Source organism: Streptomyces sp. NPDC029152 (assembly GCF_055564355.1).
Genome location: NZ_JBVHWR010000022.1, coordinates 1 through 103,211, shown reverse-complemented (window position 1 = coordinate 103,211; position 103,211 = coordinate 1). Strand labels below are relative to the sequence as shown.

At 72.6% G+C, this 103,211-nt stretch carries 65 protein-coding genes, 1 tRNA gene, 1 rRNA gene and 1 pseudogene; 46 read left to right on the top strand and 22 right to left on the bottom strand.

Annotated features, from left to right (window positions below; genetic code table 11):
• The 3 genes from rrf to ACZ4V6_RS31790 all read left to right on the top strand — a co-directional run.
• Positions 1 to 88: ribosomal RNA gene (gene rrf / locus ACZ4V6_RS31800) — 5S ribosomal RNA — on the top strand; the annotation flags it as partial.
• A gap of 115 nt (positions 89 to 203) precedes the next feature.
• Positions 204 to 866, top strand: a complete 663-nt coding sequence (locus ACZ4V6_RS31795; RefSeq protein WP_467834077.1) for a DegT/DnrJ/EryC1/StrS family aminotransferase — start codon at positions 204 to 206, stop codon at positions 864 to 866.
• A gap of 78 nt (positions 867 to 944) precedes the next feature.
• A tRNA-Thr gene (locus tag ACZ4V6_RS31790) sits at positions 945 to 1,020 on the top strand.
• Positions 1,021 to 1,076: 56 nt separating this feature from the next.
• On the opposite strand, the gene ACZ4V6_RS31785 is transcribed toward ACZ4V6_RS31790, so the two are convergent.
• A complete protein-coding gene (locus ACZ4V6_RS31785; RefSeq protein WP_467834070.1) occupies positions 1,077 to 3,842 on the bottom strand; it encodes a SpoIIE family protein phosphatase in 2,766 nt (921 codons plus the stop codon).
• A gap of 391 nt (positions 3,843 to 4,233) precedes the next feature.
• Between ACZ4V6_RS31785 and ACZ4V6_RS31780 the strand changes: the two genes are divergently transcribed.
• From ACZ4V6_RS31780 to ACZ4V6_RS31735, 10 genes are all read left to right on the top strand, one after another.
• Positions 4,234 to 9,705 (top strand): HAMP domain-containing protein, encoded by a 5,472-nt coding sequence (locus tag ACZ4V6_RS31780; protein ID WP_467834068.1) that lies wholly within the window; start codon positions 4,234 to 4,236, stop codon positions 9,703 to 9,705.
• Between the two features lie 351 nt (positions 9,706 to 10,056).
• Positions 10,057 to 10,731 (top strand): response regulator, encoded by a 675-nt coding sequence (locus ACZ4V6_RS31775; RefSeq protein ID WP_189231761.1) that lies wholly within the window; start codon positions 10,057 to 10,059, stop codon positions 10,729 to 10,731.
• Between the two features lie 129 nt (positions 10,732 to 10,860).
• On the top strand, positions 10,861 to 13,605 hold the full coding sequence (locus tag ACZ4V6_RS31770; protein ID WP_467834066.1) for a DNA translocase FtsK: 2,745 nt from the start codon (positions 10,861 to 10,863) through the stop codon (positions 13,603 to 13,605).
• A 262-nt stretch (positions 13,606 to 13,867) separates the two neighbouring features.
• Positions 13,868 to 14,719 carry a helix-turn-helix domain-containing protein gene (locus tag ACZ4V6_RS31765; RefSeq protein ID WP_467834064.1) on the top strand — a complete coding sequence of 284 codons (852 nt, stop codon included), beginning with the start codon at positions 13,868 to 13,870 and terminating at the stop codon, positions 14,717 to 14,719.
• 92 nt (positions 14,720 to 14,811) lie between these two features.
• On the top strand, positions 14,812 to 16,281 hold the full coding sequence (gene rimO, locus ACZ4V6_RS31760) for a 30S ribosomal protein S12 methylthiotransferase RimO (protein WP_467834063.1): 1,470 nt from the start codon (positions 14,812 to 14,814) through the stop codon (positions 16,279 to 16,281).
• Positions 16,278 to 17,051, top strand: a complete 774-nt coding sequence (gene pgsA / locus ACZ4V6_RS31755) for a CDP-diacylglycerol--glycerol-3-phosphate 3-phosphatidyltransferase (protein WP_467834061.1) — start codon at positions 16,278 to 16,280, stop codon at positions 17,049 to 17,051. Before rimO ends, pgsA begins: the two co-directional genes overlap by 4 nt.
• Positions 17,048 to 17,593 carry a CinA family protein gene (locus tag ACZ4V6_RS31750; RefSeq protein WP_467834059.1) on the top strand — a complete coding sequence of 182 codons (546 nt, stop codon included), beginning with the start codon at positions 17,048 to 17,050 and terminating at the stop codon, positions 17,591 to 17,593. The genes pgsA and ACZ4V6_RS31750 overlap by 4 nt, the downstream gene beginning before the upstream one ends.
• 109 nt (positions 17,594 to 17,702) lie before the next feature.
• Positions 17,703 to 18,083 carry a helix-turn-helix domain-containing protein gene (locus ACZ4V6_RS31745; protein ID WP_161164858.1) on the top strand — a complete coding sequence of 127 codons (381 nt, stop codon included), beginning with the start codon at positions 17,703 to 17,705 and terminating at the stop codon, positions 18,081 to 18,083.
• 182 nt (positions 18,084 to 18,265) lie between these two features.
• Positions 18,266 to 18,736, top strand: a complete 471-nt coding sequence (locus tag ACZ4V6_RS31740; RefSeq protein ID WP_467834075.1) for a Dps family protein — start codon at positions 18,266 to 18,268, stop codon at positions 18,734 to 18,736.
• Positions 18,733 to 19,026: a hypothetical protein gene (locus tag ACZ4V6_RS31735; RefSeq protein ID WP_467834057.1), complete on the top strand. Its 294-nt coding sequence runs from the start codon at positions 18,733 to 18,735 to the stop codon at positions 19,024 to 19,026. Before ACZ4V6_RS31740 ends, ACZ4V6_RS31735 begins: the two co-directional genes overlap by 4 nt.
• Before the next feature lie 165 nt (positions 19,027 to 19,191).
• On the opposite strand, the gene ACZ4V6_RS31730 is transcribed toward ACZ4V6_RS31735, so the two are convergent.
• The gene (locus ACZ4V6_RS31730; RefSeq protein WP_467834055.1) at positions 19,192 to 20,031 is read right to left on the bottom strand and encodes an Fpg/Nei family DNA glycosylase; all 840 of its coding nucleotides are present in this window, start codon (positions 20,029 to 20,031) and stop codon (positions 19,192 to 19,194) included.
• Between the two features lie 18 nt (positions 20,032 to 20,049).
• The gene (locus ACZ4V6_RS31725) at positions 20,050 to 24,954 is read right to left on the bottom strand and encodes an ATP-dependent helicase (protein WP_467834053.1); all 4,905 of its coding nucleotides are present in this window, start codon (positions 24,952 to 24,954) and stop codon (positions 20,050 to 20,052) included.
• 108 nt (positions 24,955 to 25,062) lie between these two features.
• Between ACZ4V6_RS31725 and ACZ4V6_RS31720 the strand changes: the two genes are divergently transcribed.
• The 3 genes from ACZ4V6_RS31720 to ACZ4V6_RS31710 are packed head-to-tail and all read left to right on the top strand — an operon-like array spanning position 25,063 to position 27,010.
• Complete coding sequence (locus ACZ4V6_RS31720) at positions 25,063 to 25,929, top strand: AraC family transcriptional regulator (protein WP_467834052.1); 867 nt, start codon at positions 25,063 to 25,065, stop codon at positions 25,927 to 25,929.
• On the top strand, positions 25,926 to 26,705 hold the full coding sequence (locus ACZ4V6_RS31715; protein WP_467834050.1) for an AzlC family ABC transporter permease: 780 nt from the start codon (positions 25,926 to 25,928) through the stop codon (positions 26,703 to 26,705). Before ACZ4V6_RS31720 ends, ACZ4V6_RS31715 begins: the two co-directional genes overlap by 4 nt.
• Entirely contained in the window at positions 26,702 to 27,010 is a 309-nt protein-coding gene (locus ACZ4V6_RS31710; protein ID WP_467834048.1) for an AzlD domain-containing protein, read from the top strand. The genes ACZ4V6_RS31715 and ACZ4V6_RS31710 overlap by 4 nt, the downstream gene beginning before the upstream one ends.
• A 15-nt stretch (positions 27,011 to 27,025) precedes the next feature.
• Here ACZ4V6_RS31710 and ACZ4V6_RS31705 read toward each other — a convergent pair whose 3' ends face one another.
• Positions 27,026 to 27,970 (bottom strand): hypothetical protein, encoded by a 945-nt coding sequence (locus ACZ4V6_RS31705; RefSeq protein WP_467834046.1) that lies wholly within the window; start codon positions 27,968 to 27,970, stop codon positions 27,026 to 27,028.
• A gap of 81 nt (positions 27,971 to 28,051) precedes the next feature.
• Here ACZ4V6_RS31705 and ACZ4V6_RS31700 point away from each other — a divergent pair, with 81 nt between their 5' ends.
• Both ACZ4V6_RS31700 and ACZ4V6_RS31695 read left to right on the top strand, forming a co-directional pair.
• Entirely contained in the window at positions 28,052 to 28,246 is a 195-nt protein-coding gene (locus ACZ4V6_RS31700) for a DUF3046 domain-containing protein (protein WP_189231775.1), read from the top strand.
• 60 nt (positions 28,247 to 28,306) lie between these two features.
• A complete protein-coding gene (locus ACZ4V6_RS31695) occupies positions 28,307 to 29,578 on the top strand; it encodes an AI-2E family transporter (RefSeq protein WP_467834045.1) in 1,272 nt (423 codons plus the stop codon).
• 16 nt (positions 29,579 to 29,594) lie between these two features.
• Here the strand turns inward: ACZ4V6_RS31695 and ACZ4V6_RS31690 are convergent, their stop codons facing one another.
• Positions 29,595 to 30,419: a hypothetical protein gene (locus ACZ4V6_RS31690; RefSeq protein ID WP_467834043.1), complete on the bottom strand. Its 825-nt coding sequence runs from the start codon at positions 30,417 to 30,419 to the stop codon at positions 29,595 to 29,597.
• Positions 30,420 to 30,540: 121 nt separating this feature from the next.
• Positions 30,541 to 30,741: a DUF2191 domain-containing protein gene (locus ACZ4V6_RS31685; protein ID WP_467834041.1), complete on the bottom strand. Its 201-nt coding sequence runs from the start codon at positions 30,739 to 30,741 to the stop codon at positions 30,541 to 30,543.
• 269 nt (positions 30,742 to 31,010) lie between these two features.
• Between ACZ4V6_RS31685 and recA the strand changes: the two genes are divergently transcribed.
• Positions 31,011 to 32,138 carry a recombinase RecA gene (gene recA / locus ACZ4V6_RS31680; RefSeq protein ID WP_467834040.1) on the top strand — a complete coding sequence of 376 codons (1,128 nt, stop codon included), beginning with the start codon at positions 31,011 to 31,013 and terminating at the stop codon, positions 32,136 to 32,138.
• 3 nt (positions 32,139 to 32,141) lie between these two features.
• Complete coding sequence (gene recX, locus ACZ4V6_RS31675) at positions 32,142 to 32,951, top strand: recombination regulator RecX (RefSeq protein WP_467834038.1); 810 nt, start codon at positions 32,142 to 32,144, stop codon at positions 32,949 to 32,951.
• A 160-nt stretch (positions 32,952 to 33,111) separates the two neighbouring features.
• On the opposite strand, the gene ACZ4V6_RS31670 is transcribed toward recX, so the two are convergent.
• From ACZ4V6_RS31670 to ACZ4V6_RS31635, 8 genes are all read right to left on the bottom strand, one after another.
• A complete protein-coding gene (locus tag ACZ4V6_RS31670; protein ID WP_467834036.1) occupies positions 33,112 to 33,504 on the bottom strand; it encodes a rhodanese-like domain-containing protein in 393 nt (130 codons plus the stop codon).
• Positions 33,501 to 34,046 (bottom strand): cupin domain-containing protein, encoded by a 546-nt coding sequence (locus ACZ4V6_RS31665; RefSeq protein WP_467834034.1) that lies wholly within the window; start codon positions 34,044 to 34,046, stop codon positions 33,501 to 33,503. The genes ACZ4V6_RS31670 and ACZ4V6_RS31665 overlap by 4 nt, the downstream gene beginning before the upstream one ends.
• A 77-nt stretch (positions 34,047 to 34,123) precedes the next feature.
• Positions 34,124 to 34,195, bottom strand: coding sequence for a putative leader peptide (locus tag ACZ4V6_RS31660; protein WP_309544753.1), 72 nt, complete (start codon positions 34,193 to 34,195; stop codon positions 34,124 to 34,126).
• 175 nt (positions 34,196 to 34,370) lie between these two features.
• Positions 34,371 to 35,990: an FAD-dependent monooxygenase gene (locus ACZ4V6_RS31655; RefSeq protein ID WP_467834032.1), complete on the bottom strand. Its 1,620-nt coding sequence runs from the start codon at positions 35,988 to 35,990 to the stop codon at positions 34,371 to 34,373.
• Between the two features lie 175 nt (positions 35,991 to 36,165).
• Entirely contained in the window at positions 36,166 to 37,065 is a 900-nt protein-coding gene (locus tag ACZ4V6_RS31650; protein WP_467834030.1) for an amino acid ABC transporter permease, read from the bottom strand.
• Positions 37,062 to 37,727: an amino acid ABC transporter permease gene (locus ACZ4V6_RS31645; protein ID WP_385461803.1), complete on the bottom strand. Its 666-nt coding sequence runs from the start codon at positions 37,725 to 37,727 to the stop codon at positions 37,062 to 37,064. Before ACZ4V6_RS31645 ends, ACZ4V6_RS31650 begins: the two co-directional genes overlap by 4 nt.
• A gap of 83 nt (positions 37,728 to 37,810) precedes the next feature.
• Entirely contained in the window at positions 37,811 to 38,644 is an 834-nt protein-coding gene (locus ACZ4V6_RS31640) for a glutamate ABC transporter substrate-binding protein (RefSeq protein ID WP_467834028.1), read from the bottom strand.
• A gap of 128 nt (positions 38,645 to 38,772) precedes the next feature.
• The gene (locus ACZ4V6_RS31635) at positions 38,773 to 39,549 is read right to left on the bottom strand and encodes an amino acid ABC transporter ATP-binding protein (RefSeq protein ID WP_467834027.1); all 777 of its coding nucleotides are present in this window, start codon (positions 39,547 to 39,549) and stop codon (positions 38,773 to 38,775) included.
• A 301-nt stretch (positions 39,550 to 39,850) separates the two neighbouring features.
• On the opposite strand from ACZ4V6_RS31635, the gene ACZ4V6_RS31630 reads away from it, so the two are divergent.
• Together ACZ4V6_RS31630 and ACZ4V6_RS31625 are read left to right on the top strand one after the other, a co-directional pair.
• Entirely contained in the window at positions 39,851 to 40,537 is a 687-nt protein-coding gene (locus tag ACZ4V6_RS31630) for a response regulator transcription factor (protein ID WP_467834025.1), read from the top strand.
• 9 nt (positions 40,538 to 40,546) lie between these two features.
• Positions 40,547 to 41,971, top strand: coding sequence for a sensor histidine kinase (locus ACZ4V6_RS31625; RefSeq protein ID WP_467834024.1), 1,425 nt, complete (start codon positions 40,547 to 40,549; stop codon positions 41,969 to 41,971).
• Here ACZ4V6_RS31625 and ACZ4V6_RS31620 read toward each other — a convergent pair.
• Positions 41,968 to 42,963 carry a TAXI family TRAP transporter solute-binding subunit gene (locus ACZ4V6_RS31620; protein ID WP_467834022.1) on the bottom strand — a complete coding sequence of 332 codons (996 nt, stop codon included), beginning with the start codon at positions 42,961 to 42,963 and terminating at the stop codon, positions 41,968 to 41,970. The genes ACZ4V6_RS31625 and ACZ4V6_RS31620 overlap by 4 nt on opposite strands.
• Before the next feature lie 96 nt (positions 42,964 to 43,059).
• Between ACZ4V6_RS31620 and ACZ4V6_RS31615 the strand changes: the two genes are divergently transcribed.
• Positions 43,060 to 43,473, top strand: coding sequence for a pyrophosphohydrolase domain-containing protein (locus ACZ4V6_RS31615; RefSeq protein ID WP_467834021.1), 414 nt, complete (start codon positions 43,060 to 43,062; stop codon positions 43,471 to 43,473).
• Positions 43,474 to 43,485: 12 nt separating this feature from the next.
• Here the strand turns inward: ACZ4V6_RS31615 and ACZ4V6_RS31610 are convergent, their stop codons facing one another.
• Positions 43,486 to 44,718 carry a cation:proton antiporter gene (locus ACZ4V6_RS31610; protein ID WP_467834020.1) on the bottom strand — a complete coding sequence of 411 codons (1,233 nt, stop codon included), beginning with the start codon at positions 44,716 to 44,718 and terminating at the stop codon, positions 43,486 to 43,488.
• A gap of 4 nt (positions 44,719 to 44,722) precedes the next feature.
• Complete coding sequence (locus ACZ4V6_RS31605) at positions 44,723 to 45,208, bottom strand: cation:proton antiporter regulatory subunit (protein ID WP_467834019.1); 486 nt, start codon at positions 45,206 to 45,208, stop codon at positions 44,723 to 44,725.
• A gap of 213 nt (positions 45,209 to 45,421) precedes the next feature.
• Between ACZ4V6_RS31605 and ACZ4V6_RS31600 the strand changes: the two genes are divergently transcribed.
• From ACZ4V6_RS31600 to ACZ4V6_RS31585, 4 genes are all read left to right on the top strand, one after another.
• Positions 45,422 to 46,471 (top strand): HAMP domain-containing sensor histidine kinase, encoded by a 1,050-nt coding sequence (locus tag ACZ4V6_RS31600; RefSeq protein WP_467834018.1) that lies wholly within the window; start codon positions 45,422 to 45,424, stop codon positions 46,469 to 46,471.
• Entirely contained in the window at positions 46,471 to 47,130 is a 660-nt protein-coding gene (locus ACZ4V6_RS31595) for a response regulator (protein ID WP_467834017.1), read from the top strand. Before ACZ4V6_RS31600 ends, ACZ4V6_RS31595 begins: the two co-directional genes overlap by 1 nt.
• A 77-nt stretch (positions 47,131 to 47,207) precedes the next feature.
• Positions 47,208 to 48,725: a tRNA (N6-isopentenyl adenosine(37)-C2)-methylthiotransferase MiaB gene (gene miaB / locus ACZ4V6_RS31590; protein ID WP_467834016.1), complete on the top strand. Its 1,518-nt coding sequence runs from the start codon at positions 47,208 to 47,210 to the stop codon at positions 48,723 to 48,725.
• 50 nt (positions 48,726 to 48,775) lie between these two features.
• On the top strand, positions 48,776 to 49,501 hold the full coding sequence (locus ACZ4V6_RS31585; RefSeq protein ID WP_467834014.1) for a class III extradiol dioxygenase subunit B-like domain-containing protein: 726 nt from the start codon (positions 48,776 to 48,778) through the stop codon (positions 49,499 to 49,501).
• Between the two features lie 77 nt (positions 49,502 to 49,578).
• Here the strand turns inward: ACZ4V6_RS31585 and ACZ4V6_RS31580 are convergent, their stop codons facing one another.
• Positions 49,579 to 49,872, bottom strand: coding sequence for an antitoxin (locus ACZ4V6_RS31580; protein ID WP_467834012.1), 294 nt, complete (start codon positions 49,870 to 49,872; stop codon positions 49,579 to 49,581).
• A 346-nt stretch (positions 49,873 to 50,218) separates the two neighbouring features.
• On the opposite strand from ACZ4V6_RS31580, the gene miaA reads away from it, so the two are divergent.
• From miaA to hflX, 6 genes are all read left to right on the top strand, one after another.
• Positions 50,219 to 51,157: a tRNA (adenosine(37)-N6)-dimethylallyltransferase MiaA gene (gene miaA, locus ACZ4V6_RS31575; protein ID WP_467834010.1), complete on the top strand. Its 939-nt coding sequence runs from the start codon at positions 50,219 to 50,221 to the stop codon at positions 51,155 to 51,157.
• A 107-nt stretch (positions 51,158 to 51,264) separates the two neighbouring features.
• Positions 51,265 to 51,765, top strand: coding sequence for a hypothetical protein (locus ACZ4V6_RS31570; RefSeq protein ID WP_467834074.1), 501 nt, complete (start codon positions 51,265 to 51,267; stop codon positions 51,763 to 51,765).
• A gap of 128 nt (positions 51,766 to 51,893) precedes the next feature.
• Entirely contained in the window at positions 51,894 to 52,763 is an 870-nt protein-coding gene (gene dapF / locus ACZ4V6_RS31565) for a diaminopimelate epimerase (RefSeq protein ID WP_467834008.1), read from the top strand.
• Between the two features lie 216 nt (positions 52,764 to 52,979).
• Positions 52,980 to 55,163, top strand: coding sequence for a RelA/SpoT family protein (locus ACZ4V6_RS31560; RefSeq protein ID WP_467834006.1), 2,184 nt, complete (start codon positions 52,980 to 52,982; stop codon positions 55,161 to 55,163).
• 112 nt (positions 55,164 to 55,275) lie between these two features.
• A complete protein-coding gene (locus ACZ4V6_RS31555; RefSeq protein WP_467834005.1) occupies positions 55,276 to 56,799 on the top strand; it encodes a M1 family metallopeptidase in 1,524 nt (507 codons plus the stop codon).
• A gap of 150 nt (positions 56,800 to 56,949) precedes the next feature.
• Positions 56,950 to 58,443, top strand: a complete 1,494-nt coding sequence (gene hflX / locus ACZ4V6_RS31550; RefSeq protein ID WP_467834003.1) for a GTPase HflX — start codon at positions 56,950 to 56,952, stop codon at positions 58,441 to 58,443.
• Between the two features lie 79 nt (positions 58,444 to 58,522).
• On the opposite strand, the pseudogene ACZ4V6_RS31545 reads toward hflX, so the two are convergent.
• Positions 58,523 to 58,879, bottom strand: a pseudogene (locus ACZ4V6_RS31545) (hypothetical protein); the annotation flags it as partial.
• A 118-nt stretch (positions 58,880 to 58,997) separates the two neighbouring features.
• Entirely contained in the window at positions 58,998 to 60,221 is a 1,224-nt protein-coding gene (locus ACZ4V6_RS31540) for a trypsin-like serine peptidase (RefSeq protein WP_467834001.1), read from the bottom strand.
• 307 nt (positions 60,222 to 60,528) lie between these two features.
• Here ACZ4V6_RS31540 and ACZ4V6_RS31535 point away from each other — a divergent pair, with 307 nt between their 5' ends.
• Genes ACZ4V6_RS31535 through ACZ4V6_RS31525 form a run of 3 tightly spaced genes read left to right on the top strand, consistent with a single transcriptional unit; the run spans position 60,529 to position 64,762 of the window.
• Positions 60,529 to 61,983, top strand: coding sequence for an aminotransferase class III-fold pyridoxal phosphate-dependent enzyme (locus ACZ4V6_RS31535; RefSeq protein WP_467834000.1), 1,455 nt, complete (start codon positions 60,529 to 60,531; stop codon positions 61,981 to 61,983).
• A gap of 48 nt (positions 61,984 to 62,031) precedes the next feature.
• Entirely contained in the window at positions 62,032 to 63,945 is a 1,914-nt protein-coding gene (locus tag ACZ4V6_RS31530) for an IucA/IucC family protein (protein WP_467833998.1), read from the top strand.
• A gap of 49 nt (positions 63,946 to 63,994) precedes the next feature.
• On the top strand, positions 63,995 to 64,762 hold the full coding sequence (locus ACZ4V6_RS31525) for a GNAT family N-acetyltransferase (RefSeq protein WP_467833996.1): 768 nt from the start codon (positions 63,995 to 63,997) through the stop codon (positions 64,760 to 64,762).
• Between the two features lie 150 nt (positions 64,763 to 64,912).
• Here ACZ4V6_RS31525 and ACZ4V6_RS31520 read toward each other — a convergent pair whose 3' ends face one another.
• Positions 64,913 to 68,218 (bottom strand): right-handed parallel beta-helix repeat-containing protein, encoded by a 3,306-nt coding sequence (locus ACZ4V6_RS31520; RefSeq protein WP_467833994.1) that lies wholly within the window; start codon positions 68,216 to 68,218, stop codon positions 64,913 to 64,915.
• Positions 68,219 to 68,462: 244 nt separating this feature from the next.
• Here ACZ4V6_RS31520 and ACZ4V6_RS31515 point away from each other — a divergent pair, with 244 nt between their 5' ends.
• Entirely contained in the window at positions 68,463 to 69,653 is a 1,191-nt protein-coding gene (locus ACZ4V6_RS31515) for a S8 family serine peptidase (RefSeq protein ID WP_467833993.1), read from the top strand.
• A gap of 204 nt (positions 69,654 to 69,857) precedes the next feature.
• Here ACZ4V6_RS31515 and eccCa read toward each other — a convergent pair whose 3' ends face one another.
• The gene (gene eccCa / locus ACZ4V6_RS31510; protein WP_467834072.1) at positions 69,858 to 73,829 is read right to left on the bottom strand and encodes a type VII secretion protein EccCa; all 3,972 of its coding nucleotides are present in this window, start codon (positions 73,827 to 73,829) and stop codon (positions 69,858 to 69,860) included.
• A 524-nt stretch (positions 73,830 to 74,353) separates the two neighbouring features.
• On the opposite strand from eccCa, the gene eccD reads away from it, so the two are divergent.
• From eccD to ACZ4V6_RS31465, 9 genes are all read left to right on the top strand, one after another.
• Positions 74,354 to 75,754, top strand: a complete 1,401-nt coding sequence (gene eccD / locus ACZ4V6_RS31505) for a type VII secretion integral membrane protein EccD (RefSeq protein ID WP_467833992.1) — start codon at positions 74,354 to 74,356, stop codon at positions 75,752 to 75,754.
• A gap of 21 nt (positions 75,755 to 75,775) precedes the next feature.
• A complete protein-coding gene (eccB, locus tag ACZ4V6_RS31500; protein ID WP_467833990.1) occupies positions 75,776 to 77,224 on the top strand; it encodes a type VII secretion protein EccB in 1,449 nt (482 codons plus the stop codon).
• A gap of 380 nt (positions 77,225 to 77,604) precedes the next feature.
• Positions 77,605 to 77,961 (top strand): hypothetical protein, encoded by a 357-nt coding sequence (locus ACZ4V6_RS31495; protein ID WP_467833988.1) that lies wholly within the window; start codon positions 77,605 to 77,607, stop codon positions 77,959 to 77,961.
• Positions 77,962 to 78,051: 90 nt separating this feature from the next.
• The gene (locus tag ACZ4V6_RS31490; RefSeq protein WP_467833987.1) at positions 78,052 to 78,381 is read left to right on the top strand and encodes a WXG100 family type VII secretion target; all 330 of its coding nucleotides are present in this window, start codon (positions 78,052 to 78,054) and stop codon (positions 78,379 to 78,381) included.
• Positions 78,382 to 78,564: 183 nt separating this feature from the next.
• Entirely contained in the window at positions 78,565 to 79,062 is a 498-nt protein-coding gene (locus ACZ4V6_RS31485; RefSeq protein WP_467833986.1) for a type VII secretion system-associated protein, read from the top strand.
• Between the two features lie 133 nt (positions 79,063 to 79,195).
• Complete coding sequence (locus ACZ4V6_RS31480; protein ID WP_467833984.1) at positions 79,196 to 82,765, top strand: AAWKG family protein; 3,570 nt, start codon at positions 79,196 to 79,198, stop codon at positions 82,763 to 82,765.
• Between the two features lie 124 nt (positions 82,766 to 82,889).
• Positions 82,890 to 83,312 carry a YbaB/EbfC family nucleoid-associated protein gene (locus ACZ4V6_RS31475; RefSeq protein ID WP_467833983.1) on the top strand — a complete coding sequence of 141 codons (423 nt, stop codon included), beginning with the start codon at positions 82,890 to 82,892 and terminating at the stop codon, positions 83,310 to 83,312.
• A gap of 31 nt (positions 83,313 to 83,343) precedes the next feature.
• Entirely contained in the window at positions 83,344 to 83,709 is a 366-nt protein-coding gene (locus ACZ4V6_RS31470) for a hypothetical protein (protein ID WP_467833981.1), read from the top strand.
• 36 nt (positions 83,710 to 83,745) lie between these two features.
• Positions 83,746 to 103,211: lonely Cys domain-containing protein (locus ACZ4V6_RS31465; RefSeq protein WP_467833979.1), on the top strand; the 19,466-nt coding region annotated here is incomplete at its 3' end.

Sequence of the window (103,211 nt, the reverse complement as noted above, 5' to 3'; positions counted from 1 at the left end):
CGGTTACATTCCGAACCCGGAAGCTAAGCCTTACAGCGCCGATGGTACTGCAGGGGGGACCCTGTGGGAGAGTAGGACGCCGCCGAACAATCATTCAAAAGGGTTGGACCCCGAACTTCGGTTCCGGGTCCAACCCTTTTTTGTTTTCCGTCACTTGACGTTCACGCGGCGCGACCAGCATCGTCGGCATGAGTACTGCTGCCATGCTCAGGGCCGCCGGCGTGGGTGTCGGTGACGAGGTCGTCGTACCCGCCTTCGGGAACGCGGAGGTCGCTGAATCCGTGGTCCTCGTCGGCGCGTTGCCGGTGTTCGCCGACATAGATCCGGCGACGTACTGCCTCGACGCGTCCGCCGTGGAGGCGGCGCTGACACCCCGGACCGCGGCCGTCGTCGCCGTACACCGCTTCGGGCGGCCGGCGGACACGGCCCGGCTGCACGGGATCGGGCAGCGGCACGGGCTGCTCGTACTGGAGTACGCGGAGACCGACGGGCCGTACGACGAGATAGCGCGGCGCAGGGAGCGGGCGGCTTATCTCGACGGGAAGTTGAAGGGCGTGCGCACCCCCGACGGCGGTGACGGGCACACCTACCAGCAGTACGTGGTGCGAGTGCCGGGCAACGGCCGGCCCGACCGGGACGCGTTCGCTCGGGCCGTACGGGAGAGGGGAGTCGACTGCCGGGTGCCGGTGAAGACGCCCGTGCACCGGATGCCCGGTTTCCGGCGCTGTGTGTCCTTGCCGGAGACGGAGCGGGCCGCCGACGAGACCCTCGCACTGCCCGTGGAGGCGTCGTTGACGAAGCGGGACATGCAGCGGATCGTGTCCGCGTGCAATGCGCTGGGCGGACTGCTGCAACCCGCGCACTGAAAGCCGTGTTGGGAGCATCCCCCTGTTCGGGGTATGATCTATTCCGTTGCCGCGAGGGAAACCTCGAAAAGGCGACAGGCCCCTATAGCTCAGTCGGCAGAGCGTCTCCATGGTAAGGAGAAGGTCAACGGTTCGATTCCGTTTGGGGGCTCCACAGCAGAAAGGCCCCGCCCATCGGGCGGGGCCTTTCGCATGCCCTGGTCCGGTGTGTCAGTCCGTGTGCGGCTCCGGTACCCGCATCGCCAGGATCGCCATGTCGTCGGACGGCGCGTCCGACGCGAACCGCTCCACCGCGCGCATGATGCGGGCCGCCACCGCGCCCGCCGTCAGGCCCGTGCAGGTGGTCAGGACGTCGGCGAGCCCGTCGTCCCCCAGCATGCGCGTGCCTTCGCGGCGCTCCGTGACGCCGTCCGTGACGCAGAGCAGGACGTCGCCGGGGTCCAGGGTGACCGTCTGCTCGTAGAGCTCCAGGTCCTCCAGGACGCCCAGGAGCGGCTGGGGTTCGGCAGCCGGTTCCACCGTGCCGTCCTGGCGCAGGCGCAGGGGGAGGGGGTGGCCGGCGCAGACGACCTTCAGCTCGGCGCTGCCGTCCTCCTGCGGGCGCATCTCGCCGTAGAGGAGGGTGAGGAAGCGGCTGCGGGCGCCCTCGTCGAGGATGGCGGAGTTGAGGCGCTCCAGGACCGCCGGGCCGCTCAGGCCCTCGCGCGCCAGCAGGCGCAGGGCGTGCCGGGCCAGGCCCGTGACGGCCGCCGCGTTCGGGCCCGTACCGCAGACGTCGCCGATGGCGAAACCGTAGGCGCCGTCGCTGATGGGGAACAGGTCGTAGAAGTCGCCACCGACCTCGTTGCCCTCGCCGGCCGCGCGGTAGATGACCTCGACCTCGACGCCGTCGATCAGGGGGAGCTCCGGCGGCAGGAGGCTGCGCTGGAGGGACTGGCTGATGGCCGTACGCTCCGAGTACAGGCGGGCGTTGTCCAGGGCCAGGGCGGCACGGCGGGACAGGTCCTCGGCGAGTTCCAGGATCTCCTGGCGGAAGTGCTCGTCGGTGGGCTTGCCGAGGGTCAGCATGCCGATGACGCGGTTGCGGGCGACCAGGGGCAGGACCACGGTCTCACCGCCGACGGCGGAGGCCGTGGCCAGGGTCGGGCCGATGCCGGAGCCGACCCGCTGGGTGGAGCCGCCGCTCAGGCCGAGGCTGCGCATGGAACTGCGCAGCGCCGCCTGGTGGGCGACCTCGGCGGGAGCCGTCCAGACGCGGGCGCCCGGCGTGGGCACCGGGTCGGGCGGGTCGATCTTGGAGAGCAGGGACTTGATGCCGTCGATCAGTTCCTCGTCCTCGTGCAGGACGTACGACAGGTACGGGTCCGAGGCCTGGTCGGCGATGGTGTACACGGCGCACCAGGTGGCCAGGGTCGGGACCGTCATCTGCGCCATGAGGGCCAGCGTCTGGTCACGGTCCAGGGTGCCGGCGAGGAGATCGGAGGCCTCGACGAGGAAGCTGAGCGAGCCGCGGCGCAGCCGCTCCAGCTCGCCCAGGCGGGCCGATTCGACGGCCAGGGCGATGCGGTCGGCGGCGAACTGGAGACGCAGGGCCTCCTCGTTGGAGTACCGGCCGGCGGCTTCGGCCGCGACGCCGAGGGAGCCGGTGAGGCGGCCCTCGACCTTGAGGGGGACGGTGACGACGGAGCGCATGCCGGTGCCGCTCAGCAGCGGGACGGCGCCGGGGACCGCCGTGAGGTCGTCGTGGACGGCGGGCATGCGCGCGGAGCCGTAGCGGCCGGGGCCCGCCTCGACGGGGACGCGGGCGAAGCGCTGGCGGGCGGAGGGCAGACCGGTGGAGGCGCGGACCTCCAGCTCCGTCTCGTCGTCGGTGGCGAGGAGCAGGAAGGCGGCGTCGGCGTCCAGCATGTCGCGGGCGCGTTCCACCGTGCGCTGGAGGAGGCCGTCGAGGTCGTCCGGGGCGGGGGAGCCGATGAACACCTCGAAGGGGTCGGTGTTCTTGCCCTCGGAGGAGCCGCCGGAGTCGGAGGCCGGCACGCGCAGAGGTGTCTGCAGCACGGCACGCTCGTGGTCCCGTACGAGGAGGCAGACGGTGGAGGGCTCGCCGCCGGCGTCACGGACGCGGAGGTGGGAGGCGTAGACCGGGGTGACGCGGCCGTCGGCGCCCCTTATGCCGTAGCTGCCCTCCCAGCGGGAGAGCTGGAGCGCCTCGACGATGCCCGTGCTGGTGCCCGGGGTGTGCGGCCAGGCGGCCAGGTCGGTCAGCGGCTTGCCGGTGACCTGCTCGGCCGGGTAGCCGAAGAGTTCCTCGGCGTCCTCGTTCCAGGCGGTGATGGCGCTGGTGCGGTCGATCTGGACGACGGCGACGCGGACGCGGCCGTCGGCGACCGGCAGCAGCTCGACCGGGAGGGACGGGCCCGCGCTGCGGGTGCCCACCGCGCGCGCGGGCAGGTCCAGCCGGAACCAGACGTTCTTGTGCGTGGGCGTGTACTCGACGCCCCAGTGTCCGGCGAGGGCCGCGCAGAGCTGGAGGCCGCGTCCGCCCTCGCGGTCGGGGCTGCCCATGTCGACGGCGGAGCCCTGGATCGGTACCTCGCGCTCGGGGTAGCGGTCGGCCACCTCGATGCGTACGCCGTCGTCGCTGCGCAGACACACCACGTCGGCGGCGGTGCCGGCGTGCACGACGGCATTGGTCACCAGTTCGCTGGTGAGCACCACGGCGTCGTCGACGATGTCGGCGTGGCCCCAGCCCTGGAGGGTGTCGCGGACGAAGGAACGTGCGCTCGCCACCGATCGTCCGACGGGCTCGAAACTGGCGGCCGCGCGCGCGGTGATCACAGAACTCCTCGACCCTCTCTCCACGTCCACGTGTACGTGCACGGCCTCATGGCCGACCGGCTCGTGCCGCTGCTGCGGCAGGCCGCCCGTCGGCCCGGGATCCGGGGGCTGCTCCCCCGGGATCAGTCCGGTGGTCATGTCTCCGGCCGCCCCTCCGATGCCCGCTCGTCTCGTGCCACCGCCCAGGCCGGACAGAACCGGCATGGCTGGACAGCCGCATGCAAGGTTACTTACCTTCGCCGTCCCCGCGGATGCCGGTCTGCAGTGTTTCCGCCCAGAGGGTGTGCGGACGATGTGCGAAGCTGCCGAACTGTTATGGCCTGGTTCGGACGGGGTGAAACACTGGGCAGGCTTCTTGTGTGCGTCCGGGCAGGCCGAATGCCGAGCGGGCTCGACGGGCAGCAGCCCTGGCAGCGGCTCGGTGGGCCGCGCCGGGGCGTGCGGCGGTACAGGAAGCACACGGTAGTAACCGGTCGCCGTGGGCGTACCGGGCACAGCAGTAACGGTCGACCCCTGCGGGAGGGACACAGTGGAGTCTGGCGCAGCGACGCGGGCCACGAAGACGCGCGCGAAAGGCGGACAGTCCCTGAGTAAGCAGGGCAGGACACGAGGCGGGACGACGACGGTCGACACGGCGGCGCTGAACCGGCTGCTCGCGGCCCTCGTGGCCATGCGGGAGGGGAACTTCCGCAAGCGGCTCACGGTGTCCGGGGACGGCGTGATGTCGGAGATCGCGGCGGTCTTCAACGAGGTGGCCGACCGCAATCTGCACCTCACGGGCGAGCTGGCGCGGGTGCGGCGGATGGTCGGGCGCGAGGGGAAGCTCACGGAGCGGCTGGAGACGGGGGCCTGCGAGGGGTCCTGGGCCGCCGCGATCGACAACTCCAACGCGCTCGTGGACGACCTGGTGCGGCCCGTCTCCGAGGTCGGCCGGGTGCTGTCGGCGGTGGCGGACGGTGACCTGTCGCCCCGCATGGAGCTGCGGACGCAGACCGCGGAGGGTGCCGGACATCCGCTGCGCGGCGAGTTCCTGAAGGTCGGGCGGACCGTGAACAACCTGGTCGACCAGTTGTCGACGTTCACGGACGAGGTCACGCGGGTGGCCAGTGAGGTCGGTACCGAGGGCAAGCTGGGCGGGCAGGCCCAGGTGCGCGGCATGTCCGGTTCGTGGAAGGACCTCACGGACTCCGTCAACACGATGGCGTACCGGCTGACCGCGCAGGTGCGGGACATCGCGCTGGTGACGACGGCCGTGGCCAAGGGGGACCTGTCCCGGAAGGTCACGGTTCACGTGGCCGGGGAGATGCTGGAGCTGAAGAACACCGTCAACACGATGGTCGACCAGCTCTCCGCGTTCTCCTCCGAGGTGACGCGCGTCGCGCGGGAGGTGGGTACCGAGGGTGCCCTGGGCGGTCAGGCGCAGGTGCCCGGCGTCGCCGGTGTGTGGAAGGAGCTCACCGACTCCGTCAACACCATGGCCGGGAACCTGACGGCCCAGGTGCGCGGGATCTCCGAGGTGACGACCGCGGTCGCCAACGGTGACCTGTCGCTGAAGGTGACCGTGCCGGCCCGCGGCGAGGTGGCGCAGCTCGCCGAGACGGTCAACCAGATGACCGAGACGCTGCGGATCTTCGCGGACGAGGTCACGCGGGTGGCCAACGAGGTCGGCGGTGAGGGGCAGCTCGGCGGTCAGGCGAACGTGCCGGGTGCGGCGGGCATCTGGAAGGACCTGACCGACTCCGTCAACACCGTCTTCCGGAACCTGACCACACAGGTGCGTGACATCGCCGCGGTGACGACGGCGGTGGCCAACGGCGACCTGTCGCAGAAGGTCACGGTCGACGTGGCCGGGGAGATGCTGGAGCTGAAGAACACCGTCAACACGATGGTGGACCAGCTGTCCTCCTTCGGCGCCGAGGTCACCCGCGTGGCCCGGGAGGTCGGGGTCGAGGGCGAGCTGGGCGGCCAGGCGCAGGTGCCGGGTGCGGCGGGCACGTGGAAGGACCTCACCGACTCCGTCAACACGGCGTTCCGCAACCTCACCGGTCAGGTGAGGAACATCGCGCAGGTGACGACGGCGGTGGCCAACGGCGACCTGTCGCAGAAGGTCACCGTGGACGTCTCCGGGGAGATGCTCCAGCTGAAGAACACCGTCAACACGATGGTGGACCAGCTCTCCAGCTTCGCCGACCAGGTGACCCGGATGGCGCGGGACGTGGGCACGGAGGGCCGTCTCGGCGGTCAGGCCCGGGTCGACGGGGTGTCGGGCACCTGGAAGGAGCTGACGGACTCCGTCAATTCGATGGCGGGGAACCTGACGTCGCAGGTGCGCAACATCGCGCAGGTGACGACGGCGGTGGCCCGCGGTGACCTCTCCCAGAAGATCGACGTCGACGCGCGCGGGGAGATCCTGGAGCTGAAGAACACCATCAACACGATGGTGGACCAGCTGTCGTCGTTCGCCGAGCAGGTCACGCGCGTCGCGCGGGAGGTCGGTACCGAGGGCCGTCTCGGCGGCCAGGCGCAGGTGCCCGGCGTCGCCGGTGTGTGGCGGGACCTGACCGACTCGGTGAACGGCATGGCCGGCAACCTCACCGCGCAGGTGCGCAACATCGCGCAGGTCGCGACGGCGGTGGCCCGCGGTGACCTCTCCCAGAAGATCACCGTGGACGCGCGCGGGGAGATCCTGGAGCTGAAGAACACGCTGAACACGATGGTGGACCAGCTGTCGTCGTTCGCCCAGGAGGTCACGCGCGTCGCGCGGGAGGTCGGTACCGAGGGCATCCTGGGCGGCCAGGCCGAGGTGCAGGGCGTCTCGGGCACCTGGAAGGACCTCACGCAGTCCGTGAACGGCATGGCCAACAACCTGACCATGCAGGTCCGCAACATCGCCGAGGTCACCACCGCGGTGGCCAAGGGCGACCTGTCGAAGAAGATCACCGTCGACGCCAAGGGCGAGATCCTCGAGCTCGTCACCACCGTCAACACCATGGTCGACCAGTTGTCGTCGTTCGCCGAGCAGGTCACACGGGTGGCGCGCGAGGTGGGTACCGAGGGCATCCTCGGCGGGCAGGCGCACGTGCCGGGTGTCGTGGGCATCTGGAAGGACCTCAGCGACAACGTCAACCTGATGGCGAAGAACCTCACCGTCCAGGTGAGGAACATCTCCCAGGTCGCCGCCGCCGTCGCCAACGGCGACCTGACGCGGACGGTGACGATCGAGGCGCGCGGTGAGGTCGCGCAGCTCGCCGAGACCTTCAACACCATGGTGAAGACGCTGAGTTCGTTCGCGGACCAGGTGACCAAGGTGGCCCGTGAGGTGGGCACGGACGGCATCCTCGGCGGACAGGCGCACGTGCCGGGCGTCTCCGGTACGTGGAAGGACCTCACCGAGTCGGTGAACCAGATGGCGTCCAACCTGACCGGTCAGGTGCGCAACATCGCCATGGTCACGACCGCCATCGCCAAGGGCGACCTGACCAAGAAGATCGACATCGACGCGCGCGGGGAGATCCTCGAGCTGAAGACCACGATCAACACGATGGTCGACCAGTTGTCCTCCTTCGCCGAGGAGGTGACCCGCGTGGCGCGCGAGGTGGGCACGGAGGGGCAGCTCGGCGGGCAGGCGCGCGTGCGGGACGTGGACGGGACCTGGCGGGACCTGACCGAGTCCGTGAACGAGATGGCCGGGAACCTGACCCGGCAGGTGCGCGCCATCGCGCGCGTGGCGACCGCGGTCACCCGCGGTGACCTGAACCTGAAGATCGACGTGGACGCCTCGGGGGAGATCTCCGAGCTCCAGGACTACATCAACAAGATGATCGCCAACCTGCGCGACACCACGATCGCCAACAAGGAGCAGGACTGGCTCAAGGGCAATCTCGCCCGCATCTCGGCGCTGATGCAGGGCCGCCGGGACCTCCAGGACGTGGCCTCGCTGATCATGAGCGAGCTGACCCCGGTCGTGTCCGCGCAGCACGGCGCGTTCTTCCTGGCCATGCCGCTCCTCGACGGCCAGGAGCCGGGCGCCGGCGGCGACGACGAGTACGAGCTGCGCATGCTCGGCTCGTACGGCTACTCGATGGGGTCGATGCCCACCTCCTTCCGGCCGGGAGAGGCACTGGTCGGGACGGCCGCCCAGGAGAAGCGCACGATCCTGGTGGAGAACGCGCCGAGCGGCTACCTGAAGATCTCCTCCGGGCTCGGGGAGGCCCCGCCCGCACAGGTGATCGTCCTGCCGGTGCTGTTCGAGGGGAAGGTGCTCGGCGTCATCGAGCTGGCGTCCTTCACCCCGTTCACGCAGATCCAGAAGGACTTCCTCAACCAGATCGCCGAGATGATCGCGACGAGCGTCAACACCATCTCCGTCAACACCAAGACGGAGGTGCTGCTGAAGCAGTCGCAGGAGCTGACGGAGCAACTGCGCGAGCGTTCGGAGGAGTTGGAGCAGCGGCAGAAGGCGCTGCAGTCGTCCAACGCCGAACTGGAGGAGAAGGCCGAGCTGCTGGCCCAGCAGAACCGCGACATCGAGGTGAAGAACACCGAGATCGAGGAGGCCCGGCAGGTGCTGGAGGAGCGGGCCGAGCAGCTCGCGGTCTCCATGCGCTACAAGAGCGAGTTCCTGGCCAACATGTCGCACGAGCTGCGTACGCCGCTCAACTCTCTGCTGATCCTGGCCAAGCTGCTCGCCGACAACGCCGAGGGGAACCTCTCCCCGAAGCAGGTCGAGTTCGCCGAGACGATCCACGGGGCCGGGTCCGATCTGCTCCAGCTCATCAACGACATCCTCGACCTGTCGAAGGTCGAGGCGGGCAAGATGGACGTCTCCCCGACGCGCATCGCGCTGGTCCAGCTCGTGGACTACGTGGAGGCCACGTTCCGGCCGCTGACCGCGGAGAAGGGACTCGACCTGTCGGTGCGGGTGTCGCCGGAGCTGCCCGCCACCCTGCACACCGACGAGCAGCGGTTGCTCCAGGTGCTGCGCAACCTGCTGTCCAACGCGGTGAAGTTCACCGACTCGGGAGCGGTCGAGCTGGTCATCCGGCCGGCCCGGGACGACGTGCCGCAGGCCATCCGGGAGCAGTTGCTGGAGGCCGGTTCGATGACCGACCCGAACGGGGAGCTGATCGCGTTCTCCGTGAGCGACACCGGTATCGGGATCGCGGCCAGCAAGATGCGGGTGATCTTCGAGGCGTTCAAGCAGGCCGACGGCACCACCAGTCGCAAGTACGGCGGCACGGGTCTCGGGCTGTCCATCTCGCGGGAGATCGCGCAGCTGCTGGGCGGTGAGATCCACGCCCAGAGCGAGCCGGGCCGCGGTTCGACGTTCACCCTCTACCTGCCGCTGCACCCGAGCGAGCTGCCCCCGCACGGTTACCAGCAGGCCGTGCCGACGCTCGAGGCGGGCGAGCTGCTGGCCGCCACGAGCGCCCCGGCCGACCGGCCCGAGCCGCCGCAGGCGCAGGCCGAGCTGCCCCCGTACCAGGACTCGCGGAACGGTGCCGCCTCGCTGTTCCGGCGCCGGCGCAGGGCCGTGCCGGAGACTGGTGAGCAGACCGCCGCGCAGGAGCAGCGGCAGGCCGGCGAGCAGGACACGGCGCAGCAGCCGCACCGGAACATCCGGTTCGGCGGGCAGAAGGTGCTGATCGTCGACGACGACATCCGCAACGTCTTCGCGCTCACCAGCGTCCTGGAGCAGCACGGCCTGTCCGTGCTGTACGCCGAGAACGGCCGGGAGGGCATCGAGGTCCTGGAGCAGCACGAGGACGCCGCGGTCGTTCTGATGGACATCATGATGCCCGAGATGGACGGGTACGCCACGACGACGGCGATCCGCCGGATGCCCCAGTTCGCCGGGCTCCCGATCATCGCGCTGACCGCCAAGGCGATGAAGGGCGACCGGGAGAAGGCGATCGAGTCGGGAGCCTCCGACTACGTCACCAAGCCGGTCGACCCCGACCACCTGCTGACGGTGATGGAGCAGTGGATGCGCTGGGAGTGAGCGGCAGGTCCGGGCGGTGCGCGTCCGGTCGGCGCGCGTCCGGGCAGTGTGCGGATGTGGTGTGCGTGAGCGCGGCGGGGGCTTCGGGGTTCACGCGGAGTCGCTGACTCAGTGTGCTCGACATCGTGTAGAAGTACGGGATTCGGGGAACCTTCTGGTCTCCCGCCGCGTTTCTGCTACGTACACAGTGACATCGCGGTGACAGGGTGTGGCGACGGGCGGGGTGCGGCTACGATGACCGGCACAAGGACGGGCGACGCAAGGGAGTCGTCCCCTGGGGCGGCGCCCGCCGGTGCTGCCCCAAGTCCTGCGGACAGGGGAGGCCCCACGCCGGGGCGAGGAGGGCGGGCCATGGTGCAGAAGGCCAAGATCCTCCTGGTCGATGACCGGCCGGAGAATCTGCTGGCGCTGGAGGCGATCCTCTCGGCGCTCGATCAGACGCTGGTGCGGGCATCGTCCGGGGAGGAAGCGCTCAAAGCACTGCTCACGGACGACTTCGCAGTCATTCTGCTGGACGTCCAGATGCCGGGCATGGACGGTTTCGAGACCGCCGCGCACATCAAGAGGCGGGAGCGGACCCGGGACATCCCGATCATCTTCCTCACCGCGATCAACCACGGCCCGCACCACACCTTCCGCGGGTACGCGGCCGGCGCGGTAGATTACATCTCCAAGCCGTTCGACCCGTGGGTGCTGCGCGCGAAGGTGTCCGTCTTCGTCGAGCTCTACATGAAGAACTGCCAGCTGCGCGAGCAGGCGGCACTGCTGCGCCTCCAGCTGGAGGGCGGCGGCAAGTCCGCGGGAGTCGAGACCAAGGAGCCGGCGGGGCTGCTCGCCGAGCTGTCGGCGCGGCTGGCGGCCGTCGAGGAGCAGGCCGAAGCGCTCTCCAAGCAGTTGGGGGACGAGTCGACCGACGCGGCCGCGGTGGCGACGGCGGCCCATCTGGAGCGCAAGCTCACGGGCCTGCGCCGGGCGCTGGACGCCCTCGAACCGGGTTCTTCCGGAGGCCAGGCCGCGGTGAACTGAGGCGGTCGGTGAAGGCGCGTCAGCGTCCGTACCCGCCGCGTCAGTTCCGGACGCGCGCGCGGACGACACGAACGGGTGAAGCGGTGGGCACACGTGTCGACCGCCGTCTCCACCGGTAATCTCACCCCCATGGCCTCACGTCCCTCCGCAGCCAAGAAGCAGCCCGCCAAGAAGGCGGCGGCTCCCGCGAAGGCTCCGGCGAGGAAGGCCGCCGCGAGGAAGGTGCCCGCGAAGAAGGCGCCCGCCAGGAAGGCCGCGGCGAGGAAGCCCGTGCCCGCGCCGGTGGCCGGTCCGACCGGCGGCGTCTACCGACTCGTACGCGCCCTCTGGCTGGGCATCGCGCATGCCGTCGGTGCCGTCTTCCGCGGCATAGGCCAGGGCGCGAAGAACCTCGACCCGGCGCACCGCAAGGACGGGACAGGGCTCCTGCTGCTCGGCATGGCCCTGATCGTCGCCGCCGGTACCTGGGCCGACCTGAAGGGCCCTGTCGGCGACCTCGTCGAGATCCTGGTGACCGGAGCCTTCGGCCGGCTCGACCTGCTCGTGCCGATCCTGCTCGGCACCGTCGCCGTGCGTCTGATCCGGCACCCGGAGAAACCCGAGGCCAACGGCCGGATCGTGATCGGTCTGTCCGCCCTCGTCGTCGGTGTGCTCGGCCAGGTGCACATCGCCTGCGGCTCACCGGCCCGCAGCGCCGGCATGCAGGCCATAAGGGACGCCGGCGGTCTGATCGGCTGGGGGGCCGCGACCCCGCTGTCGTACACGATGACCGACGTACTCGCCGTGCCGCTGCTCGTACTGCTCACGGTCTTCGGGCTGCTGGTCGTCACGGCCACGCCCGTCAACGCCATCCCGCAGCGGCTGCGGCTGCTCGGGGTGCGGCTGGGACTCGTCCACGACCCGGGAGCGGACGGGTTCACCGACGACGACGAGCGGTACGAGGAGCAGTGGCGCGAGTCGTTGCCCGCGCGCGCCCGCAAGCGCGGGGGCGCGCCCGCCGCGGAGCCGTACGACCACGACGGCGTCGAGCGGGAGGCGCTCGACCGTCGCCGCGGCCGGCCCCGCCGGTCCGCCGTGCCGCAGCCCGACGCGAACCGGCCGATGGACGCCGTGGACGTCGCCGCCGCGGCAGCCGCCTCGCTCGACGGCGCCGTCCTGCACGGGATGCCGCCGTCCCCGCTGGTCGCCGATCTCACCCAGGGCGTGAGCACGGGGGAGCGCGAGCCGACGACACCGACGCCCACGCCGGTTCCGGCCGCGCGGCCCCAGCCGGGGAAGCCCAGGAAGGGCACGGCCGGGAAGAACCAGGCCGGCACGGGGGTGCCCGACCTCACCAAGACCCCGCCCCCGCAGGAACGGGAACTTCCGCCGCGCGCCGAGCAGCTCCGGCTCTCCGGCGACATCACCTACTCCCTGCCGTCCCTCGACCTCCTCACGCGCGGCGGCCCCGGCAAGTCGCGCAGCGCGGCCAACGACGCGATTGTCCACTCGCTGACCACCGTCTTCACCGAGTTCAAGGTCGACGCGGCCGTCACCGGCTTCACCCGCGGCCCGACGGTCACGCGGTACGAGGTCGAGCTCGGGCCCGCCGTGAAGGTGGAGCGGATCACCGCGCTGACCAAGAACATCGCGTACGCCGTCGCCAGCCCCGACGTGCGGATCATCAGCCCGATCCCCGGCAAGTCCGCGGTCGGCATCGAGATCCCCAACACCGACCGGGAGATGGTCAACCTCGGCGACGTGCTGCGGCTCGCGGAGTCCGCCGAGGACGACGACCCGATGCTGGTCGCCTTCGGCAAGGACGTCGAGGGCGGGTACGTCATGCACTCCCTGGCGAAGATGCCGCACATGCTGGTCGCCGGCGCCACCGGCTCCGGCAAGTCGTCCTGCATCAACTGCCTGATCACCTCGATCATGATGCGGGCGACGCCGGAGGACGTCCGGATGATCCTGGTCGACCCCAAGCGCGTCGAGCTGACGGCGTACGAGGGCATCCCGCACCTGATCACGCCGATCATCACCAACCCGAAGCGGGCAGCCGAGGCGCTCCAGTGGGTCGTGCGGGAGATGGACCTGCGCTACGACGACCTCGCGGCCTACGGCTACCGGCACATCGACGACTTCAACCGCGCCGTGCGCGAGGGCAAGGTGAAGCCGCCCGAGGGCAGCGAGCGCGAACTCCAGCCGTACCCGTACCTGCTGGTGATCGTGGACGAGCTGGCCGACCTGATGATGGTGGCGCCGCGGGACGTCGAGGACGCGATCGTGCGGATCACGCAGCTCGCCCGGGCGGCCGGCATCCACCTCGTGCTCGCCACGCAGCGGCCGTCGGTGGACGTCGTCACCGGTCTCATCAAGGCGAACGTGCCCTCCCGGCTGGCCTTCGCCACCTCCTCGCTGGCGGACTCGCGGGTCATCCTCGACCAGCCCGGAGCGGAGAAGCTGATCGGCAAGGGCGACGGCCTCTTCCTGCCGATGGGCGCGAACAAGCCGACCCGTATGCAGGGCGCGTTCGTGACCGAGGAGGAGGTCGCGGTCATCGTCCAGCACTGCAAGGACCAGATGGCGCCCGTCTTCCGGGACGACGTCGTCGTCGGCACCAAGCAGAAGAAGGAGATCGACGAGGACATCGGCGACGACCTCGACCTGCTGTGCCAGGCGGCCGAGCTGGTCGTCTCCACCCAGTTCGGGTCGACGTCCATGCTCCAGCGCAAGCTTCGCGTCGGCTTCGCCAAGGCGGGACGCCTGATGGACCTGATGGAGTCGCGGGGCATCGTCGGACCGAGCGAGGGTTCGAAGGCTCGTGACGTTCTGGTGAAGGCCGACGAGCTGGACGGTGTGCTCGCGGTGATCCGGGGGGAGTCCGAGGGGTAGGGAACGGTACGCGCGGATCACCTCGCGTGGCGGATCGGGGCGGCCGGCCGGCCGATCGTGACTCACCCGTTAGGGATCATTGAGCAACCGTTTCCCCATGGCCTACGTCAAGTTGAGGGAAGCGACAAAGAGGTACTCCGCCATCGGGACACGAAGCCATACCGATGGCGTACAAGTCCCACCGTCCGGTTGCCCCACCCGTTTGTACCCCCCCTAGACTGAACGTCCAGCACAGGCGGCCATCCGCTCGAAAGGCGCCCCCGTGTCCATCGGCAACTCCCCTGAAGACGAGCGTCCGATCGAAGGCGTGTCCGAAGACGTTTCTGAGGAAGCCCGCCCCTCCGTCGGCCGTGCCCTGCGACAGGCGCGCATCGCCGCCGGGATGACCGTCGACGACATCAGCAGCGCCACCCGCGTCCGCGTCGCCATCGTGCACGCCATCGAGGCGGACGACTTCACACCGTGCGGCGGCGACGTCTACGCCCGCGGTCACATCAGGGCCCTGGCCAAGGCCGTACGGCTCGACCCGGCCGAGCTCCTCGCGCAGTACGACGCCGAGCACGGCGGACGCCCGGCCCCGACCCCCGCCGCGCCCCTGTTCGAGGCGGAACGCATCCGCCCGGAGCGGCGCGGACCCAACTGGACCGCGGCGATGGTCGCCGCGATCGTCGCCGTGATCGGCTTCGTCGGGTTCACGTTCGTCAAGGGCGGCGACGACGGCGGCACCGAGGCGAGTGTCGCCGAAGGGGCCCAGCCGACGGCAGGGAAGTCCGCCTCGGCGTCCGCCCGGCCCGAGAAGCCGGCCGCCCCCAGGCCGGACCCCACCGACAGCGCCATCGCCGCCGCGCCGCGGGACAAGGTGACCGTCAAGATCAGCGCCGCCGAGGGCCGCAGCTGGATCTCGGCCAAGGACCACAGCGGCCGGCTGCTCTTCGACGGCCTGCTCGAACAGGGCGACTCCAAGACCTTCCAGGACAACGAGAAGGTCGACCTCGTCCTCGGCGACGCCGGCGCCATCCAGCTGTACGTCAACGGCAAGAAGATCGAGGACGACTTCCGGCCGGGTGCCGTGGAGCGGCTGACGTACACGAAGGGCGACCCGCAGGTCGGATAAGCGGGCCGAGGAGACGAGTCGCTACGGGGTTGGCCGAGATCGGCCAACCCCGTCGACGTGGGCCGTCCGCGGGACGAAGTAGTCTTGAGCCCATGCCTGAAAGCCGTACCGTCGCACTCGTCACTCTTGGCTGCGCCCGTAACGAGGTGGACTCGGAGGAGCTCGCAGGCCGTCTGGAGGCGGACGGCTGGAAGCTCGTCGAGAACGCCGAGGAAGCGGACGTCGCCGTCGTGAACACGTGCGGCTTCGTCGAGGCCGCCAAGAAGGACTCCGTCGACGCCCTCCTGGAGGCCAACGACCTCAAGGGCCACGGCAGGACGCAGGCCGTGGTCGCCGTGGGCTGCATGGCCGAGCGGTACGGCAAGGAACTCGCCGAGGCCCTGCCCGAAGCCGACGGCGTCCTCGGCTTCGACGACTACGCCGACATCTCCGACCGGCTGCAGACCATCCTCAGCGGCGGTGTCCACGCCGCGCACACCCCGCGCGACCGGCGCAAGCTGCTGCCCATCAGCCCCGCCGAGCGCCAGGAGGCCGGTGCCGCCGTCGCACTGCCCGGGCACGGCCCGGCCGACCTCCCGGAGGGCGTCGCCCCCGCCTCCGGGCCCCGCGCGCCCCTGCGCCGCCGTCTGGACGGCTCCCCGGTCGCCTCGGTCAAGCTGGCCTCCGGCTGCGACCGGCGCTGCTCCTTCTGCGCCATCCCGTCCTTCCGCGGCTCCTTCATCTCGCGCCGCCCGAGCGACGTGCTGAACGAGACGCGCTGGCTGGCCGAGCAGGGCGTCAAGGAGATCATGCTGGTCTCCGAGAACAACACCTCCTACGGCAAGGACCTCGGCGACATCCGCCTGCTGGAGTCCCTGCTGCCGAACCTGGCCGACGTCGAGGGCATCGAGCGGGTGCGCGTCAGCTACCTCCAGCCGGCCGAGATGCGCCCCGGCCTGATCGACGTGCTGACCTCGACGCCGAAGGTCATGCCCTACTTCGACCTGTCCTTCCAGCACTCCGCGCCGAACGTGCTGCGGGCGATGCGCCGCTTCGGCGACACCGACCGCTTCCTCGAGCTCCTGGACACCATCCGGAGCAAGGCCCCCGAGGCGGGTGTGCGGTCCAACTTCATCGTCGGCTTCCCCGGCGAGACCGAGGCCGACCTCGCCGAGCTGGAGCGGTTCCTGAACCACGCGCGGCTGGACGCCATCGGCGTCTTCGGCTACTCCGACGAGGAGGGCACCGAGGCGGCGACGTACGAGAACAAGGTCGACGAGGACGTCGTCGCCGAGCGGCTGGCACGTGTGTCCCGGCTGGCCGAGGAACTCGTCTCGCAGCGGGCCGAGGAGCGGGTGGGTTCGACCGTACGGGTGCTCGTGGAGTACGTGGACGAGGACGGCGTGCACGGGCGCGCGGCCCACCAGGCGCCGGAGACGGACGGCCAGGTGCTGCTCACGGGCGGCGAAGGTCTGAGTGCCGGTCGTATGGTCGACGCGAAGGTGGTCGGTACGGAGGGTGTCGACCTGGTGGCCGAACCGCTGCCGGGCTCGCCCGCGTGGAGTGAGGAGGCGGCCGGATGACCGGAGTCCCGGCGTCCGCGGCGGGCGGCTCCTCCAGCGCGCGCAGGACCGGCCCGCGCGGCGCCTCGGGCGCGGCGCAGGAACCGGCCGAGAGCAAGACGTCGGGGGGCACCGTGGAGCGGGGTGCGACCGAGGGCGGTACCGGCGGGCGCGGCGGCAAGATCGCGGCCGCAGCCGTCAACCAGGCGAGCGTCTGGAACGTCGCCAATCTGCTGACGATGTTCCGGCTGGTCCTCGTGCCGGTCTTCGTGGTGCTGATGCTCGGCAACGGCGGCTACGACCCGGCCTGGCGCTCCTTCGCCTGGGCGGCCTTCGCCGTCGCCATGTTCACCGACATCTTCGACGGTCATCTGGCGCGCACCTACAACCTCGTCACGGACTTCGGGAAGATCGCCGACCCCATCGCCGACAAGGCGATCATGGGAGCGGCGCTGATCTGTCTCTCCGCGCTGGGCGACCTGCCCTGGTGGGTCACGGCCGTCATCCTGGGCAGGGAACTCGGGATCACCCTGCTGCGTTTCCTGGTCATTCGGTACGGCGTCATCCCCGCGAGCCGCGGCGGCAAGCTGAAGACCCTCACCCAGGGCGTGGCCGTCGGCATGTACGTCCTGGCCCTGACGGGGCCCCTGGCCACCCTGCGGTTCTGGGTGATGGCGGTGGCGGTCGTCCTGACCGTGGTGACCGGACTGGACTACGTGAAGCAGGCCATCGTCCTGCGCCGGCGGGGAATCGCCGAGCGCAAGGCGGCGTTGAAGGGGACAGAAGGTTGAGTTCCACGGCTGCCGACGTGGTGCGACTACTCACGGTGAGGGGCGAGACCCTCGCGATCGCCGAGTCGCTGACCGGTGGTCTGGTGGCGGCCGGGGTCACGGCGGTCCCGGGTGCGTCGAAGGTCTTCCGGGGTGCGGTGACCGCCTACGCCACGGAACTGAAGCGTGATCTGCTCGGCGTCGAGGCCGAGCTGCTGGCGGCTCGAGGAGCGGTCGACCCACAGGTCGCGGCGGAGATGGCGGCCGGCGTGCGCACGGCGCTGGGAGCCGACTGGGGCATCGCGACGACGGGTGTCGCAGGCCCCGATCCGCAGGACGGACAGCCGGTCGGGACGGTCTACGTGGCCGTGCGCGGACCTTCCGCACCACGGGACGGTTCCGCCCCTGGCGGAAAAGTGGAGGCGCTGCGGTTGAACGGCGACCGCGCGGAAATTCGTATGGAGAGTGTACGGAGCGTGCTGGCACTCCTTCTGAGGGAGCTTGCGGGCGAACAGACCGGGAATGAGCGGGCACAGGATACGGAACGGAACGGGGGGTTTTGATGTTTGCAGCCCTGAGTGAACACGACATCGCTCCCCGCACGGCCGCGGCGCGAGGCGGTACGGTGGGGCGAGAAGGATGCGGCTACGCGGTCCGAGGAGGGAGCCACCGATGATTCTGCTCCGTCGCCTGCTGGGTGACGTGCTGCGTCGGCAGCGCCAGCGCCAGGGCCGTACTCTGCGCGAAGTCTCCTCGTCCGCCCGAGTCTCACTCGGCTATCTCTCCGAGGTGGAGCGGGGGCAGAAGGAGGCGTCCTCCGAGCTGCTGTCCGCCATCTGCGACGCGCTGGACGTACGGATGTCCGAACTCATGCGAGAAGTGAGCGACGAACTCGCCCTCGCGGAGCTGGCCCAGTCCGCCGCGGCCACGTCGAGCGAGTCCGTGCCCGCGCCGGTCCGTCCGATGCTGGGTTCGGTGTCGGTTGCCGGTGTGCCACCGGAACGGGTGACCATCAAGGCGCCCGCGGAAGCGGTGGACGTCGTCGCCGCCTGAGCGTCCGCGCGTCGGCGTCCGAGGCCCCGGCCAGGGCCTCTTCGGGAGACCGGAGAGGTGCGGTCGGGGTTTTTGCGTATCCGGGCGGGCGACGGCCGGCGGCGCGTTCGCCCGTTTGCCGGTTCGTGACGCTGCGGTCATCGTGGAAGGACGTGGACGGGGGAGAACCGACGGAGGTGCGGATGTACGTCGTCAAGAGCCCTTTGTCCGACGCGGATCTCAAGATCGTGTCCGAGGCGCTGCAAGGCGCTCTCGTCGACCTGGTGGACCTTGCTCTGGTCGCCAAACAGATCCACTGGAACGTCGTCGGACCGCGTTTCCGCTCCGTGCATCTCCAGCTGGACGAGGTCGTCGGTACCGCGCGCACGCACTCCGACACCGTGGCCGAGCGTGCCTCGGCGCTCGGTGTGTCCCCGGACGGACGGGCCGCGACGGTGGCCGTCGGCAGCGGCATCGGCGTGACACCCGAGGGCTGGGTGGACGACACCGCCGCGGTGGGGACGATCGTGGACGCGCTGGGCGCGGTGATCACACGGATGCGGGAACGGATCACCGTGACCGGGGAGCCGGATCCCGTGAGCCAGGACATCTTCATCCAGGTCACGGCCGACCTCGAGAAGCAGCATTGGATGTTCCAAGCCGGAAACGGATGACGTCGACGACCGTGCGCCGGGCGGCCGCGCTGGGGCTCGGCGCGCTGTGGTGCTGGGCGGTGCTGCGTCTGGTGACGGTGCCCGGCGCCGGTGTGGTCGAGGGCGCGGTCGCGGCCGGCGGATGGGGGCTGAGCGTGCTGCCGGTGCACTGCGTGCCCCGGAGCCGGGCCGCGGGGGCCGTCGGTACCGGGCGGTGGCGCCGGGCCCTGAGGGTGCCGCTGCGGGCCCCGGCCTCCTCGCGGTCCGGGCGGGGTGCGCGGAGCGGGCCGTCGGGCTTCGACGAGCGGTAGCGCCGACGGGCCCGGGACGGCCTGGCGCGGCGCGGCGGGGCGCACGTCCCGCTCGCTCGGGACACCGGCGCCGGCGGGCGTCCACCCAGGAAGGACAGAACCGGCGACCGTTACCGCCCTGACGGCCCGGGCGGGGTCACCCCCGCCCTGACGGCCCGGGCGGGGTCACGTTCCCTTCCGGCGCCGCCCGGAACCGGTGAAGCCGCCTGGCCGCGGGGCGGGACCCGCCTGACAGACCGGGCACCAGTACGTGGGACGTTCGCGGGAGCCGTCGCCCTGGTCGGCGAGACGGACGGAAGTGCCGCAGCGCAGGCACGGGCGGGGCGCGCGGCCGTAGACGAACAGGTCCTGTCCGCGCAGGCCCGTCGTGCGGCGGACCGGACGGTCGCGGTTGGCCTCCAGGAGCCTCTTGGCGAGCACGGGCAGTTTCACGGCCCGGTCGGCGGGCAGCTCGCCCACCGGGAGCCACGGGGTGACGCCGAGCAGGAAACAGAGTTCGCACTTGTAGACGTTGCCGATCCCGGCGAGATTGCGCTGGTCGAGCAGGGCCTCGCCGAGGGGGCGGGCCGGGTCCTCGCGGAGGTTGGCCAGGGCCTGCTCGGGGTCCCAGTCCGGGCCCAGCAGGTCCGGGCCGAGATGGCCGACGGCGCGCTGTTCGTCGGCGGTGCGCAGGAGCTCCAGCACCGGGAGGCGGTATCCGACGGCGGTGCGGTCGGCGGTGGCGAGGACGACGCGGATCTGGTGGGCCGGGCCGCCGCTCCAGCGCTGGCCGGCGGCGAACACCTTCCAGGCCCCGTCCATCCTGAGGTGCGAGTGCAGCGTCAGGCCGCCCTCGATGCGGGTGAGCAGGTGCTTGCCGCGCGGGGTGACGTCCAGGACGGTACGGCCGGTGAGGTCGACCGTCGCGTACCGGGGCACGCGGAAGTCGCTACGGGTCAGCGTCCTGCCCGCCAGTGCGCCGTGCAGCCTCTGTGCGGCCTGCCAGACCGTGTCTCCCTCGGGCATGGGTCAAGGGTGACAGGCTCACGCCCGGATGCGCAGTCCGCGCGGGGTGGCGATGAAGCCCGCCTCCTCCAAAAGGGCGCCGAAGGGCGACGTCAGGGCCGCGGCGCCGTTGACGCGTTCCACCGTGACCGTGCCGAGGGAACCCGCGCGGGCGGCAGCGGCGAGGGCCTCCGTGGCGGCGCGCAGGGCGGGGTCCTCGGCCGGCGGACCGTCCGGGTCGGCGGGCCACAGCAGCAGGGTCTTGCCGCCGCGCTCCATGTACAGCACCGCCTCGCCCTCCACCAGCACCACCAGGGAGCCCGCCTTGCGGCCCGGTTTGTGCGTGACCCCGGCCGGGGGCTCGGGCCAGCCCAGGGCCGCGCCGTAGGCGTTCGCCGGATCGGCCGCGGCCAGGACGACGGCCCGGGAAGCGGGGGAGGGACGGCCGCCACGGCCGGGGAAACCCGCGTCGTACGGGCCGCGCGGGGAGACGTGGCCGCCCCGGGAACGCGGGGGCGGCTGGGCGGGCGTGAAGACGCCGGCGGGGCCGTCCGGGGCGTCGGCGTCATCGTGACCGCCGGCCGCGAGGCCGTCAAAGGGGGAGAGGGCGGAAGCCCAGTCGTCCGGCACGGAACCGTCGGGTGAGGTGCGCCCACCAGGGCCGCCGTCGCCGAAGTCCGTCCGGCCGGGGGGACCGTCGCCGCGCTCGCGGGCGTTGGCGACCGCACGCAACCGGTCCACCGCCCCCTCCATGGCGAACTGTGCCGCGCCGAGCCCCTCCACGACATAGCCGCGCCGGGCCTGTCCGCTCTCCTCGAAGGCGGCCAGGACGCGGTACACCGCCGAGAAGCCGCCCTCGACGCCCTCGGCGGCGACGGCGCCGCGGGTCACCACGCCGTGCCGGTCCAGCAGCGTGCGGGCCAGGGCGTGGGCACGCACCGTGGTGTCCGTCTCGCGGGCCGGGAGCAGCGACCACCGGCCCGCGACCGTCGGCGGGCCCGTGCGGGAGGTGGCGCGGGCGGTGGCCGTCAGCGAGCCGTAGCGTCCCCGCGGAACCGTGCGTCGGGCGCGGTGAGCGGTGGCGCCCGCGGTACGGCCCGAGCCCAGCAGGGCGCGCAGGGGTGCCAGCGTGTCGTTCGTCAGCCGTCCGGACCAGGCCAGGTCCCACAGGGCGTCGGCCAGCTGGGGGTCCGTGACGTCCGGGTGCGTGGTGGCGCGGACCTGGTCGGCGATCTGCCGGAAGAACAGGCCGTAACCGCCGGAGAGGCTGTCCAGGACGGACTGGTGGAGAGCGGTCGTCTCCAGGGGGTGCGCGGGCGGCAGGAGCAGCGGGGCCGCGTCCGCCAGATAGAGCGAGACCCAGCCGTCCTTGCCGGGCAGGGAACCCGCCCCCGCCCACACCACCTCGCCGGCGGCCGTGAGCTCGTCCAGCATCACCGGCGTGTAGTTCGCCACCCGGGACGGCAGGACGAGCTTCTCCAGGGCGGACGCGGGCACGGACGCGCCCTGCAACTGCTCGACGGCCCGCACCAGCCCGTCGACGCCGCGCAGCGCGTGCCCCTTGCCGATGTGCTGCCACTGGGGCAGGAACTGGCCGAGCGCGGCCGGCGGCACCGGCTCCAGCTCGTGCCGCAGCGCGGCCAGGGAACGGCGGCGCAACCGGCGCAGTACCGCCGCGTCGCACCACTCCTGACCGATCCCGGCCGGATGGAACTCGCCCTGCACGACCCGGCCGGCCGCCGCGAGCCGCCGCAGGGCGCCCTCGGTCACCGCGACGCCCAGCCCGAAGCGGGCCGCGGCGGTGGCCGACGTGAACGGTCCGTGGGTGCGGGCGTGGCGGGCGAGCAGGTCGCCGAGCGGATCCTTGACCGGCTCGGTGAAGGCCTCGGGCACGCCCACGGGCAGCGCCGTGCCCAACGCGTCGCGCAGCCGGCCCGCGTCCTCGATCGCCGCCCAGTGGTCGGCGCCGGCGATGCGCACCTTGATCGCGCGGCGGGCGGAGGCCAGCTCCTGCGCCCACTGCGGCTCCGCGCCGCGCTCGGCCAGCTCGGCGTCCGTGAGCGGGCCGAGCAGGCGCAGCAGGTCGGCGACGCCCTCGGGGTCCTTGACGCGCCGGTCCTCCGTGAGCCACTGCAGCTCGCGCTCCAGCTCGGTCAGCACGTCCGCGTCGAGCAGCTCGCGCAGCTCCGCCTGGCCGAGCAGCTCGGCCAGCAGCCGCGAGTCCAGCGACAGGGCGGCGGCCCGGCGCTCGGCGAGCGGCGAGTCGCCCTCGTACAGGAACTGGGCGACGTATCCGAACAGCAGGGAACGGGCGAACGGGGACGGCTCCGGGGTGGTGACCTCGACCAGGCGCACCTTGCGGGACTCCACGTCGCCCATCAGCTCGACCAGCCCCGGCACGTCGAAGACGTCCTGGAGGCACTCGCGGACCGCTTCCAGGACGATTGGGAACGAGCCGTACTCGCTCGCCACCTCGAGCAGCTGCGCGGCACGCTGGCGCTGCTGCCACAACGGGGTGCGCTTGCCGGGGTTGCGGCGCGGCAGCAGCAGCGCGCGGGCGGCGCACTCCCGGAAACGGGACGCGAACAGGGCCGACCCGCCCACCTGGTCGGTGACGATCCGGTCGACGTCGCCCTTGTCGAAGACGACGTCGGCCGCGCCGACGGGCGCCTGCTCGGCGTCGTACTCCGGGCCGGGCCTCGACGGTTCCTGGTCGAGCAGGTCCAGGCCCATCAGATCGGCGTCCGGCAGGCGCAGCACGATGCCGTCGTCGGCGTGCATGACCTGGGCGTCCATGCCGTACCGCTCGGACAGACGGGCACCGAGCGCGAGCGCCCAGGGAGCGTGGACCTGGGCGCCGAAGGGCGAGTGGACCACGACGCGCCAGTCGCCCAGCTCGTCCCGGAAGCGCTCCACGACGATGGTGCGGTCGTCGGGCACGTGGCCGCAGGCCTCGCGCTGCTCGTCGAGGTAGGACAGCACGTTGTCCGCCGCCCAGGCGTCCAGGCCCGCGGTGACCAGGCGCAGCCGGGCGTCCTCCTCGGAGAGGGAACCGACCTCGCGCAGGAACGCGCCGAGTGCGCGGCCCAGTTCGAGGGGGCGGCCCAGCTGGTCGCCCTTCCAGAACGGCAGCCGGCCCGGCACGCCCGGAGCGGGGGAGACCAGCACCCGGTCGCGCGTGATGTCCTCGATGCGCCAGGAACTCGTGCCGAGCGTGAAGACGTCCCCGACCCGGGACTCGTACACCATCTCCTCGTCGAGCTCGCCGACCCGGCCGCCGCCCTTCTTGGGGTCGGCGCCGGCCAGGAAGACGCCGAAGAGGCCGCGGTCGGGGATCGTCCCTCCGGAGGTGACGGCGAGGCGCTGGGCGCCCGGCCGGCCGGTGACGGTCCCCGCGACCCGGTCCCACACCACGCGCGGGCGCAGCTCGGCGAAGGCGTCGGACGGATAGCGGCCCGCGAGCATGTCCAGGACGGCCGTGAAGGCCGACTCGGGGAGGGAGGCGAAGGGAGCGGCGCGGCGGACGGTGGCGAGCAGGTCGTCGACCTGCCAGGTGTCCAGCGCGGTCATCGCGACCAGCTGCTGGGCCAGCACGTCCAGCGGATTGGCGGGGATCCTCAGGGCCTCGATGGCGCCGCTGCGCATCCGCTCGGTGACCACGGCGGCCTGCACCAGGTCACCGCGGTACTTGGGGAAGACCACGCCCGTGGAGACCGCGCCGACCTGATGGCCCGCGCGGCCGACGCGCTGGAGGCCGGAGGCGACGGAGGGCGGTGACTCGACCTGGACCACGAGGTCCACGGCGCCCATGTCGATGCCCAGCTCCAGGCTGGAGGTGGCGACCACGGCGGGCAGACGGCCCGCCTTGAGGTCCTCCTCGACCAGGGCGCGCTGCTCCTTGGAGACCGAGCCGTGGTGGGCGCGGGCGATCACGGGCGGGGCGCCCTGGGCCGCCCCCGAACCGCCCATGAGCTCGGCGGGGGAGTGGTGCTCGCCCAGGGGCTCGCCGGTCGCCCGCTCGTACGCGATCTCGTTGAGCCTGTTGCACAGGCGCTCGGCCAGGCGCCGGGAGTTGGCGAAGACGATGGTGGAGCGGTGCGACTGGACGAGGTCGGTGATGCGCTCCTCGACGTGCGGCCAGATCGACGGGCGCTCGGCGCCCTCGTCGCCGTCGGCGGCCGGGGAGCCGCCGAGCTCCGCCAGGTCCTCGACCGGGACGACGACGGAGAGGTCGAACTCCTTGCCCGACTCCGGCTGGACGATCTCCACCTTGCCGCGGGGGGCGAGGAAGCGGGCGACCTCGTCCACCGGGCGGACCGTCGCCGACAGGCCGATCCGGCGGGCGGGCTTCGGCAGCAGCTCGTCCAGCCGCTCCAGGGTGAGCGCGAGATGGGCGCCGCGCTTGGTGCCCGCCACCGCGTGCACCTCGTCCAGGATCACCGTCTCCACGCCGGTCAGCGCGTCGCGCGTGGCCGACGTCAGCATCAGGAACAGGGACTCCGGGGTCGTGATCAGGATGTCCGGCGGGCGGGTGGCCAGGGCCCGGCGCTCGGCGGCCGGGGTGTCGCCCGAGCGGATGCCGACCTTCACCTCCGGCTCGGGCAGACCGAGCCGGACGGACTCCTGGCGGATGCCGGTCAGCGGACTGCGCAGGTTCCGCTCGACGTCGACGGCCAGGGCCTTGAGCGGGGAGACGTACAGCACCCGGCAGCGCTTCCTCGGGTCGGCCGGCGGGGGCGTGGAGGCCAGCTGGTCCAGGGCGGCGAGGAAGGCGGCCAGCGTCTTGCCGGAGCCGGTGGGCGCGACCACCAGGACGTCCGAGCCCTCCGAGATGGCCCGCCACGCGCCCGTCTGGGCGGCGGTGGGCGCGGAGAAGGCACCCGTGAACCAGCCGCGGGTCGCGGGGGAGAAGCCGTCCAGGGCCCGGTGTGCGGAGCTGACCATGGATCCATCGTGCACCCGAGCACTGACAACCGTCCTGAGCTGGGCGGACGGTCACCCGTCGGGGCACGCCGGTGACGCCGGGCGGCGCGGGTGGCGGAGAATGGACCCATGGCGGGATCGGGCGAGCGGGCGCGGCACTGGCGGTACGCCGAACTGCCCGGCGTCGATCTGCTGCGCGCCCAGTACATACGGAAGACCTTCGTACGGCACACGCACGAGCACTTCGTCATCGCCGCCATCGCCGACGGCGTCGAGGTCTTCCACCACGGCGGGGGCGACCAGTACGCCGGTGCCGGATCGCTCGCGCTGATCAACCCCGACACCCCGCACACGGGCCGGGCCGGCGTGCCGGAGGGCTGGCGGTACGGGGCGGTCTACCCGGCGCCCGAACTGGTGGCGGCGATCGCGGCGGAGACGACCACCCTGCGCGGCACGCCGGGGTTCGTCCGGCCGGTGCTCGAGGATCCGTACACCGTCGAGCTGGTGCACCGGGTGCTGCGGGCCGCCGACGAAGGCAACGCGCTCGCCGCCGACACCCTGCTGCGGGTGGCCGTCACCCGGCTGCTGCGGCTGAACGGCGGCCCGTTGCCCCGGCGGGAGGTGCGGACCGCCGGGGCCCGGGTCGCGGCACGCGCGCGTGCCGTGCTGGAGGAGCGGATGGCCGATCCGCCGAGCCTGGAGAAGCTCGCCGCGGAGCTCGGGAGCAGTCCGTTCGCGTTGCTGCGGGCCTTCCGGGACGCGTACGGGATGCCGCCCCACGCCTGGCTGACGGACGCCCGGGTGCGCCGGGCGCGGCGGATGCTGGACGCCGGGACGGCACCGGCCGAGGCCGCCGTCGCCGTGGGCTTCACCGACCAGCCGCACCTGAACCGGCACTTCGCGCGGATCGTGGGCGTACCGCCCGGTGCCTACCAGCGCGAGCGCAAGAACGTACAAGACGCGCGGCGGCGGCTGCTCCTACCCTCCGAGACGTGACAGAACAGACAGTCGTTCCCGCCGCGGGCGTCGCCGAAGGCAAGCCGGACGCCGCCGTCGTACGGGACGCCCTCGGGGTAGGAGTCGCCGTCGGGTTGTCCGGGTTCGCCTTCGGGGTGACCTCGGCGGGCAGTGGGCTCACGTTGCCGCAGACGTGCGCGCTCAGCCTCCTGGTCTTCACCGGGGCCTCCCAGTTCGCGCTCGTGGGAGCGCTCGCGGCCGGCGGCAACCCGCTCACGGCCGCGGCGGGCGCCTTCTTCCTGGGCGTGCGCAACGCCTTCTACGGGCTGCGGCTGTCGCAGTTGCTGGCCCTCCCGCGCGCGGTGCGGCCGTTCGCCGCCCAGTGGGTCATCGACGAGACGACGGCCGTGGCGCTCGCGCAGCCGACGCGGCGCAGCGTCCGGATCGGGTTCACCGTCACCGGTCTCACCCTGTACGCGCTGTGGAACCTCACCACCCTGCTCGGCGCGCTGGGCGCGGAGGCCATCGGGGACACCGACGCCTGGGGGCTCGACGCGGCGGGGCCCGCGGTCTTCCTGGCGCTGCTCGCGCCCATGCTGAGGACCACCACCGAGCGCGCGGTCGCCGCGGCGGCCGTCCTGCTGGGTCTCGATCTGCTGCCCGTGCTGCCCGCCGGCGTGCCCGTCCTGGTGGCGGCGCTGGCGGCGCCGGCCGTCCTGTGGGCGGAAGGACGCCGCGGGGGCGGCGCGCAGGACGGCGCCCAGGACACCGCACCGAGCCCGGTCCAGGACTCCGGACGGGAGGGAGAGCGGTGAACGTCTGGATCGCGATCGGTGTGACCGCACTCGGCTGCTACGCCGTCAAACTCATCGGGCTGCTCGTGCCCGCGGGCGCCCTGGAGCGGCCGTTGGTCAGGCGCCTCGCCGCCCTGCTGCCCGTCGCCCTCCTCGCCGCGCTCACCGCCCAGCAGACCTTCGCGGACGGGCGGGCGCTCGTCCTGGACGCACGGGCCGCGGGAGTCGCCGCGGCCGCCGTGGCCCTGGTGCTGCGGGCACCGTTCCTGCTGGTCGTCGCGGCGGCCGTCGTGGTCACCGCGGGTGTGCGGGCCCTGGGCGGATGAGGGCGGGCGGGCCGGTCAGCCGAGGGGGCGGCCGTAGGCCCGGAGCGTGTGCAGGGCGTCGAGCGTCACCAGGGGGCGTGCCTCCAGCGCGGGGGCGGGTGCCCGGTGGTGCCGGCGGACGGGCCATCCGCCGTCCTCGTCCTGTTCCGCCGCGAGGAAGTCGAGGGAGCGGGCCATCTCGTCGTCCGTGAACCACGCGCGCGCGAGGGAGTGCGGGTTCCTCGCGTAGTCGTGGGGGAAGTGGTGCTCGCCCGGGGCGCAGCCGGGGGCGACCGGGCAGGCGTCGCGGGCGTCCGGATCGAGCACCGCGAGGCGCTGTTCGCGCACCAGGCGGCCCAGCCGGTCGGCCGCCGCCTGCGCGCGCGGGCGGTCGGGGGCGGCGTCCAGGAAGACCACGGCGGCCTCGACCTCGTACGGGTGGGAGGTCCGCACCGACTCGACCGCCCGCCAGCAGAAGTCCGTGGCCCGGAACAGCCAGGCGTGCCAGACCTCGTTGCGGTGCAGCAGGCCGACCACCGGCCCGGTGGCGAGCAACTCCCCGGGAGGGTCTTCCACCACCGGGACGAAGGGGGCGGCCGGGTGACCGCGCCGGCCGGGACGGATCGCGGGCAGGGCTCCGTCGGCGGTGGACACGGAGGTCAGGTAACGGCACACACGTTCCACGCGCTGTCCGCCGCAGCGCCCGACGGCGTCCAGGACGCGCAGGGCGCGCGCGGTGTGCAGCGGCTGGCTGACGGGACCGCGCAGACCGGGCTCCAGGGCGTGTCCGTACCCGCCGTCCTCGTTGCGGTAGGCCTCCAGCGCCGTCTGAACCGGTTCGGCGTCGCCGTCGCGGAAGTGGTACGCGAACAGGCGCTGCTCCAGCACGCGCGCGGTGAGCCAGACGAAGTGCTCCGCGCGCGCGAGCGGGGTGTGCGCCGGGGGCGTAGGGGGGAGTGGGGAAGCTCCGTTCTCGGCCATGCGTCAGACCGTAGGGCGGAAAGCGGTCCCAGGACGCGGCCCCGGCTCGGGGCCCACCCTCAGGGGCGGGATACTGGGGGCATGCGGTTGACGGTCTTCTGGGAGCGGATGACGGAGCACTTCGGTCCGGGGTACGCCGACACCTTCGCGCGCGATCACGTGATGACGGAGCTCGGCGGCCGTACGGTGCACGAGGCGCTGGACGCGGGCTGGGACGCCAAGGACGTGTGGCGGGTGGTCTGCACCGTCATGAACGTGCCACAGGAGCAGCGCTGACCGGTCACGAAGATCGCGGACCGTGCGTCCGCTGTCGGTGGCGTGGGCGAGACTTGGTCCGTGGCACCCACTGACGAGACCGGGCGGACGGCCCGGCACACCCCTCCGTCCGGCACGACGCCGCCCGCCCCGCCCCCGGCCGGCGGCACCGCGGGACCGGGCGCCCGCATGCCGCGCTGGCTGCCGCGGGCCATGGTGCTGGCCCTTTCGCTGATCGCCGTGTTCCAGCTGGGCAGCTGGGCCTTCCACCAGCTCACCGGCCTGCTGGTCAACATCCTCATCGCGTTCTTCCTGGCGCTCGCCATCGAGCCGGCGGTGAGCTGGATGTCCGCGCGCGGCATGCGCCGCGGGCTGGCCGCCTTCATCGTCTTCCTCGCCGTGCTGATCGCCACCGCGGGATTCGTCACGCTGCTCGGCTCCATGCTCGCGGGGCAGATCGTCAAGATGGTCGAGGACTTCCCCGACTACCTCGACTCCGTGATCAACTGGGTCAACGGCCACTTCCACACCGAGCTGAGGAGGGTGGACGTCCAGGAGGGCCTGCTCCGCTCGGACTGGCTGCGCAACTACGTGCAGAACAGCGCCACCGGTGTCCTCGACGTGTCCGCGCAGGTCCTCGGGGGCCTCTTCCAGATGCTGACGATCGTGCTGTTCTCGTTCTACTTCGCCGCCGACGGACCCCGGCTGCGGCGCGCTCTCTGCTCCGTCCTGCCACCCGCCCGGCAGGCCGAGGTCCTGCGCGCGTGGGAGATCGCCGTGGACAAGACCGGCGGCTACCTGTACTCGCGCGGTCTGATGGCGTTGATCTCCGGCATCGCGCACTACATCCTGCTGGAGGTCCTGGGGGTGCCCTACGCACCCGCGCTCGCGGTGTGGGTGGGCCTCGTGTCGCAGTTCATCCCCACCATCGGCACCTATCTCGCGGGCGCCCTGCCCATGCTGATCGCCTTCACGGTCAATCCCTGGTACGCGCTGTGGGTGCTGGGTTTCGTGGTGGTCTACCAGCAGTTCGAGAACTACATGCTGCAGCCCAAGCTGACGTCGAAGACCGTGGACATCCACCCCGCGGTCGCCTTCGGCTCGGTCATCGCGGGCACCGCCCTCCTGGGCGCCGTCGGCGCGCTGATCGCCATCCCCGCGGTCGCCACGCTGCAGGCCTTCCTCGGGGCGTACGTCAAGCGGTACGACGTCACCGACGATCCACGCGTGCACGGGCACCGCGACCGTCGCGGGACGGGGGGCGGGGCCTTCACGCGCATACGGAAACTGTGGGCCCGGCGGCCGGACGCGACACCCCCCGGGGTGGACGGGCCCGGCGACGGCACCGCCTGAGCAGCCCCCGGGCGGATCAGTACGTCAGAGCGGCCCACACCCCGGCGGCGGCGACGGCGGCCGCACAACAGCCCGCGGCCACGGCCACGATCCGTCGCCGTACCGTCGCGTTCCACGAGGTCAGGGACAGCAGCCGGGCCAGTACCGGCAGGACCAGGACGGCGTGCAGGCTCACCCCGTGCAGGGGCTTGAGCGGAGCCGTGGAGCGGTAGGCCGCCTCCTGGTGGCCGGTCCGGGTGAGGACCACACCCCGCGCGATCATCGCGGCGCCCGAAGCCAGTCCGACCAGCAGCACCGCGAACCCGGAGCGCACGGCGAGGGCCATGCCCGCCGGTCCCGTGGGCCGGTGGCGGAACGACACGGCCGCGAGCACGCCCAGCAGCACGACCAGGACGCCGCCGCCCACCGCGAGGCACATCGACACGGCCGTGTCGAACGGCGTCTCCATGTCGAGGTGCGAGGGCACTTTGCGCCACGCCTGGAGGGTGATGCCGGCGACCTCGAGGACACAGTCGGCCGCGAACGCGGCGAGCAGGGCGGCGCGCGGCCCCGGCCGGACGCGCAGGTACGAGGTGATCCAGGTGACGGCGATCAGGGTGGCCCCGAAGGACAGCCCGAACGTCACCGGCTTGCGCCAGGAGACGGGACCGTTCCACGGACCGCCGTCCACGGCGAACACCGCCAGATGGACGAGGCCGGAGAGGACCAGGAGGAGGCCGGTCGCGTGGCACGCGCGCGTCACCGCGGACCGGCCGGACGGCAGGCCGGTCGCGGGCGGCGGGTCCGGTGCGGCCCTGTGGGCGGTTCCGGTGGCGGTTCGGGTGGTCCCCTCGTTCTGCATGGGACGAGCCTGGCCCGGGACCCGCCGCCCGGTCGTCGTCCGCCGGGAGACACCCGCCGTACGCCGGGGGGAGCAGGAGACCCCGTCCGGACACCGGCGGGGGAGACGACCGTGCGCGGGATCAGCCCTGTGGCTCCTGCGGTCTGGCGTCGACCTCGCGCAGGCCCTGGTCCTTGACCTCCGTGCGGGTCTCCGTGCGGTGGCCGCGGGCGATGTAGTCCCGGACCACCGCCTCGACGGCGTCCTGGGGCGAGCCGATGCCGGCCAGGACCATCACCTCCACCACCAGTTCGGCGTCGAGACTGATGCTGACCTTGGCCATGGGCCCCTCCTCGCGTCGCGTGCGCGCACTCTAGCCGCCGGCACCGCGGACGTACGCTCGGAGGTGACATGTGATGCGCTTGACACAAAAATCGAACATCCATTCTCATGGAGGCTCCGGCGAAGGTCGTGACGGGCGATTCGACTGGGTTTGGGCGGAGGAATGCCCGAGTTATCCACAGGCCGGACCCGCATCGAGGCGCATTGTCAGTGGCAGGCATTAGCGTCTTTGACGTGAAGCGATCGAATCAAGCAAACCGGGTGGAACCCATGGCAGGAACCGACCGCGAGAAGGCCCTGGACGCCGCGCTCGCACAGATTGAACGGCAATTCGGCAAGGGCGCGGTCATGCGCATGGGCGAGCGGTCGAAGGAGCCCATCGAGGTCATCCCGACCGGCTCGACCGCGCTGGACGTGGCCCTCGGCGTCGGCGGTCTCCCGCGCGGCCGGGTCGTGGAGATCTACGGCCCCGAGTCCTCGGGCAAGACGACCCTGACCCTGCACGCCGTGGCGAACGCGCAGAAGGCCGGCGGCCAGGTCGCGTTCGTGGACGCGGAGCACGCCCTCGACCCCGAGTACGCGAAGAAGCTCGGCGTCGACATCGACAACCTGATCCTCTCCCAGCCGGACAACGGTGAGCAGGCCCTGGAGATCGTGGACATGCTGGTCCGCTCCGGCGCCCTCGACCTCATCGTCATCGACTCCGTCGCCGCGCTCGTCCCGCGCGCGGAGATCGAGGGCGAGATGGGCGACAGCCACGTGGGTCTCCAGGCCCGGCTGATGAGCCAGGCCCTGCGGAAGATCACCAGCGCGCTCAACCAGTCCAAGACCACCGCGATCTTCATCAACCAGCTCCGCGAGAAGATCGGCGTGATGTTCGGCTCCCCGGAGACCACGACCGGTGGCCGCGCGCTGAAGTTCTACGCCTCCGTGCGCATCGACATCCGTCGCATCGAGACCCTGAAGGACGGCACGGAGGCGGTCGGCAACCGCACCCGCTGCAAGGTCGTCAAGAACAAGGTCGCGCCGCCCTTCAAGCAGGCCGAGTTCGACATCCTCTACGGCCAGGGCATCAGCCGCGAGGGCGGCCTGATCGACATGGGCGTGGAGCACGGTTTCGTCCGCAAGGCCGGCGCCTGGTACACGTACGAGGGCGACCAGCTCGGCCAGGGCAAGGAGAACGCGCGCAACTTCCTGAAGGACAACCCCGACCTCGCCGACGAGATCGAGAAGAAGATCAAGGAGAAGCTGGGCGTCGGCGTGCGTCCCGAGGAGCCGGCCGCCGAGCCGGGTACGGATGCCGCGGTCTCCGCCGCCCCGGCCGACGCCGCACCGGCGGTGCCCGCCCCCGCGACGGCCAAGACCACCAAGTCCAAGGCCGCGGCAGCCAAGAGCTGACCCGTGACACGACGAACCGACTGGGCCGAGCACGCCTACCCGGACGCCGCCGCGCGGGAGCGCGAGCGGCGGAGACCGGGCGACGCGGGCTCCGCCGGGGCGGACGGCTACGCGGCGGACGGCGTCGGCGCGGACGGCCCCGCGCCGTACGACACCGGCGAGCCGTACCGCGGCGACGGTTCGCGTCGGGGCGGCGGCCGGGCTCGTGGGGCGGGCGGCCCCCGCGGGCGCCGTCGGCGCGAGGGCGCGGAGCCGTTCATCGAGGACGGAGGTGCCACTTCCTCGTCGAGGGCCGAGAAGGGGGAGCCTCCGCGGGACCCGGTGGAGCAGGCACGGGCGATCTGCCTGCGCCTGCTCACCGGGACCCCGCGCACGCGCAAGCAGCTCGCCGACGCGCTGCGCGAACGGGAGATCCCGGACGAGGCCGCGGAGGAGGTGCTGTCCAGGTTCGAGGAGGTCGGCCTGATCAACGACAGCGCCTTCGCCGACGCCTGGGTCGAGTCCCGGCACCACGGCCGCGGACTGGCCCGGCGCGCTCTCGCCCGGGAACTGCGGACCAAGGGCGTCGACCCCACCCTCATCGACGCGGCGGTGTCCCGGCTGGACTCCGAGCAGGAGGAGGAGACCGCACGGGAACTCGTCGCCCGCAAACTGCGCGCCACCCGCGGTCTCGACCGCGACAAGAGGCTGCGCCGCCTCGCCGGCATGCTGGCCCGCAAGGGCTACCCCGAAGGCATGGCCCTGCGGGTGGTCCGCCAGGCGCTGAAAGAGGAGGGCGAGGACACGGAGTTCCTCGGCGACGAGGGCTTCTGAGCGGACGCGTCGCCGTCCGCGTGGAGGGGGCGCCCCGGAATGCGCGGGATCACCTTGCGCTCCAGCAAGGGTGAAGCCCTCCCGTACGGATCGCCGGACTCCGTCCGAGCCCCGCCCCGCGCCCCGGCCGCGAAGGTCGCCCGGGACCGCCCCGGGCGTGCTACGGCACCGCCACCGGCAGTCCCGCCGCCCGCCACGCCTGGAACCCGCCGACCAGATCGGTGGCCCGGTGCAGGCCCAGTCGGTGCAGCGACTCCGCGGCGAGGCTGGAGGCGTAGCCCTCGTTGCACACCACCACGACGCGCAGGTCGTGGTGGGTGGCCTCGGGGAGCCGGTGGCTGCCCTGCGGGTCCAGACGCCACTCGAGCTCGTTGCGCTCGACCACCAGCGCGCCCGGGATGAGCCCGTCCGCGTCGCGCAGTGCGGCGTACCGGATGTCGACCAGCAACGCCTCACCGGCCTCGGCGGCGTCGTACGCGGCGCGCGGCTCGATGCGTGCGTAGCCCCGGCGTACCCGTTCCAGCACTACGTCGATCCCGTTCGGTTCGCTCACTGCCAGTCCTCCGGACGCTCGACCTCTTCCAGGCGCAGGACCTGGCCGCTGCGACTGTAACGACGGATCCGCGGCAGGGGCGGGTAGTAGGCGTGGACGGAGATCGCGTGTCGGTCGGGGGACTCGTTGAGCACCTCGTGGACGTGGTGCCGTCCGAAGGCGCGTCCCTCCCCCGCGGGCAGCCGGCGTTCCCGGTCCACGCCGTCGGTGAGCTCCAGGATCTTCCAGCCGTCGGTGGGCAGCCGGGCGGCGAGCGCGTTCTCCTTGAGCTCGCCGGCCGCGGTCACGAAGGCGCCCGCCGAGTCGGCGTGGTCGTGCCAGCCGGTGCCCGTGCCGGGCGGCCAGCCGATCAGCCAGGCCTCGCTGCCGCCGGGTCCCTCCAGCCGCACCCAGGTACGGCCCTCGGGGTCGAGGGGGAGCGAGGCGATCAGTTCGGCGTCGGCGGCGATGCGCCGGACGAAGTCGAGGAGGTCGGCCTGAGTCGGCGCGGGCGCGCTCGTGGCCGTCGAAGACGGGGCAGGGGCAGGGAAGGACACAGACACGGGTACCGTCCTGGGGTTCGCGAGGAAGCGCGCGGCGGCGTGCCGAAGCGGGGCGCGCGGAGGAAAGCGATGCGAAATCAGCAGGACGGGCGACACACGCAGCCCGCGTAGCGGACGAGGTCCATGTGGACCCTCCGCCACAGGCGCACATCGGTGTCGGTCACGCTCCGGAGTAGACCATGGCGGAGTGGGCCGGTCAACTCACCGTCACCATGCGGAGGGCGGCGGCGGACAGCGGCCGCCGCTCGCGGACCCGCCTCCCCCAGACGCCGCCTCCCCGGTCGTCGCCCGCCCCGGCCGACGGAGCGCCCCACGGGCGACCGCTCAACGGGCCCCGGCCGCAGCCCCGGCCCCGGCTTCCGCCTCCGCGGTCGCCCCCTTCGCCCCGCCCAGCGCCGCCTCCGCCGCCGTGTACAGGTCGGCCGGGCGCACCCCGTTCAGTGCGGTGACCAGATGGCCGTCGGGCCGCACCAGCAGCACCGTGTGCGCCGCGGCTCCGGGGTAACTCTCGGCGACCAGCAGCTCGGCATGGTGCGGCAGCGCCGTCACCGCCGCCGCCAGCCGGGGCATGACACCGGCGGTCACCCAGTGCTTGCGGTCCCACACCCCCGTGCCCGGCGCGATCAGCACCACCAGCAGCGCACCGCGCCCCAGCCGGTCCCGCAGCCGCACGAACGTGCCGTCCTCCGCCGTGACCCGCACGTCGGTGACGGGAGTTCCCGGCGCCGTACCGACGGTCACCTCGCCGTCGAGGCGCGCAGGCATGAGCGGCGAATCGGCGTACGTCCCAGGCGCCCCCAGCGTTCCGCGCCCCAGGTGACCGTCGGCGAGCAGCGCGTCGTGTCCCCGGGCCGCGCCGGGGACGTACGACCGCAGGCCCCCGCCGCCGCGCAGCAGCGGCAGCACCTGGTCGGCGGCGCGCAACCGCGCCGCGACGGCCGTGCGCCGCTCCTTCTGGTAGCTGTCGAGCAGGGCCTCGTGGGGCCCGTGGTGCCAGGCCAGGGCGAGTTTCCAGGCCAGGTTGTCGGCGTCCCGCAGCCCTTCGTCGAGGCCCTGGGTGCCCAGCGCGCCGAGCAGGTGCGCCGCGTCCCCGGCGAGGAACACGCGGCCCTCCCGCCAGCGGCGGGCCAGCCGGTGGTGGACCGTGTGGACACCGGTGTCGAGGAGTTCGTACACCGGGGCGGCCCCGGCCCTCCAGCCGGTGAGGGTCTCCCGGATCCGGTTCACCAGGAGCTCGGGCGTGACCAGGTCCTTGCCCGGCGGCAGCAGCCAGTCCAGGCGCCACACGCCGCCCGGCAGGGGCCGGCCGACGATCTCGCCGGCCGACGGACCGGACGTCCGCCAGGGCGGCGCCCGGTGGAGCAGCGCCTCGTCGGTCCAGGGCAGCTCGGTGTGCAGTGCGGCGACGGCGTATCGTTCCACCGCCGTACGGCCGGGGAAGCGGATGTCCTGGAGCTTGCGCACGGTCGAGCGGGGACCGTCGCAGCCGACCAGGTAACTGCCGCGCCACCAGGTGCCCCCGGGGCCGCGGGTGTGGGCGGTGACGCCGGACGCCTCCTGTTCGAGGCCGTCCAGGCGGCTGTCCACCGCGACCTTCACGAGGGGTTCGCGGGCCAGGGCGGTGCGCAGGACACCGGTCAGCACGTGCTGGGCGATGTGCAGCGGCGCCGGGTCGGCGTCGTCGAACGCGACCTCGCGCGTCACCTGCTTGCGTCGTATCGACCGCCATCCGGCCCAACGGAAACCCGCCCCGTCCAAGGAGGTCCCGGTCAGTCTCTCGACGAGGGCGACGGCGTCCTCGCGCAGGACGGCGGTGCGCGCGGGGCGCGGTTCGTCCTTGCCCGGCCCCTCGTCGAGGACGACACAGGGCACCTCCTGACGCGCCAGCGCCAGGGCGAGCGCGAGCCCGACGGGCCCCGCTCCGGCGATGATCACCGGGTCCACGGTGCGGTGCCCCCTGCCTGTGACGGCGTCCCGGGGGACGTGGGTGAACAGGAAGTTGGAGCAGGGTGCACGGTCACAGAACGTATGCAACCCATTGCCGCTGCTTGCGTCAAGCGACGGAGGCAGTGGCGATCATGCCACTGCCTCCGCGATGGTCGCACACTCCGGCCGGGGGTCAGGTCTTGGCCACGCCGGTGCCGGCGGCCGGCGTTCCGGGCGTGCCCGCGTCATCCACCCTGAGCACCGCACCGGTCGACTTCTTGGCCCGCCGCAGCCGCCGCTCCAGCCAGCTCGCGAAGCTGGTGAGGGCGAAGTTGAGCGCGATGTAGATGACGGCGACCACGGTGAAGCTCGCGATGGTGTTGGCGCCGTAGTAGGCACTCATCGTATTGGCGGAGGACAGCAGCTCGGAGAAGGTCAGGACGGCGCCACCGAGGGCGGTGTCCTTCACGATCACGACCAGCTGGCTGACGATGGCCGGCAGCATCGCGGTGACCGCCTGCGGCAGCAGGATCAGCCGCATCACCTGGCCCTTGCGCAGGCCGATCGCCATCGCGCCCTCGGCCTGGCCCTTGGGCAGGGCCAGGATGCCCGACCGGACGATCTCGGCGAGGACGGAGGCGTTGTACAGCACGAGACCCGTGACGACCGAGTACAGCGGACGGTCGTCCGCGCTGACGCTGGTGTACTCGGCGAACAGGGCGAGGCCGAAGATCATCAGGACCAGCACGGGGATGGACCGGAAGAACTCGACCACGACGGCGGCCGGAACCCTCACCCAGGCGTGGTCGGACAGCCGGGCGATGCCGAGGACCGCACCGAGCGGCAGCGCGATCACCACCGCGAGCGCGGCGGCCTTGAGCGTGTTCTCCAGACCGGGCCAGATGTACGTGGACCAGGCCTCGGTGCCCGAGAAGAACGGCTTCCACTTCTCACCGTCGAGCTGGCCCTTGTCGGAGAGTGTGCTGAACACCCACCAGATCAGCGCCGCGAAGACGACCAGGAAGAGGACGTTGAACAGGATGTTGCGCCGCTTGGCGCGGGGGCCCTGGGCGTCGTAGAGAACGGAACTCATCGCTTCACCGCCACCTTCTTGCCCACCCAGCCCAGGATCAGGCCGGTCGGCAGCGTCAGAATCACGAACCCGACGGCGATGACCGCGGAGATCAGCAACAGCTGCGCCTCGTTCTCGATCATCTCCTTCATCAGCAGCGCCGCCTCGGCGACACCGATGGCGGCGGCCACCGTGGTGTTCTTGATGAGGGCGATCAGGACGTTCGCCAGGGGAACGACGGACGAGCGGAACGCCTGCGGCAGCACCACGAGCCGGAGCACCTGGCCGAAGCTCAGACCGATCGCCCGCGCCGCCTCCGCCTGCCCCACCGGCACCGTGTTGATGCCGGAGCGCAGCGCCTCGCACACGAAGGACGAGGTGTAGAGAATCAGGCCGAGGACCGCGAGCCGGAAGTTGATCGTCTCGATGTCGTCGGAACCGAGGCTGATGCCCAGGGTCTGGTTCAGGCCCAGTGACGCGAACAGGATGATGACGGTCAGGGGAATGTTCCGCACGATGTTCACGTACGCGGTCCCGAAGCCGCGCATCAGCGGCACCGGGCCCACCCGCATGGCGGCCAGTACGGTGCCCCAGATCAGGGAGCCGACGGCCGAGAGCGCAGCGAGCTGCACCGTCGTCCAGAAGGCTCCCAGCAGGTCGTAATCCTCAAGAAAGTCGAACACGATCTCCCGCGCTTTCGCGTGTAGGGAAGCCCGCCCCGGTGCGCCTCCCCTTCCGGAGGGCGGCGCACCTGTCAGGCGCTGCTTCAGCTCTTGATGTCGCCGATCTTCGGCGCGGGCTCGTTCTTGTAGTTGGCCGGGCCGAGGTTGGTGTCCACGGCCTTCTGCCAGGACTTGTCGGCGACCATCTCCTCGAGGGCCTTGTTGATCTTGTCCTTGAGGTCGCTGCCCTTCTTGACGCCGATGCCGTAGTTCTCGTTGGTCATCTTGAAGCCGCCGAGCTTGAACTTGCCCTTGAACTGCGACTGCGAGGCGTAACCGGCGAGGATCGAGTCGTCCGTGGTCAGCGCGTCGAGGGCGCCGGTCTGGAGACCGTTCAGGCAGGCGGAGTACGTCGGGAGGTTCTGCAGCTGGGCGTCGGGGGCCAGCTTCTTCTTGACGTTCTGGGCCGAGGTCGAGCCGGTGACCGAGCAGAGCTTGGCGTCGTTGAGGTCCTGCGGCGCCTTGATCTCGTCCTCGTCGGCGCGGAGCAGCACGTCCTGGTGGGCGAGCAGGTAGGGGCCGGCGAAGTCGACCTTCTCCTGGCGCTCCGGCGTGATCGAGTAGGTGGCGGCGATGAAGTCGACGTCACCGCGCTGCAGCATGGTCTCGCGGTCGGCGCTCTTCGACTCCTTCCACTCGATCTGGTCCTCGGTGTAGCCGAGCTTCTTGGCGACGTACGTGGCGACGTCCACGTCGAAGCCCTCGTAGCCGTTCGGGGTCTTCTGGCCGAGGCCCGGCTGGTCGAACTTGATGCCGATGGTGATCTTCTTGCCACCACCGGAACCGTTGTCGTCGCTGTCGTCGCCGCCGCACGCGGTGGCGGACAGGGCGAGGGCGAGGACGGCGGCCGAGGCGGCGGTGACCTTGCGGAGCTTCATGGTGAACATCCTTTGGCTGTGATCGAACTGCGATCGGACGATCAGAGGATCAAACGATCAGATGCGGGCCGTCAGGGGCGGTGGCGGGACGAACGGCGACGCGGTTCGCCGGTGCCGGGCCATGAGCGTCAGTGATGGAGGATCTTCGACAGGAAGTCCTTGGCACGGTCGCTGCGCGGGTTGCTGAAGAACTGCTCCGGCGCGGCCTCCTCGACGATGCGGCCGTCCGCCATGAACACCACGCGGTTGGCGGCGGACCGGGCGAACCCCATCTCGTGCGTGACCACGATCATGGTCATGCCGTCCTGGGCGAGCTGCCGCATGACCTCGAGGACCTCGTTGATCATCTCGGGGTCGAGAGCCGACGTCGGCTCGTCGAAGAGCATGACCTTCGGGTCCATGGCCAGGGCCCGCGCGATGGCGACACGCTGCTGCTGACCGCCGGAGAGCTGGGCCGGGTACTTGTCCGCCTGGGCGCCCACGCCGACCCGGTCGAGCAGGGCCCGGGCCTTCTCCTCGGCCTTCTTGGCGTCGACCTTGCGGACCTTGACCTGGCCCAGCGTGACGTTCTCGAGCACGGTCTTGTGCGCGAACAGGTTGAACGACTGGAAGACCATGCCGACGTCGGCGCGCAGCCGGGCCAGCTCCCTGCCCTCGGCGGGCAGCGGCTTGCCGTCGATCGTGATCGTGCCCGAGTCGATGGTCTCCAGGCGGTTGATGGTGCGGCACAGCGTGGACTTACCGGACCCGGAGGGCCCGATGACCACGACGACCTCACCGCGGGTGATCGTCAGGTCGATGTCCTGGAGCACGTGCAACGCGCCGAAGTGCTTGTTGACATTGCTCAGCACGACCAGTTCGCCGGTTGCGGCCACGTCTTCCTTGGCCACCGATACTTCGGTCATCGCTTTCGGGCTCCGTCCTCCTCGTTTTGGGAGGACAGTAGTGACGCCCGACGACCTGCGTCTCTACATCTGAGGGGAATCTGAGCATCACGATCCGATAGCAATCGGACACGCGTCGTAGCTCGGACGAGCAGGGCACATATCGGCCGGATAACTTCGAGCGGCCGCAACCGGAACCCTCTTGACGCCGTCCCCCTCCATCGGCGTCACTGCACAGGGCACGCGCGCGCGTGCACAAGCCGTGCACCCGATCTTTCCTACCCGTCCCGATCGTACGGCCGATGAACCGAAGGAGGCCCGGATGAGACTGCTGCTCGTCGAGGACGACAACCACGTCGCCGCCGCCCTGTCCGCGGTCCTTGCCCGGCACGGCTTCGACGTCACCCACGCGCGCAACGGCGAGGAGGCGCTCCAGGCGCTCGTACCCGAGGGCGACTGCTTCGGCGTCGTCCTGCTCGACCTCGGCCTGCCCGACCAGGACGGTTACGAGGTCTGCGGCAAGATCCGCAAGCGCACCAGCACCCCGGTGATCATGGTCACCGCACGCTCCGACGTCCGCTCCCGCATCCACGGCCTCAACCTCGGCGCCGACGACTACGTGGTCAAGCCGTACGACACCGGGGAGTTGCTCGCCAGGATCCACGCCGTCAGCCGGCGCACCGCCCACGAGGACGCCCCGGGCGCCGCCGAGACCGCGGTGCGCCTCGGAGCCGTGCTCATCGAACTGCCGACGCGCCAGGTCAGCGTCGACGGTGCGGCCGTCCAGCTCACCCGCAAGGAGTTCGACCTCCTCGCCCTGCTCGCGCAGCGTCCCGGCGTGGTCTTCCGCCGGGAGCAGATCATCAGCGAGGTGTGGCGCACCAGTTGGGAGGGGACCGGGCGCACCCTGGAGGTGCACGTCGCCTCCCTGCGCGCCAAACTGCGCATGCCCGCGCTCATCGAGACCGTGCGCGGCGTCGGCTACCGCCTCGTCGCCCCCACCGCCTAGCGGGGCCGGGTGCGCACACGTCTGCTTCCGCTGCTCATCGTCCTGATGGCGGCCGTCCTCCTCGCCCTCGGCGTACCGCTCGCCATCAGCGTCGCCCGCGCGGAACAGCAGCGGGTCGTCGTCGACCGCATCGACGACACGGCACGCTTCGCGGCGCTCGCCCAGTTCGTCACCGAGTCCGCGCCGGGCGGCTCCCGCCCGACCACGACGGACGAGCGCCTGGAGACCCTGCAGGCCGAACTCACCAGCTACCACGAGGTCTACGACATCCGGGCGGGGGTCTTCTACCGCAACCAGATCCCCATGGCCAACGCGCCGACGACCTGGTTCCTCCCGCAGACCGGCGAGGTGCGCGACGCCTTCGGCGAGGCGCTGCTCAGCCGCCGCAGCCACGATCCGCAGCAGGTGTGGCCGTGGGAGGACGGCCGGCTCGTGGTCGCCTCGCCGGTCATCCGGGACGGAGACGTCGTCGCGGTCGTCGTCACCGACTCGCCGACCGACGCGATGCGTTCCCGGACCCTGCGCGGCTGGCTCGTCATCGGAGCCGGCGAGATCGCCGCCATGCTGCTCGCCGTGGGCGCCGCGCTCCGGCTGACCGGCTGGGTGCTCAAGCCGGTGCGCGTCCTCGACGCCACCACCCACGACATCGCCACCGGACGGCTGAAGTCCCGGGTGGCGCCGTCCGGAGGGCCACCGGAACTCAGGCGCCTGGCCAGGTCGTTCAACGAGATGGCGGACCACGTCGAGGACGTGCTGGAGCAGCAGCGCGCCTTCGTCGCCGACGCCTCGCACCAGCTGCGCAACCCCCTGTCCGCGCTGCTGCTGCGCATCGAGCTGCTCGCGCTCGAACTGCCCGAGGGCAACGAGGAGATCGCCTCCGTCCAGACCGAGGGCAGACGCCTCGCCCGGGTCCTGGACGACCTGCTCGGCCTGGCGCTGGCCGAGCACACCAGGGCCGACCTCGAGGTCACCGACGTCGGCGCGCTGGCCGCCGAGCGGCTGGCCGCCTGGACGCCGACCGCCGAGGCCAAGGGCGTACGGCTGGACGGCGACTGCCCGCCGACCACGGGCTGGGCCGACCCGGTGGCCCTCTCCAGCGCCCTGGACGCGGTCATCGACAACGCGGTGAAGTTCACGCCGTCCGGCGAGGAGGTCCGCGTCACGGTCTCCTCCACCGGCGACGCCGTCACCGTCGTCGTCACCGACGACGGGCCCGGACTGACCGACGAGGAGCTCGCCCGCGTCGGCGACCGCTTCTGGCGCAGCGGGCGGCACCAGAACATCAAGGGCTCGGGCCTCGGCCTGTCCATCTGCCGGGCCCTGCTCGCGGCGGGCGACGGCTCGATCTCCTTCGGCCACCACGAGCCGCACGGACTGACGGTGACGGTCACGGTACCGAGGACGGGAAGCCGCAAGGGGCCCGACGGAGACTAGGGTTTCACCGACCGGTAGTACCGCCGGGCGCCCTCGTGCAGCTCCAGCGGATCGGTGTAGATCGCCGTCCGCAGGTCCACCAGCTGGGCGGAGTGCACGTGCGCCCCGATGCCGTCGCGGCTGTCGAGGACCGCCCTGGTCAGCCACTCGGTGAGCCGCGGATCCATGTCGGCGCGCGTGATCAGCAGGTTGGACACCGCCATCGTCGGCACCACGGCACCGTTCTGGACGGCGGGGTACGCCGACTCCGGGATGTTGGTGGTGCGGTAGTAGCGGGTCGCGCCGCCGGATTCGTGCAGCTTGGCGACGAGGTCGTCACCTATCGGCACGAACCGGAAGGCGGCGGTTCCGGCTATCTCCTTGAGGCCGTCCGTCGGCAGACCGCCCGACCAGAAGAACGCGTCGATCTCGTGGCCCAGCCGTCCGGGGCCGGTGTCGATGCCGTCGGACCGGGGCGTGATGTCATGCTCCGGATCGATGCCGGCGGCCCGCAGCAGCCGGGTGGCGATCAGCCGCACGCCGGAGTTCGGCAGTCCGACGGCCACCCGCTTGCCCCGCAGGTCGGCGACGGACTGGACGTCCGAGCCGGTCGGGACGACGAGTTGCACGTAGTCGTCGTAGAGCCGGGTGACACCGCGCAGGCGGCCGGCACCGGCACGGTCGGCGATCTTGTACGTCTCCACCGCGTCGGCCGCGGCGATGGTGAAGTCGGCCTCCCCGGACGCCACCCGCTCGACGTTCTCCTGCGATCCCGCGCTGGTCATCAGCCGTACCTTCAGGCCGGGCATGTCCTTGCGCAGCTCCGTGCGCAGCAGTTCGCCGTACTTCTGGTAGACCCCGGCGCGCGTGCCCGTGCTGAACGTGATCGTCCCGCTCGGCGGCTTCTCGCCCAGGGGCAGCAGCCACCACAGCAACAGACCCAGGGCGACGGCACCGGCGCCCGCGCCGGTGAGGGCCCGGCGCCCGCCGGCACGGGAGAACATCGAGGACATGCGCGCGATCCTGCCAGTCCGATTCGGCGCTGACCAGGGCCGGGCCCGCGCGGGCGTACGGGCGCGGTGTCGGTGGCGCTCGCTACAGTCGTCGGCATGAGCAGCTCCTCGCCCGCCGACCTGGTCCGCGCCTTCCACCTGGCCTTCGGGCTGGACGCCCGCAGCACGCCGACCGAGGTCGCGCCCGCCCTGGCCGCCCAGCGGGGCGCGCTGCTCGCCGAGGAGGCCGCGGAGGTGGCCGAGGTGTCGGTGACCGGTCCGCTCGACCGGCTCGCGCACGAACTGGCCGACGTGGTCTACGTCGCCTACGGCACGGCCCTCGTCCACGGCATCGACCTCGACGCGGTGATCGCCGAGGTCCACCGTTCCAACATGACCAAGTTGGGCCCCGACGGCCGGGTGAGCCGCAGAGCCGACGGCAAGGTGCTCAAGGGCGACCACTACGAGGCCCCGGACGTGACGGGCGTCCTGCGCCGGCAGGGGTGGGAGCCCGGGGCGCAGGACGCCTGACCCCGGCCCGGTTCAGTCGCGCACCGACGCCTCCGCCCCCGCGGGCCGGGGCGCCCCGTCGGGCACGTCCGCGGGCCGGTCGGGGTTGTCGCGGCGGCGGAACAGGCGCATCGCCAGCGGCTCGGTGAAGCGGGCGGTGAGGGGGCCGAGGACGACCAGGATGAGGACGTAGGCCGTGGCCAGCGGGCCCAGGGACGGTTCGATACCGGCCGACACCGCCAGTCCGGCGATGACGATGGAGAACTCGCCGCGCGCCACCAGCGCGCCCCCGGCGCGCCAGCGGCCCTTGACGGAGATCCCGGCGCGCCGCGCCGCCCAGTACCCGGTGGCGATCTTCGTCACGGCGGTGAGCAGGGCCAGCGCCAGCGCGGGCAGCAGCACCGGAGGGATGCTGGCCGGGTCGGTGTGCAGGCCGAAGAAGACGAAGAAGACGGCGGCGAACAGGTCCCGCAGCGGGCTCAGCAGCGTGTGCGCACCCTCCGCGACCTCCCCGGACAGCGCGATGCCCACCAGGAACGCCCCGACCGCGGCCGACACCTGGAGCTGCTGGGCGACGCCCGCGACCAGGATCGTCAGGCCCAGCACCACCAGCAGCAGCTTCTCCGGGTCGTCGCTGGAGACGAACCGGGAGATCAGCCGGCCGTAGCGGACCGCCACGAACAGCACCAGTCCGGCGGCGGCCAGCGCGACCGCCAGCGTGATGCTGCCAGTCATCAGCCCGGCGCCGGCCACCAGCGCGGTGACGATCGGCAGGTACACCGCCATCGCCAGGTCCTCCAGGACCAGCACGCTCAGGATCACCGGCGTCTCCCGGTTGCCGACCCGGCCCAGGTCGCCGAGGACCTTCGCGATGACACCGGACGACGAGATCCAGGTGACGCCGGCCAGGACCACGGCGGCCACCGGGCCCCAGCCCAGCAGCAGCGCGGCCACCGCGCCGGGCACCGCGTTGAGCGCGCAGTCGACCAGGCCGGCGGGATAGTGCGACTTCAGGTTGGTGACCAGGTCACCGGCCGTGTACTCCAGGCCGAGCATCAGCAGCAGCAGGATGACGCCGATCTCGGCGCCCGTCGCGACGAACTCCTCGCTCGCGCCCAGCGGCAGCAGCCCGCCCTCGCCGAAGGCCAGGCCGGCCAGCAGGTACAGGGGGATGGGGGAGAGGCGGTAGCGGCCGGCGAACCGGCCGAGCAGCCCGAGCCCCAGGATGATGGAACCGAACTCGATCAGCAGAACCGCGGAGTGCACAGGCTCACTCCCGCCCGAGTATCGCCGCGGCGGAGTCGACGCCCTCACGGGTGCCGATGACGATCAGGATGTCACCGCCGGCCAGCCGGAAGTCCGGTGCGGGCGACGGGACCGCCTCGGCCCGGCGCAGCACCGCCACGACCGACGCGCCCGTGTCGGTGCGCATCCGCGTGTCGCCCAGTACCCGCCCGTTCCAGCGGGACGTCGCGGACACCTCGATCCGCTCGGCGACCAGCCCCAGGTCGGTCGTGTACAGCAGGCTCGCGCTGTGGTGGGCCGGCTTCAGCGTGTCGATCAGCGCGTCGGCCTCCTGCCCGGTGAGCCGGAGCGAGTGGGCGCAGGAGTCGGGGTCGTCGGCCCGGTACACGTTCACCGTGCGGGCGCCGTCGCGGTGCGCCACCACCGACAGATGACGGTGTTCCCGGGTCACCAGGTCGTACTGGACCCCGATGCCCGGTAGCGGCGTCGCCCTCAGGCGTGGTGCGGACACAGGTCTTCCCCTCGCTTTGTTCGTCCTGCATGCGTTGCTTGTCCGGCTGCGCGTTTCCGCACGTCCGTGACGTGCTCGCGACCTCGTCATGCTGTCATCCGCACGTACGGTGGCGGTATGGGTGTCATGACGGATATACGGATCCGGTCGTGGTCGGCGAGACTGGTCCCGGCCGTGTTGCGGGCGAGGGCCGGAAGGAGCGGAAAGCGGACCGTGTCGCTGTTCTGGCGGATCTTCTCGCTCAACGCCGCGGGCCTGGTCGCGGCCACCGCGCTGCTGCTGGGACCGGTCACCGTCTCGACGCCCGTCCTGCCGCACGAGGCGCTCGTCCTGCTCGCCGGCCTCACCGCCCTGCTGGCCGGCAACGCGGTCGTCCTGCGCATAGGGCTCACCCCGCTGCAGCGGCTGGGCCGCGCCATGAGCACCGCCGACCTGCTGGTGCCCGGCACCCGCCCGGAGGTCGCCGGACCCGCCGAGGCCGCCGAGCTGATCGCGACGTACAACACGATGCTCGACCGGCTCCAGGCCGAACGCGCCGCCGGCGCCGGCCGCGCGCTGCACGCCCAGGAGCGCGAGCGCCACCGCATCGCCCGCGAGCTGCACGACGAGGTCGGCCAGACCCTCACCGCCGTCCTGCTCCAGCTCAAACGCGTCGCCGACCGGGTGCCCGGCGAGCTGCGCGAGGAGGTGTCCCTCGCCCAGGAGGCCACCCGCGCCGGCCTGGACGAGATCCGCCGCATCGCGCGCCGGCTGCGCCCCGGCGTCCTGGAGGAGCTCGGCCTCGCCAGCGCCCTGCGCGCGCTCGCCGCCGAGTTCACGCACCACGGGCTCACCGTCACCCCCCACGTCCCCGGCGACCTGCCCCGGCTCTCCCCGGAGGCGGAACTGGTGATCTACCGGGTCGCCCAGGAGAGCCTGACCAACACCGCCCGTCACGCCGCCGCCGACCGCGCCGACCTCACCCTGCGCCCACTGCCCGGCGGCATCGAACTGCTCGTCCGCGACAACGGCACCGGCCTCGGCGACACCCCCGAGGGCGCCGGCATCCGCGGGATGCGCGAGCGGGCCCTGCTGATCGGAGCCGAGATCCACCTCGAAACCGCCCCCGGACGGGGCACCGGCGTACGCCTGCGCGTCCCCGCCCCGGCCCGGCCCGGGGACGCCACCGCGGACCCGGCCACGGTCCGGGCCGCCGAGCCGACCGCGGACCGGATCACGGGTCCGGCCACCCATCCCGCAGACCGCACCGGAGACCGCACCTGATGTCCGCACGGCCCCCGATCCGCGTCCTGCTCGCCGACGACCACACCCTCGTCCGCCGTGGAGTGCGCCTCATCCTGGACGGCGAACCGGACCTGACGGTCGTCGCCGAGGCCGGGGACGGCGCCGAGGCCGTCGCCGCGGCCCGGGCCACCGAGGCCGACCTCGCCGTCCTGGACGTCGCCATGCCCCGCATGACCGGTCTCCAGGCGGCCCGTGAACTCTCCCGCCGCCTGCCGCGGCTGCGCATCCTCATCCTGACCATGTACGACAACGAGCAGTACTTCTTCGAAGCCCTCAAGGCCGGGGCCTGCGGATACGTCCTCAAATCCGTCGCCGACCGCGACCTGGTCGAGGCGTGCCGGGCGGCCGTGCGCGACGAGCCGTTCATCTACCCGGGCGCGGAGCGGGCCCTCGTCCGCTCCTACCTGGACCGTCTGCACAGGGGCGGCGGCCTGCCCGAGCGGCCCATCACCGAACGCGAGGAGGAGATCCTCAAACTCGTCGCCGAGGGCCACACCTCCAAGGAGATCGGCGAGCTGCTGTTCATCAGCGCCAAGACCGTCGAACGCCACCGCGCCAACCTCCTGCAGAAGCTGGGCGTCCGCGACCGGCTGGAACTCACCCGGTACGCGATCCGCGCGGGCCTCATCGAGCCCTGACCGGCCCCGGACCGCCGGGACCCCGGTTGTCCACAGGCGGCCCGGGCCACCGCCGCGGACCGCCTACCCTTAGTGCCATGAGCAGCATCGACCGGAGCCAGTCAGCGGGCGGCACGCGCACCTACGAAGTACGCACCTACGGGTGCCAGATGAACGTCCACGACTCCGAGCGGTTGTCCGGGCTGCTGGAGGACGCGGGCTACGTCCGCGCCCCCGAGGGTTCCGACGGCGACGCGGACGTCGTCGTCTTCAACACCTGCGCCGTGCGCGAGAACGCCGACAACAAGCTGTACGGCAACCTCGGCCACCTCGCCCCGAAGAAGGCGAGCCGGCCCGGGATGCAGATCGCGGTCGGCGGCTGCCTGGCGCAGAAGGACCGCGACACCATCGTGAAGCGCGCCCCCTGGGTCGACGTCGTCTTCGGCACGCACAACATCGGCAAGCTGCCCGTCCTGCTGGAACGCGCCCGCGTCCAGGAGGAGGCGCAGGTCGAGATCGCCGAGTCCCTGGAGGCGTTCCCGTCCACGCTGCCGACCCGGCGCGAGAGCGCGTACGCGGCCTGGGTCTCCATCTCCGTCGGCTGCAACAACACCTGCACCTTCTGCATCGTCCCGGCGCTGCGCGGCAAGGAGAAGGACCGCCGTCCCGGCGACATCCTCGCCGAGATCGAGGCCCTGGTCGCCGAGGGCGTCTCGGAGATCACCCTGCTCGGCCAGAACGTCAACGCGTACGGCTCCGACATCGGCGACCGCGAGGCCTTCAGCAAGCTGCTGCGGGCCTGCGGGAACATCGAGGGCCTGGAGCGGGTCCGCTTCACCTCCCCGCACCCGCGCGACTTCACCGACGACGTCATCGCCGCCATGGCCGAGACGCCGAACGTGATGCCGCAGCTGCACATGCCGCTGCAGTCCGGCTCGGACCCGGTCCTGAAGGCGATGCGCCGCTCCTACCGGCAGGAGCGCTTCCTGGGGATCATCGAGAAGGTGCGGGCCGCCATCCCGCACGCGGCGATCACCACCGACATCATCGTGGGCTTCCCCGGTGAGACCGAGGAGGACTTCCAGCAGACGCTGCACGTGGTGCGCGAGGCCCGGTTCGCCCAGGCCTTCACCTTCCAGTACTCCAAGCGGCCCGGCACCCCGGCCGCCGAGATGGACGGCCAGATCCCCAAGGCCGTCGTGCAGGAGCGGTACGAGCGGCTCGTCGCCCTCCAGGAGGAGATCTCCTGGGAGGAGAACAAGAAGCAGGTCGGCCGCACCGTCGAGCTGATGGTCGCCGAGGGCGAGGGCCGCAAGGACGGCACCACCCACCGCCTCTCCGGCCGCGCCCCCGACAACCGCCTCGTGCACTTCACCAAGCCCGGCCAGGAGGTCCGCCCCGGCGACGTGGTGACCGTCGAGATCACCTACGCCGCCCCGCACCACCTCCTCGCCGAGGGCGCGGTGCTCGACGTGCGCCGTACGCGCGCGGGCGACGCCTGGGAGAAGCGCAACGCCGCCGAGCAGGCCAAGCCCGCCGGCGTCATGCTGGGCCTGCCGAAGATCGGCGTGCCCGAGCCCCAGCCCGCCGTGGCGAGCGGCTGCGGCTGCGACTGACCGCAGGGCGCGCCGCCTCCCCGCGGGCGCGCGGGGTTACGCTGCCGATCATGCTTGTCGCCGCCGCAGTCTGCCCCTGCCCGCCGCTCCTCGTACCGGAGGTCGCCGCGGGCGCCGCACCCGAGCTGGACGCCGCGCGCGCCGCGTGCACGGACGCGCTGGGCGTGCTCGCCGCCGCCCGGCCCGACCGGCTCGTGGTCGTCGGCCCCGCACCGGACGCCGGGCCCCGGACCTACCCGGCGGGCACGCGCGGCTCGTTCCGCGGCTTCGGCGTGGAGCTCGACGTGTGCCTCGGCGCGGACGAGGCTCCGGGCGGGGAACCGCAGCCCGGGTCCGAGCTGCCGTACGGCCTAGCCGTGGGCGCCTGGCTGCTCTCGCGGGCCGGGTGGTCCGACGCCCCCGTCGAGGGGCTCGGCGTCGGCGAGCACCTGCCGCCCGAGCGGTGCGCCGCCCTCGGCCGGGAGATCGCCACGCGGGCACCGCGGGTGGCGCTGCTGGTGCTGGGCGACGCCAGCGCGTGCCGCACGCTCAAGGCCCCCGGGTACCTGGACGAGCGGGCGGCGCCCTTCGACGCGGAGGCCGGGCGTGCCCTGGGGGCGGCGGACGTGGCCGCCCTCGCGGCGCTGGACTCCGGACTGGCCCGCGAGCTGAAGGTGTCCGGGCGGGCCCCCTGGCAGGTCCTGGCGGGCGCGGCCGGGAACACGGCCCTCACCGGTGCGCTGCTGTACGAGGACGCGCCGTACGGAGTGGGCTACGTGGCGGCCGCCTGGTCGTAGGGCACCGGCCGCGGCAACGGGCCGGGCCGGGCGAACCGGCGACGGGACGCCGTGCGCACCGGGAACGGGACGGCGGATCAGGAAGCCGGCGGTGGTCCCGCCGGTGGCGGCCCGCCCGGAGGCGTGCCCCCGGGCGGGGTGCCCGAAGCGCCTTCGCCGTGGTCCTTGTGGGCGAGACGGTCCACGGCGTCCTTGGCCTTGCCCGTACTCGTCCGGATCCGGTCGCTGTACTTGCCCCTGGTCCTCTCGTCGACGGTCCTCGCCACCTTGTCGAGACCGCGGTCGATCTTGCCCCCGTGCTGCTGCGCGAGGTCGGACACCTTGTCCTTCGCCGGCCCCATCCTGGCCTTCAGGTTGTCCAGCAGACCCATGGTTCGCCCTCCCTCGGGGAGCGGTCGGGTGCGGGCGTCCTTGCCGGCCTCGTCGTCGACGGCTCCGTCCGCGGACCGCTGCTCGGGGACCCGGCGCTCCCGGGGCCGGTGGCTCGGCGGCCGACGCCTCCCCCGTGGTCCTCGACCTCCGGAGAAGCCGCGCAAAGCGCCCGTATCAACTCCATACGGTACTCGTGTGGGCGACATCACGCGGCATCCGGTGCGGCCGCTCGCACCGTCGCGGCCGACGAGCCGGGGACGAGAGCCCGCAACGGGCGACGGGACCCGTTCACGCGGTCACGTAACTCGTTCGAGGGCGGGGCGCGGGGTTTGGGACACTGGGGCGGTGAGCAGCGCACCCCCCGCCCCCCGCGTCATCGCCGTCGTCGGTCCCACCGCGGCCGGAAAGTCCGATCTGGGCGTCTTCCTGGCCCGGCGGCTCGGAGGCGAGGTCGTCAACGCCGACTCCATGCAGCTCTACCGAGGGATGGACATCGGCACCGCCAAGCTGACGCCCGAGGAGCGCGGCGGCGTCCCGCACCACCTGCTCGACGTCTGGGACGTGACCGTCACGGCCTCGGTCGCCGAGTACCAGCGCCTCGCGCGGGAGCGGATCGACGCGCTGCTCGCCGAGGGCCGCTGGCCGGTCCTGGTCGGCGGATCGGGACTGTACGTCCGCGGTGCCGTCGACAACCTGGACTTCCCCGGCACCGACCCCGAGGTCAGGGCCCGGCTGGAGGAGGAGCTCGTGCTCCGCGGACCGGGGGCGCTGCACGCGCGGCTGGCCGCCGCCGACCCCGGTGCCGCGCGGGCGATCCTGCCGAGCAACGGGCGCCGGATCGTGCGGGCCCTGGAAGTGATCGAGATCACCGGCAAGCCGTTCACCGCCAACCTCCCCGGCCACGACTCGGTCTACGACACCGTGCAGATCGGCGTCGACGTGGCCCGCCCCGAACTGGACGAGCGCATCGCCCGCCGGGTCGACCGGATGTGGGAGGCCGGACTGGTGGACGAGGTGCGGGCGCTGGAGGCGCAGGGGTTGCGCGAGGGGCGTACGGCGTCGCGCGCGCTGGGCTACCAGCAGGTGCTCGCGGCGCTCGCCGGAGAGTGCACGCTGGAGGAGGCGCGGACCGAGACCGTCCGTGCCACCAAGCGCTTCGCGCGCCGTCAGGATTCGTGGTTCAGGCGCGATCCGCGGGTGCACTGGCTGAGTGGGGCTGTGGCGGATCGCACGGAACTTCCGCGACGCGCGCTGTCGTTGGTCGAACGACCGGTTACAGCCTGATCACGTGATGGCATCGGGACGCCCCGGCCGTCATCGCGGCCTTCGGCGCCGTGCCATCATCGAGCTTCGATCGACCGAGTGAGTCCTAGTGGGGAGGGCGCGTGGCGATGGAGGCCGGCCCTCGTGACACCGCACCGAGCACCGAGCACGGCACCGCCGACCACGGCGGGACGGAGCCGGACGGAGCCGGCCTGAGCCCCGACGGCCCCGACGAGACACCGGACGGCGTGGCCGCCGACGGCCCCGAACCCGGCGAGATGTACGGGGACGAGGTCGAGGTGGAGCTGCGTCCGCAGCGACGGCTGCGGATCTGGCAGCTCGCGCCCATCGTGTGCCTGGCCTCGCTCGGCTCCCTGATGTTCGCCTTCCCGCTCGCCTTCGACTTCGGTGACAGCGGCGCCGTGATCGCGATGCTGGGCCTGCTGATCTGCTCCTGCGCGGCCGGCTGGGGCATGATGGCCGCCCGCCGGGTCGGCCACACCTGGCCGGGCCTGCCGCAGCGCGGCTCGGGACGCCGCGCCGACTGGCGGGTGATCCTCGCGTACGTCCTCACGGTCACCGTCGTCGTCGTCCTGGCCGTGTGGCGGGTGGCCCGCCTGCGCGGCTGACGCCGCGGGCCCCGCGGGACCGCGGTGCGGAACCGCACCGGTGCCGGCGGGCGGCCCCGCGCGGGCACCGTCGTCCCGAGGGCCGGAGCGCTCGTCGTCGTGTCGCGGGTACGCCGTACGATCGAGGGATGAGCACGCGGATCGCCTTCCTCAAGGGTCACGGCACCGAGAACGACTTCGTGATCGTCCCGGACCCGGAGAACGCCATCGACCTGCCGCCCGCCGCCGTCGCCGCCCTGTGCGACCGCCGCGCGGGCATCGGCGGCGACGGACTGCTGCACGTCGTGCGGTCCGCGGCGCACCCCGAGGCCGAGGACATGGCGGCCGAGGCGGAGTGGTTCATGGACTACCGCAACGGCGACGGCTCCGTCGCCGAGATGTGCGGCAACGGCGTGCGGGTCTTCGCGCGCTACCTCCAGCACGCCGGCCACGTCACCGCGGGCGACCTCGCCGTCGCCACGCGCGCGGGCGTGAAGCGGGTGCACCTGTCCAAGGACGGCGACGTCACCGTCGGCATGGGCCGGGCCCTGCTCCCCGAGGGCGAGGTCGAGGTGAGCGTCGGCGAGCGCAGCTGGCCCGCGCGGAACGTGAACATGGGCAATCCGCACGCCGTGGCCTTCGTCGCCGACCTGGAGGAGGCGGGCGACCTGTACGCCCCGCCGCCGTTCCGGCCGGCCGAGGCCTACCCGGACGGGGTGAACGTCGAGTTCGTGGCCGACCGCGGGCCCCGCCACGTGGCGATGCGCGTGCACGAGCGCGGCTCGGGGGAGACCCGTTCGTGCGGCACCGGAGCGTGCGCCGTCGCCGTCGCCACCGCCCGCAGGGACGGTGCCGACCCGGCGGCCACCGGCACCCCGGTGACGTACACCGTCGACGTCCCCGGCGGCACCCTGGTGATCACCGAACGGCCCGACGGGGAGATCGAGATGACCGGCCCCGCGGTGATCGTGGCCGAGGGCGAGATCGACGCGACCTGGCTGGAGGGGGCCCTGACCTGAACCACAGCCCGGACCATGACACTCAGTGCGAAAACGTAAACCCTCGGGCCTTCGCTCGAATGGGTGATCCGTTTCACGCTCGGCGAGAGGCGGTCAGCCGTACGTGATGGGCTCGATAGCATCAAGCACCGGCCCGGACGGGGGAACGATGCCATCCCCTGAGCCGTGTCCGCCCTGGGGCACCCCGTCCGCCGGTCCGTGCAGCCGGAGGTGCCCATGAATGCGGAGGCCGTGAATCCCGCGAGCCCAGGCCCCGTGACGCCGCCGACCGCCGGCGCCGCCGACCCGGCGGCGCCCCGCAGGAAGGCGCGCCCCCGGCTCGACCTGCGCCGTCTGGGCCGTGCCGCGCTCCTCGGCTCCACCGCGCGCGACCGGCTGCCCGACGCGATCGGCCACGTCGTCGAGGCCCACCGCGCCCACCATCCCGACGCCGACCTCGACCCCCTGCGCCGTGCCTACCTGCTGGCCGAGTCCTCCCACCGCGGCCAGATGCGCAAGAGCGGCGAGCCGTACATCACCCACCCGCTCGCCGTGACCCTGATCCTCGCCGAGCTCGGAGCGGAGACGACGACCCTGACCGCCTCGCTCCTCCACGACACCGTCGAGGACACCGACGTGACGCTGGACCAGGTGGGCGAAGAGTTCGGCGCCGAGGTCCGCTACCTCGTCGACGGCGTCACCAAACTGGAGAAGGTCGACTACGGCGCCGCCGCCGAGCCCGAGACCTTCCGCAAGATGCTCGTCGCCACCGGCAACGACGTCCGCGTGATGTCGATCAAACTCGCCGACCGGCTCCACAACATGCGCACCCTCGGCGTCATGCGCCGGGAGAAGCAGGAACGCATCGCCAAGGTCACGCGGGACGTCCTCATCCCGCTCGCCGAGCGGCTCGGCGTCCAGGCGCTCAAGTCCGAGCTGGAGGACCTCGTCTTCGCGGTGCTGCACCCCGAGGAGCACGCACGCACGCGCGAGCTGATCGCCGAGAACGCGGCACGCGCCGACGACCCGCTCGCCGCCGTCGCCGACGAGGTGCGCAAGGTGCTCCGCGAGGCCGGCATCACCGCCGAGGTGCTCATCAGGCCCCGGCACTTCGTCTCCGTGCACCGCGTCTCCCGCAAGCGCGGTCCCCTCTCCGGCGTCGACTTCGGCCGTCTGCTGGTCCTCGTCCAGGAGGACGCCGACTGTTACGCCGTCCTCGGCGAGCTGCACACCTGCATGGCGCCCGTCGTCTCGGAGTTCAAGGACTTCATCGCCGTACCCAAGTTCAACCTGTACCAGTCGCTGCACACCGCCGTGGCCCGCGCGCAGGACGGACAGGTCGTCGAGGTCCTCATCCGCACCCATCAGATGCACAAGGTCGCCGAGGCCGGAGTCGTCGCGCTCGGCAACCCCTACGCCGTCCCGGCGGAGGAGCAGGGCACGGGCGACGGCGAGCGCGCCGACCCCACCCGGCCCGGCTGGCTCTCCCGGCTGCTCGACTGGCAGCGGAGCGCTCCCGACCCCGACACCTTCTGGTCCACCCTGCGCGAGGACCTCGCCCAGGACCGGGAGATCACCGTCTTCCGTCCCGACGGCGGCACCCTCGGCCTGCCCGAGGGCGCGACCTGCGTGGACGCCGCGTACGCCCAGTACGGCGAGGACGCGCACGCGGCCATGGGCGCCTACGTCAACGGCCGCCTGGCGACGATGAGCACGGTGCTCCGGGACGGCGACACCGTGCAGCTCCTGATGGGGCAGGACCCCGCGTCCGAGCCCTCCCGGGAGTGGCTGGAGCACGCCCGCACGCCCACCGCCCGGATCGCCATCCAGCGTCGGCTCGCGGCCCGTCCGGCGCCCGCGCCCGACGGCACCGAGGACGCGGCCCACGAGCGGCCCGCCGAACCGGCACCGGGCGCGGGCGCGCCCGCCCCGCGTCCGGCCGCGGACGGGCCGGTGACCCGCCCCGCGCCCGCCGACGTGCTCGTCGACCGGCCCGGCGCGACCGTGCGGCTGGCCCGCTGCTGCACCCCCGTACCGCCCGACGAGATCACCGGTTTCGCCGTGCGCGGGGGAGTGGTGACCGTGCACCGCGCGGAGTGCGCCGTGGTGGCGCGCATGAAGAGCGGGGGACGTCCGGAGATCGGGGTGCGCTGGGGCGAGTCCACCGGGTGCCGGGTCACGCTGCTCGCCGAATCGTTCGGCCGCCCGCACCTCCTGGCCGACCTCACCGAGGCCATGGCCCTCGAAGGCGCGGAGATCGTCTCCGCGACCGTCGAACCCCCCGACCGGCAGCGGGTCCGCCACACCTACACCGTGCTGCTGCCCGACGCGGCCAGGCTGCCCGCCCTCATGCGCGCGATGCGCGACGTGGCCGGCGTCTACGACGTGAGCAGGGCACAACCGCAGCCGACGGGCGCCTGAGCCGGAGCGGTGCCGGGCCTGCCGTGAGCGGACCGGGCGCGGCGTTACCCGTTCGGGTGCTCCGGGCGCGCGCCGTCACCGCGGCGCACGCGCGCGCTGATAGCCGTGGGGGATGCTGCACACCCCCCACACCCCGGCTTCCCGCCCCCGCGCGCGAACCCGCCGCCGGCTCAGGGCCGCGGCGCTGCTCGCCTCGGCCGTCTCCGTATGCCTGGTCGCCGCGAGCGCACCGCCGGCCCCCCTGGGCGTCGGCGACCGGCTCTTCCCGCACCTGGGCAATCCCGGGTACGACGTGGCCGCGTACGACCTGTCCTTCACCTACTCCGGAAGCAACAGCAAGCCGCTGAAGGCCGTCACCACCATCGACGCCCGCACGACGGCGGACCTGGACCGGATCAACCTCGACTTCACCCACGGAGAGGTCGAGTCGGTCGAGGTCGACGGCGAGCCCGCCGGCTTCACCACGGCCGGCGAGGACCTCGTGGTCACGCCCGTGGAGCCGCTCGACGAGGGCGAGCGGACGCGGATCACCGTGCGGCACAGCAGCGACCCCGTGTCTCCCGAGGGCCGGCAGGGCGGCTGGGTGCGCACCGCCGACGGGCTCGCCATGGCCAACCAGGCCGACGTCGCCCACCTGGTGTTCCCCTGCAACGACCACCCCTCCGACAAGGCGCGCTTCACCATCCGGGTCACCGCCCCCGACGGGCTCACCGCGGTCGCGAACGGGCTGCCGACGGCCGTGGACCGGGCCGGCGGGTCGACCACCTGGACGTACCGGACCGCACACCCCATGGCGACCGAACTGGCCCAGGTCTCCATCGGCCGCTCCACCGTGCTGCACCGCACCGGCCCGCACGGACTGCCCGTCCGCGACGTCGTGCCGACGGAGCACCGCGCGGCACTCGAACCGTGGCTGAGGAAGACCCCCGGTCAGATCGCCTGGATGGAGAGCAGGATCGGGCGCTACCCCTTCGAGACCTACGGCGTGCTCATGGCCGACGCCACCACCGGCTTCGAACTCGAGACGCAGACGCTGTCCCTCTTCGAGCGGGAGCTGTTCGACGACTCCGCCTACCCCCGGTGGTACGTCGAGTCGATCATGGTGCACGAACTGTCCCACCAGTGGTTCGGCGACAGCGTCAGCCCGCACTCCTGGTCCGACCTCTGGCTCAACGAAGGCCACGCCACCTGGTACGAGGCCCTGTACGCCGAGGAGAAGGCCGGCAGGCCCATGGAGGCGAGGATGAAGGCCGCCTACGGCACGTCCGACCGCTGGCGCTCGGCGGGCGGACCGCCGGCCGCGCCCAGGCCGCCGGAGAAGGGCGACAAGACCGGCATCTTCCGGGCCAACGTCTACGACGGGGCCGCGCTCGTGCTCTACGCCCTGCGCCAGGAGATCGGTGCCCCGGCCTTCGAGCGCCTCGAACGGGAATGGACCGCCCGGTACCGGGACCGCACGGCGACGACCGCGGACTTCGTCCGGCTCGCCTCCGAGGTCGCGGGCCGTGACCTGGGCGGCTTCTTCCAGGGCTGGCTGTACGGGGAGAAGACCCCGCCGATGCCCGGCCACCCGGACTGGAAGCCGGCGGCGGCCGACAAGGCGCCGACGGCCGACCCCGGCAAGGCCCGCGGGTAATAAGCCGGTGACGAGACGGCCCGTGCCGTGCGACCATCTTCAGGACGGCGCGGCACGGGCCGCGGGAATCTCCCCGGCGGCTCGCGCGTTGTGCTCAGTGTCGCGGGTATCAGTGCCGCGCGACACCTTTCCCAGCTACGTAAGGATCCAATGACCTCCTCTTCTTCCCCCTCCCAGGACACCAAGCGTCTCGCGCAGACCTACCCCGAGGGCCTTCGGGCCGATGCCCTGATGGAAGAGGACGTCGCCTGGAGCCACGAGATCGACTCGGAGTGGGACGGCGAGCAGTTCGACCGCTCCGACCGCGCGGCTCTGCGCCGGGTGGCGGGCCTGTCCACCGAACTCGAGGACGTCACCGAGGTCGAGTACCGCCAGCTCCGCCTGGAGCGGGTCGTCCTCGTCGGCGTCTGGACCACGGGCACCGTGCAGGACGCGGAGAACTCCCTCGCGGAGCTCGCCGCCCTCGCGGAGACCGCGGGCGCGCTCGTCCTCGACGGCGTGATCCAGCGCCGCGACAAGCCCGACGCGGCCACCTACATCGGCTCCGGCAAGGCCCAGGAGCTGCGGGACGTCGTCGTCGAGACGGGCGCGGACACCGTCATCTGCGACGGTGAGCTCAGCCCGGGCCAGCTCATCCACCTCGAGGACGTCGTCAAGGTCAAGGTCATCGACCGTACGGCCCTGATCCTGGACATCTTCGCCCAGCACGCCAAGTCCCGAGAGGGCAAGGCGCAGGTCGCGCTCGCGCAGATGCAGTACATGCTGCCGCGGCTGCGCGGCTGGGGTCAGTCGCTGTCCCGGCAGATGGGCGGCGGCAAGGGCGGCGGTCTCGCCACCCGTGGTCCCGGTGAGACCAAGATCGAGACGGACCGGCGCCGGATCCGCGAGAAGATGGCGAAGATGCGCCGGGAGATCGCGGAGATGAAGACCGGCCGCGAGATCAAGCGCCAGGAGCGCCGGCGCAACAAGGTGCCGTCCGTGGCCATCGCCGGCTACACCAACGCCGGCAAGTCCTCGCTGCTCAACCGCCTCACCGGCGCGGGCGTACTGGTGGAGAACGCGCTGTTCGCCACCCTCGACCCGACCGTGCGCCGCGCCGAGACCCCGAGCGGCCGTCTGTACACCCTGGCGGACACCGTCGGCTTCGTCCGGCACCTGCCGCACCACCTGGTCGAGGCGTTCCGCTCCACGATGGAGGAGGTCGGCGACTCCGACCTGATCCTGCACGTGGTGGACGGGTCGCACCCGGCCCCGGAGGAGCAGCTGGCCGCCGTGCGCGAGGTGATCAGGGACGTCGGCGCCACCGACGTGCCCGAGATCGTCGTGATCAACAAGGCCGACCTGGCCGACCCGCTGACGCTCCAGCGGCTGATGCGCGTCGAGAAGCGGTCCATCGCGGTCTCGGCACGCACCGGCCGGAACATCGACGAGCTGCTCGCGCTGATCGACAGCGAGCTGCCGCGCCCGTCGGTGGAGATCGAGGCGCTCGTGCCGTACACCCGCGGCAAGCTGGTCGCCCGCGCCCACGACGAGGGCGAGGTGATCTCCGAGGAGCACACCCCGGAGGGCACCCTGCTCAAGGTCCGGGTGCACGAGGAGCTGGCGGCGGAGCTCACGCCGTACGCTCCGGCGCCGCTCGCCTGAGAGCCGTGACGACCGAGGGCCCGTCTCCCGCCGGTGCGGGAGACGGGCCCTCGGTCCGTGCGGATCGGGTCCGTGAGGATCACTGACCGCCGTAGGCCCTGCTCGTCTTCTGGTACATCGCCTCGGCCTGCGGACCCAGCCGCGGTCCCGCGAGCCAGGTGTTGTCCAGCGGACCGATCGCGGTGTTCGAGACCGGTCTGGTCTCGCCGTCCACCACCCGGAACCACCCGCCGCCGGACGAACCGCCGGTCACGGTGCACCCGATGCGGTACATCGCCGGCGGCGAGGGGCTCAGCGACAGCCGGCCGGACCGGTCGACGCGCTTGAACACCTCCAGTCCGTTGTACGGCGGTGCGGCCGGGCAGCCCCAGGCCCCCATGCCGCCGGCCTCGGACGCGGACGGAGCGGAGAAGTCCACGTCCAGCGCGGCGCCCACACGTGTGGAACGCGTGGTGGGACGACCCCCGTCGGATGGAACGAACCCCCATGGCACGCGCGGCGGGATGCCGGCGTCCGTCCGGCGCACCCCGCCGCCCCGTGTGCTCAGCGTCCGGTCACTGACCGGCGAACTTGCCGCTGACCGCGTCGTACACGCCCTCGGCCTCCTCGCCGAGGCGCGGACCGGCCAGCCAGCCGGCCGTCACCGGGCCGATCGAGGTGTTGGACACGAGCGCGGGCTTGCCGTCGGAGCCCGTCGCGACCCAGCCGCCGCCGGACGAACCGCCCGTCATGGTGCAGCCGATGCGGTACATCGTCGGATCCGTGGCGGTCAGCGACAGCCGGCCCGGCTTGTCCGCGCACTGGAACAGCTTCTGCCCGTCGTACGGCGGCGCGGCCGGGTAACCGGTCGCGGTGATGCTCTCGACCTCCGGCACGGCGGGCGCCTTGAAGTCCACCGGCAGCGCGGCTCCGACCGTCTCCTCCAGCGACTTGCCGTCACCGCCCTTCTCGGGCGTCACGTGGATGACCGCGAAGTCGTACGAGGCGCCGTCGCCGCCCGTCGCACCGCCCTGCTCGATCCACTGGTCCGAGGTCTGCGCCCAGTCGCCCCACCACACGCCGAAGGGAGCGACCTCCTCCTTCGTCGCGTCCTCCAGCTCGGCCGTCGACTCGCCGGAGTCGTTGTACGACGGCACGAAGGCGATGTTGCGGTACCAGCCGCCCTTCTTGCCCGCGTGCACGCAGTGGCCCGCCGTCCACACCATGTTCGACTTGCCGGGACGCGCCGGGTCCTGCACGACCGTCGCCGAGCAGACCATGGTGCCCTCGGGGGAGTCGAAGAACACCTTGCCCGCCGTGGCGGCGTTCTCGTGGTACGACGGCGGCACGGCCTCGGCCTGCACCGGCTGCGGCTCCGGGTCGGTGACCCCCTGGTCACCGGAGAGGTCGCCTTCGTCGACACCCTTGTCCGGTTCCTCGGCGTCCCGCATGCGGTCCGGGTCCCAGAGGTCCTCGATGATCGGGTTGACGTAGTCCTGCGCCTCGCGCAGCCAGTCGTCCTTGTCCCAGTTCTTCCAGGCGCCGTTCTTCCACTCGTCGACGTCGATCCCGTGTTCCTTGAGCTTGTCCTTGATGTGGTCCGGGATCCGGATCTCGCCGTTGCCGCCGTCCGCCACGGACGCGGAGGCGTCGCCGCCCGCCTCGTCGTCCCCCGGCTCACAGGCGGTGGCGGTGAGGACGAGTGCGGAGACGAGGGCCACGGCGGCCGGCAGGGAGGAGGTCCTGCGCCGCCCGCCTCTGTGCCCGCGCGTGCTGAACGACGGCCGTATGGATCGCATGGTGTTGACTCCCCCAGCTGTGAACGAGTGGTGCTGCGGCCGTGCTCGCCGCCGGACCCGGGCAGGGTCCGCGCGGCCCGCACGGCGTCCTGGAACGGCACCACACACTATGCGGTCGCTGTGGGGGAGTTCCGACGGAACGGCAACGGTTACGTCACGGCAAGGATCTTGAGGCAACCCGTAACCCGGTGAGCGGCCGGGGGTTGGTAGCGGTGGGGCGCCTGCTGCCCGGACGCGGCCCCCATGCCGAGGGCGGCGACGAGGGCGGCACGCGACGCGCCTCTGGACGGCGGGAGGACGGGGAACCGTGGCGGAAACCGTGTACGGGGAGCGGGAGTCCGAGGCCGGGAGCGGCGGGAGGTCTGCCGGCCGGCGCTCGGAGAGCGGGGCGTCCTCACGGGCGTGCGCCGTGTCCGGGGGCGCACCGAAGCGGCAGCCGGCGCGCGAGTCCGCGGCCCGTACCCACGCGCGCGCCCTGCCGATCGTGCCGGTCCGGGCCCGGGGCCTCATCATCGAAGGCGCGGACGGCCGGCGTTACCTGGACTGCGTCTCCGGCGCCGGCACGCCGGTCCTGGGGCACAACCACCCGGTCGTGCTGGAGGCCATCCGCAAGGTGCTCGACTCCGGAGCCCCGCTCCAGGTCATGAACCTCATCACCCCGGTGGAGGACGCCTTCGTCACCGAGCTGCTGCGCACCCTGCCGCCCGGGCTGGCCGACCACGCGCGCGTGCGGTTCTGCGGGCCGGCCGGCACGGGCGCGGCCGCCGCCGTCGGGCTCGTCCGCGCCGCCACCGGACGGGACCGGGTGATCACCTTCGCCGACACCCACCACGGCACGGGGACCGGTGGGTTCGCGGCACCGGGCGCCACCGCCGGCGCGCGGTTCGTACGCCTGCCGTACCCGCGGGACCACCGCCGCGCCTTCGGAGCCGGCGGGGAGCACGGAGCCGAACCCACCGCCCTGCGGGTCGAGTCCGCCCTCGCCGTGCACCGGCCGGAGCAGGCGCTGCCCGCCGGGCTGATCGTCCGGCCGGTGCACGGCGAGGGCGGTGTGGTCCCCGCCTCCGACGCCTGGTTGCGGCGCATCCGGCGGATCACGGCCGAACGGGCCGTACCGCTGATCGCCGACGAGACCGAGACGGGAGCCGGACGAACCGGAGCCTTCTGGGCCGTGGAACACAGCGGGATCGTCCCGGACGTGCTCGTCCTGCCCGAGGCCGTCGGCGGCAGCCTGCCGCTGGCCGCGGTCGTCCACCGCGACGACCTGCACGTGGGGGACCCGGGCACCGGCGCCTTCCGCGGCAACCAACTCGCCCTGGCCGCGGGCGCGGCGACCCTCGCCCACGTCCGCGCACACCGGCTCGCCGAGCACGCCCGCTCCCTGGGCGCCCGCATGCTGGCCCGACTGCGGGGCCTGGCCGAGGAGTTCCCCTGCGTCGGTGACGTGCGCGGGCGGGGACTGATGATCGGGATCGAACTGGTGGCGGCGGACGGCGAGCACGGCGCCGCCGCCGGCGCACAGCGCCCCGCTGCCCCGGAGACGGCCGTCGCCGTCCAGCGGGAGTGCCTGCGGCGCGGGCTCATCGTGGACCGCGCGGGCCCGTGCGCGAACGTCGTACGACTCGTTCCGCCGCTGACCATCACCGAGGAACAGGCGACGGCGGTACTGGACCGGCTGGCCGACGCGGTCCAGGCGGTGGCGGCGGCACCGCCACCCGGAACCGGCCGTGCCCCGTCCCGCGGGCCGGGCGCTTCGCGCTGATGCCCGCCGCCCACGCCGCCCCGCACAGCACGTCACCGAGGAACCGCGTTGCACATCACCCCCGCACCCGAACCCGCCACCGCCTCCGTCCCCGGGCTCCAGGGCCACCCGGACCCGGACCGTCCGGACCGCTCCGCCCCCCGGCGTCCGGCCCCGGAGTGCTCGGACCCGGGCCGCCCGGGACCGGACCGCCAGGACCCGGATGACCCGGATCCGGACGATTCCGGCCCGCACCGCACCGCCCAGGCCGCCACCGTGGAGAACCTGCTGCGCTGCTGGATCCGTGAGGCCGGCCTGCCGGCACCGGCCGACGGCCTCCTGCGCGTTCCGCTGCCCGCCAGCGGCACGGCCCTGGTCGTCCCCGTCCTCCACTGGTCCCCGACCGGCCGGCACCGCTTCGGCCCCGCGCGCCTGGCCGGTGCCCCCGCGCCCGCACCGCCGGCGGACGCGGTGACGGTCGCCGCGCTCCTCGCGAGGGAGACGGCCAAGGACGCGGACGCCCACGGCACCGAACTCGTCGCGCGCGTGGCCGACTCCGCCCGCCGCACCGCCCTCTTCCTCCGTGACCGCCGCGACCACCCCGGCGACGGCCCCGACCTCTTCCTCGCCGCCGAACAGGCACTCCTCCTCGGCCACCCCTTCCATCCCACCCCGAAGAGCCGCGAAGGGCTCACCGACGCCGAAGCCCTGCTGTACTCACCCGAACTGCGCGGCTCCTTCCCGCTGCACTGGCTGGCCGTCGCGCCCTGCGTGCTCGCCACCGACTCGGCCTGGACCGAACGCGGTCGCCCGGTCGCCGCGGCCCGGCTCACCGCACGCCTCGCCGGAACGGGCCCGGCACTGCCGGACGGCCACGCGGCCCTGCCCCTGCACCCCTGGCAGTTCCGCGAGGTCCGGCACCGGCCCGAGACCCGGGACCTGCTGGAAGCCGGGCTGCTCCGGGACCTCGGCCCGCACGGCGACCCCTGGTACCCCACGTCCTCCCTGCGGACCGTGTACCGAAGCGGTGCCCCCGCCATGCTCAAGCTGTCCCTGGCGCTGCACATCACCAACTCCCGCCGGGAGAACCTCCGCGAGGAACTCCACCGCGGCGTCGAGGTCCACCGTCTGCTGCGCGCCGGCCTGTCCCGGCGGTGGCGGGCCGCGCACCCGGACTTCGACATCGTCCGCGACCCGGCCTGGATCGCCGTCGACGGGCCGGACGGCACGCCCGTGCGAGGGCTCGACGCCGTCATCCGGCACAACCCGTTCCGCCCCTCGGACGACGTCTCCTGCGTCGCCGCGCTCGCCGCCCCCGGCCTGCCCCGGCCGGCCGACGGCGCGGGCGGGAGCGGCCCCGTCGTGAGCTCCCGGCTCGGCGAGGCCGTCACCCGCCTCGCCCGGCGGACCGGCCGTCCCCGCGGCGCGGTCGCCGCCGAGTGGTTCCTGCGGTACCTCGAACACGTCGTCCGCCCCGTGCTGTGGCTGGACGCGGAGGCCGGCATCGCCCTGGAGGCCCACCAGCAGAACACGCTGCTCCTGCTGGACGCCGACGGCTGGCCCGCCGGCGGCCGCTACCGCGACAACCAGGGCTACTACTTCCGCGAGTCCCGCCGGGCGGAACTCGAGGCCCGGCTGACCGGCGTCGGCGCCCGCAGCGACACGTTCGTCACCGACGAGGTCACCGACGAGCGCTTCGCCTACTACCTCGCCGTCAACAACGTGTTCGGGCTCATCGGGGCCTTCGGCTCCCAGAACCTCGCCGACGAACGGCTGCTGCTCGCCGCCTTCCGCCGTTTCCTCGGCCGGCTCGCCTCGGGCCCGGCCCCGCTGCGCAGCCCGCTGCCCGCACGCCTGCTCGACTCGCCCGTGCTGCGCTGCAAGGCCAACCTGCTGACCCGGCTGCACGGCCTCGACGAACTCGTCGGCCCGGTCGACACCCAGTCCGTCTACGTCACGATCGCCAACCCCCTGCACTCCTGAGCACCCGACGACCACGCGCCCGACCCCGCCTCCCGAAAGGAGCGACACCGTGGCTTCCACCGACGCGAGCGCCGACGCCCCCGCCGCCCTCGGCACCGGCCCGGAGCCCGGCCCGGACACGGACGGGGACGACACCCTCGACCTGCACCTGCCCGAGGAGTTCGTCACCCTCTTCCGGGAACCGCCGGCCGGCTCCCGCCCGGGCCCGGGCGCCGGCGACGACCTGCTCGACCGCGTCGCCGGCTGGGGCCCGGCCGCCACGCCCGCGGGCCTGTTCCAGCTGGTGCCCGTCCGTGTCGACCGGGACGCCGCCCTCATCGGCCGCTGGATGAACGACCCCGCCGTGGCCGCCTTCTGGGAGCTGGCCGGGCCGCGGAGCGTGACCGAGGACCACCTGCGGGCCCAGCTCGACGGCGACGGACGCAGCGTTCCGTGCCTCGGCCTGCTGGAGGGGGCGCCGGTGAGCTACTGGGAGATCTACCGGGCCGACCTCGACCCGCTGGCCCGGTACTGTCCCGTCCGGCCGCACGACACGGGCCTCCACCTCCTCGTCGGCGCGCACGCCGACCGCGGGCGGGGCCTCGGCACCACCCTGATCAGAGCCGTAGCCGAACTCGTCCTCGCCAGGCGGCCCGGCTGCACCCGCGTCCTCGCCGAGCCCGACCTGCGCAACACGCCCTCGGTCGCGGCCTTCCGGAGCGCCGGCTTCCAACTCGCCGCCGAGGTCGACCTGCCCGGCAAGCGAGCCGCCCTCATGGTCCGGGACCGCGGTGCGCGAAACGGGCCCCCCGGACCCGCCCGCCTAGGTGATGTGTGACGAATACCGCCGCGCACGGTCGGGTCTGCGGCCGAGGCCTTACCTCGTGCGCCGGGGCGAGACGAGGCGCCCGCACCCGCCGGCCCCGGCGGCGGAGCGGTCCGGCCGGGGACCGGACCGCTCCCACACCGGCACGTGCGGCCCGGCCCGTCAGCGGGGTAGCGCCGCCGCCTCCGGGGGCAGGTCCTCCGCAGCCAGTAGTCGCAGGTCGTCCAGGCCCGGCGCGGACATCGCACTGATCCGTCCCGCCTGGCGGGTCATCATCCCCTCCAGGATCTGGCGAGCCGTACGTGCGTTGCCGAAGGAGTGGTCGCGCGGCAGGGCGTCCAGATAGCCGCGCAGTGCGGTCATCGCCTCCGGGGAGCAGTCGTAGCCGTAATCGGTGGCCTGCTTGGACAGGATCTCCAGCAGGTCGTCCGTCGAGTAGTTCTCGAACTCCACCGTCCGCGAGAACCGCGAAGCCAGGCCCGGGTTGGAGTCGAGGAAGCGACGCATCTCGCGGGTGTAGCCGGCGGCGATGACGACGACCTCGTCGCGGTGGTCCTCCATCAGTTTCAGCAGTGTGTCGACGGCCTCCCTGCCGAAGTCCGAGGTCACGCCCTCCGGGGTGAGCGTGTAAGCCTCGTCGACGAACAGCACGCCCCCCAGGGCCCGCTCGAACGCCTCTCTGGTGAGCTGGGCCGTGTGGCCCACGTAGCGGCCGACCAGGTCGGCGCGGGCGACTTCGACCAGTTGGCCCTTGGGCAGGACGCCGAGGGAGCGCAGCAGATCCGCGTACAGGCGCGCGATGGTGGTCTTACCCGTACCGGGCGGCCCGGAGAAAATGAGGTGGTTGCTGATCCTCGGGGTGGGCAGCCCGGCGGCCTTGCGCTGTTTCGCCGCCGTGAGCATGTTGACCAGGGCGGACACCTCGTTCTTGACCGCCGTGAGGCCGATCATGGAGTGCAGCTCGGCGAGCAGTTCCTCCGAGCCGGGACCGTTGTCGGCCGGGGTGCTCTCCGTCGCCACGTCCTCGGGCAGCAGGAGGGTGAGGTCGCTCTCCGCCGGGTTCGTCATGGAGGCGAGGCGGGAGGCCTGCCGGTCCACCATCTCCTCGAACACCTGCCGTGCGGCACGTCCGTTGCCGAAAGTGGCGTCGCGTGGCATGCGGGCGTAGTGCAGGGCGAGCGCGTCCAGGGTCCGGGGGTCGAGTGCGTAGCGGTGCCCCGCGCACATGTTCTCGGTGATCGTCACCAGTTCGTCGACCGAGTAGTTGGCGAACTCGATGGTGCGGGTGAAGCGGGAGGCCAGGCCGGGGTTGGAGGAGAGGAACGAGTCCATCTCGCCGGTGTAGCCGGCGGCGATGACGGCCACGTCGTCGCGGTGGTCCTCCATCAGCTTCAGCAGCGTGTCGACCGCCTCCCGGCCGAAGTCGGCGCCGGATCCCTTGCTGTCGGAGAGCAGTGTGTAGGCCTCGTCGATGAACAGCACACCGCCGAGGGCCTCGTTGAACGCCTCGGTCGTCTTGATGGCCGTGCCGCCGATGACCTGCGCGACCAGGTCGGCTCGGGAGACCTCCACCAGGTGCCCGGAGCGCAGGACGCCCAGATCCGCCAGGATGCCTCCGTACAGCCGGGCCACCGTGGTCTTACCGGTGCCGGGCGGGCCCGAGAAGACCAGGTGGCGGCTCATCTGGGGGACGGGCATGCCCAGCTGGGCGCGGCGCTGGTTCAGCTGGTTGAGGTTGACGAGGGTCCGGACCTGGCTCTTGACCTCGGTCAGGCCGACCAGCGCCTCCAGCTCCTCCAGCGGGCTCTCGGGCTTCGTGGCGGCGTCGCCGGACCCGCCGGTCGCGACGTCCGGCGGGAGGGTGTCGCCCCACGCGTCCGGGGCCACGTTGCCGCTGCTGTTGAGGTTCTCGATGGTGAGCCGTTCGTTCACCCGCGTCTGTCTGAGGCCCGCGCCGCGGTTGTCGCGGACGGCACAGTCTTTGACGGTGACAGGCTCGCCCGTGTCGAGGCGGACGCCGTCGCCGACGCTGCCGATGACCTGGGAGGAGGTGAGGGTGGCGCGGGCGCCGTTGGCGAGGAGTACCCCGTGGGCACCGCAGTCGGTGATGTGGGCCCGCAGCGCGGAGAGTTCGCCGCCGTTGTCCACCGTGACACCGCCGGCCGCGGGCGACTCGATACGGCAGTCCTGAAGGGTGGCGCGGCCCTGGGGGCCGACGGAGACGGCGGCGTCGGTCGCCGCCCGCATGACCGTGTCGCGGATGTCGGGGTTGCCACCCGAGACGACGCGTACCGCGGAGCCCCCCGCCCGGTCGATCTCGCAGTGCTCCAGCCTGCCCCGCCCGTCCTCGGCCACCTCGACGCCGTGGCCGCCCGGCGAGGTGATCCGCGCGCGGCGCATCAGCGGGTCGGCGCCGGCGCGTATCCGTATGCCGGTGCCGGCCGCGTCCGTGACCAGCAGGTCGTCGAACTCCGCCGCCGAATCCTCCTCCAGCAGCACGGCGCCGCTCGCGTCCGCGCAGTCGCGTACCGCGCAGCCGGTCAGGAAGGGTGCGCTGGAGCTGACCACGCGGATGGCGGGCGCGGCGGAGGTGTCGAACTCGCAGTCCTGGAAGGTGCCCCTCGACCGCTCGGTGACGGTGAGACCGCTGCCCTTGGTGCGTGAGGTACGGCAGTGCAGGAACTCGGGGTCGGCGCTCGCGGCCAGCACGATGCCGGGGCCGGTGGTGTCGCTGACCGTGACGTGCTCCAGCACCGGGCGGGCGGAACTGGTGATGTAGACGCCGACCGACGTGTCGTGCACGGAGGTGCGCACGACCCGGGTGCCGCTGCGGCCCTCCAGGGCGATGGACGGCTTGTCCGTGCCGGAGATGTCGCAGTCCTCGACCAGGCCCTGCGCCTCGTCGGAGGTCAGCACGCCGTTGGCGCGGGCGTCGCGGATCCGGCAGTCCCGTACGGTCGCCCGGGCCTCCGCCCCGATGACGACGCCGGAGGTTCCGAGGTTCTCGATGAGACAACCCGCGATGATGCTGCCGGTGGGCGCGGAGTCCACGACCCCGGCGCCCTTCGGGTTGCTGACCCGGCAGTCGCGCATGGCCACCGAACCCGACTCGCGGGCCAGGACGGCGGTCCAGCCGGAGCCGACAACCGTGCAGCCGTCCATCGCGACCTGGCCGCGCGGCGCGTCGACCACGGGCAGGTCCTCGCTTCCGCCCCGCAGGGTCAGGTCGGTGAGCATGACGGCGTCGGCGACGAGGACGACGGCGGTGCCCCGGCGGGGGCAGATGTCGACACTGCCGGGCTCGCCGTCGGCGACGATGGTGACCCGGGTCCTGACCGTGAGGTTCTCCGGGTAGCGGCCGGGGTGGACCCGGATCACCGCACCCGTGCGTGCCATGTCCAAGGCATCACCGATCGTTCGGAAACTGTCCGGTTGTCCCGATCCGACCCTGAGCAACTGCCGTGACACGCTCGCTCCTCCTCCTTGTGGTGCCGCCGTCGCGCGCCTCTCCCACCGAGGGGACCGACAGGGGGACTGTTCCGCGTCCGGGGTACGTACGGCTGTGCGCACGAACGAAGGCTACGGGACCGGTGCGGCGATGTTCCAGGAGCGACCGAGGAGTTGGGGCGGTACCGCGTGTACGTCCCGTTACGTCGTCCGGGGTCACCCGCCCCTCGGCACGCCGTCGGACGCGGGACCTATCATGCGTTCCATGCCCCGTGCCCGAGTTGGTCTCCACCGCCGTCCCTGGGCCCCGGTCGTGGCCGCCCCCCTGCTGATGACCACGATCGCGACCGCGCTGGGCGTCGTCGGGGCCGCGCCCGCCGCGGCCGACTCCGTGGGGCTGCCGGTCGTGCGCTCCGTCCTGGGGGAGGGCGACACCTGCGCCTCGGTGTCGAGCGAGAAGGCCACGGCCGAGCCGTGGGCGCTGAGCGCTCTGGGCGTGGCCCGCACCCGCCCGCTCTCCCAGGGGGAGGGGACGACGGTCGCGGTCGTGGACACGGGAGTCGCCGAGGCGGCGCCCGCGCTGTCGGGGCGGGTGACCGCAATCGGGCCGGCCGGCGAGGACTGCGTCGGGCACGGCACGTTCGCGGCCGGCCTGATCGCGGCGAGGCCCGGCGACGACGGGGGCCCGGCGGGGCTGGCACCGCAGGCCCGGATCCTGGCCGTACGGGGCACCGGAGAGCGGGGCGGGAGCACGGTGGGTCAGGTCGCCGACGCGATACGCCGGGCGGCGGACGAGGGCGCCGGCGTCATCTACGTCGCCGCGGCCCTGGACAGCGGCAAGGCGCAGCTGACGGAAGCGGTCGCGTACGCGAGCGGCAAGGACGCGCTGGTGGTGGCTCCGCTGGCGCCCGACGCGCTGGAGCGGGACGCGGAGCCGACGCCCTGGTACTGGCCGGCGGCGGCACCGGGCGTGCTGGCCGTGACGGACTACGGCCCGGAAGGCGGCCGGCCGGCCGACGCCCCGCTGGTGGGCGGGGCGGACCTGGCCGCGCCCGGCGACGCGGTGGTGAGCATCGGTCCGAAGGGGCCGGGCCACTTCATCGGTTCGGGTGCCTCGTTCGCCGCCGCGAACGTCGCGGGGGCGGCGGCGCTGGTGCGGGCGCGCTACCCGGACCTGACGGCCGCGGAGGTCTCGCGCCGCCTGATCGAGGCGGCGTACCCGGCGGCGCCCCCACGGCTCGACCCGTACGGCGCGCTGACGGCCGTACTGACTGACGCCAGGGGCACGGCGCCCCGGCCGGAACGGGCGGTGGTCCCGGCCCCGCCCGCGACACGGCCGCGCACCCGGGCCCTGGTGGTGGCGGGCGTGAGCGCCGGCCTGGTGCTCCTGGTGGCGGCGGGCGCCGTGGTCATCCCGCGCGGCCGGGCGCGGAACTGGCGTCCGGCGGGCAGCTGACGGGCTGCGGGGCGCCGCCCGCCCGACGGACCCCGGGGCCGCCGGAACCGGCCGTCGCACGGCGAAGTACGGCCGTGCGACGCGGACCGGTCCGGCCGCCCCACGGTGGGGCCCGGCACATGAGCGAGGAAGAAGGAGCGGCGTCGAGGGCGTGCCGTCACCCGCACCGGACGCCGCCACGGCGCGGGCCTGTGTCAGAGACCCCTACGGCTCCTGGTCCTCCAGCACCGCCGTCTGCACCTGGGTCTGCATGCGGCGCGTCACCCGCGTACCCCGGCCCGGTGGCAGGTTCCGGCCCTTGACGCTGCCCAGGATGAAGCCCTCCGACGGCGGGCACGACAGCAGCAGCGTCGGGGTGTTGACCTCCTGCATGCGGCGCAGCATCGGTTCGCCCAGCCCCCGGCCCGCGCCGGCGGCGGAGCGGGCGACGACGATGTGCAGACCCACCTCGTAGCCGAGTGCGAGGTGGTTCAGCAGCGGGTCGAAGGGCGCGTTCATCGCGCTCGTGCCCAGCATGTCGTAGTCGTCCACGAGGATGAACAGCCGCGGGCCGTCCCACCAGTCGCATGTGCGCATCCGGGCCGGTGTGATCTCCGGACCCGGCACCCGGGCCGCCACCGCGCGGGCGGCGCCCGCGATGAGCTCCTTCAGGGCGTCCATCGACACCGCGTGACCCAGGCGGTACTCGTCCGGGACCGCCTCCACCAGGGCGCGGCGGTAGTCCACGACCATGATGCGCGCCTCGGCCGGGGTGTACCGGTCCATGATGGCCTTGGCCGTCAGGCGCAGCATGTTGGTCTTGCCGCTCTCCGCGTCGCCGACCACGATCATGTGCGGGGTCTCGGAGAAGTCGTGCCACACAGTGGACAGACGCTCCTCCTCCAGGCCGATGGGCATCTTGAAGTCGCCCTTCGGAGCCGGGAGCGCGGAGAGGGGCAGCCGGGTCGGCAGCATCCGGACCGGCGGGGCCGGTGGGCCCTGCCAGCTCTCCCGCACCGCCGCCACCAGACCGGAAACACCGTCGGACAGGTCGTCCGCGGACTCCACGCCGTCGATCCGGGGGAGTGCGGTGAGGTAGTGGAGCTTGGCATCGCGTGTCAGGCCGCGGCCCGGCAGCCGGGGTACGGTCGCCGCGCGCCGCATGTCGATCTCGGAGTCCATGGGGTCCCCCATCCGGAGCTCCAGGTGGGTGGCGGCCTGGTCCCGGATGGCTGAGGTCAGCTCCACCCAGCGGGCGACGGTGACGATCAGGTGGATGCCGTAGTTGAGGCCACGGGCGGCGATCGCGCCGAAGGTCTGGATGTACCGGTCGAAGTCCTGACGCACCGTCGACCAGCCGTCGATCACCAGGAACACGTCCCCGTGCCGGTGCTCGGGGAAGTCCCCGGCGGCGAGGCGGCGCCGGAAGGTCGCCATCGAGTCGATGCCGTTGTCCAGGAAGAACCGTTCGCGCTCCGCCAGCAGCGTGGTGACCTCGGCGACCGTACGGCCGACCCGCTCGGTGTCCAGTCGTGCCGCGACCCCGCTGACGTGCGGCAGGCCGGCCAGCCCGGCGAGCGTGCCACCGCCGAAGTCGAGGCAGTAGAACTGCACCTCGCGGGGGGTGTGGGTGAGCGCCAGCGCGGTCATGATCGTGCGCACCATCGTGCTCTTGCCGCTCTGCGGCCCGCCCGCGACGGCGATGTGACCGCCCGCGCCGGAGAGGTCGACGGTCAGCAGGTCGCGGAGCTGGTCGAAGGGGCGGTCGATGATGCCGATGGGGATGGTGAGCCGCCCGCGGTGCGCCGATCCCACGGTGGTCAGACCCAGTTCGGGGTCGGGGGTGAGCGGCGGCAGCACCTGGTCGAGGGTGGCGGGCAGGTCCAGCGGTGGCAGCCACACCTGGTGGGCCGGCGGCCCGGCGTTCAACAGCCGCTCCACGGCCACGGAGAGCAGGGTGTCCCCGGTCTCCTCCTGCTCGGGGGCGGGTTCGGGGGCCGGGGTGTCCGGCAGCCGGCGCGGCACGACGTAGCCACTGGTCCACGGGACGGTCTGGCTGGCCACCCGGGCCTGGTCGGCGCTGCCGCCCCGTCGCTGGTACGGGCCGGAGACGTACGCGGCCCGGAAGCGGGTCAGCGCCTCCACACCCGACTTGAGGAAGCCGCTGCCGGGCGCCGACGGCAGCTGGTACGCGTCCGGCACGCCGAGGACCCCCCGGCTCTCCATGGCGGAGAAGGTACGCAGACCGATCCGGTACGACAGGTGGCTCTCCAGTTGGTGCATCCGGCCCTCGTCCAGGCGCTGCGACGCGAGCAGGAGGTGCACACCGAGGGACCGGCCGAGGCGGCCGATCATCACGAAAAGCTCCATGAACTCCCGGTGAGCAGCCAGGAGTTCGCTGAACTCGTCGACGACGACGAACAGGCTGGGCAGCGGTTCCAGCGGCACGCCCGAGGCACGGGCCTTCTCGTAGTCCAGTGCGGAGGTGTAGTTGCCCGCCGACCGCAGCAGCTCCTGACGGCGCATCAGTTCACCGTGCAGGGCGTCCTGCATGCGGGACACCAGGGCGGCCTCACCCGCCAGGTTGGTGATGACGGCGGAGGTGTGGGGGAGTTCGTCCAGACCCAGGAAGGTGGCGCCGCCCTTGAAGTCCACGAGGACGAAGTTGAGTGTTTCCGAGGAGTTCGTCAGGGCGAGCGCCAGGACGAGGGTGCGCAGCAGTTCGCTCTTGCCGGAGCCGGTGGCCCCGATCAGCATGCCGTGCGGTCCGGTGCCCCCCTGGGCCGCCTCCTTGATGTCCAGCTCGACCGGCTCGCCGTCGGCGCCGACCGCGATCGGCACCTTGAGCCGGGTGGGTCCGGTGTGCTGCCGCCACAGCGTCTCCGGGTCGTGGCGGTACAGGTCGGGAATGCCCAGCAGCGTGGTCAGCTCGACGTTCGCGGACAGCGGCTCGGACGAGTCCGAGGCCGTGCCCAGGCCCATGCGGTACGGGGCGAGACGCCGCGCCAGGGTCGTGGCGCCCGTCGGGCCGAGGCGGTCGGGCCTGCCGAGCCGGGTGATCTGCTCCTTGCGCTCGCGGTCGGTGCGCACCAGCCCGAGATCGTCCTCGCCCACCTCGAAACGCAGGGTGATCCGGCCGGGCCGCCAGGAGAGGGCGCCGCTCAGGTCCAGGACGACCGCGTTGCGGAAGCCGGGGCCGTCCAGGCGGTGGCCCGCCGGGACGGTGCCCCCGTCCACCACGATCACGGTGAAGGGTTCCTCGCGCCCGGGTACGGCGTCCGGGTCGAACGGAGGCCGCTCCATGAACTCGGCGCCGAGCAGGTTCTCCAGCTCGCCCAGGGCGGAGACGGTCATGCGGGTGGGACCCGCACCGTCCGTGTCGTGCGGGTGGAGGTTGTGCGGGAGCCACTTGGTCCACTCCCAGTCCGCGCGCCGCTCGTCGGACACGCACAGCGCGATCCACACGTCGTCGGGCGAGTGGAAGGTGGCCAGCTGGGCGAGCAGGGCCCGGGCCACGGACCGTATCCGCTCCTCGTCGCCCCGGAACAGCACCCGGGCCCAGGCCCGCAGGTAGATGGCGATGGGCTGTTCCGGCACCGTCGAGTAGGCGCGGATGAAGCTGCGCAGGGCGTGCGCGCTGAGCGGTTCCAGGTCCTCCACGGGGTTGGTGGAGTTCGGGGTCAGCTTCAGGCTCAGCTTCTGTTCACCGACCGCCATCCGCACCTCCCCGAAGTCCTCGTCGCGGGGCCGGCGTTCCCACAGCCGGGTGGTGCCCGTCATGGACCACAGGGCGGCGGGCTCGGGGTGGCGCCAGGCCAGGGCCAGCTGCTGGTCCACGACGGCGCCGCGGACCTTGCGCCGGATCTGGGTGAGGTAGCGCAGGTAGTCCCGGCGCTCGCCCTTCAGCTTCTGCTTGCGCTCGGCGGCTTTGCGCATGAACTGGCCGATGAACATCGCCGCGGCCCCGAGCACCATGAGGCCCAGGGCGATGTAGATGAACCCGCCGGAGCCCCGGGTCATACCGGGTCGCATGAACATGAACATCATCGAGACCGACATCAGGGCCATGGGGAGGTACGTCCACACGGCGGAGGTGTCGGGCACCGTCTCGGGGAGGATCGGCGGTTCCTGGAGATTCAGCTCCCCGTCGGGCATCTCCGGGCCCCGGCGTCGGGCCGGGCGGCGGAACAGGACCACACTCAAGGAACCGTCTCCTTACGGGGCAAGGGGGAGAGCGGGCGGAACGACGTCGTCGTCGCCGGCGGCACCCGTCCCGGTCGGCACGGCGCCAGGACGCCGGACGGGCCTCGCTGTCGCACGCACCCTACGTCGCGCCTCCCTCCGACGACGACCGGGCTCCGGCAGGTGCCGGCCGTCCGCCGTGCCCGGTGTGCCGCCGTGTCGCAACCCCGCCACCAGCCGGTCCCACGGCACGCGACGGGGCCCGTCACGTACACCGACCGTTCATGACGTCTTCCGCGTCCGTACCCCGACGTCCTTCACGCCGCGTCGGACGGTGAGCCCGCGGTCACTCGGGGTTCCGCGTCCCGGGATGCGTCGCGCAGGACGGGCAGCCGATACTACGATCATTGTGCCGACCGTCAACTACCGCCCCGTCCCGGGGTTTTACAGTTCCGCAGTGACGTGTGATGTCCAGCGGTGTGTCAGACGGCGTTCCCTGACCGTTCGCAGCAGTAACCGGAGAAGCGTGAGCCATCCCGATGACTGACACTCAGGTGGCCGAGCTGTGCCGTCTGACGGTACGAGCCCCCGCCAGGACCATCGATCTCGCCGTGCCCGCCGACGTCCCCGTGGCCGACCTGCTGCCCGCGGTGCTCGGATACGCCGGGGACGACCTCGAGGAAGCCGGTATCGACCACGGCGGCTGGGTGCTCCAGCGGCTCGGCGGCGAACCACTGGACGAGGAACGCACCCTCGACTCCTACGGTCTGCGCGACGGCGACACCCTCTACCTCCGACCACGCGCCGAAGCCCTGCCCGAGGTGCACCTCGACGATCTCGTCGACGGCATAGCCACCACGATGCGGGACCATCCCTTCGGCTGGACCCCCAAGGTCAGCCGGTGGGTGCTGCTCGGCGTCGCGGTCGCGGTCCTGGCGGCGGGCATGGTGGTGATCGCGTGGCCCGGCGGCTCCGCGCTGCCCCGGGCCGTGTTCGCGACCGCCGCCGGTCTGCTCCTGCTCGCGGGCGCGGGCGCGGCGAGCCGGGCGGTCGGGGACGCCGGCGCCGGAGCCGCGCTGGGCTTCATGGTCGGGCCCTACCTGGCCCTGGCCGGGTGGCTGCTGCCGGGCGGCGCGCTCAGCGGGCCGCACGCCCACGAGACGCTGGGCGCCCGGCTGCTCGCCGCCGGCGCCGCCGCGGCGGGCGGGGCGGTGCTCGCACTCGCCATCGTGGCGGCGTTCGCCGCACTCTTCCTGGGCATCGCCGTCGTTTCGGTCTTCGCCGCACTGGCCGCAGTCCTGCTCATCACGACCGACCTGACGCCCGTGCACGCCGCAGCGGTCATCGCCGTCCTGGCGGTGGTCCTGGGCGCCTTCGTTCCCTCCCTGGCGTTCCGGATGTCCGGGATGCGCATGCCACCCCTGCCGACCAACGCGCAGCAGCTCCAGGAAGGCATCGAGCCACATGCCACCTCCGTGGTCTCGGCCCGCGCCATCCTCGCCGACGGCTGGATGACCTCGCTCTACGGGGCGGTGGGCGTGGTCAGCGGCGGATGCCTCGTCGGGCTCGCCCGGGAACGTGAACCGGCCGAGATCATCATGACGGTGGCGCTGTCCCTGCTGCTCGTCCTGCACGCCCGGGGGCTGGGCAACATCTGGCAGCGCATGTCGCTGGTGGTTCCGGGCGTCGCGGGACTGCTTCTGCTGGTGCTGGCCGCCGCCCCGGCGGCCACGGCGGCCACCCGGCTGGCGACGGGCGCGGGCCTGCTCGCCGCCACGGCGGCGCTCGCGATCGCCGCGTGGACCGTCCCCGGCCGCCGGCTGGTGCCGTACTGGGGCCGTGCCGGCGAACTGCTGCACTCGGCCCTGGCGATCAGCATGCTGCCGCTCGCCCTGTGGGTGCTCGGCGTGTACAGCACCCTGCGGTCCATCAACGGCTGACCGGAAGAGAGACACGCTGTCATGCAGTCCAAGCGCGATCAGGTGCACGCGCACATGTTCGTCATGGGTCGGCTGACCTCCGGCATGCTGCGCGCGGATCCGGACGCTCCGGAGAGCCCGCAGGGGCGGACCAACCGGGGCGTGGTGATCGGCATCGTGATCGCCGTCCTCCTGTCGGCCGGGTCCTTCGTCCTCGGGTTGCTCAAACCCGGCACGAAGGACTCCTGGCGAGCGGCCGGGACCCTCGTCGTGAACAAGGACACCGGCTCCCGCTACCTCTACCTGGACGGGCGGCTGCGTCCGGTGCGCAACTACGCCTCGGCGCGGTTGCTCGGGGGCGCCGACATGAAGGTGGTGACGGTCGGCTCCGCCTCCCTGAAGGGGACGCCCCACGGGGCACCCGTCGGCATCACCGGCGCCCCGGACGCGCTGCCCGGTAGCGGGGACCTGGACACCGGCCCATGGCGGGTCTGTTCGGGCGGCGGGACGGGCGCCACCGGCACCACCGTCACGGTAGGCGTTCCGGCCGACGCCGCCGGCCTGCCCAGCGGCGAGGGCGTGCTGGTGACCGGGCCGGACAAGGCCGGCTATCTGGTGTGGCGCGGGAGCAAGCTCCGGCTCGACGAGGACAGCCGCGCCCGCGAGGCCCTCGGCTACGGTTCCACCCCCCGCCTCCCCGTCTCGGCGGCCTTCCTGAACGCCCTGCCGTCGGGCCCCGACCTGCGCCCGCCGGACGTTCCCGGCAAGGGCCAGGAGGGGCCGTCGCTGGGTGGCCGGGAGTCCCGGATCGGCGAGGTGTTCCGGGTCACCGTGCCGGGCTCCGCCGACCGCTACTACCTGCTGCGCAAGGAGGGGCTGACCCCCCTCACGTCGACCGGTGCCGCGCTCGTGCTCGGGGACCCGGAGACTCGCGAGAAGGTCTACCGGGGCGGTGCGGCGAAGCTCACCGCCCTGGGCGCGGACGTGCTGAGCGGCCATCTGGCCCCGGGGGCGGGTGAGCCCGCCGAGGACCCGGACCTGCCCTCGGCGCCGCCGGAGGCGGTGGCCCTCGGCGAGGACCACACCGTCTGCGTGCGGATCGAGACCGGCGGGCGCGGCCCGCGAATCAGTGTGGCCCTGACCGGGACGGGCTCCCTGGGCCCGGCCGCCCAGGCGCCCCCGGAGGGACTCACCCCGGCCTGCATGCCGGTCGGCACGATCACCGTGCGGCCCGGCGGAGGGTCCCTGGTGCGCGCGCTCGGGGCGAGCGGGAGCAAGGTCGGGGCCACCGTCTATCTGGTGACGGACACCGGGATGAAGTACCGGGTGGGTACGGCGGAGGCGCTCGAGGCGCTCGGCTACACGCAGAACCAGGTGCGCGGCCTTCCGGCGCCACTGCTGGCGATGCTGCCGACGGGGCCGGACCTGACCAAGGAGGCCGCGGCCTCCGGCCGGAGCCGGAACACCACTGCGCGCTGCGACCGGAGGTGAGTGTGCTGCCTCCCCGTCGCGCGGTGGGGCGGGGAGAACGCCTCGGGACCGGGAAGGAAAGTGAACACGGCGTGAAACCATAGGAATTGATCGTGTCATCGCAACGCGACGGGAGTGTCGGGCGTCCTGGAACAGGAAGGCACGAGGCCCCGGGCGGCGGGCAGGGCGGAGCTGTTCGCCCTGGAACCACGCCGCGAAAGGCCTGAAGCATCCGGTCGGAGCCGAGAAGGTGACTCAAGCCATTGAATCGTCAACTCCTTTCTCTTTAGGCTCCATTAGCCCGACCCATCCGGACGCCGGTCCTCCGGCCGCGTCCGGGCACGCACCGCGCTGTCCGCGTCCGAGGACCGGCGGCGTGACACTCCAGGAGGAGCAGGCACATGGCAGGCACAGGCGGACAGCAGTCACTGGCATCGGCGACACAGAACGGTGTCACCGCGCTGGAGATGGCCTTCACCGGCGTGCAGAAGAGCCGCCAGGACGTGGAGAACATGAAGCACAACCTGTCCTCCGGCTATGCCGGTAGCGACGGTGGTGCGTTCCAGAAACTGCTCGACCGGTGGGACGCGCAGGCGGAGATCATCTCCAGCAACCTCCGCGACATGATCACGACGCTGGAGGAGACGATGCGCGCGCAGGGCATCCAGCAGGCCACCGCGAACGAGTCCATCCAGCAGGCGTACAACCGCTCCGAGGAGATCTTCAACGCGCTGGCGGGCTCCACCGCCGGTCGCTGACCACCGCTCCCGCTCCCGGATTCCTGACCGGCACCCGGGCGCCGCGACACCCTTCCCCTCAGCACTATCCGGCGCGAGACGAGGACCACCATGACCCCCCCGCTTGACTTCACCGACGGCCAGATCTACGTCGACTACTCCCACATGGAGAACGCCGCCGACGACATGGTCCACCAGACCAAGGCGATCGACAGCATCCTCACCAACCTGGAGGCGGAGCTGCAGGAGCTCCAGAAGACCTGGGAAGGTGACGACAAGACGGTGTACGCCCAGAAGCAGGCGTCCTGGAACAACGCCGTCGAGGAGATGAAGCGCATCCTCGCGGAGAACTCGGCCCTGCTGACCGACGTGTCCGACAGCTACCAGTACAGCGAGAGGTCCCTGACATCGCTGTGGGAGAGCGTGCGCATCGGCAGCTGACCGGGGGCGACACGCCTTTGGTTCTCTTCGGGCGGCCGTCCGCGTGTGTCACGCGAGCGGCCGCCCGCTGTCGTGAGGCCGGCGTGCCGCCGACTCCGCTCCGCGTGGATCGCCGGCGCCGCCCGCCCGCGCGGAACGCCCAGGAAGCCGACGGAACCCTATGGAGAGCAGGAGTGGTACGGCATGGCGGACAACCCCCCCGCAGTCAATCTCAACAAGGCCTGGCTGCAGGACTTCCTCGACAACGACGTCACCCCCTTCCTCGCCGCGATCAAGAAGATGAGGGAGGACGGGGACTCACCGGAGAAGGTCCTCGTACCGGCGATCCCGAATCTGCAGGGCGGGGAGGGCGGAGCGAAAGCGGCGGTGGGCTTCTTCGACGGCCAGAAGGTGCCGCTCGCGATCGGGACGATGGCGGGTGACAAGGACGGCCGGACCAACGGCGGCTACCTGATCAAGTGCCTGAACGAGATGGTGGACCAGATCGACGAGATCCTCAAACTCCAGGTCGAGCTCTTCGAGGAGATCGAGGAGAACCTCGAGGACACCATCGCGGAGATGTTCAAGACCCAGGACGACAACCTGGAGAAGATCGACGGGAAGAAGCTCGTCGACTTCTTCGAGGGCGTGGACGAGGTGCTCTCCGAAAACAGCAGCGGCTCGAACGAGAAGAAGGACTGAGGGTCGCCCCGGGGAGGGAGCCGTCGCGGCCGTCCGCGCGGCCGTCCTCACCGGCGTCCGCCGACGCCTCGGCACCGTACTCCCCGGGCCGGCACGTTCCCCCCATCCGCCCAGACCGAAAAGGCACCTTGGCATGGCGCTCGACTCCAGCAAGATCACCGGTAACCTCACCAGCACCAATGACAAGTGGGCCGAGGCGGTCAGCTTCTTCACGGGATACAAGGTGCCGGCCAGGAGCGACCTCTTCGACACCCTCGTCGGAAACGAGGGAATCCCCCTGATGAAGGTGGAGATATCCGACGTGGGTTATGTCGACTACGTCGACACCGAAGACCTGAACTGGCTGTACGAGAACGCTGGTTCCGACATCCAGAACACCGACTTCGTCATCCCCTTCTACTACACGTCGGGCGGGACGGGCTCCGACGTGTCCATGCACAAGGCCCGCATCACGCTGCTCGGCAACAAGGGGGACGGCAGGCTCCCGAGCCAGGGCTATTTCGAGGGCGGGCAGTTCTCCAGCAGTATCGACGGTCACCTGGGGATGGACGGCAAGCCCACCTGGGACACCACTCCGCTGACCCAGTACGCCTTCGGTGCCGGGCTGGCTCTGGAGGAACTGCGCAACAACGAGAAGGACGGCACGTACGGCTTCAGCTGGAGCGGGAAGGACGTGGCGGACGCGGATTCCGTCACCCTTGCCAACTTCGACGTGGTGGCCGGCGCCTTCGACCGGGTCGCCCAGTTCTTCTCCACGCAGCAGAAGGTGGTGGAGGAGTGGCAGAGCAGGGTCGGCAAGGAGAAGAACGACGCCTGGCGGGGCAAGGCGGCGGGCGTCTTCTGGGACCTCGTCAACAAGATCAACAAGCAGTACACGGACTATGCGGAGGACATGAGTTCGGGTACGGGCTACTCCAAGCAGGGCAACGAGATCCGGCAGGCCAAGAAGGACTTCGCGGAGGCGGTGAGAGACCTCCACAACGTCTGGATGAAGTGGGAGTGGGAGTACGGCAACCCGTTGATCCTCCTGCACAAACTGCTGTCCGCGGTGGCGAAATTCATCTGGGACAACAACCTCACGAAGATCACCTATGAGATCGAGACCTACGGGACGTACGGCGGGGGATACACCTCCTACACGAACTACATCGCGGAGGAACACTTCAAGAACAAGGCCGCCATCGACGAGATCGCGGACGTAGGTGGGAAACCCGTCGCGGCCGAGGAGTTCGGCGACCTCAAGGATCTCGGCACCTGGCTGAAGATCGGTAACAAGGCCGTCGAGATGTGGCAGCAGACCGTCATCGACCAGCTCGACGCGGCGGCGATCACGGCCATGGAGAAGGTGCGCAACAGCTGGAGCAACAGCAGCTTCGATCTGGGAGCCGTGAAGTCCCGCGGCACCAGCGGCACTCTCGCGGACGACTACAAGGACGACAAGGCCGAAGTCGCCGAGGAGGACGCCAAGAAGAAGGAGGACGACGCCAAGGCCGCGGCCGCTGCCGCCGCGAAGAAGCAGGAGGAGTTCATCCAGTGGCAGAAGGACCAGGCCGCCAAGGCGGAGGCGGAGCGTAAGAAGGAGAAGGAGGAGGCCGAGCGCAAGGAGAAGGAGGCCAAGGAGGAGGCCGAACGCAAGGAGAAGGAGGCCAAGGAGGAGGCCGAACGCAAGGAGAAGGAGGCCGAGGCCAAGGCGGCGGAGCAGGAGGCCAAGCAGGAGCAGAAGGAGAAGGAGGCCGAGGCCAGGGCGGCGGCCAAGGAGGCCGAGCAGGAGGCCAAGGCCGAAGAGGCGAAGAAGGAGCAGGAGGCCAAGGAGGCCGAGGCCAGGGCCGAGCAGGAGGCCAAGGAGAAGGAGGCCGAGCAGAAGCAGGCCGAACAGGAGGCCAAGCAGGAGGCCAAGCAGGCCGAACAGGAAGCCAAGCAGGAGCAGAAGGAGGCCGAACAGAAGGCCAAACAGGCCGAGCAGGAGCAGAAGCAGGAACAGATCCGCAAGGACCAGGAGGCCAAGCAGGCGGCGGCCCAGGCCCGTGCGGAGAACATGCAGATGATGCAGATGAACCAGGCGAAGTCCCAGCAGGAGGAGGCGAAGAAGGAGCAGGAGGCCAAGGAGGCCCAGGCCAGGGCCGAGCAGGAGGCCAAGGAGAAGGAGGCCGAGCAGAAGCAGGCCGAACAGGAGGCCAAGCAGGAGCAGAGGCAGGCCGAGCAGGAGGCGAAGCAGGCCGCCAAGGAGAAGGAGGCCGAGCAGAAGCAGGCCGAGCAGGAGGCCAAGCAGGACCGCATCCGCACCGAGCAGGAAGAGCGACAGGAGCAGCAGCAGGCCGAACAGGAGAAGAAGCAGGCCGAGGCCGAGGCCAAGGCGGAGGCCAAGCAGGCGGAGCAGGAGGCGAAGCAGGCCGCCAAGGAGAAGGAGGCCGAGCAGAAGCAGGCCGAGCAGGAGGCCAAGCAGGAGCAGAGGCAGGCGGAGGCGGAGGCCAAGCAGGAGGAGGTCCGTCAGGAGCAGGAGAAGAGGCAGGCGGAGGCGGAGGCCAAGCAGGAGGAGGTCCGGCAGGAGCAGGAGAGGAGGCAGGCGGAGGCGGAGGCCAAGCAGGAGGAGGTCCGCCAGGAGCAGGAGAAGAGGCAGGCCGAGGCGCAGACCGCGTTCGACAACTCCCGCCGGGACCTCTTCGGCGGCAACGATCTGCCCGACCTGTCGTCCACTCGCATCTCCGGACCCGTCAACGACGGCGTCCTGGACCTCCCCGGCGCCGGCGAGTCGCGCATCGACTCCGGCGGCCGGGTGATCACGGACTACCCCGACGGCTCCACCGTCACGATCGACCCCGCCACCCACTCCTCCACCGTGACCCGGCCCGACGGATCGACCATCTCCGGTCCGCTCAACACCGGCGACCTGCTGCCCACGCCCGGTGGCGGTACCACGCACCTTGACGCCGGTGGCAACGTGGTCACGGAGCTGCCGGACGGCTCCATCCAGACGATCAACCCGGACACCGGCAGCACGACCATCACACGCCCGGACGGCTCGGCCGTCTCCGGCTACCTGGACGACTCCGGCCCGTCCGTCATCGGTTCGGGTCATCTCGACAACGGCTCGCTCGACTACACGCCTCCGTCCTACGACTACTCCTCCTACGAGGAGGAGTTGTTCGACGACGCGCCCTACGAGTCGCCCCTGGCGGGCAGCGGGGCATCCGGTGGAACGACCACTCCCAGTCACAACCGCCCGTTCCTCAACACCGGTGCGTTCCCCGGTCCCGGCGGCGGGGCCGTGAGCGACCTGAGCGCCGGTACAGGCGCCGGTGCGGGCACGCCGATGGGCGGCGGCACGGGCAGCGGTATGGGTGCGCCGATGGGCGGCGGCATGGGCGGCGGAATGGGCGGCGGGGGCGGCCAGTCGGACTCCGGCGAGCGCGTCCGCAACGTCATCGACGGCGAGGTGGTCAAGAACCGCCGGCCGCGGCCCGGCGCGGGCGCGCCCGTCAGGAACGGCCGGTACGCGGACGACGAGGTGCGCGTCGCCACCGGCTCCCCGACCGCCGGCGGCACGCCGTTCCTCCCGCCGATGGCCGGCGGTGGTGGCGCCGGCGCGCCCGGCCAGCAGACACAGACCCAGAGCGGTGACCGCGCGCGGGACTCGTGGGTGCCGGAGGACGAGGACGTGTGGGGTGCGGACGAGGGCGGCGCCCCTGCGGTGATCGGACGATGACCGGTAGGGCGACGGCCTCGGGAACACCCGCAGCAGCCCTTGCATGAGCGGCAGTTCGCGTTGCGCACACGCGTACGGCAGAATCACGTACGAGCAGGTGGAGAGGGAACCGTTGAGCGAGTCCATGGAAAAGAAGCTGGCGGACGCCATGGCCGAGCTGGCCGCCGTGCAGGAGGCGGTCGCACGTGCCGAGAGTGAACTCGCCGAGTCCTCGGCCACGATCCGGTCCCGGGACCGTGCCGTGGAGGTCACCGTGGGACCTCAGGGCGAGCTGACGGCGCTCAAGTTCCCGGACAACAAGTACCGCGGCATGACGGGTCCTCAGCTCGCCGCCTCCGTGCTGGAGGCCGTCCAGGAGGGACGTGCGCAGATGGCGCGCAGAGTGATGGACGTCTTCGAGCCGCTGACGCGCGCCAGTGGCGGCCCGACGGGCCTCAGGGACATGGACATCGACTGGGACCGGGCGTTCGGTCCGGCACTCGACGGCCCGGACGGCGGGAGGAGGCGCTCGGCGGCCCGCCTGCACGACGAGATCCACGAGGACTGACGTTCCGAAGAAGGCGACGAGGGAGGTAACCATGGCGGGTAAGTTCACCGCTGACCCCGGCCGTATACGCCGCGGCGGCGAGATGATGGAGGCGTTGCCGGAGCGGACGAACAAGATCGCTGACGACTTCATCTCCGACATACAGAACTACCGGGGCTGGGCGGGTTACGACGACGACTTCGCCCATGAGGTGCTGCCGAAGTTCGAGGCGAACAACGAGGCGTGCCTGGAACTGATCAGGACCGTGGGCACCGCGTTCTCGGAGCTCCGGCAGGCGGTCTGGGCCAACGGCCGGCACATCGAGGGCGTTTCGGCGTACGCGAACGAGCAGATCGGGCGGCAGTCGTCGAGCCTAGACGCGCTGGGCGGGGACTCCGCCGGGGGCGGCAGGCACTGAGTGGAGGAGATCGACTTTCCGCCGGAAGTCCGGACGATGCTCTGGATCCTGCTGGGCGAGATGCCCCTGCAGGCCAGGGAGAATCTGGCATGGGAAAGTCGTCAGCTCTACCTCGCACTCCAGAAGGGCCTGATCGACCTGCGCGCCGGCGCGCGGGAGACGATCCAGATGGTGGAGGAGGCGCTGCCGCCGGAGGTGGCCCAGCCGTACATCGACAGTGTGCGGATGCTCACCGACATGCCCGGCGGCACCGACCCCATCCAGAAGTTGCTGTACCAGCTGGACCAGCTCGCCAACGGCCAGATCGAATACTCACAGAACATCCAGGGATCGAAGTGGGAGATCATCGCCGAGATCATCATGCTGCTCGCCGAACTGGCTCTGCTGGCAGCACTGATGGCGTTCACCGGCGGGGCTTCGGTGTCGCAGATGTTCCTGGCGCGAGCCCGGAGCAAGCTGGCGATCCTCATGATCATCGACCGGCTGCTGCGGATGTCGCACATCGCGCCGACGATCGGGGAGGCGATCCAGGAGGCCATCCAGACGCTGGCGACCCGGCTGGCGCAGATCGCCCTGAACACCGGTGGCCGCAAGCCCGGCGGCGTCGACTGGAAGGACGTCGGGGTCGCCGCCGCGCAAGGCGCGCTCACCGCCGGTTTCATGGAGATCCTTGACAAGTTCCTGAAGCCGGTCCGGAACTACTTCAAGGATCTTCTCGGGGACGTCTTCAACAAGTTCAACTTCAACCGGGACAGCCTGCTGTTCAAGGGACTGACGAACGGTCCGCCGGCCGTCGTCACCACCTTCGTCGTCGGGGGCACCGCGGAGAGCGTCGCCGAGGTCATCATCAACGGGGCCTTCTACGACAAGTGGCAGTTCAAGTGGGAGACCTTCGTCGGGTCCGGCACCAGCACCCTGTTCGATGCGGGCGCGGGGCTGGCCATCGGCGCGGGGGCCTTCTCGATCTACAACTCCTACTTCGCCGACGGGAACCGGTTCACGGACCTCAACGATCCGCCCGGCCCGGGCAGCCCGCTGAACGGCGGTGACGCACGCCCCTCCGGCTCCGGCAAGCCGGACGTGAACCCTTCGGACGGTCCGTACGGCAAGGGCTCGTCGACGATGAAGAGCGACCTGTTCACCCCCGGCCCGGCCACCCCCCTCCCGAACACCGTCTCGGCCGCTCTCCCGGACGGGGTGGGCAGCGGAATCGACGACCCGCCGCTGTCCCCGTACACACCCCCGCCGGTGGCCACTCCTCCGTCGGTACGGAACTCACTGCCCATCGGCGGCTCAGACGCGCTGTCCGGCCGCTTCGATCCCACCCCGGGGGCAGCGGGCCCCACCGACGGCACGGACGGCTTCAACGGCACGAACGGATTCAACGGCACGAACGGATTCAACGGCACCAACGGATCGAGCGGCACGAACGGATTCAGCGGCACGAGTGGGACGCAGGTCCCCTACCTGCCCCCGCCCGCGCCGTCGCCGGCCTCTTCGCCGGGCATCTCGGCGTCCACGCTGCCCTCCTCCTCGCCGGACACCACACCGCTGACGTCCCCCGGGGGGGCCGGGCGCACATCCGGGCCGTCGTCCGGCGTGGACGCCGATCTCACGACGCCGTACCCGGTGCCGGACCTGGAGCCGGACCTGCTGTCCGATCCGACGCCGGGCCCCGGTACGTCTTCGGAGGGGCCGGGGACGGCGAGTGACCTCCCGCAGGGACTCACCGCGCCGAAGGGCTCCTCCACCGCCCCCGAGCCGAGCCCCACAGGCGGTTCGGACGGTGCGGGCGTGGGGACGGCCGATCCCGAGGAGATGCCGGGCAGCCAGGACGGGACACGGGACGCCCGGGACGACGCCACCGGGGAGCTGCCCGGACGCGGGACAGCGGGCCGGGCCACCGGCGGGCAGCCGGACGTGGAGGGCGGCACCCACCCGCGGGTGGGCGACGCCCCGCCGGTGACCGACGCCGAAACCGGCGCCGTCGGGCCGCCGGCACCCGTGGGAACGTCGGCCGGCCCGACCATGACGACGCCCGGGGGCCAGTCGGCACCGTCCTCCGCGCCGCAGGGTGCGGCCGGTCCGGGGAGCCAGTCCCAGCAGTCGTCCCAGAGCGGCCCGGACGACCGTGACGCGGCCGCCCTGCCGGACCAGGAGAGGGAGCAGGACGGCCGGGAGGAGTCGCCCGACGGTACGGAGCGACCACTCGCCCCGCCCTCCCGCGGCGGCGCGGCGGACGAGGCCGTGGTGACCCCCGGCGCCTCCACGGACACGACCGCGCCCGACGGCCGGCCGGTGCCGGCGACGCCGCCGACGGAACTGCGTACGTCCTCCGGCACCCCGCAGCCGGACGCGCCGTCCGCGCCCGCTGAGCCCTCCCGCCCGGACCTGACGGGGGGACCGGCCCCTTCAGGAGACGCCGCGGCCGACCTCACGGCCCGCGCCACCGACGGGGACACCTCCACCGGGACGGACGCGGTCCCCGGCGCGGCCCCCTCCACCGAGCCGGTGCCGGAGCCCGCAGTCCCCGTCGCCGATCCGGTACGGCCCGAGCAGTGGCGGGCCGGGCGGCACGACGCACCGGCGGTGCCCGTCCGCGCCGGACAGGCCGGCCCGGCACCGGACCCCGAGGCGCCCGACGGCGTCCGGGAAACCCTCGTACGCGCGTGGGTCCAGCGGATCCAGGCTGACGACGGCCGCTGGATCAGCAACGTCTCGCTCCACCTGCCGGTCCGGACCGGGGAGGGCTTCGCCCCGGACGAACTCGCGGCGTTCCAGGAGCGGATGCAGACGCTCCTCGACACCCGGCTGAACAACGGCCTGCTGCTGCCGCGGTCGGGCGACCAGCTTCACATCGACCTCACACTCACGCCGGCACCCGGTCACTCCGAAGCCGTCGAACTGAGCCGGAGCCCTCAGCCGGACGACACCGACCAGGTGCACTGGCGGCTCCACACCGTCGATCCCGCCACCGCACCGGAGGAGACGGCGGCGCGGCAGGCACGGGACGACGCCGCGGTGCTCCGCACGCTCCTGAACTACGCGGGCGTACCGGACCGTGGCCGGGCGGCCGAGGGGCTGCTGCGCCGGCTGGTGCTGCAGGGCGACGGCGGCACGGCCGGCCCCGGCCGGCAGCCCGACCCGGCACCCGCCGTGCCGCTGCGCTATCTGGAGACCATCGAGAACACCATCGGTGCCCATGCCGCCGTCCTCGACCACCCGCTCTCCGCACGGGGCACCCGGCCCCCGAGCGGTGTCGACGACCCGGCCCGCGCTCCGCAGCTGCTGGTACCCGACCGGACCGACCGTGACGTACCGGTCGCACCGCCCACCCCGGTCCGGACCACCTCGGCCCCGGCCTCCGCGTCCGCAGCGTCCGAGTCCACGACGTCGGTGCCCGCAGCGTTCACGGCGGACACCGACGAAGAGCAGCCGGCCACCGCCCTGTCCGCGTCCGTCGCGGTGCCCCCTGCGGACGCGGCCCCGTCCGTCCCCGAGGACAGCCCCGGACCCGGCAAGGGCAAGGGCAAGGGCAGGGAAACGGGCCCCGGCACGGGCTCCCCCGGCGCGTCGGTCCCGTTCGACGGCACCGCCACCTTCACCGACGACACCCTCGACCACGCGCTCGGCGACGACGCTCCCATCGACGACGCCATCGCCGCCGAGCTCGCCATCGAGGAGGCACGCCGGGAGCACGACGAAGCCCTCAGCGCCTTCGACCGGGCCGCGCGGACCGCGGGCACGCTCACCGCAAGGGTGGAGAGCGGCCGGGGAGGCGCCGACGACGCCGCCAGGCTCCACGACGCGTGGCAGGACGTCGAAAGGGCGCAGTGGCGGCTCGACGAGACCCGGGACCGCCTGCGCGACCTCGGTGCGGACGCCGCCGCCGACGCCGCCGCGGCCTCGGTCGTTCCGCGGGTCCGCCGCACGGAGGACGAACAGCGGCGCGCCGCCGCCCTGGTCACCGCCGACGCCCTGCCCGCCGACCCGCCCCGGCTGGCCTCCGACGACCGCCTCACCCCGGCCGCCCTGACCGCCGCGGGCATCACACTGGACGAGGGCCCCGCGCTCCAGGCCGCCCTCAACGGCTCCGTAGAGGTCGGCGACAGCGGGATCGGCCCCGTCGACCACGTCCGGCTGCTGATGACCCGGCCCGGCCCCTGGACCGACGCGCTCGACGCCATCGCGGCCCGTGCCGCCCGCCGGACCTGGAGCGCCGCCTACCAGGACTTCGCACGCGCCACGGACCGGGCCTCCGGGGTCCCCACCGGCACGGACCCCGCCGAAGCCTGGCAGCGGGCGGTCTCCCTGGTGCTGCCGCTGGAGCTGCACCCCGTGCTCGCCGACTCGCGGCACGCACGCGGCGACTTCCGCGACGCCGTGCGCCGGGTGGCCGAGCACCTCGCCGTGCACGGGACGGACGCCGTCTCGGGCACGGAGCTGGCGAGCCGGGTGCGGCGTGAGCTGGGTCTGCCCCCACGCCTGCCGGGTGGATCGCCCGCGGTGCCGCCCGTGGTGGTCGGGTTCGATCCGGGTTCGTCCTCGGTGGGCGGGGACGCGCGCCGCGAACTGCGGGTGCTGGCGGGCCGCGTGGCGGCCCTCGGCCTCTCGCACCTGCGGGCCGGGCTGACGGCGCCGGAGGTGATGCTGACGGGGTACGGCCGCGGTGGCCGCTCGGCCCGGGGCCGCGTCGAGGCGGTCGCCGGACTGCTCTCGGACCACCTGACACAGGCGCTGGTGGATCTGGGCGCCGGTGACGTGGCGGACTCGTTCGGCATCGTCGTGCGGACGGGAACCGGCGGCACGGGCCGGGTGACCGCCGAGGTGGTCCCGCCGCAACACGCGGGCGCCGTCGCCGAACTGGAGCGGCTGCTGGCGGATGAACCCGACGGTGCCTTCGACGTGCACGCGGCGGCCCGGCGGATTCTGCATCTGCCCGCGGACGTGGAGGTGACCGCGGATCACCGGACCGAGTTGTTCACCCTGGTGGAGAACGCCATGGAGGCCGGCTGGTCGTCGAGTGCCGCGTCGCTGGGCGCCTACCACCTCGCACTCCAGGGGGTGTTGGGCCCCGAGAGCCACATCGTGTCGGCGGACGGTTCGTACCAGGGCCTGAACCTCACCGGGCAGCAGGTGGGCGCGGTGGACACGTCGCAGGTGTGGCAGCGGCGTGCCGGACAGTTCCAGGGACCGCTGGAACCGATGTGGGACGCGGGCCGGGGCGCCTACGTGGTGGTGGCCGAGGGCGGCCACGACCACGTCCTCCTCCCCGGTGGCCGGGGCGAGTCGAGGATCCCGTGGCAGGAGTTCGTGGAGCTCGTGGCCCGTGACCCGGGGGTGGCCGGGCTCCCGGCGGGTGTGCCCGTCGTGCTGGTGCTGAACCACGGTGGCGACCAGGGCCTGGTCATGCCCCGGACGTTGGCGTTCCGGGCGGGCCGGGACGGCGTCTGGGCACACAGCGGCCAGGTGGGCCTGGTCCTCGACCCGGCGAGCGGCCGGCACCGGATCGTGGTCGAGAACCAGCGGTCGCGAGGGACGCCGCTGGGTGGCTGGTTCGGCAGCGACGCGAACGACCTCGGTCCGGACGGGGTGCCGGACGAGGGCTTCATCACCGCGCTGGACGGGACGGTGATCCCGGACCGTGCGGTCAAGACGCGGACCGTCGCCGAGGGGGGCCGCTCGTTCGGGCGTGTCACCCTGTCGGACGCCGACCTCGTGACGAACGAGCCCATGCTCGAGGTGCTGGGGGAGATCTCCGGCTTCTCCCAGTTCGATCCGGCGACGGAGCGAGCGCTCGGTGACCCGGTTCCGCTGCTCGAGGCGGGGAGGCCGGTCTACCACTTCGTCCAGCACGGAATGCCGCTGCGGGGCGTGGTGGAGGTGGCCGAGGGCCGTCCACCGGTCCAGGTGGACGGCGCGGAGACGGGCCGGTTCATCAGCCGCAGGCCGAGCATGAGGAGGCTCGGCCCCGGGGCCGTGATCGACCTGGGGGCGTGCTGGGCCGACGCCCTCGCGGAAGACCTGGCCTATGTGACGGACGCGGGGACACCTCCGTACGTCTTCGACGTCCTGGGCGTGACGTCCTACGCCCAGGGCGTGTCGAACGGCAGCGGGGCCGGTGTCGTGGCGGTGGACCGCGTCCACGTGCTGACGCGGGGCGGGACCGTCAGGTCGGGCGTGCTGGCGGGGCCCTCGGGCGAGCCGGGCGAGCGCCGCCTGCTGCTTCCCGAACCGGAGACGGCCGAGCTGACCCGCTTGGCGCGGTGGGCCGGGCTGCATCCCGGAGCGGGCCCGGCCCCGTCGGACGTGCTGGACACGACGATGCGGCTGGTACGGGCCCTGCGCCGGTCGTTCGGCGCCGACGTCCAAGCGGACCCGGCGTTCCGGACGCTGCTGCAGGGGATCGGCGCACTGGAGAACATGCGCCGGGCGGACCGCCACATGCGGGTGACGGGGCCGTTCACCCTGCACCATCTGCACCTGGTCGTTCACGCGCGTCATCAGCGCACCGGGAACGACGCCCCCACCCCGGACGAGATCCGCCGGGTGCTGTCCGACGCGGCCGGGAGGGCGGACGAGGCCGCCGCCGGGCAGTTGACACTGCACGGCTACACGCCGATGCCGTCGCTGGACTGGGCGTTGAGGCGGCTGGCCGGACGGGACCTGGGCGCCACCGCCACCGACGTGCTGCGCCTTCCGCCGGCGCGGCCGGTGACGCGGGCGGACGTGAGCCGGCTGGTGTGGGGCACGGTCAAGGGCGCCGAGGCCCTGCGGGCCGTCGCCGACCCGACGGCCCTGGCGAAGAAGGTCCTGCACCTGCCCGCGGGGACCGACCTGACGGCCGACCAGGCCGGCGACCGGCTGCTGTGGCTGATGGCGGGCGCGGCGGTCTCCGGGTTCGACCCGTCGGACCCTGCGGATCTCGCGGCGTGGGACCTCGTACGTCACGGCGCTCTCGACGACGGCACCCGTCTGATGACCGGCGGCGTCGCGACGGGCCGCAACTGGACCGGCCAGCCGGTCACCGGCGACATAGCGGCCCAGGGGTACGTCGTGTCGCCGGACGGCTCGGTGGGCGGCGGCACGCGGTACGACGCGGTGTGGCCGCAGGCTCCGTCGGGCTCGGCGGCGCGTGCCTACCTGATCTGGGCGGACAGTACGAACGGCCACGTGTCGATGCCGTGGCCCGATGGTTCCAGCAGGTGGATACCGGGCAGCGAGATCGCCGCACTGCTGCGCCACGACCGGGTCCACCGGCAGATCCACCTGGGTACGCCGCTCCTCATGATCGGCACCCACGTCAACTCCGCCGGCCTCGCGCAGTACGTCGCGGGCCGCTCGGGAACGGCGCGGACGACGGTCCTGTCGGAGCTGCCGAGCGCTCCGGTCCCCGACCCGTCGAGCGGCGGGAGCGTGATCGTGCTGGCGGGGGATCCGGCACAGGAGGCGCCGCACTGGCAGACCGGCCGGCCCGCCGTCCTGCCCGGCACCTCCGCCGAGCAGGGCACCCTCCACACCCTCTCCGGCCCGCCCGCGCCGCCGGCCGCACCGTCGGCGGACAGCGACGGCCGGACGGGCACCGGAGCCGTCCAGGGTGACATGCCGGCCGCCCCGCCGGCCGCCCCGCCGACCGTGTCCGGCGAGCTGTCGGAGTACGCGCGCACCCACGGCACCCGGCACGACGGGCACGTCGGTCTCGTCATCCACGAGCCGACCCCGGACCCCGTCCTGGACGGCCTGCACGGGCAGATCATCCGTGCTCTCGGGGTGGACCCGGCCGATACGGAGGGCCAGGAGCTGAGCGCGCGGCTCCGCGACGTGCTGAGCGCGGTGGAGATCGAGCTGAACCGGCCGTACCTGCGCAGCCGGCAGGGACACCGGATCACCCTCCGTCAGGGTGGCCGTGACCGGTCGGTGGACGTACGGCTCGCCTACGCCGGTGCCGCCAAGTCCGCGAAGTACGGCCGGAACACCGGTGAGCGTCCTGTGACGCTGCCCGACATGCAGGTGGAGCTCCGGTCCGCGGGTGGGCAGACGTCCTCTCACGTGGAGGGCTCGGGGACCGTCCGCACCGCGTCGGTGCCGTGGAGCGGAACCTCCCGCAACAAGGGCACCGGCGCGCTGCGCTGGTGGGACGTCACCGTCAACGTGTCCGCGACGCACAACCAGCTGGCCCAGTCCGTCTCCGTCGGCGAGACGTTCCAGGTCACGAGCAAGCAGCAGGCCGAGGAACCCGCGCATCCGGTGGATGTCGACGCGCGGTGGCAGGTCCGGGTCGACACCCCCCGCGAGGATCCGGCCGGCAACTGGCAGCCCGAGCAGTCGCACGGCACGCTCACGATCTGGTTCCACGAGCACCTCGCCTTCGACGGTGCCGACTCCGGCGACCTGCCGGAGCCCGGAGACGTGGACGACCTGCCGCTGTGGGGAGGCGACAGCGTCGCCGAACCGCGCCGGCTGCTGACCGAACTCCTCCAGGACCAGAACTTCAGCTCTCTGCTGAGCCTCGACGAGGAGTCGGAGAAGGCGCTGGAGAACTTCCTGTCCCAGCGCATGCTGCAGGGCACCCCCCATCTCCAGCGCACCGGCGGGGTGTTCTCACCGACGCTGCTGAACGAGGACGGCAACGCGGTCGGCGTGCTCGAACTCACCGCGGTGATCGAACCGGGGCGGCCGATGCGCAAGAGCGCCGAGGGCAAGTCCACGCTGGAGACGTGGTTCTCGCACTCCTTCAGCGTGGACCGCTCGGCGAAGCGGACCAGCGGCCTGGGGGTCGAGGTCGCGGGCGGCTCCACGCTGACCACCGACCACACCGCCGGGCACCCGCGCGCCGCAGCGTCCTTCGGCGGCAGCCTCACGGGCAGGGCCGGCGTCAACTGGCAGGTGAACGACCAGCTGAGCAGCGTCAGCAGCGCGACGCTGATGCACGGCATCCGCACCAAGACCGGCCATCTGCTCACCCCCGCCCGGGTCACCTACACGGTGACGTTGCACCGGGCCGGCGGTGGTCAGGACAGGGGCACCTTCGGCCCGTGGGAGGACGGCCTGCGGCTGCGCATCGCCCGGCGGGAGGCGATGGCGGGCCACCGCCCGGGCCCGGACGAGGTGCGAGAGCTTCCCGAGCACCTGGAGCATCTGACCGGCATCGGGTACACGGAGACCCCCCTCAAGATCGAGGGAGCGGATCCGCTGTTCGTGAGGGCGGAGGCGTGGCTGCGGCAGGAGGGTTTCCTGCCGCCCGCGGCCCCCCGCCGGCGGTCGCTGCCGTTCCGGCTGGACGAGCCGCTGGTCGTCGCCCAGCTGGAGAACCTGCGGCGGCTGGGCCAGATGCGTTCGACGTTCGGCCTCGCCGCGTCGGCGGCCGACGGCGTGGACGGCGGGGAGCCGGTCTGGTTCGACCGGCCGCACGCCGTCTCGGGCACCCGGCGGGTGCAGTTGCGGTTCTCCGTGGCGCGGGACTACGCGCGGCCCGCGAACCACGCGCGCAGACTGCCCGACATCCTCCAGGTCGGCTTCAGCTCGTACGAGGCCGGCGGCGGGCGGCGGTGGGGCACGGCGCTGAGCGGGTCCGCGGGCGCCGGCGGCGGCTTCCAGGCCCCCCTGGACGACGGTGCCTGGGGGCTGAACGCGGCTCCGGACTACCTGGCCACCCGGCAGATCACGGACACCGGGAACACCGGTGACTCGGTCGGCTACGACCAGTTCACCATGACGACCCGGAACGGCAGCGAACTCTTCGAGGTACCCGCCAGGCTCGGCCTGGACCTGTACGAGGGCCCGGGAGACGACCCGCGCGTCCGCTTCGCCGACGGTGCCGGCACGCACGACGACGGCGGTGCCACGGACGGCACGGCGCTGCGGGCTCCCGGCGCGACACCGCACACCGTGCCCGGCGTCGTCACGCTGCTGGTGCCGCACTACCGCACCCACGCGCCCGCCGCGAGCCCCGTGCCCGCCGCCTCCCGGCCGGGACACGTGATCCGGGAACCCGTCACCGACGGCGGGCCGGCGGACGACCGACGGCGCCTGAACCTGGTCGACGCCCAGGGACACCCGCTGCCCGGCCTCACCAGGCTGCCGGAAGGCGCGCTCGTGGACACCTTCCGCGGCACCGCCGCCCTGCTGGACGCCCTGGGACAGATCGTCGCGGGGACCTATCCGGGCCACCCGGAGCAGGGTCCGGTGGGCCGGGCGGTGCGGCGCGCCTCCGTACAGCTGAGCGGACTGGCCGCGGAGACCGCCAGGCGCGGCTCGGTGGTGAAGGAGGCGCTGCCCCCGAGCCTCGCCGGCGCGGTCAACCGGGCCGGCGAGGCCGTCAACTGGGCCGCCACACCGGTGACCTGGGCGGCCAGGACGTCCGCGGACGGAGTGGCGGCGACCTACAAGTGGACGTCCGTCGCCGTGGCGGGCGCGTCGCTGAACGACCAGGGCACCCTCGCGACCGAGACCCGGCACGACGCGATCCGGCCCGCCCAGCTCATGTCCCGTGCCGCGCAGATCCTGGACGGGGCGTACGTCGTCGAGGGACTGACGCTGCCGGGCATGGCGGCCGACCGGGTCATGATGCTGGAGATCAGCGGCTACCTGACCAATCCCCGCAACCTGGGCTCCGAGTCGCTCTACACGGAACAGGACGTCCTGGCCGCCGACACCGCGGGCCGGCAGCGCGGCGTCGGCGTCACCCACCAAGGCAACGTCCAGCTCACGGCGCTGCAGTCGCCGCCCGCCCCGCCCGACGTGCTGATCCACCAGGCCAACCCCGCCGGCCGGTACTCCCAGTCCCGCCGCACCGACGACATCAGCACGGTGAACACCGCGACCAGGGCCACCCACGCCACGGAGCATTCGGGCAGCAAGCTGTGGATCGGCAGTGACCTGACGCTGCTGCTGACCGTCCGGTGGGGCGTGCGCAACGTGGCCGGGAACGCCGTCGGCCTGGGCACGTACGCCCCCGCGACGGTCGCCGTGGACCTGCCCCGCGCCGTGACGTACCTGGCCCCCGCCCAGTCCGTGGCCCGCCTGGCCGCGTGGTTCGGCGGTATGCAGGGGCTCCCCGGCCTGACGCAGCCCCAGCCCGACGTTCCCCTCCCCGGCCGGTTCGTGCGGACGCGCCGGCTCGGCAAGGCGAGTGTCCTGACGGTCACGCAGCTCGACGACACCACCAACCGCCGGGAACGCCGGGACCGGATGCGCCAGGAGCTCACCACCCTGGTCGAGAGCGAGGCACCGGGCGTCACCCGGCCCGGCCACGCCTCCTACGTCTCCGGTGTGGCGACCGAGATCGCCCGCACCACCGAGCCCGCGGCGCTGCGCGCCCTGCCCCGGCGCGGCCCCGGTGGCCACGTGCGCTTCCACTTCCTCCATGTGGCGTACGGCGGGGCGCGACTGGTCGAGGTGACCCTGAGCGCCGAGCCGATCATGCAGACGCCCGCCCTGCGTGGCGTACGCGGCCGTCCGGCCGACGAGGGAACCGGCATGGAGCAGGTCGACACCCACATCCCGCAGGGGAGGGTGACGTCCTCCGGCGTCACGACGACGCGCCAGGGAACGCTCAGCGCCGTCTTCCGCTATCCGCGCACCGGTGGGGCCGGAGTCTCGGACCGCGCGGGCCCGTCCGCCGCGCTGGCCAGTACCCGGGCCCGCACCGCGCGGTCCGACGTGGCGACCGAGGACCGCCTCTGGACGCGCTCGGGGAGCGCGGCCGACTTCGACCTCGACTACCGCTTCACCGCGGCGGTCCGCTCCCAGGTCGTGTGGCAGTGGCCGCCCAACATCCCCGGCGCGGTCTTCCAGGACGGGCTGCTGAACCTGTCCGGCCTCGACGGCGACGCGGCGCAGCGAGTGCGCGGCTGGATCCGGCGTCTGCTGCGGGGCCGGCCGGTCGGCCGTGTCTCCGTACCGGCCGCGACGGCACTGCGGTTCATGGGCTCCGAGGCCGTCCAGCCACGCCTCCTCCCGGGGCCGCGGCCCCCCGCGCTGCTCACGGCCGACCCGCTGCAGCTCTCGCCGAGTGACGCCGCGGCCCGGGGCACCCTGCCCTTCCCGGACGGCGCGCGCCTGCTGCCGACCGGCCCGACCCCGGTGTACGACTTCAACGCCGCCCCGCAGCTCGCCCAGGCGCTGCGCGAGGTCGATCCGCGGATGGCCAGGGCCTGGCGGCTGCCCGCGAACGCCTCGTCGGAAGCCACCGCCGTCCGGCTGGGTGAAATGATCCAGGCCGGTGAGATCAGCCTCGACCCGAGCCGCACGGCGGCGGGCCTGACCACCACCATGCCCGGAAGCTGGCCGGTGGAGCCTGCCGGCTCCGCGCCGTCCCTGAGTGTCGCGCTGTACCGTCCGCGGCCGGTCACGGACACGGGCGACGTCGCCGTGGACCGGGTCCGCCGGCAGGTCCGCACCTCCTCGACCGCGTCCTCGACCGCGGGTTCCTTCGTCCTGAACCAGCAGGGCGCGTTCGGGGTGGGGGACAGCGGCTCCCAGATACTGGGCCTGACGTTCCCCCTGGTCGCCCAGCAGCCGCACGCCACGTCCTCCGGCGGCAACGCGTCCGCCGCCGTGTTCAGCCGCCTGCGGATCGGCACCACCAGCGAGCCCACGGACCGGCGCGGCACGCGCAGCTACGAGACCCTGGTCGACCTCGTCATCACGGTTGACGGCCCCGGGGGCGTCCGGTACGTCACCGGAAGCTCCACCGCACGGCTGTGGGAACGCGACGTGCTCGGCTTCGGTGCCGTCCCGCCGCGCCCCGGCCCCGGGATCTACGACCTGCCCGCGATGCTCGCCGACCTCGACGCGGACGACCTGCGGGACTGGGCACGGCACCCGGTCACCGACCTGCCGAGCGTGCTGGCGGGGGGCATCGACGAGCAGGACGCGTCGGCGGAGATGTGGCTCGCGCTCGGCCCCGACCCGGACGGCACCCGCCTGGCCCGTGCCCTGTTCGCCGGCTCCCGTACGGCCGCGCTGGCCGGGAAGCCGGTCGAACTCGTGGTCCGCACCGACCAGGGGCTGCGGTACTGGCCGTTCGACGCCGACGGCTCCCTCGCCGACGCGACCGAGGCCACCCATGACGCCTGGTCAGGCGTGAGCGACGCCATCGGCACCTACCTCCGCGCGGTCCGGGCCGAGGCGACGGCCCGTCACCGGGAGGACGTACTGGCACGGCGCAGGCCCGGTGCGCTGCGGGCGCTGGAGGAGGCCGGCCGCGCGGTGGACACCGCCGGCACCGCGCACCGGACGGCCGGCCTGGCCCGCGCGGACGCCGTGCGGACCGCCGGCACCGTGCGGTCGGAACTCACCGGGACACGGGACCGGATCGGTGCGGCGCGGAAGGAGATCGCGCGGCTGGACGCGACCGCCCGCGACGCGCGGACCCGCTACGAGGCCGCTGCGGACGAGGAGCCGGCGCTGCGGGAGCAGTTGCAGCGGGCACGGGCCGAGGTGGACCGCCTCGGGCGGCTCGTCGCCGATGCGGAGACCACCCCGGCCGCCGCCTCCCGGAACGACCTGGCCGCAGCCGAGGAGTACGCCGAGGAGGTCCGGGAGCGGGAGGCGGCCACGGTCCGGCAGCGTCAACTGGACCTCGAGGAGATGACCACGGCCCGCGCGGCGGCCGACGAGCTCCGAAACGTCCTGGACGAGGACGTCGTGCGGGAGACGGCCCTCGCCGGGGACCTCGCGCGCGCCGAGGCGGACGTGTCCCGCGCGGAGCGTACGGAGCGGCAGGCGGACGCCGAACTGAGGCGCCGGACCGGGGCCCGGGACGCGATCCGGTCCCAGCTCGGCGAGATCGAGGGAGACCTCGCCGCGGTCCGGCAGGAACTGGCCGAGCACGCGCGCCGCCACAGCCAGGCGTGGGAGGAACTGCCGGGCCTCACGAGCGCCCTGGAGACCGGCCGTCGCGCGGAGAGCGTCGGCGCGGGGCCGTCCCTGCGCGGCTCCGTGTCCTCGGTGCCCGCCCGTCCCACCCGTTCCGGCCGGTTCGGCGGACAGCCCTTGCCCGCGCCGCCCCCCGAGGGGCCGGGGACGGCCGAGGCGCCTCCCACCGCGTCCGTACCTGCTCCGATTGCGGCGCCGCGGCCCGCCCTGCCGCCGGCCGCACGGGCGGACCTGGCCACGCGGCTTCCCGGCATGACGGAGGAGGAACGGACCGCCCGGCTGCTGTCCCTGGCCTCGCCGGACCGCGAGGCGCTGGCCTCCGACGCGGCGCTGGCGGCTGCGCTGCGACAGACCCTGCCCGCCGACGCGTTCGCCCGGACCGCCGCGCTGCTGATGGTGGACGTCCCGGCGGGCGTGGACCTGCCCGTCTCGTCCGGCCTCGAGGCGCGGGCCCAGGTGGCCCGCATGCTGCGGTCCCCCGCCGTGGCGGAGCGGATGCTGACCGGGGGCGCGCGCGTGCTCGTGGTCCCGAAGGACACCGCCCTGACGTCGCTGGACGCGTTCGGCTCCCTCCGGGGGGACTCAGCACAGGACGCGCGCCCCTTCGAGGCCGTGCGCGGGCTCGAGGCCGGCGGGCGGACCGCGGTCGGCGAGGAGAACCTGCTGGGAGACGCCACCGGCGTGCCGGGCGCGGGGCTGTACGCCGACGGCTACTCCGCCGCGACGCACGAGTTCGCGCACGCCGTGCACCGTCACGGGCTGACCGATGACCAGCGGCGGCTCGTCACGGAGGTGTTCCACGACAAGGTGCTGGCGGGCGCTTTCGCGGTGTGGCCCGACGGGCCGCTGTACGACGCCTCCGGCACGCACCGGAACTACTCCTCGCGGAACGAGTACGAGTTCTTCGCCCAGCTCACCAACGCCTATCTGGGCACGAACACCGGGACCGACCCGTACACTGGCCTGCCCCGCAACAACGGGGCGGGCTGGGTCCGCCGGCACGAGCCGACACTGCTGCCGCTGCTGCGGGAGCTGTACGGCACCGAACCGCGGGGCATCCGCCCCTGGCGGGCCAACCCCCGGGCGGAGGCCGACGTCTGGGCGGCCTTCCGTGCGATGTGGGACGCCGCGGAGAACACCTACCGGGCGCAGCCGCACGCCCCCGGACCCGCGGTCGCCCCGAAGCCCGCGTCCGGGCCTCGTCCGGTGCTCGGCCGCGCGGACCTGGAGGCGGTGGCCCACCGGGTGGCGGGCCGCGACGCGGTGGGGGACATGCCGGTCCAGCGCTGTCTCGTGCTGCTGGGGGCGCTGCGGGACGCGCTCCATCCGCGGGGGGTGCGTCCGGCGATCGCGGTGGACGACTCGGTCGTCGGTGACCCGTCGGCGGCGTCGTCGCTGGTGCCGGGCCCCGGGTGGCGTGGGGTGCGCTCCTGGGACTCGGTGGCGGAGGCGGTCGCGGCTCAGGGGCCGGGCGCGGTGGCGTTCGTCCTGGCGCGCCGTCAGGGTGGGGCCCTGGGGCACGCGTGGGCGGCCTACCACCTGGGTGGTTTCGACGGTGTGGTGTGGGTGGACGTGTCGGCGGGCGCGGGCCGGCAGGTGTCGGCGCTGCCGCCCGCGGTCGCGGCGTCCGACGCGCAGGCGATGGTCGTCAGTCCCGAGGGCCAGGCGGTGGAGGGCGCACTGCCGGAGTTCGTGGGGTCGTCGTCCACGGCACTGGCGGGGCTCGACGCGGCGACCGGGCGTCGGTACGGCGCCCTCGGCCTGGAGGTCGAGAAGCGCCAGGTGTTCGTGATCAGCGGCATCGGCGACCTGCCGGCCAAGCAGGTGCTGGCCGAGGCACCGGGCTTCAAGATCGTCACCGATCACGCCGGGCTCTGGCGGACCGCCGACGGGCGGCTGCACTTCACCTTTCCCGCGACCGCGCCCGGAGAGCCCCAACCCCTCCAGGGCTCCTACCTCATCGGCGAGATCGTCGTCGGACCGATGGCGGTGCTCCCGGGGGAACGGAGGCAGTCCCAGGAGGAGGCACTGGCGCGGCTGGACAGGGTGGAGCGGGCGCTGGACGCCAGGAACGAGCCCCACGCCGCTCCGCAGATTCCCCTCGCCGCCCTGCTCCCCGCCGAGGACGGGTGGAAGACCACCGAGTTCGGCGACAAGGCCCTGGTCGGTCCCAACCCGTCCGGGACGGACCTCGCCTACGTACAGCCCACCCTGGGCGTGCCCGCCCTGGGCCTGAGCGTGCTCCAGGACGCGGCGAGCGACCGGCTCCCGCAGGGCTCCATCGGGGCGGTGGAGGCCTCGGGCAGGGAATTCGGGATGAAGGTCACCGCGCAGTTCGTGCGCGTCCTCACCGGCCGGACCGATGTGCCCGACGTGATCGTCCCCTTCCTCGCGCCGATCCCGGACATCGACGACATCTGGGGCTACCTGCGGTTCATCTACGCCCACACCGTCGCCCGGCCGGCCGGCGCCATCCTCAACCAGGGCCCGACGGGGTTCATGACCAAGAACGGCCTGCCGACGGCGTCGCGCCCCGCCCTGGACCGCGTCCTGCGGGCCCTGATGCCTCGCACCCGGCAGTTCCTCGACCGATACCACGACGGCATCAGCGCGGGCCTCGCCGCCACCCTGGGGAGGCTGCTGGAGCTGTACCGCAAGAGCCTCACACCGGACAAGCCGCTGTTCCCGGGCTTCTTCGACGCCACGATCGGCGATGTGCCGTCGGCCCGCGAGTACACGACGTCCGCGCTGACGGGGCGCACCTCCTGGGGCAAGGCCGTCACCCAGAAGCAGATGGTCGACATGGACGACGACCAGTACCCGACCCTGGACACCGACGACGGCCGGCTGGAGATCCCGCTGGTCCTCGCGGAGCTTCGGCACTTCGCTTACGAAAACGGCCAGTTGATGACGCCGGCGGACATCCGGCGGGCCGTGGCCGAGTTGTCGAGCCTCAGCCGCGAGGCCTACCGGCGGGCTCTCACCCACCGGGCACCGCTGCCCGAGGACGTCCTCCGCGAGTCCGTCAACCGCGTGCTGGACAACGAAGCCGTCCGGGGCCTTGCCCACTTCGTGCAGATGGTGCTGATGGCGGGACTGCCGCAGCCGGGCGGCGGTGCCCGACGGCTGGTGTCGTTGGGGGAGAGCCAGCGGATCTCCCGTGCGCTGGGCGGCTACGCCCTGGGGACGCCACTGCCCGCCGACGACCCCGTGCACCAGGCACTGCGCAAGGCCGTGGACGAGGCGTCCCATGCCGTCGACACGGTTCCCCAGCAGCACCAGGGGAGACTCCGTGCACTGGTCGGGGCCGCGCAGGAGGCCCTCGGCGTCCTGGCCGACCCCACGCGGACGCCTCCGGTGCTGTCGTGGGTCCAGGAGCTGGTCGCGCTGGACGGGTCCCGGGTGCTCCTGGACCGCGTGCTGGTGACCGGTCACCGGGACGCGCGGGACAGGCCGTTGGGTGTGTCCTCGCGTCCCGCGGAGGACTGGCAGGACACGAGGCGGCAGACCTACGGCCTGCTGCCGGACGTGGTCGGGTTCACTCTGGTGCGGCAGGGGCCGGTGTCGCTGGAGAGCCCCGTGCAGACACTGCCGTTCGGCACGGCGCACCTGGTCGGGCTGCGCGGTGGCCCCGGGGCGGCGGCGCTGGCGTTGTCGGACGGCTCCGACGCCGTCGTCGACTACGCGCGGGTCGTGGACTTCCTTCACGCGGTGGACGGGCACCTGACGGCGCTGGCGCCGGAGCGGCCGGTGCTGGTGGTGGGGGCGGATCTGGCGGGGCCGCCTATGGGTGATCCGCTGGAGATGCCCTTGGCCGGTGAGGTACTGGCCGACGGCCTGGACCGGTGGGTGTGGGCCACCGGCAGCGGTATCGAACCCGTGCTCGCCCCCGCGGACGGGGCGGCGGGACCGCGGTGGCAGTTGGCGGAGGGCGACTGGTGGGTCGGATTCCGCCCCGGGCTCTCGACGGCCGAACTGGGCCGCTGGAGCGAACAGATCACCGGTGACCGCGGCCGGACCGCGGACGTACGGCGCTGGGTGCGGGCGATCCGGCTGGTCTACGGCCCCCTGCTGGAGAACGACACGGCTGCGCTGGAGGCGTTGCTGCGGGGCTTCTGGGCGCTGGAGCAGACCCGCGCGGCCAACGGCTTCCAGACCTCACTGACCTGGAGCGACCTCCGGTTCGCCGTGAGCTCCTACTTCGCGGCCAACGGGCAGCCGGAGCCGCCGTTGCCGGTGGCCCTGCAGTTCCTGCTGCTCTCGGCCGCCGGTTCGACGGGCGTGGACCTGGAGCTGTCCAGGTTCTCGCTCGTTCCGCAGCATGCCGGCGTGCGGGCCTGGGAGGTGGCCGGGGCCGGAGAGGCGGCCGACGGTGCGGTGGGGCAGGACGCGGAGATGACTCTCTTCGCGCCGTCGCCGGGGTCTTCCGCGCCTCCCGCCTCGCCGCCGTCCGCGTCGCCCCCCGTGCACGGCGTTCTCGAACTCCCCTCGGTGCCGGGCGCGTTCGCCGGGCCGGACGACTCCCTGTTGTCGGCGGGGACGCTGGTCACGGGGGCGTCGGGGCGTCCGCAGGGCCGCAACTGGACGGGCCGGCCGGTCGGCCGGGTGGAGCCGGGGAGGGTGCAGGTCGTCGAGGTCCGGCAGGGTGGGGCGCCGAAGGTGGTCTCGGTCGGGCCGGCGCCGTGGCCGGGGACCGCCTATGTCGTGGCGGCGGACGGTGAGGGCGGGCGGGTGCGCCTGCCGGACGGCCGGGTGCTGGACGCCGAGGGTCTCGCCGCGGCGCTGGCCGCCGACCCGGAACTGGCGAAGCTGCCGGAGGACGTTCCCGTCGTCCTGGCCGTGCCGTTCGCGGGACAGCAGTACCAGGAGACGCTGCGACGGGTGGCCGACCGGCTGGGCCGCGTGGTGTGGGGATCCAGCGGCGACGGCCGTCTGGTCCCCGACGGCACCGGCGCACTTGTCCCGACCCTGGTCGACCGCGACAGGGGCGCGCCGATCGGCTCCTGGGTGGCCGCTCCCCCCTCCGCCGCGACCGGCCCGTTCCAGGACCGCCGGTGGACGGCACTGGACGGGACGGTGTTCCACGACAGCGACGTGGACACCGTGCCGCTGGTGGACGAGAGCCAGGAGTGGTTCGGCCGGATGGCCATGCCGCGACAGCAAGCACTGCGTCGGGTGGAGCAGCGTTTCCGCACCTTCCGCCGGATGCGGCGGCTGGTGCACTGGACGCCCGCCGGCGCGTCGTACCACGAGGAGGGCGGCTCCGAGCCGGTCTCCACGGACGCGGCGGTCTACGTCTACGCGGGGCACGGGCTGCCCGGGCGGATGGCGCTTCCGCTGCGTGACGGCCGGACGGTGCGGCTGGGCAAGCGGGACGCGGCCGCGTACATCGCGGGGCTGCCGGAGGTCCGGGAACTACCGCCGGGGCACCGGATGCACCTGGAGATCTGCTGGAGCGCGTCGGACGGCGATCCGCGCAAGGAGCAGGCCCCGTACGCTCCGGCCCCCCACGTGGACGATCCGCTCGGTGAGGTGCCGCTGGACCAGCACGTGGCGAACCTGACGCGGATGGAGACGGACGGCGCCACCCGGATGACCGGCCTCGACGAGGCCCGGCGTTC

Excerpts from the sequence above, each read along its gene's own strand:
- ACZ4V6_RS31795 (WP_467834077.1), top strand. The coding sequence starts at position 204 with ATGCTCAGGGCCGCCGGCGTGGGTGTCGGTGACGAGGTCGTCGTACCC.
- ACZ4V6_RS31785 (WP_467834070.1), bottom strand. The coding sequence starts at position 3,842 with ATGACCACCGGACTGATCCCGGGGGAGCAGCCCCCGGATCCCGGGCCG.
- ACZ4V6_RS31775 (WP_189231761.1), top strand. The coding sequence starts at position 10,057 with ATGGTGCAGAAGGCCAAGATCCTCCTGGTCGATGACCGGCCGGAGAAT.
- ACZ4V6_RS31770 (WP_467834066.1), top strand. The coding sequence starts at position 10,861 with ATGGCCTCACGTCCCTCCGCAGCCAAGAAGCAGCCCGCCAAGAAGGCG.
- rimO (WP_467834063.1), top strand. The coding sequence starts at position 14,812 with ATGCCTGAAAGCCGTACCGTCGCACTCGTCACTCTTGGCTGCGCCCGT.
- pgsA (WP_467834061.1), top strand. The coding sequence starts at position 16,278 with ATGACCGGAGTCCCGGCGTCCGCGGCGGGCGGCTCCTCCAGCGCGCGC.
- ACZ4V6_RS31745 (WP_161164858.1), top strand. The coding sequence starts at position 17,703 with ATGATTCTGCTCCGTCGCCTGCTGGGTGACGTGCTGCGTCGGCAGCGC.
- ACZ4V6_RS31740 (WP_467834075.1), top strand. The coding sequence starts at position 18,266 with ATGTACGTCGTCAAGAGCCCTTTGTCCGACGCGGATCTCAAGATCGTG.
- ACZ4V6_RS31735 (WP_467834057.1), top strand. The coding sequence starts at position 18,733 with ATGACGTCGACGACCGTGCGCCGGGCGGCCGCGCTGGGGCTCGGCGCG.
- ACZ4V6_RS31730 (WP_467834055.1), bottom strand. The coding sequence starts at position 20,031 with ATGCCCGAGGGAGACACGGTCTGGCAGGCCGCACAGAGGCTGCACGGC.
- ACZ4V6_RS31725 (WP_467834053.1), bottom strand. The coding sequence starts at position 24,954 with ATGGTCAGCTCCGCACACCGGGCCCTGGACGGCTTCTCCCCCGCGACC.
- ACZ4V6_RS31720 (WP_467834052.1), top strand. The coding sequence starts at position 25,063 with ATGGCGGGATCGGGCGAGCGGGCGCGGCACTGGCGGTACGCCGAACTG.
- ACZ4V6_RS31705 (WP_467834046.1), bottom strand. The coding sequence starts at position 27,970 with ATGGCCGAGAACGGAGCTTCCCCACTCCCCCCTACGCCCCCGGCGCAC.
- ACZ4V6_RS31700 (WP_189231775.1), top strand. The coding sequence starts at position 28,052 with ATGCGGTTGACGGTCTTCTGGGAGCGGATGACGGAGCACTTCGGTCCG.
- ACZ4V6_RS31690 (WP_467834043.1), bottom strand. The coding sequence starts at position 30,419 with ATGCAGAACGAGGGGACCACCCGAACCGCCACCGGAACCGCCCACAGG.
- ACZ4V6_RS31685 (WP_467834041.1), bottom strand. The coding sequence starts at position 30,741 with ATGGCCAAGGTCAGCATCAGTCTCGACGCCGAACTGGTGGTGGAGGTG.
- recA (WP_467834040.1), top strand. The coding sequence starts at position 31,011 with ATGGCAGGAACCGACCGCGAGAAGGCCCTGGACGCCGCGCTCGCACAG.
- ACZ4V6_RS31650 (WP_467834030.1), bottom strand. The coding sequence starts at position 37,065 with ATGAGTTCCGTTCTCTACGACGCCCAGGGCCCCCGCGCCAAGCGGCGC.
- ACZ4V6_RS31640 (WP_467834028.1), bottom strand. The coding sequence starts at position 38,644 with ATGAAGCTCCGCAAGGTCACCGCCGCCTCGGCCGCCGTCCTCGCCCTC.
- ACZ4V6_RS31635 (WP_467834027.1), bottom strand. The coding sequence starts at position 39,549 with ATGACCGAAGTATCGGTGGCCAAGGAAGACGTGGCCGCAACCGGCGAA.
- ACZ4V6_RS31630 (WP_467834025.1), top strand. The coding sequence starts at position 39,851 with ATGAGACTGCTGCTCGTCGAGGACGACAACCACGTCGCCGCCGCCCTG.
- ACZ4V6_RS31620 (WP_467834022.1), bottom strand. The coding sequence starts at position 42,963 with ATGTCCTCGATGTTCTCCCGTGCCGGCGGGCGCCGGGCCCTCACCGGC.
- ACZ4V6_RS31615 (WP_467834021.1), top strand. The coding sequence starts at position 43,060 with ATGAGCAGCTCCTCGCCCGCCGACCTGGTCCGCGCCTTCCACCTGGCC.
- ACZ4V6_RS31595 (WP_467834017.1), top strand. The coding sequence starts at position 46,471 with ATGTCCGCACGGCCCCCGATCCGCGTCCTGCTCGCCGACGACCACACC.
- miaB (WP_467834016.1), top strand. The coding sequence starts at position 47,208 with ATGAGCAGCATCGACCGGAGCCAGTCAGCGGGCGGCACGCGCACCTAC.
- ACZ4V6_RS31585 (WP_467834014.1), top strand. The coding sequence starts at position 48,776 with ATGCTTGTCGCCGCCGCAGTCTGCCCCTGCCCGCCGCTCCTCGTACCG.
- ACZ4V6_RS31580 (WP_467834012.1), bottom strand. The coding sequence starts at position 49,872 with ATGGGTCTGCTGGACAACCTGAAGGCCAGGATGGGGCCGGCGAAGGAC.
- ACZ4V6_RS31570 (WP_467834074.1), top strand. The coding sequence starts at position 51,265 with ATGGAGGCCGGCCCTCGTGACACCGCACCGAGCACCGAGCACGGCACC.
- dapF (WP_467834008.1), top strand. The coding sequence starts at position 51,894 with ATGAGCACGCGGATCGCCTTCCTCAAGGGTCACGGCACCGAGAACGAC.
- ACZ4V6_RS31560 (WP_467834006.1), top strand. The coding sequence starts at position 52,980 with ATGAATGCGGAGGCCGTGAATCCCGCGAGCCCAGGCCCCGTGACGCCG.
- ACZ4V6_RS31555 (WP_467834005.1), top strand. The coding sequence starts at position 55,276 with ATGCTGCACACCCCCCACACCCCGGCTTCCCGCCCCCGCGCGCGAACC.
- hflX (WP_467834003.1), top strand. The coding sequence starts at position 56,950 with ATGACCTCCTCTTCTTCCCCCTCCCAGGACACCAAGCGTCTCGCGCAG.
- ACZ4V6_RS31540 (WP_467834001.1), bottom strand. The coding sequence starts at position 60,221 with ATGCGATCCATACGGCCGTCGTTCAGCACGCGCGGGCACAGAGGCGGG.
- ACZ4V6_RS31515 (WP_467833993.1), top strand. The coding sequence starts at position 68,463 with ATGCCCCGTGCCCGAGTTGGTCTCCACCGCCGTCCCTGGGCCCCGGTC.
- eccD (WP_467833992.1), top strand. The coding sequence starts at position 74,354 with ATGACTGACACTCAGGTGGCCGAGCTGTGCCGTCTGACGGTACGAGCC.
- eccB (WP_467833990.1), top strand. The coding sequence starts at position 75,776 with ATGCAGTCCAAGCGCGATCAGGTGCACGCGCACATGTTCGTCATGGGT.
- ACZ4V6_RS31495 (WP_467833988.1), top strand. The coding sequence starts at position 77,605 with ATGGCAGGCACAGGCGGACAGCAGTCACTGGCATCGGCGACACAGAAC.
- ACZ4V6_RS31490 (WP_467833987.1), top strand. The coding sequence starts at position 78,052 with ATGACCCCCCCGCTTGACTTCACCGACGGCCAGATCTACGTCGACTAC.
- ACZ4V6_RS31485 (WP_467833986.1), top strand. The coding sequence starts at position 78,565 with ATGGCGGACAACCCCCCCGCAGTCAATCTCAACAAGGCCTGGCTGCAG.
- ACZ4V6_RS31480 (WP_467833984.1), top strand. The coding sequence starts at position 79,196 with ATGGCGCTCGACTCCAGCAAGATCACCGGTAACCTCACCAGCACCAAT.
- ACZ4V6_RS31475 (WP_467833983.1), top strand. The coding sequence starts at position 82,890 with ATGGAAAAGAAGCTGGCGGACGCCATGGCCGAGCTGGCCGCCGTGCAG.
- ACZ4V6_RS31470 (WP_467833981.1), top strand. The coding sequence starts at position 83,344 with ATGGCGGGTAAGTTCACCGCTGACCCCGGCCGTATACGCCGCGGCGGC.